The organism is Pseudomonas sp. 8AS, from assembly GCF_902506505.1.
GTDB lineage: Bacteria > Pseudomonadota > Gammaproteobacteria > Pseudomonadales > Pseudomonadaceae > Aquipseudomonas.
In genome coordinates this window covers 1,292,063-1,405,514 of record NZ_LR733406.1, presented here as the reverse complement: position 1 = coordinate 1,405,514, position 113,452 = coordinate 1,292,063, and the positions used below count along the sequence as shown (strand labels likewise).

Genomic DNA, 113,452 nt, shown 5'->3' with positions numbered 1-113,452 from the left:
GCGCAAAGAAGTGGAAGTGGCCCGCCTGCAGAACGAGCTGTCGGCCGAGGTCAATCGCCAGATCGGCGAGCGCCAGCGCGAGTTCTTCCTCAAGGAACAGCTGAAGATCATCCAGCAGGAGCTGGGCATCACCAAGGACGACAGGAGCGCCGATGTCGACGAGTTCCGCGCCCGCCTGACCGGCAAGAGCCTGCCGCCCCAGGCGCAGAAACGCATCGACGAGGAACTCAACAAGCTGGCCATCCTCGAGACCGGCTCGCCGGAATACGCGGTGACGCGCAACTACCTGGACTGGGCAACCAGCGTGCCCTGGGGCGTACTCGGCGAGGACAAGCTCGACCTCAGGCGCGCACGCCGGGTGCTGGACGCCCAGCATGCCGGCCTGGATGACGTGAAGGAGCGCATCCTCGAATTCCTCGCCGTGGGCGCCTTCAAGGGCGAGATCGCCGGCAGCATCGTGCTGCTGGTGGGCCCGCCGGGGGTGGGCAAGACCAGCATCGGCAAGTCCATCGCCGAGAGCCTGGGCCGACCGTTCTACCGCTTCAGCGTGGGCGGCATGCGCGACGAGGCGGAGATCAAGGGCCACCGCCGCACCTACATCGGCGCCCTGCCCGGCAAGCTGGTGCAGGCGCTGAAGGAGGTCGAGGTGATGAACCCGGTGATCATGCTCGACGAGATCGACAAGATGGGCACCAGCTTCCAGGGCGACCCGGCCTCGGCGCTGCTGGAAACCCTCGACCCGGAACAGAACGTCGAATTCCTCGACCACTACCTGGACCTGCGCCTGGACCTGTCCAAGGTGCTGTTCGTCTGCACCGCCAACACCCTGGACTCGATTCCCGGCCCGCTGCTCGACCGCATGGAAGTGATCCGCCTGTCCGGCTATATCGCCGAGGAAAAACTGGCCATCGCCAAGCGCCACCTGTGGCCCAAGCAGCTGGAAAAGGCCGGTGTGCGCAAGACCCAGCTGAGCATCAGCGACGCGGCGCTGAAGGCGGTGATCGACGGCTACGCCCGCGAGGCCGGGGTGCGCCAGCTGGAGAAGCAGCTCGGCAAGCTGGTGCGCAAGGCGGTGGTCCAGTTGCTGGAGCAGCCGGAGCGCAAGGTCAAGATCGGCCCCAGGGACCTGGAAAACTACCTGGGCATGCCGCTGTTCCGCAGCGAGCTGCTGCTGTCCGGGGTCGGGGTGATCACCGGCCTGGCCTGGACCAGCCTGGGCGGCGCCACCCTGCCGATCGAGGCCACGCGCATCCACACCCTCAATCGCGGCTTCAAGCTCACCGGCCAGCTGGGCGAGGTGATGAAGGAGTCGGCGGAGATCGCCTACAGCTATATCAGCTCGCACCTCAAGCCATTCGGCGGCGACCCCGGCTTCTTCGACCAGGCCTTCGTCCACCTGCACGTGCCGGAAGGCGCCACGCCCAAGGACGGCCCCAGCGCCGGCATCACCATGGCCAGCGCCCTGCTCTCCCTGGCGCGCAACCAGGCGCCGAAGAAAGGCGTGGCGATGACCGGCGAGCTGACCCTCACCGGCCAGGTGCTGCCGATCGGCGGGGTACGGGAAAAGGTCATCGCCGCGCGGCGGCAGAAGATCAATGAACTGATCCTGCCGGAAGCCAACCGCGGCGACTTCGCCGAGCTGCCGGACTACCTCAAGGCAGGGCTCAACGTGCACTTCGCCAAGCGCTTCGCCGACGTGGCCAGGCTGCTCTTCGATTGACCGCCGGGCCCGGCACGGCATGCCGCCCCGCGCTGCGGGGCCATGCCAGCACCAGCCCATTACCGCTATGCTGTGCGGGTTTTCGTTGCCACCGGAGCCCCGCCATGAACCGCCCCCAGCGCCTGCTGCTGCCCGCCGCCCTCATCCTCCTGGCCGCCTGCGCCCAGCAGCAACCCAGTAGCGTCAGCCTGGAGGAAAAACAGCTGGGCAAATGCCCGATGCAGCTGCACAACGGCCAGACCCTGACCATCCGCCTGCCCAGCAACCCGACTACCGGTTTTCGCTGGGTAGTGGCCGATGCCGCGCCGGGCGTGCTGCGCAGCCTCGGCCCGGAGGTCTACACCACCCCGGAAGACGCCGGCCTGGTCGGCAGCGCCGGGCAGTCGACCTGGCGCTATCTGGCGCAGCAGAACGGCAGCGGGCGCCTGCTGATGCACTACCAGCGGCCCTGGGAAGCCGGGGTGGCGCCGGCCAAGACCCTCGACTGCCGGATCGAGGTGCGCTGAGCCGGCTGGCAGCGCGCTGACGCCATTGGCCGCTCGCCCTGGCGTGCAGGGCCCGCCCCGCGCGGCGCCCGGCGGCAATAATGGGCAAAAACGAGAGCCCACCCCATGCGCCTGTTTGCCTGCCTGCTCGCCCTCGGCGGCGTTGCCCTGTTCCTGCTCGGCCTGCAACTCGAACTCAAGAGCCTGTGCCTGCTGAGCAAACCCCTGCCGCTAATCGCCCTGCTGCTGTGGCTGCGCACGGCACCGCCGAGTGCCTACCGGCGCTGGATCGGCAGCGGCCTGTTGCTGTCCCTGGTCGGCGACCTGCTGCTGGAGTGGCCGGCCGACCTGTTCGTCTTCGGCCTCGGCGCGTTCCTGCTCGCCCACCTGGCCTACCTGGTTGCCTACCTCGGCGCCTGCCGGCGCCCGGCCCCAGTCGCCCTGCTGCTGGCCGGCCTGGTCGCCGGCGGCATGTTCGCCCTGCTGGCCAGCGCCGATCTGGGCGAACTGCTGCTGCCGGTCGCCGTCTACAGCCTGGCCATCGGCTGCATGCTCTGGCGCGCCCTGGCCCGCCTAGGCACGGCCGGCAGCGCCCGCTCGAACTGGCAGGCCGCCGGTGGCGCATTGCTGTTCGTGCTGTCGGACAGCCTGATCGGCCTCAACCGTTTCGTCGCCCCCTTCGAAGGCGCCCGCTACGCCATCATCCTCAGCTACTGGCTGGGCCAGTGGGGCATCGCCGCCTCGGTGCTGGCCCTGCCACCGAGCCGGCCTCGCCCCTAGCGGGACGGACGACCCGCCGGGGCAGCTGGTTGCTCGCAAGCCCTTGGGCAAGGGTGGCCCGTGTCTCCGTTCGTCGGGAAAGACACCCCAACAAGGGCGTTGGGCAAGCCCGCGGCGGCACCCCTGAGCAAGCCGCGCCAGCCACGTGCCAAGGCTCTGGGACGAGCATCCATTGGCCGGCCGACCGCCTTCAAGCGATCCCCTGACATCCCCATCGCCAGCCCCCTCGGCCCGCGCCATCCGGAGCCTGGTACGGGTGTAACAAACCTTTACCCTGTGTCCAATTTTTGAGACGGCAGGCCTTCGCCAAATCGTCTATAGAGAGAAGGTAAGGCTAATCAGGAGAGGATGATGCGCGGCCACACATGGGTCATCATGCTGTTCCCATTGCTGGGCCTGACAGGTTGCAGCAGCCTGCTGCCCAGCGAACGCGCCGAGGCGATTTCGCCGTTCAGCGACTATCTCGATGCGGAAGTCCGCTACTCCCAGGCCGTGCCCGGCAAGACCACGCGCACGGAGCTGTTCTCCCTGGGCTTCGATCCCCTGGCTCAGGGCAACGGCAAGATGCTCTCGTTCATCGACCTGCGCCTGATGTTCGTGCAGCCCAACGTGCCCATCGATTACCTGCCGTCCAGCCTGATCCAGTGCCTGGAGGCCAAGGACCGCTGCATCGGCTACGCCTTCGAATTCAACAAAACCGACACCCAGCGGGTCGGCAGCTTCTGGGCCGACGTGCTGAACTTCCGCAAGCAGCGCGAGCTGCAGGGCTGGACCTTCCGCGCGGTGTTCGTGCTGGTCGACGACGTGCTGGTGCACAAGGTCAGCAACGGCGAGCCGAACATCCGCCGCTACGAGGTCAAGCGCAACCCGCTGGGCCCGCTGCAGGGCGCCGGTGAGTTCTTTTCCGACCAGTTGAAGTGATGGTGGTTGGGCCCGGGCCGGCTCTTGGCTAAAATGCCGGCCTTTTCGCCAGAACGCCCGGAATTGCCGTGACCACCCAGCCCGATCGCCTCTTCGCCCAGCCCCATGCCGAGTTGCAGGACTTCACCTTCAACGAGGACGTGGTACGGGTGTTCCCGGACATGATCAAGCGCTCGGTGCCCGGTTACCCGACCATAGTCGAGAACATCGGCGTGCTGGCCGCGCAGTTCGCCCAGCCCAACTCGGCGCTGTACGACCTGGGCAGCTCGCTCGGCGCGGTGACCCAGGCCCTGCGCCGGCATGTGCGCACGGAAGGCTGCCGGGTGATCGCGGTGGACAACTCGCACGCCATGGTCGAGCGCTGCCGCGAGTACCTGCATGCCCAGGACTCGATGTTCCAGGAACTGCTGCCGGTGGAGGTGCGCGAAGGCGACATCCTCGCCCTGGAGTTCGCCCCGACTTCCCTGGTGGCGCTCAACTTCACCCTGCAATTCATCGAGCCCGAGCAACGCCTGCCTCTGCTCACGCGCATCCGCCAGGCCCTGCTGCCGGGCGGCGCGCTGATCCTCTCGGAGAAGCTGCGTTTCGAGGACGAGCAGCAGAACGCCCTGCTCACCGAGCTGCACATCGCCTTCAAGCGCGCCAACGGCTACAGCGAGCTGGAAATCGCCCAGAAGCGCAGCGCCCTGGAAAACGTGATGAAGCCGGACAGCCTGGAGCAGCACCGCGAGCGTCTGCTCGCCGCCGGCTTCAGCCAGGTGGTGCCCTGGTTCCAGTGCCTCAACTTCGCCTCGCTGGTGGCCCTGCCGTGATCGCCGCCCTCGACCTCGACGCCCTGCAACAGACCCTGGCCGGCAGCCCGCTGCAGGACTGGGCGGCCGACCTGCCGGCACAGATCGACGCCAAGCTGGCCATCGGCCACGGCGACCTGCAGCGCTGGTACGCCGCCGTGCAGAGCCTGCCGGCACTGCAGGCCGAACGCCAGGAACTGCGCGAGCAGCTGCTGCTCGACGGCCCCTGCGATGAAGCCACTCGCGCCCAGCTGCTCGGCGCCCTGCAGGGCCTGATCCCCTGGCGCAAGGGCCCGTTCGACCTGTTCGGCGTGCATATCGACACCGAATGGCGCTCGGACTGGAAATGGTCGCGGGTCGCCCCGCACCTGGACCTGAAGAACAAGCGCATCCTCGATGTAGGCTGCGGTAACGGTTACTACCTGTGGCGCATGCTCGGCGCCGGCGCTGGCAGCGTGGTCGGCGTCGACCCCAACTGGCTGTTTCTCAACCAGTTCCTCGCGGTGAAACACTACCTGCCGGACCTGCCGGCCTGGCACCTGCCGCTGGCCCTGGAAGAACTACCGGCCAAACTCGAAGGTTTCGACACGGTGTTCTCCATGGGCGTGCTGTACCACCGCCGCTCGCCCATCGACCACCTGCTGGAATTGAAGGACTGCCTGCGCAAGGACGGCGAACTGGTGCTGGAAACCCTGGTGGTGGAAGGCGATGCCCAGCAGGTGCTGGTGCCGGAAGATCGCTACGCGATGATGCGCAACGTCTGGTTCCTGCCCTCGGTGCCGGCCCTGGAACTGTGGCTACGCCGCGCCGGTTTCGTCGATGTGCAGTGCGTGGACGTGTCGGTGACCAGCGTCGAGGAACAGCGCGCCACCGACTGGATGCGCTTCCAGTCGCTGCCGGACTTCCTCGACCCGGCCGACCACGGCCGCACCGTCGAAGGCCTGCCGGCGCCGACCCGCGCCGTGCTGGTGGCGCGCAAACCCTGATTCAGGCGGCGCACCCGATAAGCCCGAGCGCGGCTCAGACCAGCTCGATGCGGTCGTCGTGAATGACGATCAGCCCCTGCTTGAACAGGCCGCCGATGGCCTTCTTGAAGTTGCCCTTGCTCACCCCGAACGCCTGGGTGATGGCTGCCGGCTCGCTCTTGTCGCTCAGCGCCAGGCTGCCACCCTGCTCGCGCAGGCGGGCCAGGATCTGCTCGCTGAGGCTGCTGGCGGCGGCCTGGCCGACCGGCTGCAGGCTCAGGCTGATCTTGCCGTCGGCGCGCAGTTCCTTGATGAAGCCCTTCTCCTGCATGCCGCTGCGCAGGAACTTGAACGCCTCGTTCTTGTGGATCAGGCCCCAGTGCTGGTTGTTGATGATGGCCTTGAAGCCCATGTCGGTCTGCTCCACCACCAGCAGATCCACGGCCTCGCCGACCTTGTAGCGCGGCGACGTGTTGTCCAGGTAGCGGTCCAGGCGCGCGGTGGCGGTGATGCGCTTGGTGCGTTTATCCAGGTAGACATGCACCACGCAGTAGTCGCCGACCTGCAGCGGGCGCTTCTCTTCCGAATGCGGCAGGAGCAGGTCCTTGGGCAGGCCCCAGTCGAGGAACAGGCCGACCCGGTTGATCTCGACCACCTTGAGGCTGGCGAAGCCGCCCACCTGGACCTTGGGCCGTTCGGTGGTGGCAATGATGCGGTCTTCGCTGTCCAGGTAGACGAACACGTTGAGCCAGTCGCCGACTTCGCTCGGTTCGCCCTTGGGCACGTAGCGGTTGGGCAGGAGGATCTCGCCGTCGGCGCCGCCGTCCAGATAGAGGCCGAAATCGGCCTGCTTGACCACCTGCAATGAGTTGTAGCGCCCGATCAGAGCCATGTTCACCACCTTGTCTGCAAGGCCGGCATTCTACCCGTTGCCACTGCCGCGCGCTGCCCCGACAGGCGAATGGCCGGCGCCCGCTCACCGCCTGCGGCCGGTTAGCCGCACATTCGCCACTGGCGCGTAACACGGTCATGTTTCAGAATCATGGCAGGCAGCAACTTCGGCTCGCCGAACTGGTCATAGCTACACGGATTCTCGCTGTCCGATCTCAGGAGCTCCTGTGCGTCCCTTCAGCCGCTGGCTGCCATACCCTGCCGTGTCGCTCTGCGCCCTCGGCTTGCTGTTCATTATCCTGCCGATTGCCAGTCGCTATTGGCTGGGCTGGTCGAGCCTGGCCGGCTACCTGTCCGACCTCGGCATCGGCAGCCTGTTGCTGCTGCTCAGCTACCGCCGGCCGCTGCTGGCGGTGCCGCTGATACTGGCCTGGGGCCTGATGCTGCTGGGCAACGCCGAGCTGGTCGCGGCCGTGGGCCGCATGCCCGAGCCGGGCGACCTGAAATACCTGAGTGACCCGCAGTTCGTCGGCCGCTCCACCCAGGGCGCCGGAATCACCTATCCCGCGCTGGCCATCGCCCTGATCGGCGCCGCCCTGGCCTGCCTGCTCAGCGGGCGCAAGCGCTGGCCGGCACTGCCGCGCTACAGCCTGGCCGTGCCGCTGGCCCTGCTGCTGGGCCACGCCGCCGACCAGCGTTTCAACCCCAGCGAAGCCGACCAGTGGCAGCAGTTCAACCTGCCGCACAAGCTCCTGGCGGAAAGCCTCAACCGCGCCCAGCTCGGCGTCGAGGACTGGCTCGACGGCGACGACGCCAGCAGCCCGCCGGATATCGCCGACCTGAGCAAACTGGACCTCTCCGGTACGCCGCTGCTGGCCGGCGCCGGCAAGGCGCGCAACGTGCTGATCGTCACCCTGGAAGGCATTCCCGGGGCCTATATCGCCGCCAACCGCGCGGCGCTCGGCAGCAGCTACAGCGAAGAGCTGATGCCGCGCCTGAGCCAGTGGGCCGAGCGCAGCATGACCACCCCCGACTACGTGCTGCACAGCCACCAGACCATCCGTGGCCTGTATGCCATGCTCTGCGGCGACTACAGCAAGCTCGACTCGGGCACGCCCAAGGGCGTCGAACTGCTCAACAACCAGGCGCGCAGCGAGCAGTGCCTGCCGGCGCAGATGCGCTCCCAGGGCTTCAGCACCCACTTCCTGCAGGGCGCTGGACTGCGCTTCATGGCCAAGGACCAGATCATGCCGCAGATGGGTTTCCAGCAGACCCACGGCCGCGAGTGGTTCCGCAACAAGCCCTACCTGGAATTCCCCTGGGGCATGGACGACAAGGCCTACTTCGAGGGCGCGCTGAAGTACGTGACCCAGCTGCGCAAGCACAAGCAGCCGTGGATGCTCACCCTGCTCACCGTCGGTACCCACCAGCCCTACTCCGCGCCCAAGCAATACCTGGAGCGCTACCCCACCGCCAAGCAGGCCGCCATCGGCTACCTGGACGACGCCGTGGCCGACTTCCTCGAGGGTCTGGAAAAACAGGGCGTGCTCAAGGACACCCTGGTGATCGTCACCTCCGACGAGTCCCACGGCCTGGAAAACGTGCGCCTGGCTTCGGCCTGGGGCTTCAACCTGGTGCTGGCGCCCGACCAGGCCGCCCTGCCCAGGGTCAAGCCCGGCGTCTATGGCCATGTCGACCTGACCGCCTCGGTGCTCGACTACTTCGCCCTGCCGGTGCCGGACAACATCGCCGGACGCTCGCTGTTTCGCGACTACAGCAGCAGCCGCGAGATCATGTCCTACACCAACGGCATGCTGCGCCAGCACGACGGCGCCGTGTTCACCGAATGCAACTTCCAGCAGGTCTGCCGGCGCTATACCAGCAAGGGCTTCATTGCCGACCAGGCCGAGTACCTCGGGCGTATCAGCGGCAAGCAGGCGCGCCTGGTCAGCCAGCGCGCCGCCCTGCTCGACCAGTCGATCAGCGGCGGCCAGGTCGGCCAGCGCTACCAGTTTGCCAACCGCGAGCGCATCGACCTGAAAACCGAGGCACGTGATGACTGGGCGGACAACCTGATCGGCGCGCAATACCTGGAAATGCCCGAAGGCACGCGCACCCGCGTGACCCTGAAGATCGAGGCCGTGCGCCTCGACCGCCATGGCGCCAGCCTGCGCCTGAAGACCAAGGAATTCGACCGCGACGTGCAACTGAGCATCCCCGAGCTGCCGGCCCTGCAGCGCGGCAAGACGGTGACGCTGAGCTTCGACTTCGACAACCCCAAGACGCGCAAGGCGTTCTCCTTCCACCTGCTCGGCGAAGGCCGCGGCGCCATCCGCATCAGCGACTTCAGCGTGGTCACCGAGCCGCTGCCGCCGGAACTGATCGCCGCGCAGGCCGCGGAAGAAACCCTGGAAACCCTGGCGCACTAATCCCGTAGGGTGCGCTGCGCGCACCGCAACCCACGCACAGGCCGCCGGTGTGCACGGCGCACCCTACGGCTGTCGCAGCCCCAGGCGCAGCAGCTGGCCGTCGGCCTCGTCGGTCAGCAGGTAGAGGTAGCCATCGGGCCCCTGGCGCACGTCTCGGATGCGCCAGCCGCGCCCAGCCAGCAGGCGTTCCTCGTGCACCACCCTGTCGCCGTCCAGTTGCAGGCGGATCAGCGCCTGCCCGGCCAGGGCGCCGATGAACAGGCTGTGCCGCCAGGCCGGGAAACGTTCGGCCGAGTAGAACGCCATGCCGCTGAGCGCCGGCGACTTTTCCCACACATGATGGGGTGGCTCGGTGCCGGCCACCCGCTCGCCTTTGGCCTCGGGAATCGGCAGGAAGCTGTAATTGACGCCGTGGGTCGCCAGCGGCCAGCCGTAGTTCCTGCCGGCCTGGGGAATGTTGATTTCGTCGCCACCGCGCGGGCCGTGCTCGTGCAGCCACAGCTGGCCAGTCCAGGGATTGAGCGCCGCGCCCTGGGCATTGCGATGGCCGTAGGACCAGATTTCGCCGCGCGCCCCGGCCCGAGCGACGAAGGGGTTGTCCGCCGGAATGCGGCCATCGGCATGCAGGCGCACCAGCTTGCCCTGCAGCTTGTCCAGCTGTTGGGCGGTGGCGCGCTGGCCGTTCTCGCCCAGGGTGATGAACAGTTCGCCGCGGCGATCGAACACCAGGCGCGAACCGAAGTGGATGCCGGTGGACAGCTTGGGCTGCTGGCGGAAGATCACCGCAAAGCCCTCCAGGGCTAGCTGGTCGTCGCTCAACCGGCCGCGGCCGACCGCCGTGCCGGCCCGTTCGCCGCCGGCATCCGCCTCGGCGTAGCTGAGGTAGACCAGGCGATCGCGGGTGAAATCCGGCGACAGCGCCACATCCAGCAGCCCGCCCTGGCCCTGGGCAAACACCGCCGGCACGCCACGCAGCGGCGCCGACAGGCGGCCCTGGCCGTCCAGCCAGCGCAGGCGCCCGGGCCGCTCGCTGATCAGGCTGCCCTGCCCGTCCGGCAGGAACGCCAGGCCCCAGGGGTGCTCCAGGCCGCCCACCAGCACCTCCAGCGTCAGCTCGCCCAGTTCGCTGTTCTCCACCTGCGCCGGCGCCGGCAGCGACCAGCCCAGCAGCAGGCAGCACAGGCCCGCGGGTAACAGGTGCTTGAGCATGGGTTTTCCTCCTCAATGGCAGCATTCTTGTCGCACAGTCCCGGCGGCGGGCCCAGGCCGGTTACAATCAGCCTTCATTTCCTTTTGTGACTGTAGCCACCATGAGCGAACCCGAGCGTCTGTCCAAGCGCCTGACCCAACAGCTGCCCTGCTCGCGCCGCGAGGCGGAGCTGTATATCGAGAACGGCTGGGTCACCGTCGACGGCCGCGTGGTGGAAGAGCCGCAGTTCAAGGTGCGCGACGAGCAGATCGCCCTGCTGCCGGGCGCCGTGGCACAAACCCTGCCGCCGGTGACCATCCTCCTGCACAAGCCGGCCGGCATGGGTTGCGGCCTGGGCGCCAACTCGGTGCAGCAGTTGCTGACCCGGGCCAACCAGATGGCAAGCGATGCCAGCGGCATCCGCCCGCTGCAGCGCCACTTCACCCGCCTGGACATGCTTACTCCGCTGGAAACCGATGCCAGCGGCCTGCTGGTGTTCAGCCAGAACCGCTCGGTGATCCGTCTGCTCAAGGACGACGGCGACCAGCTGGAGCACGAATACGTGGTCGAGGTCAGCGGCGAGATCGCCAGCAACGGCCTCAAGCGCCTGGCCTTCGGCCTCAGTTACAAGGGCGTGACGCTGGCGCCGTGCAAGGTCAGCTGGCAGAGCGAAAACCGCCTGCGCTTCGCCATCAAGGCGGTGCAGCCGGGCCAGCTGCGCTTCATGTGCGAAAGCGTCGGCCTGCAGGTCGACGGCATCCGCCGCCTGCGCATCGGCCGCACCGGCATGGCCAAGCTGCCGGTCGGGCAGTGGCGCTACCTGGGGCCGAACGAGAAGTTCTGAGGCCTCGTCGTCAGTAATCGGCGTAGCGCTGCTCGATCCGCAGGTACTCGCCACTGGCGCGGATCGCCGCAAGGCCGCGGTCGAAGCGGGCGCGCTGCTTATCCAGGCGAAAGCCGACGCTGTAGGGCGTGGCCGGCAGCACCTGGTACCAGGTCAGCGCCTGGCGGGTGTCCACCTGCCCCGCCACCTCGCGATTGAAGTAACCCAGGATGCGCGGATCGCCCACCACCACCTCGACCCGGCCGCTGTACAGCAGGCGGTTGCGGTTGATCTGCTGCGCTTCCTCGCGGTAACGCGGATTGGCGGCGGCCATGGCCTGGAACTGCGGGCCGAGCAGGTAACGCGCACGCTGGAAGGTGCTCACCGAGTAGCCGGCCAGATCGTCGATGCTGTTGATCCGGTAGCCGCGCGAACTCAGGGCCACGGCCGCGTTGTGGTAATGGATATAGGTCGCCGAGTAGTGCGCCGGTATGCCGCTGTGCGGATTTGTGGTGGCGATGCCGTCCAGGTCGCCGCGGCGCAGCGCCAGGTGCAGGCGCTCCATCGGCGCATAATGCGCGTGCAGGGTGAAACCGGCCTCCCGCGCCGCGGCCGCCACCAGGTCGTACTCCAGGCCCCGCGCCTCGCCCTCGAACACGTAGGGCGGCTTGTGCGTACCGAAACCGATATGCAGGGGCTCGGCCGCCAGCGCAGACGTCAGCACCATCAACCCCGCCAGCCAACCATAACGACCCATGCCCACCCCCGATCAACGGCCAAGAATAGGCTGCCTGGGCAGCAACATGCCATCAGCCATACGTATGGCAGGCGATTCATCCGCAGCCGGTCACCAGGGGCTAGACTCAGGACCTTCACTGCCTTGTGCCCCCCCCTTGGAGAACTCCCATGCTCAAAGCCCAATACCAGCACCGCGGCAAGGTGCCCCAGGACGTCATCGAAGCGGTCGAACTGACCCTGCCAGCCCTGCCGGCCGGGCAGGCACTGGTCAAGGTCCTGGCGGCGCCGATCAACCCGTCCGACGTGCTCACCCTCACCGGCGAATACGGCATCCTGCCGCCGCTGCCGGCGATCGGCGGCAACGAGGGCGTCGGCCGGGTCGAACAGCTGGGTGACGGGGTGACGCACCTCAAGGTCGGCCAGACCGTGCTGCTGCCGGTGGGCTGCGGTACCTGGGTGACCCACCTGCACGCCCCGGCCGACAAGCTGATCCCGCTGCCGGATGCCGACCCGCAGCAACTGGCGATGATGACCATCAACCCGCCGACCGCTTCCCTGCTGCTCAGCCAGTTCGTCGACCTCAAGCCGGGCGACTGGGTGATCCAGAACGCCGCCAACTCGGGCGTCGGCGGCTACCTGATCCAGCTGGCCAAGCTGCGCGGCTTCAAGACCATCAACGTGGTGCGCCGCGAGTCGGCGATTGCCGGGGTGCAGGCCGAAGGCGGCGACGTGGTGCTGGTCGACGGCCCCGACCTGTTCAAGCGCGTACGCGAAGCCACCGGCGGCGCACCGGTGCGCCTGGGCATCGATGCCATCGGCGGAGAAGCCACCGACCACCTGGCCGCGTCCCTCTGCGAGGGCGGCGTGCTGGTCAACTACGGCCTGATGAGCGGCCAGCCGTGCCAGGTCTCGGCCGCCTCGTTCGTGTTCCGCGACGTGACCCTGCGCGGCTTCTGGCTGGCCAAGTGGTTCCAGAAAGCGACCCCGGCCGAGCAGTTCAAGGTATTCGGCGAGCTGACCCAGCTGATCGCCGCCGGCAAGCTGAAGGCGCGGGTGGCCGCGACCTACAATATCAGCCAGATCAAGCAGGCCATCGCCGCAGCCGCCAGTGGCGAACGGGACGGCAAGATCCTGATCGTGCCCTGATCGCCCAGCGCAGCAATGAAAAAGGGGGCCTTCAGGCCCCCTCTTCGTTTCACTCCGCCGCCGGCTTCTTGCGCTTGAGCGGTGCCAGGCCGTCCTGGCTGACCACCGCAGACGGTGCATTGTTCGGCCGCGCGCTCGGTTTGCGCTTGGGTGCGGCGGCCTTGGCGCCCGGCTTTTTGGTGTCCTTCTTGTCGACCTTTTTCTTCTTCGGTCCGACCGGCTTGCCGGAAGCCTTGAGGTTCTTCGGCCCCTGATAGATGCCCTTCAGCTCCTTGATGTTGCGCCGCTCGAAACGCTGCTTGAGGTAGCGCTCGATGCTCGACATCAGGCTCCAGTCGCTGTGGGTGATCAGCGAAATGGCCAGGCCATCGCTGCCGGCACGCCCGGTGCGGCCGATGCGGTGTACGTAGTCGTCGCCGGAGCGCGGCATGTCGAAGTTGATCACCAGGTCCATGCCGTCGACATCCAGGCCGCGTGCCGCCACGTCGGTGGCGACCAGCACCTTGGCCCCGCCCTGCTTGATGCGGTCGATGGCCAGCTTGCGGTCCTTCTGGTCCTTCTCGCCGTGCAGCACGTAGACCTTGTGTTCGGCCGCCACCAGCTTGCCCCACAGGCGATCGGCCTGGACCCGGGTGTTGGTGAAGATGATCGCCTTCTGGTAGGTCTCGTTGGCCAGCAGCCACTCGACCAGCTGTTCCTTGTGGTAGTTGTGGTCGGCCGTGATGATCTGCTGGCGGGTGCCCTCGTTCAGCTCGCTGACGCTGTTGAGCTTGAGGTGCACCGGCTCGCGCAGCACGCTGGCGACCATCTCGCGCAGGCCGTTGCCGCCGCTGGTGGCGGAGAACAGCATGGTCTGCTGGCGGTTGCTGCATTCCTTGGCCAGGCGCTGCACGTCTTCGGCAAAGCCCATGTCGAGCATGCGGTCGGCTTCGTCGAGAATCAGCACTTCTACGTCATTGAGCTTGAGGGTGCCGGCATTCAGGTGTTCGAGCAGGCGCCCCGGGGTGCCGATGAGGATGTCCGGCACCTTGCGCAGCATGGCGGCCTGCACCTTGAAGTCCTCGCCACCGGTGATCATCCCCGACTTGATGAAGGTGAACTGGGAGAAGCGCTCGACTTCCTTGAGCGTCTGCTGGGCCAGCTCACGGGTCGGCAGCAGGATCAGTGCACGGATGGTCACCCGTGGCGTGGCATCGCCGATCAGGCGGTTAAGCAGCGGCAGGACGAAGGCCGCGGTCTTGCCACTGCCGGTCTGCGCCGTCACCCGCAGGTCACGCCCTTCCAGTGCCGGCGGAATCGCCGCTTGCTGCACCGGCGTCGGCTCGGTGAAGTTGAGCTCGGCGACGGCCTTGAGCAGGCGTTCATGCAGGGCAAATTGGGCGAACACGGGGCATACCTCGACAGAGAATCAGCAAAACAGCCGCATAGATTACCGGTTGTCAGGCTAAATGACCGCCTCTGTCGTGCAAAAAGCCGCCCGCCACCGGCCGAACGGCAGTTTTCCGCTCGGCCAGGCCAGGCCAGGCCGGAGACTGTCTGTTTTTTGTACAAAGCTGAACAAGCGGATAGAATGCGCGCCGCCTGCCAATCCCGGCGGGCATGGGTTCCCTAACCCCATTCATTAAAAAGGTCCGACCATGTCCCTGCTTCCCGAGCAGCGTCGGCGCTCCGCGCTGGCCGTGCTGATTGCTTTCCACATTCTCATCATCATCGCCAGCAACTACCTGGTGCAGCTGCCGATCACCCTGTTCGGCTGGCACACCACCTGGGGCGCGTTCAGCTTCCCGTTCATCTTCCTGGCCACCGACCTGACCGTACGCCTGCTCGGCAAGGGCCCGGCGCGCCAGGTGATCGCCCGGGTCATGCTGCCGGCGCTGCTCGCCTCCTACGTGGTCTCGGTGCTGTTCCAGGAAGGCGCCTTCCATGGCTTGGCGGCGCTGGGTGAGTTCAACGAATTCGTCCTGCGCATTTCCGTGGCCAGCTTCCTCGCCTATGTGCTCGGCCAGGTCCTCGATATCCAGGTGTTCGACCGCCTGCGCCGCCTGCCGCAGTGGTGGATCGCCCCTACCCTGTCGACCATCGTCGGCAACCTGCTGGATACCTTCGCCTTCTTCTCGGTGGCGTTCTGGCGCAGCAGCAATGCCTTCATGGCCGAGCACTGGGTGGAAATCGCCACGGTGGACTACGGCGTCAAGCTGGCCGTCAGCCTGGTGCTGTTCGTGCCGCTCTACGGCCTGCTGCTCAACGCCATCCTGCGCCTGCTGGCCGGGCGGGTTCGCCTGGCCGCCTGAGGCGCCAGCGCCGAACAGGCCGGCAGCCGATTCGTGAGCCGCTGCCAAAAGCCGGCAGCGCCGGCTTCGCAGCGCAGCGGGTTTGCGCCACACTGCAGGGCGCGCAGCGTCTGCGCACCATCACTGGCCCCTCTTCGCGGAGTAACTCCATGTCCCGATCCTTGCTTTTCGCAGTCACCGGCCTGGCCCTGGCCATCGGCCTGAACAGCGCGCAGGCCGCCCCCAAACACGACAAGCAGGACCGGCACGGCGGCGGCAGTGACGAGGTGCAGGTCGACCTGCATGGGCCGAGCATCGATATCGGCCAGGTGCGCATCACCCTCGGCAACAACCGCGAACTGATCGGCCCGACCCAGTCCCTGCCGCCGGGCATCCGCAAGAACCTGGCGCGCGGCAAGCCGTTGCCACCGGGGATCGCCAAGCGCTTCGACAGCCGCCTGCAGAGCCAGCTGCCGCACTACGACGGCTACGAATGGCAGCAGGTCGGCACCGATGTGGTGCTGGTCGCCATCGCCACCGGGATCATCTACGAAGTGCTGCAGAACGTACTGGACTGAAGTCGCGGAAAGCGCGCCGCTTATGCAGCGGCGCACGCCAGCTCGCGCAATAGCCGGGTTCAGAAACCCTGGCGCGCCTGCCGGCGCAGCAGGCGCGCACTGTCCCAGCCGGTCAGCAGCACCGCCAGCCAGATCGGCGCGTAGGTCCACAGCTGCCGGGGGTCGAAGGTCTCGCCGAGAAACAGCACCGCCAGGGCGAACAGCAGCACCGGCTCGACATAGCTGAGGATGCCGAACAACCCCAGCGGCAGCAGGCGGCTGGCCGCCATCATCGCGCCGAAGGCCAGGGCACTGAGCAGGCCCAGGCCCGGCAGCAGCCACCACAGCTGCGGCGCCTGGGCGAACACGCCGAGCGGGCCATGGCTGTGGATCAGCCAGATCGCCAACGGCGCCAGCACCAGCATCTCCAGGACAAAACCGGACAGCGCATCCAGACGCATCCAGCGGCGCAGCATGAAGTACGGCGGATAGCCCAGGGCGGCGACCAGGGTCACCCAGGAGAACGCCTGGGTCAGCCACAGCTCATGGACCACGCCGAGCAGCGCACAGGCCACAGCCAGGCGTTGCAGCGGGCGCAGGCGCTCACCATAGAACAGCCGGCCGACCAGGACCATGGCCAGCGGCAGCAGGAAGTAGCCGAGCGACACTTCGAGCATGCGCCCGGCCAGCGGCGCCCAGACGAACAGCAGCCACTGCACGCCCATCAGCGCCGCCGCCAGCAGCAGGGCCGGCAACAGCAGCGGCTCGCGCCGCAGGCGATTGAACGCGGCACCCAGCACCGCCCACTGGCGCGCCAGGGCGACCAGCAGCAGAACCGCGGGAATCGACCAGATAATGCGCTGGGCGAACACCTGCAGCCCATCCAGCGGTGCCAGCTCGCGCACGTAGCCCGGAATCAGCACGAACAGCACCGACGCCGCCACCGACAGCGCCACACCACGACCAGACAAGTGCACGGGAGCCTCCGCCCCTGAATAAGTGGCGCCCATCCCAACACAGGGCGTGCACTATTTCAAACACAGTTGCACAAGAAGGCAGGCATACAGCCGGATAAAAAACGACCCGCCAGGCGCAGGGCTTGGCGGGTCAAACGTCGGGCCGAGGAGCACGGCCCGGAGGAAAGATCGGTGACTCAGGAGTAGATCAGGCGACCTTGGCCAGCTGCTCGCGGGCCTGGGCCAGGCCCTTGTCGTGGAACTCGGCGCCCAGGTTGAGGCCTTCGGCGTGGATGAAGGTCACGTCGTGGATGCCGACGAAGCCCAGCGCCTGGCGCAGGTAGGGCTCTTGGTGATCCAGGCTGCTACCGCTGTAGACGCCGCCGCGGGCGGTCAGCACATAGGCGCGCTTGCCGCTCAGCAGGCCTTGCGGGCCGGTCTCGGTGTACTTGAAGGTGACGCCGGCACGCAGCACGTGGTCCAGCCAGGACTTCAGGGTGCTGGGGATGGCGAAGTTGTACATCGGCGCCGCCAGGACCAGCACATCGGCGGCCAGCAGCTCGTCGGTGAGCAGGTTGGAGCGGGCCGCGGCGGCCTTTTCCACCTCGTTCTGCTGCTCGGCGGGCTTCATCCAGCCACTGAGCAGGTCGATATCCAGGTGCGGCACCTGCTCCACGGCCAGGTCACGAACCTGGATCTGGTCCTGCGGGTTGGCGGCCTGCCACTGGGCAATGAAGTCGGCGGTCAGTTGACGGGATACGGAACCTTCTTTGCGGGCGCTGCTTTCGATAACCAGGACACGGGACATGGGGCTTACCTCCATCGGGGTTGTTGTGCGTCGATGGGGGCAGATTAGGGAGATATTGTTCGATAAAAAAGCGCAAAAAACCGCTTCAAATTATCGACTAAGTTGATTTGTTGGCAGCCACGCACTAGGCTGCCAACAGCTCGATTCAGCTGGCCTGGCTCAGATGGGCTTGCAGACCAGGTCGATGCGCAGCTTGATCACGTTGCGGTTGAACTTCACCGTCAGGTTGCTGTTCTGCCCCGGTGCCAGATCGATCTTGCGCGTGCGCGGCGCATCCGGGCCATTGCGGAACGTCGCCTTGCACTGGGCCGCGCGCTGGCCGTAGTTGTAGAGCATTACCGAGCCGATATCGCTGTCGATGTCCTCGGCGGTCGCCGACACTTCGGCACCATTCATCTGCTTGTTCATCTCCACCGGATAGGCGGCGGCGGTGAGCGGCAACAGAGCGACCAGTGCCAGGCAAAGCTTTTTCATGCGGCAGTCTCCTTCAGGGGACGCCAAGAGTAGAGAAGAGGAAGCAACGATGAAAGCGCCCCGTGTCACCCTCGATCAATGGCGCACGCTGCAGGCGGTGGTCGACCACGGCGGCTTCGCCCAGGCCGCCGAGGGGCTGCACCGTTCGCAATCCTCGGTGAGCTACACCGTGGCGCGCATGCAGGAGCAGCTCGGCGTGCCCCTGCTGCGCATCGACGGGCGCAAGGCGGTGCTCACCGAAGCCGGGGAAGTGCTGCTGCGCCGCTCGCGACAACTGGTCAAGCAGGCCAGCCAGCTGGAAGACCTGGCCCATTCCATGGAGCAGGGCTGGGAAGCCGAGGTGCGCCTGGTGGTCGATGCCGCCTACCCCAACGTGCGCCTGGTGCGCGCGCTGTCGGCCTTCATTCCGCAGAGCCGCGGCTGCCGCGTGCGCCTGCGCGAGGAGGTGCTGTCGGGGGTCGAGGAAGTGCTGCTGGAAGGCACCGCCGACCTGGCCATCACCGGCCTGAGCATTCCCGGCTACCTGGGCACCGAGCTGTGCAGCATCGAATTCGTCGCCGTCGCCCATCCCGATCACGCCCTGCACCGGCTGCAGCGCGAGCTGACCTTCCAGGACCTGGAAAGCCAGATGCAGGTGGTGATCCGCGACTCCGGGCGCACCCAGCCACGCGATGTCGGCTGGCTCGGCGCCGAACAGCGCTGGACGGTGAGCAGCCTGCCCACCGCCGCCTCCTTCGTCAGCAGCGGCCTGGGCTTCGCCTGGCTGCCACGCCACGCGATCGAGCGCGAACTGCGCGAAGGTCTGCTCAAGCCGCTGCCGCTGGCCCAGGGCGGCACGCGCAACCCGTCCTTCTCGCTGTATGCCAACAAGGACAAGCCCCTGGGCCCGGCCACGCAGATCCTCGTCGAGCTGATCAAGACCTTCGATGCCGCCCCGCTGGACGCGCCGTTCGCCGCGCCGCTGCCGGGCAACTGAGAGCACAGCCATGTCCTATTTCGAACACGCCGGCTGCCAGCTGCACTTCGAGGATTATGGCCAGGGCACGCCGCTGCTGCTGGTGCATGGCCTCGGCTCGAGCATCCGCGACTGGGAGTACCAGCTGCCGGCGCTGAGCGCCAGGCATCGGCTGATCGCCCTCGACGTGCGCGGCCACGGCCGCTCCGGAAAACCGCGCGAGGCCTACAGCATCCCGGCCTTTGCCGACGACGTGGCGGCCCTGATCGAACACCTGGGCCTGGAGCGGGTGCACCTGGTCGGCATCTCCATGGGCGGCATGATCGCCTTCCAGCTGGCGGTCGACCACCCTGAGCTGCTGCTGAGCCTGACCATAGTCAACAGCACCCCGGAAGTGCGCGCCAGGAACCTGAACGAGCGCTGGCAACTGCTCAAACGCTGGAGCCTGTCGCGCCTGCTCAGCCTGGAAACCATCGGCAAGGGCCTGGGTCGCATCCTCTTCCCGCGCCCGGAACAGGCCGAGCTGCGACAGAAGATCGAACAGCGCTGGCCGCAGAACGACAAACGCGCCTACCTGGCCAGCCTGGATGCCATCATCGGCTGGAGCGTATGGGAACACCTGAGCAACATCACCTGTCCTACCCTGGTGGTCAGCGGCGACCGCGACTACACCCCGGTGGCGCACAAGCAGCGCTATGTGCAGGCCATGCGCACTGCGCGCCTGGTGGTGATCGAAGAGTCCCGCCACGCCACGCCGATGGACCAGCCCGAACGCTTCAACACCACCCTGCTCGACTTCATCGACAGCGTCGAACACCTCTGACCCACAACAAGGACCTACCCATGCTGAAGAAACTTGCCCTCGCCGCCTCCAGCCTGCTGCTCAGCCTCAACCTGCTGGCCGCTCCCGTCGCCAACCCGCACGTGCTGCTGACCACCAGCCTGGGTGAAATCGAAATCGAGCTGGCCGCCGACAAGGCGCCGATCAGTACGCAGAACTTCCTCGCCTATGTGGAATCCGGCTTCTACGACGGCACCCAGTTCCACCGGGTGATCCCCGGTTTCATGGTCCAGGGCGGCGGCTTCGATGCCGACATGAGCGAGAAGGACACCCAGGCGCCGATCAAGAACGAGGCCGACAACGGCCTGCGCAACGAGCGCGGCACCCTGGCCATGGCCCGCACCCAGGTGGTCGACTCGGCCACCAGCCAGTTCTTCATCAACCACAAGGACAACGCCTTCCTCGACCACGGCGGCCGCGATTTCGGCTACGCGGTGTTCGGCAAGGTGGTGCGCGGCATGGAGGTGGTCGACAAGATCGCCCAGGTGCCGACCGGCAACCGCGGCATGCACCAGAACGTACCGCGCCAGCCGGTACTGATCGTCTCGGCGAAGAAGCTCTAAGCTCGCCCGCAGGGTGCGCGCAGCGCGCGCCCTGCACCGCCCCGTCCCTACCGCAGGCGCGGCTTCAGCCGCGAACGCCGTTCAAGGACAATCCGCCCTCAGTGCGCCGACCACACCGCCAGCTCGTTGCCATTGGGGTCGGCAAACTGGAAACGGCGGCCACCGGGGAAGCTGAAAATATCCCGCACTATTGTCCCGCCGTGCGCTCGCACCCGCGCCAGCGCCGCCTCCAGATCGTCGGCATACAGCACCACCAACACCGAGCCATTGGCGCTCGAAGCCTGCCGGTCGGCCTGGTAGAAGCCGCCGTCCAGGCGCCCGTCATTGAAGGCGCAGTACTCCGGGCCGTAGTCGACGAACTGCCAGCCGAAAACGCTGCTGTAGAACGCCTTGGCCAGCGACAGATCCCTGGCGGGCAACTCGATGTAGTCGATCTTGCGGTCTGCGGGCATGGTCATTCTCCTCAACAGGTCCAACCGATCCGGTCGGCGAGCAGCAGCTTGGCCTCGGGGCTGCGCACGCGCCTGCAACTGCCGAGGCAACACGGCGGCCCAGTGGCGGCAGCCGACGGCATCAGCGCCAGTCGCCAGCACATACACAGGCCCAGCCTAGCAAACTCCCGCCCACAAAAAAGGGCAGCCCGAGGGCTGCCCAATCACACGGAGAAACGTGCAGGTTAGTGGGACACCGCACCGCTGGCGCCGAGGCCGGTCTGCGAGCGGACGAACTGCGAGTAGAAGCGTGCACGTTCTTCGTTGGCTGCCGCGGACTTGTCGGTGATCGAGAAGAACCAGATACCGGCAAAGGCAATCGCCATGGAGAACAGCGCCGGGTACTCGTAGGGGTAGATGGCTTCGGCATGACCGAGGATCTGCACCCACACGGTTGGGCCGAGGATCATCAGCGCCACGGCGGTGATCAGGCCCAGCCAGCCGCCGATCATGGCACCACGGGTGGTCAGCTTCTTCCAGTACATGGAGAGGATCAGTACCGGGAAGTTGCAGCTGGCCGCGATGGAGAAGGCCAGGCCGACCATGAAGGCGATGTTCTGCTTCTCGAACAGGATGCCGAGCACGATCGCCAGTACGCCGAGGCACACGGTGGTGATCTTCGATACGCGCAGCTCATCCTTCTCGTTGACGCGGCCCTTGCGGAACACACTGGCATACAGGTCGTGGGACACCGCCGAAGCGCCGGCCAGGGTCAGCCCGGAGACCACAGCGAGGATGGTGGCGAAGGCCACGGCCGAGATGAAGCCGAGGAACCAGCTGCCGCCCACGGCGTTGGCCAGGTGGATGGCCGCCATGTTGTTGCCGCCGAGCAGGGCGCCGGTGGCGTCCTTGAAGGCCGGGTTGGTGCTGACCAGGAGGATCGCGCCGAAGCCGATGATGAAGGTCAGGATGTAGAAGTAGCCGATGAAGCCGGTGGCGTAGAACACCGATTTACGGGCTTCCTTGGCATCCGACACGGTGAAGAAGCGCATCAGGATGTGCGGCAGGCCGGCGGTACCGAACATCAGGGCCAGGCCCAGGGAGATGGCCGACACCGGATCCTTCACCAGGCCGCCGGGGCTCATGATGGCCTCGCCTTTCGGGTGCACGGCAATGGCTTCGCTGAACAGGCGGGCGAAGTCGAAGTCGACGTGCTTCATCACCATCAGCGCCATGAAGGAGGCACCGGAGAGCAGCAGCACGGCCTTGATGATCTGCACCCAGGTGGTCGCCAGCATGCCGCCGAACAGCACGTAGAGCACCATCAGGATACCGACCAGGACGACCGCCACGTGGTAGTCGAGGCCGAACAGCAGCTCGATCAGCTTGCCGGCACCGACCATCTGCGCGATCAGGTAGAACGCCACCACCACCAGCGAGCCGCTGGCGGACAGGGTGCGGATCTGGGTCTGACCGAGACGGTAGGAGGCCACGTCGGCGAAGGTGTACTTGCCGAGGTTGCGTAGGCGTTCGGCGATCAGGAACAGGATTACCGGCCAGCCGACCAGGAAGCCGATCGAGTAGATCAGGCCGTCGTAGCCGGAGGTGAACACCAGCGCGGAAATACCCAGGAACGAGGCCGCCGACATGTAGTCGCCGGCGATCGCCAGGCCGTTCTGGAAGCCGGTGATGCTGCCGCCGGCGGTGTAGAAGTCGGACGTCGAGGTGTTGCGCTTGGACGCCCAGTAGGTGATGTACAGGGTGGCACCGACGAAGGCGAGGAACATGACGATGGCCGAGGTGTTGAGCGGCTGACGCTGTACGTCGCCCTCAATCGCACCGGCAGCCCAGAGGGCCGGGGTGATGGCCAGCAAGCCAATGGCAGTGAGGAGTCGCGCGATCATTTCTGCACCTCGTCGAGAATGGCCTTGTTCAGACGGTCGAATTCGCCGTTGGCGCGCTTGACGTAGATACCGGTCAGCACGAAGGCGGAAACGATCAGACCGACGCCCAGGGGAATCCCCCAGGTAACCGGCGAGTCGGCATTGATACGGGTTCCGAGCAGTTGCGGCTCGAAGGCGATCAGTAGGATGAAGGCCACGTACATGCCGAGCATGATCGCGGATAGGATCCAGGCAAAGCGTTCGCGCTTGGCGACCAGTTCCTGGAATTGCGGATTCTGTTCAATCCGCTTGTAGATGCTGTCGTTCATTGTTGTTGTCCTCCGCAGCATGGGTTGCTGGTGAGTTCACTCTAGTTGGCCGGCCAACGGCGCACAGACGACCTTAGTCGTAGCCACCGGGCTTTCGCGACCAAAGTCTTAGGCTGCGCCAGCCGTGGCATGCGGCGGGTCGCAGGCGCCGGCGCGCCTGCCGTGCCGGCGTACTCCTCTCAGGCTAACGCGGCAACGGCAAGCCCTGCAGCGGGCTGACGATCGGCCCGGTTGCGGCCGCGCCAGCCGCGCGCAGGCCGAACCGGCGGGCCGGTGCTGGACGCGCATTTCCCCTATCGAATCGATGCACAGGCCTTATTTCACGGGCAGCGCCGCGCCACCTAGGCTGCAGCACAGGAAACACCGACTGCTTCGAGGTGCGCCATGCTCAAGACCCTCACCTTCACCGCCATGCACTTCTGCATCGCCTTCGCCGTGACCTATGCACTGACCGGCAGCGTGGCGGCCAGCGGCCTGGTGGCGGCGATCGAACCGCTGTGCAACTCGGTGGGTTTCTACTGCCACGAGAAGCTCTGGCAGCGCTTCGAGAAGCGTGGCGCACGGCCGCAGGCCATTGCCCGGCATGCCTGGCTGCACCACCAGGCATGAGCGCCCGGACTGCCCGCAAGGCGCCGTGATCCGCTAAGATGCGCGGCTTTGTCGCCACGCACCCACAGCCATGAGCCAGCCCGCCCGTTTCCCCGTTCTGCCCTACCTGTTCGCCAGCCTGCTCGCCGTGCTGGCGCTCGTCGCCCTGTGGTACGGCATCGGCCGCCCTGTCGTGCTGGCCGATGCCGCCACGCCGACGCACAAGCTGCAATGCGCCTCCTACACACCGTTCGGCAAGGACCAGTCGCCCTTCCAGCAACCCTTCGTGCTGCGTCCCGAGCTGGTGGATGCCGACCTGGCCCTGCTGGCCCAGCGCTTCACCTGCATCCGCACCTACTCGCAGATCGGCCTGGAAGGCATTCCCGAGCTGGCGCGCAAGCATGGCCTGAAGCTACTCGCCGGCGCCTGGGTCAGCAGCAACGCGCAGGACACCGAGCGCGAAGTGGCGGCGCTGATCGACACCGCCAACCGCTACCCGGACGTGGTCGACGGGGTGATAGTCGGCAACGAGGTGCTGCTGCGCAAGGACGCCACCGCCGAGCGCCTGATCCAGCTGATCGGCCAGGTCAAGGCGGCGGTCAAGCAGCCGGTCACCTATGCCGATGTCTGGGAGTTCTGGCTGCAGCACCCCGAGGTGGCGCCGGCGGTGGACTTCATCACCATCCACCTGCTGCCCTACTGGGAAGACGAACCCAGCGGCATCGAGGACGCCCTGCACAAGGTCGCCGAGGTGCGCCAGATCTTCGGCAACAGCTACGCGCCCAAGGACATCCTGATCGGCGAAACCGGCTGGCCGAGCGAGGGCCGCCAGCGCGAAACCGCCCTGCCCAGCCGGGTCAACGAGGCGCTGTTCATCCGCGGCTTCGTCAAGCTGGCCGAGGACAATGGCTGGCACTACAACCTGATCGAAGCCTTCGACCAGCCGTGGAAGCGCGACAGCGAAGGCGCCGTCGGCGGCTACTGGGGCCTGTTCGATGCCGACCGTGGCGACAAGGGCATCCTCGCCGGGCCGGTGTCCAACCTGCCGCACTGGCCGCTGTGGCTGAGCCTGAGCGGCGCCCTGCTGGGCCTGAGCCTGCTGCTGGCCGGCGCCCCGGCGTCGCGCCGCGCCGCCCTGCTGCTGCCGCTGAGTGCCGCCCTCGGCGCGGCCTGCATCGCCGGCTGGGGCGAGCTGGCCAGCATCACCAGCCGCAGCAGCGCCGAGTGGCTGTGGGCCGGCGCGCTGCTGCTGCTCAACCTGATCGTGCTGGCGCATGTCAGCCTGGCCCTGTCCGCCCGCAACGGCTGGCGCGCGGGACTGTTCGCCTGGCTGGAACGCCGCGGCGGCTGGTGGCTGGCCGCCAGCGGCTTCGCCGGCGCGATCCTGATGCTGGGGCTAGTGTTCGACGCGCGCTACCGCAGCTTCCCGAGCATGGCCCTGCTGCTGCCGGCCCTGGTCTACCTGTGCCGCCCGGTCGGCGGCCCGCGCCGGGAAATCACCCTGCTGGCGCTGCTGATCGCCGCCGGCATCGCCCCGCAGCTGTACCAGGAAGGCCCGCACAACCTGCAGGCCATCGGCTGGGCGATCACCTCGGCGCTGCTGGTGGCGGCACTGTGGCGCAGCCTGCGGCTCACCCGCGGCTGAGCAACGGTCGCACCCTAGGCAACCGGCCTGGGCGCATGGTTCTCGCCGCCGCAAAGCAAAAAGGGACGCCCAGGCGTCCCTTTTTTCATGCTCGGGCCAGGCTTCAGGCGCTGACCGGCGCCCGGCGCACCAGGCGCAACCCCGCCAGCACCACGGCGAACACCGCCAGGCTGACGCTGTACAGCACCAGCGCCGGCAGGCCGACCAGCAGCGCCAGCACGGCCAGCCCCCAGCCCAGGCGCCCCGGCAGGCAGAAGGCCAGCAGCGCCAGACCCAGGGCCGTGCTGGCGATCACCCGAAAATGGATCAGCCAGCCCAGCCCGGCGCGTGCCTGGCACTCCCAACGCGCCGCCTCGTCGACGCACAGGCCCACCCACTGACTGTCTTCCATCAGGGCGAAACGCACGCCGTAGCTGGCCGCCAGCCACAGTGGCAGAAGCAGCAACAACACGAGCAGGGGCAGATGACGGGACATGGACGAACTCCGGTGGTCGAAAAAGCGGCGCCCAGCTTAATCGGCCTGCTCATTTGTGCAACAAGGACGTTCTAGAATGCACGCCATGAATGCCCGCCGCCTGCTCTATGCCCTCGCCGCCCTGTCCGTGCTCTGGCTCGGCTGGGCCATGCTGCAACCGCCGCCGCCCCTGCCGGATCATGGCCAGCCGGGGGCGGCCGGCTACCGCCTGGCCGGGCACACCATCACCCCGCTCGAACCGTTCCAGCTCGAGGCCCGCGTGCTCGGCCGTGAAGACTATCGCTTCGACCGCGGCGCCCAGGTCTCGCCCACCGACCTGGCCCTGGGCTGGGGGCCGATGGCCGACCCGCAGGTACTGGCGCGAATCGCCATCAGCCAGGGCAACCGCTGGTATCGCTGGCGGGTCGAGGAGTTCCCCATCCCGCGCCGCGAGATCGAGACCCACAGCGCCAACATGCACCTGATCCCGGCCAACGCCGCGGTGGCCGACGCCCTGGCCGCGGTGCGCCCGGGCCAGCGCATCGCCCTGCGCGGGCAGCTGGTCGAGGTCAAGGGCGATGACGGCTTCCGCTGGCTCAGCTCGCGGACCCGCGAGGACACCGGCGACGGCGCCTGCGAGCTGATCTGGGTCGAGCAGCTCAGCCGCCTCGACTGAGCGCCACGGCACTCTTCGCCCTTGCGCTTGTCCTACCCCTGCTATTCACTGCCCCCATACCTTTCACACAGGGATTCGGCCATGTTCCGCCTGCCCGCCCTTGCCGCCCTGCTCGGCAGCCTGCTGGCCAGCCTGCCCGTGCAGGCCGCCGACATCGACGCCGCCAGCTACGGCTACCCGTTAAGCAACCCGTTCGAGGCGACCATCGCCAGCACGCCGCCGGCCCTGCGCCCGCAGCTGCCGGCCGACGACGACATCGACCAGGCCGACTACGCCCTCAAGCTGCGCCCGGAGCGCGAGTTCCAGCTGCCGGAGAACTTCTGGCCGGTGACCAAGCTGCGTTACCGCCTGGCCCGGCAGGACGGCCGCGCGCCGCTGATCTTCATCATTTCCGGCACCGGCGCGCACTACGCCAGCAGCAAGACCGAGGATCTCAAGCGCCTGTTCTACGGTGCCGGCTACCACGTGGTGCAGCTGTCCTCGCCGACCAGCTACGACTTCATGAGCGCCGCCTCGCGCAGCGCCACCCCCGGCATCTCCAGCGCCGACGCCGAAGACCTGTACCGGGTGATGATGGCCGTGCGCGCCCAGCACCCCGGGCTGGACGTCAGCGAATTCCACCTGATCGGCTACAGCCTCGGCGGGCTGCACGCAGCCTTCGTCAGCGAACTGGACGAGCGCATGCGCAGCTTCAACTTCAAGCGCGTGCTGCTGGTCAACCCGCCGGTCAACCTGTACACCTCGGTGAGCAACCTCGACCGCCTGGTGCAGACCCGGGTCGCGGGCATCGACAGCGGCACCACCTACTTCGAACAGATGCTGGAGAAACTGGCGCACTACTTCGAGGAAAAGGGCCGCATCGACCTCAACGACGCCATGCTGCAGGACTTCCTGCAGTCGGACGAGCAGCTCAGCAACGAACAGCTGGCCATGCTGATCGGCAGCGTCTTCCGCTTTTCCTCGGCGGATATCGCCTTCACCTCGGACCTGATCAACCACCGCGGCCTGATCACCCCGGCGCAGTACCCGATCCGCCAGGGCACCAGCCTGACCCCCTTCTTCAAGCGCGCCCTGCAGTGCGACTTCGACTGCTACCTGAGCGAACAGCTGCTGCCCTACTGGCGCGCCAAGTACGACGGCGGCAGCCTGCTGCAAATGGTCGACCAGGCCAGCCTGTACGCCCTGGCGGGCTATCTGCAAGGCAGCAGCAAGGTGGCCGTGATGCATAACGCCGACGACCTGATCCTCGGCCCCGGCGACCTCGGTTTCCTGCGCCGTACCTTCGGCGAGCGTCTGACCCTGTACCCGCTCGGCGGGCACTGCGGCAACCTCAACTACCGCGTCAACAGCGACGCCATGCTGGAGTTCTTCCGTGGCTAAGCAAGGGATTTCGCAAGCGGGGCTGCTGGGCCTGGCGCTGCTGGCCGGCGCCGCCCAGGCCGACACGGATGCCGACGGCTTCACCAATCCGCTGGACCAGTTGCAGTTCAACCCCAGCCTCGACCAGCGCGAGTTCGAGCGCTCGACCCTCAGCGCGCTGAACGTCTACGACCCCTGGGAGTCGTGGAACCGGCGGGTCTACCACTTCAACTACCGCTTCGACGAATGGGTGTTCCTGCCGCTGGTCAACGGCTACCGCTACGTCACCCCGCGCCTGGTGCGCAGCGGCGTGAGCAACTTCTTCGGCAACCTGGGCGATGTACCCAACCTGCTCAACAGCCTGCTGCAGCTCAAGGGCAAACGCTCGCTGCAGACCACCGGGCGCCTGCTGCTCAACACCACGGTCGGCGTGGCCGGACTGTGGGACCCGGCCAGCCGGCTCGGCCTGCCCAGGCAGAGCGAGGACTTCGGCCAGACCCTGGGCTTCTACGGTGTGCCCGACGGCCCCTACGTCATGCTGCCGCTGCTCGGCCCGTCCAACCTGCGCGACACCGGCGGCAAGGTCTTCGACTTCGCCGCGGAGAGCCAGATCAACTACCTGAACATGAGCGAAACCAGCAGCGAACACCCGGAAATCACCGGCCTGCGCGTGGTCGACCTGCGCCACAGCACCAACCTGCGCTATGGCCAGCTCAATAGCCCGTTCGAGTACGAGAAGATCCGCTACGTCTACCGCGAGGCGCGCAAGCTGCAGATCGCCGAGTAGCGATAAGCATCGATGGATTCGATTGAATCGACGCGCATTTCGCAACCATCCATTCAATCGATAGGCATAGCATGGACACATTCCCACTTCGGAGGTGCCCCATGACCCAGTTCCGCCAAGTCGTCTCCCAGCATATCGGCCAAGCCGCCTCGGACGGTGCAGGCGTGCGCCTGACCCGCGTGTTCGGCGGCGCCGGCATCGAGCGTTTCGACCCCTTCCTGATGCTCGACGAGTTCGGCTCGGACAACCCCGACGACTACATCGCCGGCTTCCCGCCGCACCCGCACCGCGGCTTCGAGACCATCACCTACATGCTCGAAGGACGCATGCGCCACGAAGACCACCTGGGCAACGTCGGCCTGCTGCAGAGCGGTGGCGTGCAGTGGATGACCGCCGCCCGCGGCATCATCCACAGCGAAATGCCGGAGCAGCAGGAGGGCGTGATGCGCGGCTTCCAGCTGTGGCTCAACCTGCCGGCCAGGGACAAGCTGGGCGCCGCCGGCTACCGCGACTATGCGCCGGAGGAAATCCCGCGTCTGGTCAGCGCCGGCGGCGTGGCCGTCACGGTGATCGCCGGGCAGTTCGACGACGGCCAAGTGCAGCAGGCCGGCGCCGTGCAGCGCCCGCACACCCTGCCGCAACTGTTCGACCTGCACCTGCCGGCCGGCAGCCGCATCGCCCCGCGCCTGGCCGATGGCCAGCGGGTACTGCTGTATGTCTATGAGGGCGAGCTGGGAGTGAACGGCCATGCCGTCGGCAAGAGCCGCCTGGTGCGCCTGTCCGAGCAGGGCGCGATCGAGCTGGCCAGCGAGGCCGGCGCCCGGGTGCTGCTGATCGCCGGCACGCCGCTGGGCGAACCTATCGTGCAGTACGGCCCCTTCGTGATGAACAGCCGCGAGGAGATCGAGCAGGCCCTGCGTGACTTTCGCGACGACAAGCTGACCGAGGCCTGAGGGCTGGGCGGATTGGGGGCGTAGCGCCGGAGCCGGGCTTGCTGCGCTCAACCCAGGCTCAGCGCGTCGAGGTCACGCCCATCACCTCGCTGGCCGAGGGCACGGGCACGGCCAGGCCGAGGAAACGGCTCAACTCCTGTTTCTGCGCCATGGCGTCCTGATAACCCAGCTCGATCAGCTCGTTGCAGTAGCCGGGCTCGAACAGCAGGTAGCTGAGCACCCCGGCTCCACTGGCACGGGTCGCCCCCGGGCCGCGCAGGAAGAAACGCATGGAGCGGGCCAGCTCGTGGCGGTGGCGGGCGGCGATCTGGTCCAGCGGCTGGCTGGGGGCGATCACCAGCACCTCCACCGGTTTCAGGCCCAGCCCGCGCGGATGCAGGCCGGACGGCACCAGGCGGCCCATGTGGTTGAGCCGTTCGAGCAGCTCGATATCGCCTTCCAGGCTGTCGATGAAGGTGCTGTTGAGCATGTGCCCGCTGATCTGCGCCAGGCTTGGCGGCCTGCCGCTCTGCGGGCGCGGCACCATCTGGTTGGCCTCGCGCCCGAGCGGGTTGCCGCTGACCCCGACCACCAGCACGCGATTGGCGCCCAGGTGCAGGGCCGGGCTGATCGGCGCCGACTGGCGCACCGCGCCGTCGCCGAAGTACTCGCGATTGACCTTGACCGGCGGAAAGATCAGCGGAATCGAGGCGCTGGCCAGCAGGTGCTCCAGGCTCAGGCGGGTCGGCACGCCGACCCGGCGGTGACGGAACCAGGGGTCGATGGTCGCGCGGCCCTGGTAGAAGGTCACCGCCTGGCCACTCTCGTAGCCGAAGGCGGTCACCGCCACCGCGCGCAGCTGGCGCATGCGCACCGCCGCGGCGATCCCGGAGAAATCCAGTTCGCGCTCGAGCATGGCGCGCAGCGGCGAGCTGTCGAGCAGCGCCACCGGAATATCCCCGCCCATGCCCAGCAGGCTGTGGCCGATGAAGCGCCCGGCCTGGCGCAGCACACCGGGCCAGTCGGTGCGATAGACCTGGTCGCAATGGAAGTTCTGCCAGACCTGGGTCAGGCGGCGGATCGCCTCGCTGAAATGCAGGGCGCCACAGGCCAGGCCTACGGCATTGATGGCTCCGGCCGAGGTGCCGACTATCACCGGGAACGGGTTGTGCGCGGCATCCGGCAACAGGTCGGCGATCGCCCCGAGCACGCCGACCTGGTAAGCCGCCCGGGCCCCGCCGCCGGAGAGAATCAGCCCGGTCAGCGGGGTGTCGGTGTGCACGGCTTGATTCATGAACGATTCCCGCGGGTCTTTTTGCCAGTATAGGGGCTATCGGCGGCGCTTCTTGTACAGCTTCGGCTCGCCCGGCGGGCGGGTCTTGAAGCGCCGATGGGCCCACAGGTACTGCTCCGGGTGCTGGCGCACGACCTGTTCGATCCATTGATTGATACGCAGGCAGTCGGCTTCCTCGCTCTCGCCGGGGAAATCGGCCAGCGGCGGATGGAGGGTCAGCCGATAACCCCGACCATCGGCCAGGCGGCTCTGGGTAAAGGGCACGACGATGGCCTTGCCCAGACGGGCAAACTTGCTGGTAGCCGTGACGGTAGCCGCCGGCACGCCGAACAGCGGCACGAACACGCTGTGCTGCGCGCCGTAGTCCTGATCCGGCGCGTACCAGATTGCCCGACCGTTGCGCAGCACCTTGAGCATCGCCCGCACGTCATCGCGCTCGATGGCGGTGGCGTCGCGATTGTGCCGTTCGCGACCGCGGCGCTGGATATAGTCGAAGGCCGGATTCTTGTGCTCACGGTACATGCCGTCGATGGTGTGAACCTGCCCCAGCAGCGCGGCACCGATTTCCAGGGTGGTGAAGTGCACCGCCATCAGAATCACCCCCTGGCCCTCCGCCTGGGCCTGCTTGAGCAACTCCAGCCCCTCGATGTGGGCCAGGCCGGCCAGACGCCGTCGCGACCAGAACCAGCCCATGGCGGTCTCGAAGAAGGCCATGCCGATGGAGGCAAAGTTCTCGCGCAGCAGCGACTCGCGCGCGGCGGCCGACAGCTCGGGAAAACACAGTTCGAGGTTGCGCCCGATGATGTACCGGCGCGCCCCGGCCAGGTGATACATCAGCCAGCCGAGCCCACGCCCCAGCACCAGCAGCCAGCGATACGGCAACTGCACCAGCAGCCAGAGCAGCCCCATCCCCAGCCACAACAGCCAGAAACGCGGATGCAGGAAATAGGCACTAAATTGCGGGCGATCCATGAAACATTCCGGACAGACGACAAGGCCGGGCATTCTACAGGACTCGCGCGGCTTGCGGCCTCACGGTCTTATCGCTATAAGTCGTCGCCATCACAAGGCACGACAAGACCATGAGCCAAGCCGATCTCCTCGACCAAGACCCCGTGTTCCAGCTCAAGGGCAGCATGCTCGCCATCACCATCCTGGAGCTGGCGCACAACGACCTGGAGCGCCTGGACCGCCAGCTGGCCGACAAGGTCGCCCAGGCCCCCAACTTCTTCCAGAACATTCCCCTGGTGCTGGCTCTGGACAAGCTGCCGGACGGCGAAGGCAACCTCGACCTGGCCAAGCTGATGGAGCTGTGCCGCAACCGCGGCCTGCGCACCCTGGCCATTCGCGCCAGCCGCGAGGAAGACATCGCCGCCGCCAATGCCCTCGATCTGCCGGTGCTGCCGCCATCCGGCGCGCGCGAGAAGCTGGTCGAACCGGTGGAAAGCCGCAAGAAGGTGGAAAAACCCGCCGAGCCGGTGTTCAAGCCCAGCCGTGTGGTCACCACCCCGGTGCGCGGCGGCCAGCAGATCTACGCCCAGGGCGGCGACCTGGTGGTGCTGTCGCCGGTCAGCGCCGGCGCGGAACTTCTCGCCGACGGCAATATCCATGTGTACGGCCCGATGCGCGGACGCGCCCTGGCCGGCGTCAAGGGCAATACCCAGGCACGGATTTTCTGCCAGCAGATGGGCGCGGAAATGCTCTCCATCGCCGGCCAGTACAAGACCGCCGAAGACCTGCGCCGCGATCCGCTGTGGGGGCAATCGGTACAGGTCAGCCTGTCGGGTGACGTGTTGAACATCACCCGCCTTTAACGGATACTGCGGCCCAATTTCAGGGAGCAAAAGGGCATTCGGAAGCCAGTTTACCGGCGCCGGATTTCCCGCTTTTTCATATATTTGGGGTGAATCACCTTGGCCAAGATCCTCGTAGTCACTTCCGGCAAGGGTGGCGTGGGTAAAACCACCACCAGCGCCGCCATCGGCACCGGTCTCGCTCTGCGCGGGCACAAAACCGTCATCGTCGACTTCGACGTCGGCCTGCGCAACCTGGACCTGATCATGGGTTGCGAGCGCCGCGTGGTGTACGACTTCGTCAACGTGATCAACGGCGAAGCGACCCTGACCCAGGCCCTGATCAAGGACAAACGCCTGGAGAACCTGTACGTGCTGGCCGCCAGCCAGACCCGTGACAAGGACGCGCTGACCAAGGAAGGCGTGGGCAAGGTCATCGACGAGCTGTCGCAGAACTTCGAATACGTGATCTGCGACTCGCCGGCCGGCATCGAGACCGGTGCGCACCTGGCCATGTACTTCGCCGACGAAGCGATCGTCGTGACCAACCCGGAAGTCTCCTCGGTACGCGACTCCGACCGCATGCTCGGCCTGCTGGCGAGCAAGTCGCGCCGCGCCGAACAGGGCCTGGAGCCGATCAAGGAGCGTCTGCTGCTGACCCGCTACAACCCGGAGCGCGTGACCAAGGGCGAAATGCTCGGCGTGGAAGACGTCGAGGAAATCCTCGCCATCAACCTGCTCGGCGTGATCCCGGAATCCCAGGCGGTACTGAAGGCCTCCAACCAGGGCGTACCGGTGATCCTCGACGAGCAGAGCGATGCCGGCCAGGCCTACGGCGATGCCGTCGACCGCCTGCTGGGCAAGGAAGTGCCCCATCGCTTCCTCGATGTGCAGAAGAAAGGACTCATGCAACGCCTGTTTGGAGCGCGCTAATGAACATTTTCGACTTCTTTCGTGAACGCAAGAAGGAAACCCCTGCGTCGATTGCGAAAGAGCGTCTGTCGATCATCGTCGCCCACGAGCGCGGCCAGCGCAGCCAGCCGGACTACCTGCCGGCCCTGCAGAAGGAACTGGTCGAGGTGATCCGCAAGTACGTCAACATCGAGCAGGATCAGGTGCAGGTCGCGCTGGAAAACCAGGGCAGCTGCTCCATTCTGGAACTCAATATCACCCTGCCCGATCGGTGAAAACTACTGCGCTCGGTGATGCTGCGTTGAAATCAGGCTCAGAATGCTCATTTACGGTATGTAAACTCCGCTTCTTCGCCTGATTTCGCCTTGCCTGACCTTCGCTCGCTACGTTTTCACTGCACTGATGTTGAACAATGGCGGCCTTAATGGCCGCCATTTCATTTTGGGTCTACCCATGCCGCTGTCGAATGTCGAAATCCTCCACCAGGACGCCGCCCTGCTGGTGATCAACAAGCCCACCCTGCTGCTCTCGGTGCCCGGCCGTGCCGAGGACAACCGCGACTGCCTGGTGACCCGCCTGCAGGAGAACGGCTACCCGGAAGCGCGCATCGTCCACCGCCTGGACTGGGAGACCAGCGGCATCATCGTGCTGGCCCGCGACGCCGACAGCCACCGCGAGCTGTCCCGCCAGTTCCACGACCGCGAGACCGAGAAGGCCTACACCGCCCTGTGCTGGGGCCAGCCCGAACTGGACAGCGGCAGCATCGACCTGCCGCTGCGCTACGACCCGCCGACCAAGCCGCGGCATGTGGTCGACCATGAGCACGGCAAGCATGCCCTGACCTACTGGCGCATTCTCGAGCGCTGCGGCGACTACTGCCGGGTCGAGCTGACGCCGATCACCGGTCGCTCACACCAGTTGCGCGTGCATATGCTGTCGATCGGCCACCCGCTGCTCGGCGACGGCCTGTACGCCCACAAACAGGCCCTGGCCGCCTGGCCGCGCCTGTGCCTGCACGCCAGCATGCTCAGCCTGACCCACCCGCAGACCGGCGAGCGCCTGCGCTTCGAGTGCCCGGCACCGTTCTGAGCCCGCCCTGAGCAGCGCCGAGGGCCCGTATGGCCCGAGTTAAAGCGGGCCGGCCCCGGACAAATCCGATAAACTCGGGGCATCGCCGTCTGGAGTCCGTTATGCGTGCAGAGCTGAATCAGGGCCTGATCGAATTTCTCAAGGCCTCGCCCACCCCCTTCCACGCCACCCGCAGCCTGGCCCAGCGCCTGCAGGCCGCCGGTTACCGGGCCCTGGACGAGCGCGAGCCCTGGCATACCGAAGCCGGCGGACGCTACTACGTGACCCGCAACGACTCCTCGCTGATCGCCTTCAGGCTGGGCAAGCGCAGTACCCTGGAAGGCGGCCTGCGCCTGGTCGGCGCGCACACCGACAGCCCCTGCCTGCGCGTCAAGCCGCAGCCGGAGCTGCAGCGCCAGGGCTTCTTCCAGCTCGGCGTGGAAGTCTACGGCGGCGCCCTGCTCGCCCCCTGGTTCGACCGCGACCTGTCGCTGGCCGGGCGGGTGACCTTCCGCGAAGGCGGCAAGGTGCAGAGCCAGCTGATCGACTTCGAGCTGCCGATCGCCACCATTCCCAACCTGGCCATCCACCTCAACCGCGAGGCCAACCAGGGCTGGGCGATCAACCAGCAGAACGAGCTGCCGCCGATCCTGGCGCAGATCGCCGGCGAAGAACCGGCCGACTTCCGCGCCCTGCTCACCGACCGCCTGGCCGAAGAGCACGGCATCAGCGCCGACGCGGTGCTGGACTACGAACTGAGCTTCTACGATACCCAGCCGGCGGCAGTGATCGGCCTCAACCAGGACTTCATCGCCGGCGCGCGCCTGGACAACCTGCTGTCCTGCTACGCCGGCCTGCAGGCCCTGCTGGCAGCCGAAGGCGACGAAACCTGCGTGCTGGTGTGCACCGACCACGAGGAAATCGGCTCCTGCTCGGCCTGCGGCGCCGACGGCCCGTTCCTCGAGCAGGTGCTGCGCCGCGTGCTGCCGGAGGGCGACGGATTCGTGCGCAGCATCCAGAAATCCCTGCTGGTGTCGGCCGACAACGCCCACGGCGTGCACCCCAACTACGCCGACAAACACGATGCCAACCACGGCCCCAAGCTCAACGCCGGCCCGGTGATCAAGGTCAACAGCAACCAGCGCTACGCCACCAACAGCGAGACCGCCGGTTTCTTCCGCCACCTGTGCCTGGCCGAGGAAGTGCCGGTGCAGAGCTTCGTGGTGCGCAGCGACATGGGCTGCGGCTCGACCATCGGCCCGATCACCGCCAGCCAGCTGGGCGTGCGCACCGTGGACATCGGCCTGCCGACCTTCGCCATGCACTCGATCCGCGAGCTGGCCGGCAGCCATGACCTGGCCCACCTGGTGAAAGTGCTGACGGCCTTCTACGCCAGCGCCGAACTGGCGTAACGCTATCGCGTAGGTTGGGTTGAGCGCAGCGAAGCCCAACGAGCGCAGCCCAGCCCGACCTCTTGCTGACCAGCCGCCCTGGCGCTGGGCTCAACCACAACCCACCCAGCGCAAACCTGGCACCGCATCGCTCACTCCGGCACTTCGACGCTGACGTGAATGGCGTCGTGGCGCCAGAACTCCAGGTCGCAATCGATCAGCCGCCCGTGCTGGTCGCGGTTGACCCGGGTGATGCGCAGCGCCGGGCTGCCCAGGGTGGCCTTCAGGCTGTTCGCCGCCTCGGCCGGCAAGGCGGTGGGCAGGATGTCGAAACGCACCCGCCCGTAATGAATCCCGTACTCGCTGGCGTACAGCTCAGTCAGCGAGCAGGTCAGGTCGAACTGCAGGATGCCGGGGAAGTAGGCCGGATTCAGGTAGTGCTCGACATACAGCACCAGGCGCCCGTCGATGCGCCGCGCACGGCGGATCTGCAGCACCGCCGACAGCGCCGGCAACTCCAGCAGCGCGCAGATATCCACCGGCGCCGGCATCAGTCGGGCGCTGAGCAGCTCGGTGGAGGACTGCCGGCCCTGCTCGCGCACCATCGCATGGAAGTGGCTGCGCACCAGCGGGTTGTAGGCCAGCCGCGGCGGCGAGACGAACCAGCCGCGGCGCTCCTCGCGATAGATCAGGCCTTCGGCTTCCAGCTGCCCCAGCGCCTCGCGCAGGGTGATGCGGGTGGTCTCGAACAGCTCGCTGAGCTTGCGCTCGGCCGGCAGCTGGCTGCCCTGCGCCAGCAGGCCATGCTCGATCTGTTCCTGCAGGGCCCGGCAGATGGCGGTAACGGTACGGGGCGCTTCGTCGCGCATGCAAAAACTCCACTCTGGAATAGACCAGCACCAGCAAGGGGCACGACCGGCCGAAAGTGCGGCCATGCTAGGCAGCCTAGATGACCGTGGCGTGACAGTCCGGGGCGCCACCCGATCGCCTGCACGCCGCATGCCACAAGGCCCGGCAGTCTTTCGGCAAATCAGCCACTTAGCCATGGTCTACGCTTGCAGACGCGGGCCGGCCCAGGGAAACCGGGGCCAGGTCGCCATAAAAACGTCATAGAAAGCTTCTAGATTGGCCTGGGTCTTGCTGATCTAGACCAATCTTTCACCCTGCTAAGGAGCTTCACCATGAAACGCCTGCTGCTGGCTTCACTGATGGGATCGGCCATTATTCTGGGTAACCAGGCCATGGCCAACGAGGATGTAAAGAGCCTGGAACAAGCCGCCCGCGCAGAGGGCGAGGTCAACAGCGTCGGCATGCCGGACAGCTGGGCCAACTGGAAGGACACCTGGGCCGACCTGAACAAAGTCTACGGCCTCAAGCACATGGACACCGACATGAGCTCGGCCCAGGAAATCGCCAAGTTCGCCGCCGAGAAGGACAACGCCACCGCCGATATCGGCGACGTTGGCGCCGCCTTCGGCCCCATCGCCGTGCAGCAGGGCGTGACCCAAGCCTACAAACCCACCACCTGGGAACAGATTCCGACCTGGGCCAAGGATGCGGACGGCCACTGGATGCTGGCCTACACCGGCTCCATCGCCTTCATCGTCAACAAGCAGCTGGTCAAGGACGTGCCGCAGTCCTGGGCCGACCTCAAGCAGGGCAAGTACAAGGTCGCCATCGGTGACGTCAGCGCCGCCGCCCAGGCGGTCAACGGCGTACTGGCCGCCGCCATCGCCAACGGCGGCGACGAGAAGAACATCCAGCCGGGGCTGGACTTCTTCGCCGAGATCGCCAAGCAGGGCCGCCTGGGCCTGTCCAACCCGACCATCCAGACCCTGGAAAAAGGCGAAGTGGAAGTCGGCATCGTCTGGGACTTCAACGGCCTGTCCTACCGCGACCAGATCGACCCGAGCCGCTTCGAAGTGCTGATCCCGTCCGATGGTTCGGTGATCTCCGGCTACACCACCATCATCAACAAGTACGCCAAGCACCCCAACGCGGCCAAGCTGGCGCGTGAGTACATCCTCTCCGACGCCGGGCAGATCAACCTGGCCAAGGGCAACGCGCGGCCGATCCGCGCCGAGCACCTGAGCCTGCCGGCCGAGGTGCAGGCCAAGCTGCTGCCCAACGCGCAGTACGCCAAGGTCCAGCCGATCAAGGACCCGGCAGCCTGGGAAGCCACCTCGAAAGCGCTGCCGCAGCTGTGGCAGGAAAACGTGATCATCGAAATGCAGTAAGCGTTCGCCCACGGCCCGGCACTCGCCGGGCCGTGTTTTTGCTCAAGGAAATCGCTCGATGAAACACAACGTCATCCTGGTGCTACTGGATGGCCTGAACTACGAGGTGGCACGGCATGCGCTGGGCCATCTGCAGGCCTACTGCGGCGCTGGCCGCGCCGCGCTGTACAAGCTCGAATGCGAGCTGCCCGCGCTGTCGCGCCCGCTCTACGAATGCCTGATGACCGGCGTGCCGCCCATCCTCAGCGGCATCGTGCACAACGAAGTGGTGCGCCTGTCCAACCAGCGCAGCATCTTCCACTACGCCCGCGAAGCTGGCCTGACCACCGCCGCCGCGGCCTATCACTGGATCAGCGAGCTGTATAACCGCGCGCCCTTCGATGCGGCCCGCGACCGCCACACCAGCGACAGCACCCTGCCGATCCAGCATGGCCACTTCTATTACGCCGACCACTACCCGGACTCGCACCTGTTCGCCGATGCCGAGCACCTGCGCGTACAGCACCAGCCGAACTTCCTCCTGGTGCATCCGATGAATATCGACGACGCCGGCCACAAGCATGGCCTGGACTCGGCGCAATACCGCAACAGCGCGCGCCGCGCCGACATCCTCCTGGCCGAATACCTGCAGCGCTGGCTGGATGCCGGCTACCAGGTGCTGGTCACCGCCGACCACGGCATGAACAACGACCACTCGCACAACGGTCTGCTGGCGGAAGAACGCGAAGTACCGCTGTTCGTCGCCGGCAGCGCCTTCAGCCTGGATGCCAGCGCGCTGCCGCAGCAGACCGAGCTGTGCGGCACCATCTGCGCCCTGCTCGGCGCCAGCCACGACAAACCGCTGTGCAAGGAACTGCTCAAGTGACGGCAAGCAAACCCCGCGGCAAATGGCTGGCGCTGCTATGCCTGCTGCCCTTTGCGATCTTCTTCATCGCCTTCCAGATTGCCCCGCTGCTGTGGGTCGCGGTGCACAGCCTGAACGTCGGCGACGCCTGGGGCCTGGGCAACTACGAGAAGATCTTCGGCTCCAAGTTCTACCTGCAGGCGATCAAGCACAGCCTGCAGATCGCCTTCTGGTCCAGCCTGTTCGGCATCGTCATCGCCGTGCTCGGCAGCTACTCGCTGCGCCAGGTCGACTCCAAACTGCGCGACTTCGTCATGGCCTTCTCCAACATGACCAGCAACTTCGCCGGGGTACCGCTGGCCTTCGCCTTCATCATCATCCTCGGCTTCAACGGCGCACTGACCCTGCTGCTCAAGCAGGCCGGGATCATCGAAGACTTCAACCTGTACTCCAAGACCGGGCTGATCGTGCTCTACACCTACTTCCAGATTCCCCTCGGCGTGCTGCTGCTCTACCCCGCCTTCGACGCCCTGCGCGAGGACTGGCGCGAGTCCGCCGCCCTGCTCGGCGCCGGCACCTGGGACTTCTGGCGGCATATCGGCCTGCCGGTGCTGACCCCGGCGCTGCTCGGCACCTTCGTCATCCTGCTGGCCAATGCGTTGGGCGCCTACGCCACGGTGTATGCGCTGACCACCGGCAACTTCAACGTGCTGCCGATCCGCATCGCCGCCATGGTCGCCGGCGATATCAGCCTCAACCCGGACATGGCCAGCGCCCTGGCGATGGTGCTGGTGGGCCTGATGGTGGTGATCACCGCCGTGCACCAGTGGCTGCTGAAGAGGAGCTACCATGTCGCGCGCTGATGCAAAGCCGGCCGCCCTCTACCACCGCACGGTGGTCTGGCTGCTGTTCCTGATCCTGCTGCTGCCGCTGGCCGGCACCCTGCTCTACTCGCTGTCCACCAGCTGGTCGGCGACCATCCTGCCGTCCGGCCTGACCTTCAAGTGGTACCTGGCGCTGTGGAGCGACCCGCGTTTCCTCGCCGCCTTCGGCCAGTCGCTGCTGGTGTGCTTCGGTTCCCTGTTGCTGGCCACGGTGCTGATCCTGCCGCTGCTGTTCGTGGTGCATTATCACTTCCCCAAGCTCGACGGGCTGATGAACATCCTCATCCTGCTGCCGTTCGCCGTGCCGCCGGTGGTGTCCTCGGTCGGCCTGCTGCAGGTCTACGGCTCCGGGCCGCTGGCGATGGTCGGCACGCCGTGGATCCTGATCGGCTGCTACTTCACCGTGGCCCTGCCGTTCATGTACCGGGCGATCACCAACAACCTGCAGGCGATCAACCTGCGCGACCTGATGGACGCCGCCCAGCTGCTCGGCGCCAACACCTGGCAGGCCGCCTTCCTGGTGGTGCTGCCGAACCTGCGCAAGGGCCTGATGGTGTCGCTGTTCCTCTCCTTCAGCTTCCTGTTCGGCGAGTTCGTGTTCGCCAACCTGCTGGTCGGCACCCGCTACGAGACCCTGCAGGTTTACCTGAACAACATGAGAAACAGCAGCGGCCACTTCAACAGCGCGTTGGTGATTTCCTACTTCTTCTTCGTGCTGATCTTCACCTGGGCGGCCAATCGCCTGAATAAGGACAGACCATGAGTTACCTGAGCATCCGCGGCCTGCACAAAAGCTACGGCGCCACCTCGATCTTCAGCGACATCAACTGCGAAATCGCCCAGGGCGAGTTCGTCACCCTGCTCGGCCCGTCCGGCTGCGGCAAATCCACCCTGCTGCGCTGCATCGCCGGCCTCACCGAGGTGGACGGCGGGCAGATCCTCCTCGATGGCCAGGACCTGGTGCCGCTGTCGCCGCAGAAGCGCGACATCGGCATGGTGTTCCAGAGCTACGCGCTGTTCCCCAACATGAGCGTGGCGCAGAACGTCGCCTTCGGCCTGCGCATGCACAAGGTCGGCAAGGAAGAGAGCGCCCAGCGCGTGCAGGAAGCCCTGGCCATGGTCGAGCTGGGCGACTTCGCCAGCCGCTACCCGCACCAGCTGTCCGGCGGCCAGTGCCAGCGCGTGGCCCTGGCCCGTTCGCTGGTCACCCGCCCACGCCTGCTGCTGCTCGACGAGCCGCTGTCGGCACTGGATGCACGCATCCGCAAGCACCTGCGCGAGCAGATCCGCGGCATCCAGCAGGAGCTCGGGCTGACCACCATCTTCGTCACCCACGACCAGGAAGAGGCGCTGACCCTGAGCGACCGCATCTTCCTGATGAACGCCGGCAAGATAGTCCAGAGCGGCTCCGCCGAAACCCTCTACACCGCCCCTGTGGATGCCTTCGCCGCCGGTTTCATCGGCAACTACAACCTGCTCGATGCGCCAACCGCCAGCCGCCTACTGCTGCGCCCGGTCAGCAGCCGCATCGCCATCCGCCCGGAAGCCATCAAGCTGCACCACAGCGGCGCCATCGCCGCGGAAATCCTCGGCCATAGCCTGCTCGGCAACGTCATCCGCTACCGCGTACAAGCCAACGGCGTGCAGCTGGTGGTCGACGTACTCAACCGCCGCGAAGGCGACCTGATCGGCAAGGGCCAGTGCATCGGCCTGACCATCGACGAACAGGCAATCCGGGAGGTGGCCTGATGGCCCTGGCAATCTTCGATCTCGACGAAACCCTGATCGACGGCGACTGCGCCTCGCTGTGGGCCGGCCACATGGCTGCCATCCAGTGGGTCGATGCAGACAGCTTCCTGCCCCGCGAGCAGGAGCTGATGGCCCTCTATTCCCGGGGCGAGCTGGCCATGGAGGACTACATGGCCTACACCCTGTCGCCGCTGGTGGGGCGCACCCAGGAGGAAGTCGAGTTCGTCGTCGGCCCCTTCGTCGAGGACGTCATCGAGCCGATCATCTACAGCGACGCCATGCGCTGCCTGGCCCGCCACCGCGCCGCCGGCGACCGCCTGCTGGTGATCTCCGCTTCGGCACATTTCCTGGTCAGCGCCATCGCCGAGCGCCTGGGCATCGCGGAAGTGCTGGCCATCGACCTGGAGCAGCAGCACGGCCATTACAGCGGCAAGACCCGCGGCGTGCTGACCTACCGCGAAGGCAAGGTGCTGCGCCTGCAAGCCTGGCTGGCAGAACAAGGGGAAAGCCTGGCCGGCGCCTACTTCTATTCCGACTCGCGCAACGACCTGCCGCTGCTGCAGCAGGTCGACAAGCCCCATGTGGTCAACCCCGACCCCACCCTGCTGCAGCACGCCGAGCAGGCTGGCTGGCCGGTTCTTAGCTGGCGCTGAAAGCCCTCACGCCTGCATGGTCCGGCCATGCACACTCATCGCCGCCTGGCGCAGGGCCTCGGAGCGGGTCGGGTGCGGGTGGCAGATCAGCGCGATGTCTTCGGCCGAGGCGCTGAACTCCAGGGCCACGCAGTACTCGCCGATCAGCTCTCCGGCACTGGGGCCGATGATGTGCACGCCGAGAATCTGGTCGGTGCGCTCATCGGCCAGCACTTTGACGAAACCTTCGGCCTCGTGGTTGATCTTCGCCCGGCTGTTGGCGGTGAAGGGGAACTTGCCGACCTTGTAGGTACGCCCTGCGGCCTTCAGCTGCTCCTCGGTCTTGCCCACGCTGGCGACTTCCGGCTTGGTGTAGATGACCCCGGGAATCGCCTCGTAATTGACCTCGGCGGCATGCCCGGCAATCCGTTCGATACAGGCGATGGCTTCATCTTCGGCCTTGTGCGCGAGCATCGGCCCGGAGGTGACGTCGCCGATAATCCAGATCCCCGGCACGCTGCTGCGGTGCTGCTGGTTTTCCAGCATGCCGCGCTTGTCGGTGGCCAGGCCGACGGTTTCCAGGCCGAGGCCGGCGGTATAAGGCCTGCGGCCAATGGCCACCAGCACATAGTCGGCCTGTAGTTGCTCACTCTCGCCACCTGCAGCCGGCTGCAGGTCAAGGGTCACGTCTTTGGCCGTGGCCTTGGCGGCGCTGACCTTGGTTGCCAGCTTGAAGCGCATGCCCTGCTTGCTCAGGGTGCGTTGCAGGGTCTTGGCGGTTTCGTCATCCAGGCCCGGACAAATGCGCTCGAGGTACTCCACCACCGTCACTTCGCTGCCCAAGCGCCGCCACACCGAGCCCAGTTCCAGGCCGATCACCCCGGCACCGATCACCACCAGGTGCTTGGGCACCTTGGCCAGGGCCAGCGCGCCGGTGGAGTCGAGAATGCGCTGGTTATCGATCGTCACCCCAGGCAGTGGCGTCGGCTCCGAGCCGGTGGCGATCACGATGTCCTTGGCCGTAAGCTCGCGCACGCCGCCATCGGCGAGGGTTACCGTGACCTTGCCCGGCCCGTTCAGGCGGCCCCAGCCCTTGATCCACTCGACCTTGTTCTTGCGAAACAGAAACTCGATGCCCTTGGTCAGGGCGGTCACGCTTTCATCCTTCTGCTTCATCATCTGCGCCAGATTGAGCGTCGGCTTGACCTCGATACCGAGGTTGTTCAGCTCGCCGCTGGTCGCCGCTTCATACAGTTCCGAGGCATGCAGCAAGGCCTTCGACGGCATGCAGCCGACATTCAGGCAGGTGCCGCCAAGGGTCTCGCGGCCCTCGATGCAGGCGACCTTGAGACCCAGCTGCCCGGCACGAATCGCCGCGTTGTAGCCACCGGGCCCGCCGCCAATGATCAGCACGTCATAGTTGCTCATGCAGTCGCTCCTCTGGATGACACAGACTGTCAGGGTTAGCGGGCCAGCGCGGTGCTCGCCAGCGGCCGCGGGCGCAGCAGGTGGAAGGCAGCGAACGCCGCCACGGCGAAAAGAGTATTCAGCAACACCATAGGCCAAGCGCTGCCATCCGCCAGCAGGCTGAGCAGCAGGCCGCTGCAGGTGGCCCCGGCCATCTGCGCAAAGCCCATGAAGCCGGCGGCCAAACCGGCGCGATGGGCATTGGGAATCACCGCGCCGGCCACCGCAGCCGGCAGCAGCATGCCGCCGCCCAAAGTCACCAGCACTTGCGGCAACGACAGGCCGAGTACGGACAAACCGGCCAGGCGGTACACCAGCAGCGTGGCGATGGCCCCCGCCAGAACCAGCGCCACACCGATGCCGACGATTTTCTGCGGGCCCAGGCGCAGGATCATGCGCTGGGTGAACAAGGCACCGGCGATCAGCGCCGGAACGATCGCGGCAAAGGTCACCCCGTACTGCGCCGGGCTTAGCTGCAACAGGCCGATATACACCGCCGAAGAACCGGCGATCACCGCGAACATCGCGCCGTAGGTGCCAGCCAGGGTCAGGGCAAAGGCGCGAAACGAGGCGGCGCGCAGCAAATCTCGGTAGTTGCCGAGCAGCCCGCGCAACTGTCCGGCCTGCGGGTCGAGGTTCGGGTTGCTTTCGCGGTAGCCGCGCAACACCGCCAGCAGCACGCCCGAGCCGATCAGCAGGGCCAGCAGAATCGGCGCGTGCCAGCCGCCATACAGCGTCAGCACCCCGCCAATCATCGGCGACAGGACAATGGCGCAGAGCATGCCGATCACCGTCAGCGCCAAAGCCGGACCGGCTTGCTCCTGCCACACATCGCGCACGATGGCGCGCGCCAGCACCAGAGCCGCACAGGCCCCCACGCCCTGCAGGACGCGGGCGGCGACAAACTCGCCCATGCTGCTGGCCAGCAGCATCCACAGGGTGGCCAGCAGGTACACCAGCAGCCCGGCAAGCAGCACCGGCCGCCGGCCAAGGCGGTCAGACAACGGGCCAAGCAGCAGTTGCCCCAGGCCAAACGCCGCGACAAAGGCCGACAGCGCCAACAGGCTGCTGCCCGGCTGCGCCGCCATGACCAGCTCGATGGCCCCCAGGCTGGGAATGATCAGCTGGGTGGAGATCTCCCCCAGGGCGGTCAAGGCAATCAGGATCAACAGCAGCCTGCGCGAGGGAGATGGGTAGCTGTGCATGGTTTGCGCCCTGTGTGCGGTAGCCGGCGCGGGTCGCCAGGCATTTATATTTCAGCCATAATATGATCTATTAAATTATGCACATAATTTAAATCACCACGCCCCACCATCGATCCACCCCGCCCGGAGGTCACAACCATGAGCAGCCCATCCCGCGACGACAAACTGGCCGCCTGGCGCGCCGCCGAACAGGCCATGCGCGCCAGCCTCGGCGCCCCAGGCAGCATGAGCCTGGCGCAGGTCAGCACGCTGCTGCCGCAGGAGTTCTTTGACCGCATCGGCAGCGGCGAACTGCCCTCCCCGCCCTTTGGCCACCTGCTCGACTTCATCCCGCTGGAATGGTCATCCGGACGCTTCGTCTTCCAGGGCACGCCCGATGCACGCCACTACAACCCGCTGGGCAGCGTGCATGGTGGCTACGCCGCGACCCTGCTCGACTCCTGCATGGGCTGCGCCATTCACACCCAGTTGCAGCGCGGCCAGGGCTACACCACCACCGACTTGCGGGTCAGCTACATCCGCCCGCTCAGCAGCACGGTCGGGCCGATCCGCGCGGAAGGTCGCATCGTGCATGTCGGTCGCAGCACTGCGCTGGCCGAAGGGCGCATCTACGATGTCGACGACCGCCTGTACGCCGTCGGTTCGACCACCTGCCTGATTCTCAACATGCCCGGCTGAAACCGGTTTCGTCTTTCCCGCCAATTGCCATGAGGAACAACACCATGTCATCCATCGTCATCGCTGGTTTTGCGCGCTCGCCATTTCACTTCGCCAAGAAAGGCTCTCTGATCAACCTCCGCCCGGACGATCTCGCGGCTCAGACCCTGCGCGGTCTGGTGGACAAACTCGACCTCGATCCAGCGGAGATTGAAGACGTGATCATGGGCTGTGCCTACCCGGAAGCCGAACAGGGCATGAATATCGCCCGCATTGCCAGCTTCCGCGCCGGTTTCCCGGATACCCTCGGTGGGGCAACGGTCAACCGCTTCTGCGGCTCGTCGATGACTGCCGTGCATTTCGCAGCCGGACAAATCATGCTCGGCGCCGGCGAGGCCTTTCTCTGCGCGGGGGTCGAGTCGATGACGCGCGTGCCCATGGGCGGCTTCAACATCTCCCCCAACCCCACACTGTTCAAGGACTTTGCACAGGTCTACATGAGCATGGGGCACACGGCAGAGGAAGTAGCCAAGCGCTTCAACATCAGCCGCAACGACCAGGACGCCATGGCCGTCGAGTCACACGCCAAAGCCACTGCGGCTCGTGAATGCGGTCTGTTTCGCGATGAACTGGTCGCCATCAGCACGCCCGAAGGAATAGTCGAGGCCGATGGCTGCATCCGCCCCGGCACTCACCTTGAGGCCCTGGCTCAGCTCAAACCAGCATTTGGCGGCAGCGTGACCGCGGGCACGGCGTCACCGCTCACCGACGGTAGTGCCGCCGTGCTGGTGTGCAGTGAACACTTTGCCCGTCGCCATCACCTGAATATCTTGGCGCGCATCAAGGCAGTGGCCGTGGGTGGTTGCGCACCGGAAATCATGGGCATGGGCCCGGTGGTGGCGACACGCAAGGTGCTGCAGCGCGCCGGCTTGCGCATCGAGGACATTGACCTGGTGGAAATCAACGAAGCCTTCGCCAGCCAGTCGCTGGCCTGCGTGCGCGAACTGGGGCTGGACATGGCCAAGGTCAACCTCGACGGCGGCGCCCTGGCCCTCGGTCACCCACTCGGGGCAACCGGTGCACGGATTACCGGCAAGGCCGCCAGCCTGCTGCAACGCACGGGCGGCCGCTATGCCATTGCCACCCAATGCATTGCCGGCGGCCAGGGCGTTGCCACCCTGCTGGAAGCAGTCTGACCCGGTAATGGAACACCACCACAGCCGCCCGGCGCGTCAGTGCGCCGGGCGCTGAAGCAGCCAGACGAAGCAGGTAAGATGGCAAGCAACATCTAAAAACCAGCGGCCAGGTACTCCATGCGTTATTCAGAAGACCATAAAGCCCAGACCCACCAGCGCATCATCGCTGAGGCGGCGCGCCTGTTCCGCCGCGACGGAGTGGGGGCCACCGGCCTGCAGCCCTTGATGAAAACCCTGGGGCTAACCCACGGTGGCTTCTATGCGCACTTCAAGTCCAAGGATGAGCTGGTGGCTACCGCCCTGCGCCAAGCCGCGCAGGACCTGGATTACGTCACGGCCGAGATCCAGAACCAGCCAGCCCCCTTGCCGGCGTTTATCGCCAGCTATCTGTCTGACGCCCACCGCGACAACCCAGGAGCCGGCTGCCCGCTACCGACCATGTCGGCCGAGCTGGGCCAGCGCGGACAAGCCAGCCCGATTACCGATGAAGTGGTGAACAATCGCCTGGCCATGATCGAATCCTGCCTGCACGGCGAGGACGCGGCACGGGAGAGCGTGCTGATCCTCTCGGCATTGGTCGGCGCGCTGCTGCTGTCACGCAGCGTCAGCGACGCCGCATTGTCCGAGCGTGTGCTCAGCAGCGTCCGCGAACTGCTGATCGCACACAGCAGCGCCACGCTCAAGGCCTCGGACTGAGCACATAAAAAACCCCTGACGCAGTGCTGCACCAGGGGCTTTTCGACGATCGCCGGGCGGCTTACTTGTAACGCGCCGCCGCGCTGCTGTGCGACAGGTTCGGCCCGAGCTTGGCCCGGGCGCTGAGCATGTCGGCCCAGTCGGCGGCATCCGGCAGCGATGGAATGGTCACCAGCTCGCCCTGATCGAAGCCGGCCAGGGCGGCATCGACCATCTCGCCGACCTCCATGATCATGCTTGGTGGCAACGCCGCTTCATCCATGCCGCTGCGCTCCCAGATCTCGGTACGGGTGATGCCCGGCAGCACGGCTTGCACCTGCACGCCCAGCTTGCCGATTTCTCCCTGCAGGGTCTGGCTCAGGCTCAGCACATAGGCCTTGCTGGCGCTGTAGACGGCGTTGAACATTTCCGGGGCCAGGGCCACCACCGAGGCGATATTGATGATCGCGCCCCGTCCGGCGGCGCCGAAGCTCGCAGAAGCGGCGGCAGACAAGCGCGTCAACGAGACGATATTGAGCAGAATCATGCGCTCTACCGTGTCCAGGTCAGCCTCGGCCAGGCTGCCATTCATCGCCATCCCGGCATTGTTGACCAGCAGGCTGATCGCCGAATCGTTGCGCAGACGCTGTTCCACCTTGAGCAGGTCAGCCTTGTCGGTCAGGTCGGCCTTCAGCGTTTCGACCTGGACCCCGTATTGCTCACCCAAGCGCCCGGCCAACGCCTCCAGGCGCGGCAGATCACGCGCCACCAGCAGCAGGTCATAACCGCGGCGGGCCAGCCGCTCGGCGTAGGTGGCACCAATGCCAGAAGAAGCGCCGGTGATCAGCGCGGTACCTTGTGCGTTTTGCTTGCTCATCGTCTGTTTCCTCGATTCTGCGGTGGGTTGAGCGTGTCTGTGGGTATAGTGCGCCTATTTATATTACACACGTAATATAAATATTGTATGTCGGTCGTAATAAAATCTATCGACACACCACCCGAGAAACGCCCAGGCTCACTCACGCAAACGCCAGGCATAAAAAACGGACAACCCTTGCAGGTTGTCCGTGGTGTACAGCGCGAGCGCTCAGTGCATCAACTGGATGCCGATCAGGTGGTCGAAAGCCTTGGCGAGACTGTTCTCAGTGCAGCAGGCCAACGCACAGCAGATCGCAAACAGGCGCTCAGAGCAATGCCGGGTCTATTGCCAGCACCAGCTTGCCGCTGACCTCATTGCTCGCCAGCGCAGCAAAGGCGGCCTCGGCATCTTTACGAGCATAGGCCTGTTGAAGTTGCGGCTTGAGTCGCCCCTCGGCAAACAATGGCCAGACATGCTGGCCCAGATCGCTGAGCAGCGCCGCCTTGAACTCGTCATCGCGGTTGCGCAGGGTCGAGCCGGTCAGCTGGATGCGCTTGCCCAGCAGCAGGGCCATGTCCAGCTGCGCCTTGCTGCCGCCCATCAGGCCGATATTCACCCAGCGCCCGTCGCGCGCCAGCAGGGCCAGGTTCAGCTCGGCATAGGCGGCGCCGACCGGATCGAGGATCACGTCGAACGGGGCGAAATCGCGCAGGCTCTCCAGGTTCTCGCCACGCAGGGCGCCACCCTGGGCGCCGAGGCTCTCGCAATAGGCCAGCCGTTCGGCGGAGCCGACGCTGACCCAGCACGGGTTGCCGAAGGCCTTGCACAGCTGGATCGCCGCCGAGCCGACGCCACTGGCACCGGCGTGCAGCAGCACCTTCTCGCCCGGTTTCAGGGCCGCCAGCTGGTACAGATTGAGCCAGGCGGTGGCATACACTTCCGGCAGCGCCGCCGCTTCGGCCAGCGACAGGCCCTGCGGCACCGGCAGGGCATGGCGGGCATCGACCACCACCTCCTCGGCCATGCCACCCCCGCTCAGCAGGCAGCAGACCCGGTCGCCGACCTGCCAGGCGCTGCCGGCACCGACTTCGCTGACCACCCCGGCACACTCCAGGCCGAGGATGTCGCTGCTACCGGGCGGCGGCGGGTACATTCCGGCGCGCTGCAGCAGGTCGGCACGATTGAGCCCGGCCGCCGCCACCCGCACGCGAATCTGCCCTACATCGCAGGCCGGGCTGGGCCGTTCGCACCATTCAACCTGCCCCTCGACGCCTTGCAATGCCTTCATGCTGCCTCCATAGTGAATGTGCCTTCCGGCGCAGTGTGCCGGGATTTCTGCATTATGCTGCCGGGTTCGGATGGAACCGGGCGCTCAAAAGACGGCCTAATATGCGTTATCACCTGCCATCGCGTCGAATCACTATGCTGCGTTCCTTCTCCATCACCGCCCTCGCCCTCGTCCTGGGCCTGCACGCCCTGCCGGCAGCCGCCAAGACCGGCCCGGAGAACTGGGACTACCTGCAGCCCGACCGCGAGCAGATCATCGCCAGCCTGAACGTGGTGGAGCTGCTCAAGCGCCACCACTACAACAAGCCGCCGCTCGACGACACGCGCTCGCAGAAGGTCTACGAGAGCTACCTGAAGATGCTCGACCCGGCGCGCAGCTACTTCACCGCCGCCGACATCGCCGAATTCGACCAGTGGCGCAACAAATTCGACGACCTGCTCAAAGGCGGCGACCTGGAACCCGGTTTCCTCATGTACAAGCGCCAGCTGGTGCGCGTCCAGGAACGCCTGGACTACGCCCTCAAGCTGCTGCAGAACACCGGCGCGCTGGACTTCAGCGTCGAGGAAAGCCTGCTGGTCGACCGCGAGAACGCGCCCTGGGCGAAGAACCGTGGCGAACTCGACGACCTCTGGCGCAAGCGCGTCAAGGATGAGGTGTTGCGCCTCAAGCTGGCCGGCAAGGAACCCAAGGCCATCGAGGAGCTGCTGACCAAGCGCTACCAGAATCAGCGCAAGCGCCTCGACCAGACCAGCGGCGAAGATGTGTTCCAGGCCTATATCAACGCCTTCGCCCAGACCTACGACCCGCACACCAACTACCTCTCCCCGGACAACGCGGAGAACTTCGACATCAACATGAGCCTGTCGCTGGAAGGCATCGGCGCCGTGCTGCAGTCGGACAACGAATACGTCAAGGTGGTGCGCCTGGTGCCCGCAGGCCCGGCGGAGAAGAGCAAGCAGATCGTTCCGGCGGACAAGATCATCGGCGTGGCCCAGGGCGACAAGGAGATGGTCGACGTGATCGGCTGGCGCCTGGATGAAGTGGTCAAGCTGATCCGCGGGCCGAAAGGCTCCACCGTGCGCCTGGAAGTGATCCCGGCCAGCAACGCCGCCAGCGACCAGACCAGCAAGGTGGTCAGCATCACCCGCGAGGCGGTCAAGTTGGAGGAACAGGCGGCGCAGAAGTCGATCCTCAAGCTCAAGCATGACGGCCGCGACTACAAGCTTGGGGTGATCAAGGTTCCGGCCTTCTACCTCGACTTCAAGGCCTTCCGCGCCGGCGACCCGAACTACAAGAGCACCACCCGCGACGTCAAACGCCTGCTCACCGAACTGAAACAGGAAAAGGTCGACGGCGTGGTTCTCGACCTGCGCGACAACGGCGGCGGCTCCCTGCAGGAAGCCACCGAACTGACTGGCCTGTTCATCGACCAGGGCCCGACCGTGCTGGTGCGCAACAGCGACGGCCGCGTCGACGTGCTGGCCGACGAGGAGCCCGGGGTGTTCTACACCGGCCCGCTGGCCGTGCTGGTCGACCGCCTGTCGGCCTCCGCCTCGGAAATCTTCGCCGGTGCCATGCAGGACTACCACCGCGGCCTGATCCTCGGCGGCCAGACCTTCGGCAAGGGCACGGTGCAGACCATCCAGGAACTCAACCACGGCGAGCTTAAGCTGACCCTGGCCAAGTTCTACCGGGTTTCCGGGCAGAGCACCCAGCACCAGGGCGTGCTGCCGGACATCGCCTACCCGGACGTGGTCGACACCCAGGAAATCGGCGAGAGCGCCCTGCCCGAAGCCATGCCGTGGGACAGCATCCGCGCCGCGGTCAAGCCGGAGGTCGACCCGTTCAAGCCGTTCCTCGCCGAGCTCAAGGCCCGACACGACGCGCGTACCGCCAGCAACCCGGACTTCGTCTTCACCCGCGAGCGCCTGGCCCTGGCCCAGGAACTGATGCAGCAGACCAGCATCAGCCTCAACGAGCAGACCCGCCGCAGCCAGCGCGCCAGCATCGAGGCCCGCCAGCTGGCCCTGGAAAACGCCAAGCGCACGGCCAAGGGCGAAGAGCTGCTCAAGGAGATCAAGGAAGAGGACGAAGACAGCCTCCCCGTCGAGCCGGAAAAGGCCAAGCCGGAAGACGACGCCTACCTGACCGAGAGCGGGCGCATCCTGCTCGACTACCTGGGCATGGACACCCAGGTGGCCAAGCACTGAGGCGCGCCGCAGACGTCATCAAAGCGTCATCGTTCTGTCGTGAAATAAAGGGGCCGGTAGCACTACCGGCCCTTTTCTTTTTCCGGCCAGTCGAGAGCCACCATGACCGTCACCGAGCAGTTGAGCGCGCTGGATCAGATCCTCGCTCACGGCGACTTGCACAGCCTGTTCCAACCCATCATTGCCCTGGCCGACCGGCGCATCCTCGGTTACGAGGCTCTCACCCGCGGGCCGTCCAACAGCCCCCTGCACTCGCCCATCGCCCTTTTCAGCGTGGCACGCAACTGCGGCCGCCTGAGCGAGCTGGAACTGGCCAGCCGGCGCAGCGCCTGCCGCCGCTTCCGTGACCTGCAGCTGGACGGCAAGCTGTTCCTCAACGTCTCCCCCGAATCCCTGCTGGAACCCACCCACCAGCCCGGACGCACCCTCAAGCTGCTGCAGGAATTCGGCATCACCCCGGACCGGGTGGTGATCGAGCTGACCGAACAGGCGCCGATCGACGACTTCGCCCTGCTCGACACCGCCCTGCACCACTACCGCGCCATGGGCTTCTCCATCGCCCTCGACGACCTCGGCGCCGGCTACTCCAGCCTGCGCCTGTGGTCCGAGCTGCGCCCGGACTACGTGAAGATCGACCGCCACTTCATCGACGGCATCCACCAGGACGCGGTGAAGCGCGAATTCGTCGGCTCCATCCTGAAGATGGCCAAGGCCTCGCGCGCCCAGGTGATCGCCGAGGGCATCGAGCTGGCGGAAGAACTGGCCGTGCTCAGCGAGATGGGCGTGGACCTGCTGCAGGGCTACCTGCTCGGCCGGCCGCAGGAGCAGCCGCCACGCGACGCGCGCAAGCTGCTGCCACAACTGGACAGCCTGATCGGCAGCCTCGGCGAGGACAGCGCCGACCTCACCGCCCTGCTCAACGAGCAGCCCGCAGTGAGCCACGACACGGCCACCGCCGAGGTGCTGGAGGCCTTTCGCGCCCAGGCCAACCTCAACTCACTGGCCGTGCTCGACGACCAGCAGCAACCGCTCGGCATCATCCACCGCAATTCGCTGTCGGAGGCCCTGCTCAAGCCGTTCGCCACCGAGCTGTTCGCGCGCAAGCCGATCAGCCGGCTGATGAGCACCGACGTTCTCGCCGTGGACCTCGGCCAGTCGCTGCAGCAGGTCAGCCGCCTGCTCACCAGCCGCGCGCGCCAGCGCATCGAGGAAGACTTCATCATCACCCAGCACGGCCGTTATCGCGGCCTGGGCCGGGTGATCGACGTGCTCAAGCTGATCACCGAGCTGAAGATCCAGCAGGCCCGCCATGCCAACCCGCTGACCCTGCTGCCGGGCAACGTGCCGATCCAGCAGTGCCTGAGCCGCCTGCTGCAGCAGGGCCGCGCTGCGGCGGTGTGCTATGTGGATATCGACAGTTTCAAGCCATTCAACGACCTCTACGGCTATGCCAAGGGCGATGAGGTACTGCTGTGCCTGGCGCAGTGCCTGAACGAGCGGGTCGACCCCAGCCGCGACTTCGTCGGCCATATCGGCGGCGACGACTTCATGCTGGTGCTCGGCTCGGCCGACTGGCGCAAGCGCATCCAGCTGCTGCTGGAGGACTTCCAGGGCCAGTGCCGGCGCTTCTACCGCGACGAACACCTGCAGGCCGGCTGTTTCGTCGCCCACAACCGCCAGGGCCGGCGCGAGGAATTTCCCCTGCTGTCGCTGTCGGTCGGCGTGGTGCAGCTGCGCGAATCGGCCTGTGCCGATCTGGATGCCAGCCAACTGGCCGGCCTGGCCTCGGAGGCCAAGCGTCATGCCAAGGCCGTGCCGGGCTACAGCCTGCATGTGCTGGACAGCCTGTCAGCCTAACCCCAGCTCAGTCGCGCGCTGCTCGAACCGCTGCGCCAGCACGGCATCGGCCACCAGCCCCGGCGCACCCTCGCGATACAGCCTGGCCAGGCGCTGGGCGGCCAGGGGATGACCGGCCGCCGCGGCCAGGGTCCACCAGCGCGCCGCCTCGACGCCATCCGGCGCCTGCCGACTGTCGCCGGCGAGGCTCAGCAGGCCGAGCTGGTAGGCGGCCTTGCCGTCGCCTCCGCTCGCGGCCAGGCGCAGCAGGCGCACACCCTCTTCGCGCGCACCCAGGCCCTGGCCACGGAACAGCAGCAGGTGGCCGTAGAAACTCTGCGCCGGCACATGGCCTTGCGCCGCCATGCGCGCGAACTGGCCCTGCATCCAGGCCCAGGCGCGCGGCTGCTGCATCATCCAGCGCCAATGGAACAACCGGCGTGCCAGCCAATAGCCCAGTCGGGCACGCAGCCGCCAGAGCACTCAGGCGTCCTCGGCCGGATAGCTGAACTCGAAGACCCGCGCCACTTCGGCGGCATGCCAGGACGCCGCGGCAATGCCATCGGAAGGCCCGCTGAAGCGCCCGAGGCGGGTGACGCATTCGAAGAAGCCGGTACGCGGCAGGCGGCTGGCGCCCTGGCTGATGACCAGCGCACTGCGCAGCGGCCGCTCGGCCCGCGCATCCAGCGCCGCCAGGTGTTCCAGCGCGGCGGTCAGGGTCTGCATGGCCGGGGTCGGCAGTTGCAGACGCTCGACCAGGGCCCGATAGGTCAGCAGATGACGTTGGCGCCGCGCATCCTCCAGCTCGACCAGCAGCGCCTGCCAGTGCTGACGGTGGATGCGCACGCTCAAGAGCCCTGCTCCCAGGCACTCACCCCGAGTACCCGGCCCAGGGCGCGCAGAATGGCTCCATCCGGCTGGCGCTCGCCGCTCTCGAACAGATTCAGGTAGTGCGGGCTGATGCCCACGGCCCGCGCCAGGTCGGCCTGGGACAGGCCCTGCGCCTCGCGCAGCGCGGCCAGCTGGCTCAACGACGCCGCGGCGGCGGCCGGTTCTTGCGGCGCGGCGGGTACGGCACGCCCGGCGGCCTGCAGCAGCGCCTGGTATTCGGCCCAGGGCAGCACGGCATATTCGGCCTCACCGTCCCGCGTGATCACTTGCACACTCATTAACGCTCTCCGTGGACTGCAGCGCCGACTGACTCGACGCCCTCCTGCAAGCCGCCATCTTAACAACTGGCCCCGACACAGAGGGTGACCCATCGCGCCCTACCGTTACAAGAGTGACGAAGCAGCGCCCCATAACCTGAACAGTAGCTCAGGATTGCCCCGCATCCTCTGCCGCCGGCAGCGCCTCGATGCGCTCCAGCTGCGCCGGCGCCTGCGCCTCGCGCCAGGCACGGTAGGCATCCAGCTCGCCCTGCCAGGTGCGCAGGAGCCAGGCCAGCACCGCCAGATCATCCAGCAGGCCGATGCCCAGCAGCCAATCCGGCAGCGCATCCAGGGGCGTCAGGAAATACAGCAGGCCGGCGACTACGCTCAGCAGGCCCGGGGGCTGATGGCCCGGTATTCGCCCCGCCACCAGGCCGTGCACAGGCCCAGCAGCAACTGCAGATCCTCGCGCACCCGCCCCAGGTGCGCAGCATTGCCGGCGCCCTTTTTCGCCACGGCCGCCAGCAGCTGCGGCAACTTGCCGCGCTCGAGCACAGCCTGCGCGGCCTGCAGGTAACGCTGCAGATGCTTCGCCATATTCATGGTTTTCCTCCACAACCCGCGCACTTGCTGGGCCGATTGGGGTTATCCACCAAAGCTGTGGATAACCTTGTGCACAGATTCTTGATGAGTCATTCAAACGCCCGTCTCATGCGGCCTCGGCACAGATCGGGCATTTTTTGCTCAAGCTTTAAAGTCTTTAAAAATCATAGAGTTAGTAACCGAGCATAGCTCGCGAACAACGTAACAGTCGGCGCACCGCGAGCGCCGGGGCGAATGTGCATAACCGTAACACCGACTCGCCGATCACCTCCTTTTCAGACCGCCGGGTCAGCCCGACGTTCTGCACCGGACGCAGAAACGACAACGCCCCGACCAGGCGGGGCGTTGCGTACAAGCATCAGGCTTACTGCTGGGCGGTAGGATCCTTGATCGCCAGCAGTTCCAGCTCGAATACCAGCACCGAGTTGGCCGGAATAGTCGGGCTCGGGCTCTGCTCGCCGTAAGCCAGCTCGCTCGGGATGTACAGCTTGTACTTCTCGCCGACATGCATCAGCTGCAGGCCTTCGACCCAACCCGGGATCACGCCGCTGACCGGCAGATCGATCGGGCTGCCGCGCTCGACGGAGCTATCGAAGACGGTGCCGTCGGTCAGCTTGCCTTCGTAGTGAACGGTGACCACGTCGGTGGCCTTGGGCTGGGCACCGTCGGCTTTCTTCAACACTTCGTACTGCAGGCCGGAAGCGGTGGTGGTCACGCCGTCTTTCTTGGCGTTTTCCTCGAGGAACTTCTTGCCGGCCTTGGCCGCTTCCTCGTTCAGCGCCAGCATGCGCTGCTCGGCACGCTTCTGCAGGAAAGTGAAGGCCTCGACCAGCTCTTCATCCTTTAGCTGCTGCTCTTTCTTGCCAAGGGCGTCGGCGATGCCTGCGGAAATAGCCTTCTGGTCCAGGTCGTCGATGCCTTGCTGGGCCAGGCTCTTGCCCATGTTCAGGCCGATGCCGTAGGAGGCTTTCTGCGCCGGGGTTTTCAGTTCGACTTCGCTGGTCTGCGAATCGCAACCGGCCAGTACCAGGCCTACCAGGGCAACCGCCGCGGCTAAACGATGTTGTTTCATGCTTGATCCTTGTTGGAGCGCCCTGAAGCAGGCTATCGGTGAGTAGGCGAGCTTAGCAGCCTGCGCCAATTACTGGCTACGCCAGTAGGAACCATGAACCGCGGATTAGTTCAGCTTGTGCGCCGGCTCCGCAAATGGTCGCCGCCAGGCAGGTCACTGGCAGCAAATCGCGGGCAAAAAAAAACGACCTTTCGGTCGTTTCTTCCAGTCTTGGTCTTCAGTCTAACCAAGGCTTATGTATGGCGCAGCGGACGGGACTCGAACCCGCGACCCCCGGCGTGACAGGCCGGTATTCTAACCGACTGAACTACCGCTGCGCGTAACCTCGTGAGCGAGATGGTGGGTGATGACGGGATCGAACCGCCGACCCTCTGCTTGTAAGGCAGATGCTCTCCCGGCTGAGCTAATCACCCTTCACTCTCGAAGTGGGGCGCATTCTAGACAGCGACCCGAACCTTGGCAAGCTCTTTTTCAAAAAAAATTTTCAGCAGTTCCAAAGGCTTAGGAGAACGGGGGCTGTTCGTCATTTCCCGCAGAGGAAGACTCGACTGCAGCTTGGACAATCCGCCCCGGCAGAGAATAATGCGCGCTTTGCGCAATTGGAGTGTCCCCCCATGTGGTTCCGCAACCTGCTTGTCTATCGCCTGACCCAGGATCTGCCTTTCGATGCCGAAGCGCTGGAGGCTGCCCTGGCCACCAAGCTGGCTCGTTCCTGCGCCAGCCAGGAGCTGACCACCTACGGTTTCATCGCTCCCTTCGGCAAAGGCGAAGAGGCGCCGCTGGTGCATGTCAGTGGAGACTTCCTGCTGGTTGCCGCGCGCAAGGAAGAACGCATCCTGCCGGGCAGCGTAGTGCGCGATGCGCTGAAGGAGAAGGTCGAGCAGATCGAAGCCGAACAGATGCGCAAGGTCTACAAGAAGGAGCGCGACCAGCTCAAGGACGAGATCGTCATGTCCTTCCTGCCGCGCGCCTTCGTCCGTCGCTCGGCCACCTTCGCCGCCATCGCGCCCAAGCTCGGCCTGATCCTGGTCGACTCGGCCAGCGCCAAGCGCGCCGAAGACCTGCTGTCGACCCTGCGTGAAGTCATGGGCTCGCTGCCGGTGCGCCCGCTGTCGGTGAAGATGGCGCCGACCGCGACCATGACCGACTGGGTCAAGTCGCAACAGGCCGCGCCGGACTTCTTCGTCCTCGACGAATGCGAGCTGCGTGACACCGCCGAAGATGGCGGCGTGGTGCGCTGCAAGCGCCAGGACCTGACCAGCGAGGAAATCCAGCTGCACCTGTCCACCGGCAAGCTGGTTACCCAGCTGTCCCTGGCCTGGCAGGACAAGCTGTCCTTCATCCTCGACGACAAGCTGGTGGTCAAGCGTCTGCGCTTCGAGGACCTGCTGCAGGACCAGGCCGCCCAGGATGGCGGCGACGACAACCTCGGCCAGCTGGACGCCAGCTTCACCCTGATGATGCTGACCTTCTGCGACTTCCTGCCGGCACTGTTCGAAGCCCTCGGTGGCGAAGAGATTCCGGAAGGCATCTGACAACTTTGGCAACACCTGCCGGGGCCGGCTCGCCCCTTCGAGCTTGCCCCGCGCAGGGCGATGTGCAGAATAACGCACAGCGCAAGGACGACCTTGCCACTCCGTGCGAGTGATCACCTGGGACGGCCCGCACTTATAGCCTTACTGCGGAGCCACCCATGTCCTGGATCATCCTGTTTCTCGCCGGCCTGTTCGAAGTCGGCTGGGCCGTCGGCCTGAAATACACCGACGGCTTCACCCGCCCCCTCCCCACCCTGCTCACTGTCGGCGCCATGCTCGTCAGCCTGACCCTGCTCGGCCTGGCGATGAAGGAGTTGCCGCTGGGCACCGCCTACGCCATCTGGACCGGAGTCGGCGCGGTGGGCACGGTGATCGCCGGGATCATCCTTTTCGGCGAATCGATGGCGCTGCTGCGCCTGCTCAGCGTCGGCCTGATCGTGGCCGGCCTGCTCGGGCTGAAGCTCAGCCACTGAGGACGGCTGTTCTCCATTCGCAGCTGAAGCCGCTCCCACGACCAGCCTTGAACCCGTGAGAATCTCTGGTCCCGCCGCAACGGGGCTTCTGATTCCGGGCGCGCCTCAGGGCGCGTCCAGGAAGCGCTCCACATCCAGCGCCGCCATGCAGCCGGCGCCGGCCGAGGTGATCGCCTGGCGGTAGACCGAGTCGGCCACATCGCCGGCGGCAAACACGCCGGGCAGGCTGGTCGCGGTGGCGTTGCCGTCGCGCCCGCCGTTGACCACCAGGTAGCCGTCCTTCAGCGCCAACTGGCCCTCGAACAGCGCGGTGTTCGGGGTATGGCCGATGGCGACGAACAGCCCGTCCACCGCCAGATCCTCGCGCTGGCCGTCCTGGCGCTTGATGCGCACCGCGTTCACCCCCAGCGGGGTGCCCAGCACGTCCTCCACTTCGGCATTCAGCCTGAGCACGATCTTGCCCTCGGCCACCCGCGCCTGCAGCTTGTCCTGCAGGATCTTCTCGGCGCGGAAGGTCTCGCGCCGGTGCACCAGGGTCACCTTGCTGGCGATATTGGCCAGGTACAGGGCCTCCTCCACCGCCGTGTTGCCGCCGCCGACCACCGCCACCTCGCGGCCCCGATAGAAGAAGCCGTCGCAGGTGGCGCAGGCGGACACGCCCTTGCCCATGAACGCTGCCTCGGACGGCAGGCCGAGATAGCGCGCGCTGGCACCGGTGGCGATGATCAGCGCATCGCAGCTGTAGGTGGCGCCGTCGCCGATCAGGGTGAAGGGCTTAGCGGCCAGGTCCACGGCTTGGATATGGTCGAAGACGATCTCGGTCTCGAAGCGCTCGGCATGCGCCTGCATGCGCTGCATCAGCGCCGGGCCGGTGAGGTCGTGGGGGTCGCCCGGCCAGTTGTCGACTTCGCTGGTGGTGGTCAACTGACCGCCGGCCTGCATGCCGGTGATCAGCAGCGGCTTGAGGTTGGCACGCGCGGCGTACACGGCGGCGCTGTAACCGGCGGGGCCGGAACCCAGGATGATCACGCGGGAATGGCGAATGGCGGACATGAGCGACTCCAGAAGGAAAAAGGCAAGCCCGGCGCCCCGGGGAAGGCCTGGCAGGCACGGACGCCCGAGCGAAGGGAACTGCCGGCAAGGCTATCCAGCGCTACGGGGAGAAGACAGTGCCGTTTTTCAATCCCGCCGATAGCCAGCCGCTATGTGACGCCGGACACATTGTCCGGGTTGCTATACTGGGCCCATTCCAGGCCCCTGCAGTAACTTCGCATGACCTTGCGCAAACGTCTGTTCTGGCTGTTCGTCCCCCTCCTTGCGCTGGCCCTGGGCATCGCCTTCGTCCTCTCGCAGCAGCTCATCCTCAGTCGCTTCGATCGCCAGGACCATGCCCTGCTCAGCGCCGAAGCCGAACGCCTGCGCATCCAGCTCGACCACAGCCTCAAGCGCAACCTCGACCTGCTGCTGAGCTTCGCCCAATGGGACGACAGCTACGATTTCATGCAAGGCCTGCACCCCGAATTCATGCGGCGCAACATGGACCCCGAAGCCCTACGCCAGGTGAATTTCGACTTCGTGATCTACCTCGACCTGCAAGGCCGGGTCTACGCCGAGCAATGGCTGCCGCCCGACCTGCCCGACCTGCTGGTGCTCGGCCAGCAGCGGCCGGGCAGCTACCAGGCGCTGCGCGACGGGATCATCCAGCTGGGCCTGCGCCTGCGCCAAAACAGCGGGATCGACGCCATCAAGGGCCAGGTCGTCGTCGTGCAGGGCGTACCGGTGATGCTGGCGATGGGGCCGATCAGCAACAGCCAGGGCAGCATGCCGCCGCTGGGCAACCTGATCGCCGGGCACTTCATCGACGGTGAACGCGCCGAACAGATCCAGTCCGAGGTCAACGCCACCCTGCGCCTGCTCCCGCCCGACGGCGCCCAGACCGACTGGGTGCAGCTGGCGCCGGGCAACGGCAGCAGCCTCACCGAGATCCAGATCAGCCCGCGCCAGGTGCTCGACGGGCAGCGCCAGCAGATGTTCCTGCTGCTCGGCAACAGCCTCGGCGAGCCCGAGCTGCTGCTGGAACTGACCAAGGAGCGCCGCCTGTACCACCAAGGGCGCAAGGCCATCGGCATTTTCCTGGCCCTGAGCAGCACGGCCGGGTTGCTCGTCCTGCTGCTGATCTACCTGGGGCTGGACCACTGGATCCTGCGCCGGGTCTCGCGGATGAACCAGGAATTCGCCGCCATCGCCCCCAACTCCAGCACCCAGCGCCTGAGCGACAGCAACCATGACGAGATCGGCCAACTGGCCCGCGAGGCCAATCGCATGCTCGAGCGCCTGGAGCAGAGCGAGACCCGTGACCGGCAGATCCTCGACACCATCCAGGACGGCTACTACGAACTCGACCCGCAGGGCATCATCCTCGCCACCAACCGCGCCCTGTGCCAGATGCTCGGCTACCCGAGCCAGGAACTGCTGCAGCACTCCTTCGCCCAGCTGCTCACCCTCGAAGACAGCCAGCGCGCCCGGCAACTGTTCATCCAGGCCCGGGAAAGCGGCAAGAGCACCAGCTTCGCCGCGCCCTTCCGGCGCGGCAACGGCAGCCTGGGCTACTACGAGACGCGTTTCTCGCTGATGCATGACAGCCAGGGCCAACTGACCGGTTACCGCGGCATCCTGATCGACATCAGCGACCAGGTGGCCTACCAGAACCAGCTGCTCGACATGGCCTACCGCGACCCGCTGACCGGCCTGGGCAACCGCAAGGCCTTCGCCGAACAGCTGAAGAGCGCCCTCGAACAGACGCAACAGCAGCGCGGCCGACTGGCCCTGCTGTACCTCGATCTCGATCGGTTCAAGGAGGTCAACGACCGCTTCGGCCACGACGTCGGCGACGCCCTGCTGCAGAACATCGCCGAGCGCCTGCGCGGCGCCATGCGCCAGCCGGACCGGGTCTACCGCCTGGGCGGCGACGAGTTCACCCTGCTGCTGCAGGACGCCGGCGCCGAGGTCGCGCAAAAGCTCGCCGAACGCCTGCTCGCCGCCCTCGCCACGCCGGCCGAGCTGAACGGCCTGCGCATCGACTTTGTTACGCCGAGTATCGGCATCGCCCTGTTCCCCGAACACGCCCAGGACGCGGAAAGCCTGATCAAGGCGGCCGACAGCGCCATGTACGAGGCCAAGCGCACGCGCAACTGCGCCCACCTGCACCGCCCCCAGACGCTTTCTTCACCTTCGTAAAGCCGGTAAGGTCGGCGCGTTTGCCACCGACCGGAGCCCCCGATGCCCACTCCCGCCCTCTCTGGCCCGCACTACCTGGGCGAAGGCCTGAAACTGATCCTGAGCCCCGGCCTGCGCCTGTTCGTGCTGCTGCCGCTGGCAGTCAACCTGCTGCTGTTCGTCGGCCTGATCGTGCTGGCGGTGCAGCAGTTCGGCGGCTGGGTCGATGCCTTCATGCCCAGCCTGCCGAGCTGGCTGAGCTTCCTCGAGTACCTGATCTGGCCGCTGTTCGTGCTGCTGGTGCTGCTGATCATGTTCTTCAGCTTCACCATGCTGGCCAACATCATCGCCGCACCCTTCAACGGTTTCCTCGCGGAGAAGGTCGAGGTGGTGCTGCGCGGGCGCGACGACTTCCCGCCCTTCAGCTGGGCCGAGCTGAGCGCCATGGTGCCGCGCACCATCGGCCGCGAACTGCGCAAGCTGGCCTACTTCCTGCCCCGCGCCATCCCGCTGCTGATCCTCAGCTTCGTGCCGGTGCTCAACCTGATCGCCGCGCCGCTGTGGCTGCTGTTCGGCGTGTGGATGATGGCGGTGCAGTACATCGACTACCCGGCCGACAACAACAAGCTGGGCTGGAACGAGATGCTCGCCTGGCTGCGCGAGAAGCGCTGGCAATCGCTCGGCTTCGGCGGCGCGGTGTACCTGGCGCTGCTGATCCCCTTCGTCAACATCCTGGTGATGCCGGCCGCCGTGGCCGGGGCCACCCTGTTCTGGGTGCGTGAGCGCCAGCCGGGTGCTGTCACCAGCCGGTAACCGCGGCGTCATCTGGCCTACATGGCAGCGGTCGAGACTGCTGCCATGACTGTTACCGCCCTGCATATCGCCCTGATCAGCGAAACCTTCCCGCCGGAAATCAACGGCGTGGCCAATACCCTCGGCCGCCTGTGCCAGGGCCTGCAACAGCGCGGCCACCGCCTGCAGCTGATCCGCCCGCGCCAGGCCGGGGACCTGCAACAGCAGAGCGACGACAGCCTGCTGCTGACCCGCGGCTGGCCCCTGCCCGGCTATGCCGGCCTGCAGTGGGGCCAGTCGTCGCTGCACAAGCTGCTGCGGCGCTGGCGGCGCAATCGCCCGGACGTGCTCTACGTCGCCACCGAAGGCCCACTGGGCCTGTCCGCCATTCGCGCCGCCCGGCGCCTGGGGATTCCGGTGGTCAGCGGCTTCCATACCAACTTCCAGCAGTACAGCGGCCATTACGGCCTGGGCCTGCTGACGCGCCTGCTCACCCACTACCTGCGCTGGTTCCACAACCGCACCCGCACCACCCTGGTGCCCAGCGCCAGCCAGCGGGTGGAGCTGCAGCGCCGCGGCTTCCAGCGCCTGGAGCTGCTCGCCCGCGGGGTCGACAGCCAGCTGTTCCACCCGGCGCGGCGTTCGGCCGAACTGCGCAGCAGCTGGGGCCTGGGCGAGCAGGATCTCGCCGTGCTGCATGTCGGCCGCCTGGCCCCGGAGAAGAACCTGGCGCTGCTGCAACGCAGCTTCCGCGCCCTGCAGGCGAGCTACCCGCAGCAACGCCTGCGCCTGGTGCTGGTCGGCGACGGCCCGCAGCGCGCGCAGCTGCAGGCGGCCCTGCCGGAGGCCATCTTCTGCGGCCTGCAACGCGGCGAGGAACTGGCCGCGCACTATGCCAGCGGTGACCTGTTCCTCTTTCCCAGCCTCTCGGAAACCTTCGGCAACGTTGTGCTGGAAGCCCTCGCCTCCGGCCTCGCCGTGGTCGCCTTCGACCAGGCCGCTGCCGCCCAGCACATCCGCCACGGACACAACGGCGCGCTGGCCATGCCCGGCGACGAGCTGGCCTTTATCGAGGCGGCGCAGTGGCTGCTGGAAGACCGCGAAAGCCTGCGCCGGGTACGCCTCAACGCCCGTCAGCATGCCGGCAAGCAGGGCTGGGCGGCGATAGTCGAGCAGTTCGAGGCGCATCTGCTGCAGGCGCGGCTTTCGTAGGAGCGGCTTCTGCCGCGATCTGGGCCAGCTCCGACCTGGCCTGTTTATCGCGGATAAATCCGCTCCCACAAAGCCCCATGCCGCCAACCGACAGACATAAAAAAGCCCCGGTGTGCCGGGGCTCGAAGGGTGCGCCAGCAAGCCGGCGCACAGGGGTAACACGCGGGGTCAGACCAGTTGCTTGAGGGCTTCGCGGCTGAACGGCAGGATGTCCTGCTCGCGGTTGTCGCGCACCTTGACCGCCCAATCCGGGTCGACCAGCAGGGCGCGGCCGACGGCCACCAGGTCGAACTCCTGCTTGTTCAGGCGCTCCAGCAGGTTTTCCAGGCTGGCCGGTTCGGCGACCTTGTCGGTGTTGACCATGAACTGCAGGAACTCGCCGTCCAGGCCGACGCTGCCCACGGTGATGGTCGGTTTGCCGGTCAGCTGGCGGGTCCAGCCGGCCAGGTTGAGGTCGGAACCTTCGAACTCCGGCTCCCAGAAGCGACGGGTCGAACAGTGAAAGATGTCCACGCCAGCCTCGGACAGCAGCTTAAGGAAGGCACCCAGCTCTTCCGGGGTCTGCACCAGGCGCGCGGTGTAGTCCTGCTGCTTCCACTGGGAGAAGCGGAAGATGATCGGGAAGTCCGGGCCGACGGCGGCGCGCACGGCCTGGATCAGCTCGATGGCAAAGCGCGAACGCTGGGCCAGGTCACCACCGTATTCGTCGCTGCGCTGGTTGCTGCCAGCCCAGAAGAACTGGTCGATCAGGTAGCCGTGGGCACCGTGGATTTCCACGCCGTCCATGCCGATGGCCTTGGCGTCGCGGGCAGCCTGGGCGAAGGCGGCAATGACTTCGTCGATGTCGGCCTTGGTCATGCCATGCACCACCACGTTGCCGTCCTTCACCTTCTCGCTCGGGCCGTAGCCCGGCACGCTGGCATCCGGCTCGGTGCCCAGCTTGCGCACGTTGCCCACGTGCCACAGTTGCGGGACGATCTTGCCGCCTTCGGCATGCACCGCGTCGACCACCTGCTGCCAGCCGGCCAGGGCATCGGCACCGTGGAAGCGCGGCACGTGCGGGTAACCGTTCGAGGCCTTGTGGCCGACGGTGGTTCCTTCGGTGACGATCAGGCCGACGCCGGCGGCAGCGCGGCGACGGTAGTACTCGACCACCTGGGCATTGGGCACGCCGCCCGGGGAGAAGGAACGGGTCATCGGCGCCATCACCACGCGGGTCGGCAACTCCAGGTTGCCCAAGCGGAAGGGCTGGAACAGGGCTTGTACGGGGGCGGTCATGGGGGCTCCTCAAGCCGGTCGGTCGACCGGTCGTCTCGTTAATCGGGTTTTAAAAAATCAGGGCTGCAGCAGCAGCTCCAGGCGAACGATGAAGGCATCCAGGGCCTGGGTGCTGCGGCCGACCTTGAGTCGCGCCAGCACGCCCTGCCAGGCGTTGGCGATAAAGCTGGCGAGGTTGGCGCAGTCTTCCCCGGCATTCAGCTCGCCGGCCTGACGGGCCTGTTCCAGGCAGCGCTGGAGGATGTCCACCGAGGCCTGCTGAATCGCCTCGACCTGGGCACCGATGGCCGGCAGCAGCTCGCTCATCTCGAAACTCAGGCTGCCGATGAAGCAGTGGTATTCGGCTTTTTCCTGGCGCAGGAAATGCGCCTGCAGCTCGCGGTAGTAAGCCAGGATGCGCGCCCGCGGGCTCAGCGCCGGATTGGCCAGGGCCTCGGCATAGCGCTGCAGGCGCGGCTGGTAGACGAACTCCAGGGCCTGCAGGGCGAAGTCTTCCTTGCTGGCGAAGTAGTGGTAAAAGGAGCCCTTGGGAATGCCGGCGGCCTGGACGATTTCCTGCACCCCGGTGCCGTGGTAGCCGCGGCGGGTCATCACCGCCGAGCCCTTGGCCAGGATCAGGTCACGCTTGTCGAATCGAATGCTGGTGTTCATGGCGGCGAGCATATGACCGGTCGTCTCGCCCGCCCAGCACTATTGATTTTGGTGATTAAGCCTTAAAAGCTGGGGGCGGATGACGAGCCATTCAGCCGCCCCGTGCGCACCACCGGCACCGTACGGGCATCGGTGCGCACAGCGCACCCTACGGGAATTACAGCCAGGTGACCTGCTGCTCCAGCGGAAAACGCAGGCGCGGGTTGTACACGCCCTTCTCGCCCTGCCGGCCCACGGCCAGCAGCATGATCGGCAGGGCCTGGCGCGGGATGTCCAGCACCTTGCGCAAGCGCACCTCGTCGAAGCCCTCCATTGGGCAGGTCGCAAAGCCGTGACTCTGGAAGGCCAGCATCAGGTTATCGGCCGCCAGCGCGGTGGATTTCACCGCCCAGATGCGCATGTCGGCCTTGCTGTTGGGCTTGCGCATCAGCGGTTTGCGCAGTGCGGCCAGGCGCACCAGCTGGCGCTTGAACAGGCCGAGCAGGCCCAGTGGGCCCTGGTTGTACTGGAACGGCGCGGTCTTGGCGTAGAAGCGGCGGATGCGCGCCGGCACCTCGGGTTCGGGCCAGTAGTCGACGATGTTCCGGCAGGCCTGGCGCCAGGTATCCGGACGGGCCAGCACGGCGATGATCAGCGGCGCCCTGGCCGCGTTCTGGCTCATGCACACCGGGTGCAGGCGCGCCAGCAACGCCGGATCGCGGATCACCTGGAAGCTCCAGGGCTGCAGGTTGCAGGAGTTGGGCGCGAGCACGGCCAGCTCCAGGCAGTCGCGGATCACCGCCTCCGGCACCGCCTCGTCGGTGAAGCGGCGCACCGCACGGCGGCTCTCGATCAGCGCGCGCAAGGCCGCCGGCGAGGCATGGGCCACGGCATCATCCTGGGGAAAACTGGTCATCGCGGGGCTCCTCGGCAAGTCGGCCGATTAAGCAGCGCGCGAAACCACTCGACAAGCCGTACGGGTGAAACAGCCGGAGCATTGGCGCATTTGCCCGCTATCGGGCAAATGCGCCCGGGCCATCAGCCGAGGGCCTTGTCGATGGCCTGAATCAGCGCCGGATCGTCCGGCGTGGTACGCGGGGAGAAACGCGCCAGCACGCGACCATCGCGGCCGACCAGGAACTTCTCGAAGTTCCAGGTGATGTCGCCGGGGAACTCGGCGCCCTCGCCCGCCAGCAGGCGGTACAGCGGGTGACGGCCGGGGCCGTTGACCTCCAGCTTGCTGCCCAGGGGAAAAGTCACCCCGTAGTTGAGGCTGCAGAACTCGCGGATTTCCTCTTCCGTGCCCGGCTCCTGGCCGGCGAACTGGTTGCACGGCAGGCCCAGCACGGTGAAGCCGCGCGCGTGGTAGTCCTGGTGCAGTTTTTCCAGGGCGGCGTACTGCGGGGTCAGACCGCACTTGGAGGCCACGTTGACCACCAGCACCAGTTGACCCTTGTAGGGCGCCAATGGCAGATCCTGGCCATCCAGCGCACGCAGATTCAGGTCGTGAAATGCACTCATGACTAACTCCTTGAGCATGCAAACAATTCTGCGCAGGGGACAAAAAAGGCGCCCGTAGGCGCCTTTTCGGTTCACTCAGCTTAGCAGCCGGGATCGCCCGTGGAACGACCATAAGTCGTTTTGCCCGGCGCCCCCATCGGGCTGCTTATTAGTGGTGATGACCACCTTCGCCGTGGATATGACCATGGGCCAGTTCCTCGGCCAGGGCCTCACGCACGCTGACCACCTTGACCTGGAAGTGCAGGCGCTGGCCGGCCAGCGGGTGGTTGCCGTCGACGATCACGTCGTCGCCGTCGAGGTCACGGATGGTGACGATCTGCATGCCGCCGTCCGGGCCGGAAGCGTGGAACTGCATGCCCACTTCCAGCTCGTCGACGCCTTCGAACATGCTGCGGTTGAGGGTGGCAACCAGCTCGGCGCTGTATTCGCCGTAGGCATCCACCGGCTCGATGGCCACGGTCAGCTCGTCGCCGGCCTGCTTGCCTTCGAGGGCCTTTTCCAGGCCGATGATGATGTTGCCGGCACCGTGCAGGTACGCCAGCGGCGCGCCACCGGCGGAGCTGTCGATCACCTCACCGGCATCGTTGGTCAGGGTATAGTCGATGGAGACTGCCTTGTTAGCGGCGATCAGCATGAGGTGGGACCTTTTGCAAAAGATTGAAGAACGCGCGAGTTTACCTGCGGCCTTGCCCGAAAGCGACCGGCAGCCGGACAAACGGGGCGCCCCGCTCAGCCGGCTGGTGGATTTTCGCCAAGACGAAGAAGGCCACTGGGTGGCCGTGCTGTCCTGCGGGCATACTCAGCACCTGCGCCACCTGCCGCCCTGGCAGAGTCGCCCCTGGGTCATCGATGCCGAGCAGCGCCAGCTCGGCCAACCCTTCGCCTGCGGCTGGTGCGCCGCGGCACAGACGGACAGTACAGCCCCGGTGCAGGCACCGGATAAGGAATAGACATGCCGGCACGCAATATCCTGGTGATCAACTGCGGCAGCTCATCGCTCAAGTTTGCCCTGGTCAACGAGGCCCGCGAGGCCTTTATCCTCAGCGGCCTGGCCGAACGCCTCGGCACTGCCGAGGCGGTGCTGCACTGGCAAGGCGACGCCGGCCAGGACAGCCGGCAACTGCCCGGCGGCGACCACCGCGCCGCCCTCGCCCTGCTGCTGCCGCTGGTGCAGGAGGCCGCCGGCGGTACCTTGCACGGCATCGGCCACCGCGTGGTCCACGGTGGCGAGCACTTCACCGCCGCGCGCCGGCTGGAGCCCGAGGTAATCGCCGCGATCCGCGCCATCGCGCCCCTGGCGCCACTACACAATCCGGCCAGCCTGCACGGCATCGAGGCGGCGCTGAGCCTGCACCCGCAGCTGCCGCAGGTCGCGGTATTCGACACCGCCTTCCACCAGAGCCTGCCGGAACACGCCTACCGCTACGCCGTACCGGACAGCCTCTACCGCCAGCACGGCGTACGCCGCTACGGCTTCCACGGCACCAGCCACCGCTATGTCAGCCAGCGCGCGGCGCAGCTCAGCGGCCTGGCCTTTGCCGACAGCAACTGGCTGTCGGCGCACCTGGGCAACGGCTGCTCGACCTGCGCCATAGTCGCTGGCCAGAGCCGCGACACCAGCATGGGCCTGACCCCGCTGGAAGGCCTGGTGATGGGTACCCGCAGCGGCGACGTCGACCCCAACCTGCACGGCCACCTGGCACGCACCCTGGGCTGGAGCCTGGAGCGCATCGACCAGTTGCTGAATAAGGAAAGCGGCCTGCTCGGCCTGTCCGGCCTGTCCAACGACATGCGTAGCCTGGAGCAGGCACGCGCCCAGGGCCATGCCGGCGCGACCCTGGCCATCGAGGTGTTCTGCTACCGCCTGGCCAAGTCCCTGGCCGCCATGAGCTGCGCCCTGCCGCGCCTGGACGGACTGATCTTCACCGGCGGCATCGGCGAGAACTCGCCATTGATCCGCAGCAAGACGGTGGCGCACCTGAAACTGTTCAATCTCGTCCTCGACGAAGTGGCCAACGCCGCCTGCATCCGTGGCGCCGCCGGGGCGATCCACAGCCCGGGCAGCCCGCGGGTGCTGGTGGTGCCGACCAACGAGGAGCGGCAGATCGCCCTCGACACCCTGGCCCTGCTCAATCCCTGATCCCTGCCGCGCCACAGTTCGCCGCACCTGGAGAGAACATGCATACCTTCTTCATCGCCCCCACCGGCTTCGGTGTCGGCCTCACCTCCATCAGCCTCGGCCTGGTCCGCGCCCTGGAGCGCGCCGGGCTGAAGGTCGGCTTCTGCAAGCCGATCGCCCAGCCGCATCCGGGCGACGACGGCCCGGAGCGCTCCACCGAGCTGATCGCCCGCACCCTCGGCCTGACGCCGCCCAAGCCGCTGGAGCTGGCGCGGGTCGAGCACATGCTCGGCGACGGCCAGCTGGACGAGCTGCTGGAGGAAATCGTCAGCCTCCACCAGCAGGCGGCCGCCGGCATGGACGTGCTGATCGTCGAGGGCATGGTGCCGACCCGCCATGCCAGCTACGCGGCGCGGATCAACGTGCACCTGGCCAAGAGCCTGGACGCCGAGATCATCCTGGTCTCGGCGCCGGAAGGCGACTCGGTGCAGGAAATGATCGAGCTGTCCGATCGCATCGAGATCCAGGCCCAGCTGTTTGGCGGGCCGCAGGAGCCGAAAGTGCTCGGCACCATCCTCAACAAGGTACGCAGCGATGATTTCGCCGCGCGCCTGGCCGAGCACTCGACGCTGCTGAAGAGCGAGAACTTTCGCCTGCTCGGCTGCATTCCCTGGCAGGAGGAACTGAACGCCGCACGTACCCGCGACATCGCCGAACTGCTCGGCGCGCGGGTGATCAACGCCGGCGACTACGAGCAGCGTCGCGTGGCCAAGATCGTGCTGTGCGCGCGCGCCGTGCCCAACACCGTGCAGCTGCTCAAGCCGGGCGTGCTGGTGGTGACCCCGGGCGACCGCGACGACATCATCCTCGCCGCCAGCCTGGCCGCAATGAACGGCGTGCCGCTGGCCGGCCTGCTGCTGTGCAGCGACTTCGCCCCGGACCCGCGGATCATGGAGCTGTGCCGCGGTGCCCTGGACAGCGGCCTGCCGGTACTCAGCGTGAGCACCGGCTCCTACGACACGGCGACCAACCTCAACCGGCTGAACAAGGAAATCCCCATCGACGACCGCGAGCGCGCGGAGATGGTCACCGAGTTCGTCGCCAGCCATATCGACCACGAGTGGCTCAAGCAGCGCTGCGGCAACCCGCGCGAGCCGCGCCTGTCGCCGCCGGCGTTCCGCTACCAGCTGATGCGCCGCGCCCAGGCGGCGAACAAGCGCATCGTTCTGCCCGAGGGCAGCGAGCCGCGCACCGTGCAGGCCGCGGCCATCTGCCAGGCGCGCGGCATCGCCCGCTGCGTGCTGCTGGCCAAGCCGGAAGCGGTGCGTGCGGTGGCCAAGGCCCAGGGCATCGAGCTGCCGCCGGGCCTGGAGATCCTCGATCCGGACCTGATCCGCGAACGCTATGTCGCACCGATGGTCGAGCTGCGCAAGGGCAAGGGCCTAAACGCGCCGATGGCCAGCGCGCAGCTGGAAGACACGGTGGTCATGGGCACCATGATGCTGGCCCTGGACGAGGTCGACGGCCTGGTCTCGGGGGCCGTCCACACCACCGCCAACACAATTCGCCCGGCCCTGCAGCTGATCAAGACCGCGCCCGGCTACAACCTGGTGTCCTCGGTGTTCTTCATGCTCCTGCCGGACCAGGTACTGGTCTATGGCGACTGCGCGGTGAACCCCGACCCGTCGGCCGCCGAGCTGGCCGAGATCGCCCTGCAGAGTGCCGCCTCGGCCGAGGCCTTCGGCGTGCCGGCGCGGGTGGCGATGATCAGCTATTCCACCGGCGATTCCGGCAGCGGCGCCGAGGTGGAGAAGGTGCGCGAGGCCACCCGCCTGGCCCACGCGCAGAACCCGCAACTGCTGATCGACGGCCCGCTGCAGTACGACGCCGCCGCCATCGCCAGCGTAGGCCGGCAGAAGGCGCCGGACAGCCCGGTGGCCGGGCGCGCCACGGTGTTCATCTTCCCCGACCTGAACACCGGCAACACCACCTACAAGGCGGTGCAGCGCAGCGCCGACTGCGTCAGCGTGGGGCCGATGCTGCAGGGCCTGCGCAAGCCGGTGAACGACCTGTCGCGCGGCGCCCTGGTCGACGACATCGTCTACACCATCGCCCTCACCGCGATCCAGGCCGCGGCCAGGAACTGACGCCGCCACCCGCACCCCGGCGACACGCCGCGGTGCGGGCCTGGGCGGGCGCGCTTGCGCTAGAATTCGCCACGCCTGAAAGCGGCGAAATGCGCCAGGCTGACTGACCAACAAGTCAGCCGCAGCGCTTGCCGGTCAGTGTACAAGCGTTAACCTTGGCAGCCGACCGCCTCGTGCAAGGGAACTGCCACAGGTACCTCGACCGATCCGGGACCCCAGAATGTCCCCCTGCCAGGAGGCTTTTGCCCCCATGCTGCATTTCCTGCCGGCGCCCTTGCGTGGCGTCATTGCCGGCCTGCTACTGGCCCTCAATACCCTGATCTGCTGCTGGCCGCTGTTCGCCGTGGCCCTGCTCAAGCTGCTCGTGCCGGTGCCGGCGATCCAGCGCGGCCTGCGCTTCGTCATGCATGGCATCGCCGAGTTCTGGATCGGGGTGAACAAGTTCTGGATGAACCTGGTGTGCCGCACCCGCTGGGATGTCGCCGGCGAGCAGGGTTTCGACACCCGCCACTCCTATCTGGTAACCAGCAACCACCAGAGCTGGGTCGACATCCTGGTGCTGCAGTACCAGCTCAACCGGCGCATGCCGCTGCTGAAGTTCTTCCTCAAGCAGGAGCTGATCTGGGTGCCGGTGATCGGCCTGTGCTGGTGGGCGCTGGAGTTCCCCTTCATGAAGCGTTACTCCAAGGCCTACCTGGCCAAGCACCCGGAAAAGCTCGGCCAGGACCTGGCCACCACGCGCAAGGCCTGCGAACGCTACAAGACCAACCCGGTGTCGGTATTCAACTTCCTCGAAGGCACCCGCTTCACCCAGGCCAAGCACGACCAGCAAGACTCGCCGTTCCAGCACCTGCTCAAGCCCAAGGCCGGCGGCATCGCCTTCGTCCTGGATGCCATGGGCGAGCAGCTGCACTCGATCATCAACGTGACCATCCACTACCCCGCCGGCAGCCCCGGCTTCTGGGACCTGCTCTGCGGGCGCCTCGACGAGGTGGTGGTGCGCTTCGCGGAGCTGGAGATTCCGCAGGAGTTCATCGGCCAGAACTACGACCAGGACGAAGGCTACCGCCTGGCCTTCCAGCAGTGGGTCAACCAGCTGTGGCAGGCCAAGGATGCCGAACTGCAGCGCCTGCACCAGGAGTTTCTCGGCCGCCGCCGCTAGCCGGGACGGGTCTAGCCCGGGCGCGGCAACGCCGCGGGCTGTTCAGCCAGCGGCCGCTCAGGCCTCGGGCGCCCAGGTATCCCAGTCGAGCCGGGGCGGGAAGGCCCCGGCCTTGTCCACCGCCAGCCCCGGCGCCACCAGGAAGCCCTGCATGGTGGTGCAGCGATGGGCGATCAGCCAGTCGCGCTGGGCGATGGTTTCCACCCCCTCGGCGATCACCTCCAGGCCCAGGTGATGGCCCAGGTCGATGATGGTGCTGACGATCGCCGCATCCTTGGGTGAATCCAGCATGTTGGCGATGAACAGGCGGTCGATCTTCAGCGTATCCAGCTCGAAATGACGCAGGTAGGCCAGCGACGAATAGCCGGTACCGAAGTCGTCGATGGCGATGCGCACCCCCAGTTCGCGCAGTTGCCGCAGCTGCTCGCGGGTGGTGTCGAGGTCCTGCATCAGCGCGCTCTCGGTGACTTCCACCTCCAGCTGCGACGCTTTGAGCTGATGCACCTCCAGCACCCGGCGCAGCTCGCCGACCAGCTGCGGCATACTGAACTGCACCGGGCTGACGTTGAGGCTGAGCAGCAGCTCCTCGCCGAACGCCTCGCGCCAGGCCCGGCACTGCCGGATGCCGCTCTGGAAGATCCAGTCGCCCAGGCGATTGATCAGCCGGGTTTCCTCCAGCAAGGGGATGAACACCCCGGGCGAGATGGTGCCCGCCACCCGGTGCTGCCAGCGCAGCAAGGCCTCGAAGCCGCGCAGGCGGCCGCTGGCCAGGTCGATTTGCGGCTGGTAGACCAGGACGAAATCGTCCTGCTCGATGGCCGTGCGCAGGCTTTCCTCGAGCATCAGCCGCGAACGCGCGCGGCCGTTCATTTCCGGGGAGAAGAAGCGGTACTGCTGGCGGCCGGCGCGCTTGGCCTCGTACATGGCCATGTCGGCGGCGCGCAGCAGGCCATCCACGCTCTGCCCGCATTCGGGGAAACAGGCGATGCCGATGCTGGCGCCGAGGGTGAACTCCAGGCCGTCGATGGTGTGCCGCACGGACACCAGCTCGATCAGCTTCTCCGCCACCCGCGCCGCATCCTCCGGATGATCCAGCGAGTCGAGCAGCGCGGTGAACTCGTCGCCGCCCATGCGCGCGAGGATGTCGTAGGGGCGCAGACAGGTCTTCAGCTGTTCGGCCACGCGGCGCAGGATCTGGTCGCCGGCGGCATGACCGAGGGAGTCGTTGACCCGCTTGAAGCCATCCAGGTCGAGATACAGCACGGCCATGCGCTTGCCGCTGCGATCGATGCGTGACAGCGCCGCCTCCAGCGCCTGGTTGAAGCCGCGGCGGTTGTACAAGCCGGTCAGGGCATCGGTGATCGCCTGGGATTCGAGCTGGGCGTGCAGGTCGCTGACCACCGACATGTCCAGGGCGATCAGGACCATGGCGTTCTGGTACTGCGGCAGTGGCGAGCAGGACAGCGCCACCGGCAGGAAGCCGCCGCTGAAGGTGTTGAGTACCGCATCGTGCAGGCGGTAGGTCTGCCCGGCGCGCCATTGCCGGTAGAACTCGGACGCCTGCCAGTCGTTCGGCATGCTCGGCGTCTTCAGGTAGGACAACAGCTGGGTGCCCTGCAGATCGTCCACCTCGCCGTGCAGCATGCGCGCCATGGCCGGGTTGGCGAAGCTGATCAGGCCGTCCCGATCCAGCACCAGGATGCCCTCCGAGGCGTTCTCCAGCACCGAGGCATTGAAGGCCCGTGCGCTGTCCAGCTGCTGGCTGAGCATGAGCAGCTCGTGGCGATGGCGCTCATGCTCCAGCAGCGCGCTGATCTTGTGCTTGAGCACCTTAGGGTCGAAGGGTTTGAGGATGAAGTCCACCGCGCCGATGGCGTAGCCATGCAGCACCGAGTCCTCGGTGTGGGCGATGGCCGAGAGAAAGATGATCGGCGTGTGCCGGGTGTGCGGGCTGCCGCGCATCAGGCGGGCGACCTCGAAGCCGTCCATCTTCGGCATCTGCACATCGAGCAGGACCAGGCCGACGGCCTCGCTGATCATGCACTGCAGGGCCGCCTCGCCGGAGTTGACCGTGCGCACATCCCATTCGCCGTCGCCGAGCAGGGCCTCCATCGCCACCAGGTTTTCCTCGCGATCGTCGACCACCAGCAGCACCTGCTGCTCCACCGGCGTATCAACCTGCATCTGGGCCATGCTGCCCTCCTCTGGCGTCAGCCGGCGCCACTCCGGATGATTGTCCCGCGGCCCTGGCGGCCACTGGCCTCGACGCTACCAATGGGCTCATGCGCCACCCTCAGCCCGGCGCAGGGGTTCCGCGGCGCTGTTCAGCCAGCGGTGCAGCATCTCCAGCAGGTCCTGGCGGCTGACCGGCTTGGCCAGGTAGTCGTCGGCGCCGGCGGTGATGCACTTCTCCCGGTCGCCCTTCATCGCGTGGGCGGTCAGGGCGATCACCGGGACATGGCAGGCGTGCTCCTCCTTGAGCAGGCGGGTGGCCGTGTAGCCGTCCATGCGCGGCATGGCCATGTCCATCAGCACCAGATCGAAGGGCTGGCGCGCGAAGCACTCCAGGGCCTCGACGCCATCCTTGGCCGGGGTCACGACCAGGCCCACCTCATCCAGCAGCGCGGTCATCGCATAGATATTGCGCACGTCGTCGTCCACCAGCAGCACGCGCTGGCCCGTCAGGCTCGAGCTGTCGGCCGACGGTTCGCGCACCAGGGACAGGAAGCCCTGCAGCGCGGCGCTGAGCGGGCGCAGATCGTCGCCATTCTTGCGCACCACCACCGCCGAGTAGCGGCGCAGGCGCTGCAGGTCCTGGCGGGCGACATCCAGACCGGTGTTGATCACCACCAGGGTGGAATGCAGCGGACGCTCCCGATGCAGGGTCTCGAGCAGGTCGAAGCCGTCCTGGTCCGGCAGGTCGAGGTCGATCACCAGCGCGCTGAAGCCCTGCGCCGCATAGGCCTGGCAGGCCTCCTGGGCACTGCTCACCGCGGTCACGCTGAAACCGAGCTGGCTCAGGTGCTCGCGATAGTGTTCGCGCTCCACCTCGACATCCTCCACCAGCAGCAGCGGGCGGACCGCCTGGCCCAGGCCGGCGAGATCGTGGAACACCTGCTCCAGGTCGCCGCGGCCGATCGGCTTGACCAGGTAGCGCGTGCCGCCGTCCTGCCAGTCCTGCGGCTGCGGCACGCAGGAGATGATGTGCACCGGCACATCGCGGTAGTGCACCAGGCTGCGCAGGCGCCGGTAGATCTGCCAGCCACTGACGTCCGGCAGGAGGATATCGAGGATCACCGCGACAAAGCGCTCGCGCTGCAACAGGCCGATGGCCTGCTTGCCGCTGCGGCAGAGCACGCTGGAGAAACCGTGGGCCGTGGCCTCCTCGGCGATCACCGAGGCGAAGTTGGCATCGTCCTCGACGATCAGCAGGGCCGGCCCGTGGCCGCTGCGCACCGGCGCGCTGCTCAGCGGCTCGTCGCTCTCCACTTGGGCCAGGGCCACCACCGGCAGCTGCACGATGAAGCTCGAGCCCTGCCCCTGGATGCTCTGCAGGCTGATCTGGCCACCGAGCACCTCGACCAGCTGGCGGGTGATGGCCAGGCCCAGGCCGGTGCCGCCAAAGCGCCGACTGGTCGAACCGTCGATCTGCTGGAAGGCCTGGAAGATCCGCTCGTGCTGCTCCGCCGCGATGCCGATGCCGGTATCGCGGACGACGATCTGCAGGGTCTCGCGCTCATCGTCCAGGGGCGTCGGCGAACGGCTGATGGACAGTTCCACCTCCCCCGCCTCGGTGAATTTCAGGGCATTGGACAGCAGGTTGCGCAGGATCTGGTGCAGGCGCCCGCGGTCGGTGTGGATCACCCGCGGCACCCCGGGCTCCATGCTGTTGAGCAGGCGCAGGCCCTTGAGCTCGGCCATCGGCCGCAGGCTGGCGTCCAGCTCCACCAGCATGTCGTGCACGTTCAGCGGCTCCAGCTTGAGCTGCACCCGGCCGGCCTCGATCTTGGCCAGGTCGAGCACATCGTTGATCAGCTGCAGCAGGTCGTTGCCGGCCTTGTAGACGATGTCCGCATGCTTGACCTGCTTCTCGGTGAGGTTGCCGGCCATGTTCTGCTTCAGCTGCTCGCTGAGGATCAGAATGCTGTTCAGCGGCGTGCGCAGCTCGTGGGACATGTTGGCGAGGAATTCGGACTTGTAGCGGTTGGCCAGCGCCAGCTGCTCGGCCTGTTCGCGCAGGCGCTGCTCGGCGGCCTTGCGCTCGCTGATATCGATGATCACCGCCTGCACCAGCATGTCGGAGCCACTGCGCAACGGCGACAGGCCGACCTCCAGGGGAATCAGCCGGCCATCGCGATGCTGGCCGAACAGCTCGCGGTTGCCGCCCATGCGCCGCGGCGACGGGTCATGGAGAAAACCTTCGCGCAAGTGCGGGTGCATCTTGCGCAGGGACTCCGGCAACAGCTGCTCGACCGGCTGACCGAGCAGCTCATCGCGGGCGTAGCCGAACATCAGCTCGGTCTGCCGGTTGACCATGGCCACCTGGCCCTGGCCGTCGACCAGCACGATGGCATTGGGCGAGGCCTCGACCACTAGGCGGAAGCGCTCCTCGGCGGCCCGCCGCTCGCTGATGTCGATGATCACCGCCTGCACCAGGGTTTCGCTGCCGGCGCGGATCGGCGACAGCCCCACTTCCAGCGGGATCAGCCGGCCATCGCGATGCTGGCCGAACAGCTCGCGGTTGCCGCCCATGCGCCGCGGCTCCGGTGCGGCCTGGTAGTCCTCGCGCAGGCCGACGTGGGCCATGCGCATGGCTTCGGGCAGCAGTTTCTCCACCGCCTGGCCCAGCAGCTCGGCGCGGGCATAGCCGAACATCAGCTCGGTCTGCCGGTTGACCATGGCGATATGCCCGCGACTGTCGGCCAGCACTATGGCATTGGGCGAGGCCTCGACCACCAGGCGAAACCTCTCCTCGCGCTCGCGCACCCCCAGGTTGAGGCGTTCCGCGTTGGCCAGCGCGCGCTCGCGCAGGAACAGGTAGCCGCCGACCAGCAAGGACAGCAGCAGGGCCGCCAGCAGGCCGGTGCCCAGGCCGATGCTCAGGCTGCTGTTGTGCACCGCCTGCTCGTAGCGCGGCGTGCTGCTGACCTTCAGCAGCCAGGTACGGCCATAGATGTTCAGCGTGCGCTGGGTTTCGAAACGCGCCACATGGCCCGGCGCGGTGGTCTCGCGCAGCAGCGGACTGGCAGCACTCTGGCTGTCGGTCAGCTCGATGCCGAACAGCTCGCTGCTGCTGCCGAGGATGCCGCGCATCAGGTCGGCCATGCGAAAGGTGCCGGAGACCATGCCCTGCACCGCCGCCTGCCGCTCCTCGACGCTGGCCTGTGGCGCATTCTGGCGGTACACCGGCAGATACAGCAGCAAGCCGGCCTGCACGTCCTGCTCGGTTTCCTGGCGCAGCTTGAGCGGCCCGGTCAAGACCGCCTCGCCGCTGTCACGGGCCTGCACTATGGCTTGCCGGCGAGTCGCCTCGCTGAACATGTCGAATCCCAGGGCGCGGCGGTTGCGCCAGTCCAGCGGGTTGATGAAGTCGACAATCAGGTACTCGTCGCGCGGGCCCGGCGGGTAGGCCTGAAACCCCGCACGCCCGCTGGCACGGGTCTGCTGGATGTAGGGTTCCAGCTCGGCGCCGCGCAGGTAGCGCCCCCAGCTCAGGGCCTGAATGCCCGGGTAGCGCTCCTGCAGCTGCAGCTGGTCGGTCGCCCGCTGCCACTCCTCGTGGGACACGTCGCTGCTGCCCGCCATCAGTCCGGACATGCCGCGCAGCACCAGCTCGTAGGCCAGCATGCGCTCGCGCACGCTCTGCTCGACGCCATCCACGGCCAGGGCGAAACGGCCGTCCTGCTCTTCCCGGCTGTTGGCCCCCAGCACCAGCCACTGCCAGGTCACCAGCGCGCTCAGGACGGCCAGCAGGACCAGGGTGACCAGCAGGGGAATCCAGGGTTTACGCACGGGGGTGGTAGCGGCGATGTCGTCCATGAGCGCTCCTGATCCGTTATCGGCACGGGCTCAGGAGGGCGAGCCGGGCCGCTGCAAACTGCACACGCAAGGCATATGTTGAGCAGTTTAGTCAGGATTTCAGGGCGTACGGCTCTCTCGACGGACGGCAGCCGAAATGCACAAGGCCCCTGAACGGGGCCTTGTGTCTGAACCGGGATTACTGCTGGCCGGGCAGCGGCCGCAGGTTGATTTCCACCCGGCGATTCTGCGAGCGCCCCGCCTCGCTGGCATTGCTGGCGACGGGCTGATCCGGGCCGGCACCACGGGTCGTCACCCGGGTGGCATTGACGCCCTGTGCCAGCAGGTAGTTGGCCACGCTCTGCGCGCGGCGCTGGGACAGGTTCATGTTGTAGGCATGGCTGCCGGTGCTGTCGGTGTGGCCGACGATCTCGATGCTGTTCTGCTCGTACTGGCGGAACGAAGTCGCCAGGTTGTTCAGCGGGGTATAGAAGTTGCTGGCGATATCCGCCGAATCGGTGGCAAAGGTGATGTTGCCGGGCATGATCAGCTGGATGTTGTCGCCCTGGCGCTCGACCTGTACGCCGGTGCCCTCCATGCTGCGGCGCAGCTCGGCTTCCTGCTTGTCCACGTAGTAGCCGTAGCCGGCACCGGCGGCGCCGGCTACCGCAGCACCGATCAGCGCGCCCTTGCCGCGGTCGTCATGGTTGATCGCCGCACCGGCGACCGCACCGGCCAGGGCACCGAGGCCGCCGTACTTGGCGGTCTTGCTCATGCCGTCGGAGCTGCTGCCGGAGGTCTGGCTGTCGTAGGGATTCGAGGCACAGCCGCTCACCAAGGCGACCAGGGTAGCAGTGAGGATCAGACGTGAAGGGGTGAACATGGTTACAGCTCCTGAGGCAATTTGCGTTGCCAGTCTTCTGGTTGGCGAAGTTTAGAACAGCGTACGGGGCGAAAGATTCCCGCACTCAGGCGCGGATAAAGGGATTTTCCCGCATCTCATCGCCGAGGCGCGTTTGCGGCCCGTGTCCGGTGATCACGGTGGCCTCTTCGTCCAGGCAGTACAGGCGCTGCCTGATCGAGCGCTCGATGGTGGCGTAATCGCCGCCCCACAGGTCGGTGCGGCCGATGCCGCGGCGGAACAGGGTGTCACCGGCGATCAGCAGCTTGTCCTGGGGAAACCAGAAACTCATCGAGCCCGGGGTGTGCCCTGGGGTGTGCAGGGCCACGCCACAACCGCAGGCCAGCTCTTCGTCGTCGGCCAGCCACTGATCCGGCGCCGGCACCGGCCGGTAGGGCACGCCGAACATGCGGCACTGCATCTCCAGGCTGTCCCAGAGGAACTGGTCTTCCTGGTGCAGGTGCAGGGTCGCGCCAGTCAGCTCCTTCAATTGCCCGGAAGCGAGGAAGTGATCCAGGTGGGCGTGGGTGTGAATGATGCTGACCAGTTGCAGACCGTGGGCCTGCAGCCGCGCCAGGATCAGCTCGGGCTCGCCGCCCGGGTCGACCACTATGGCCTTCTTGCTGACGGGATCGCCGATCAGGGTGCAGTTGCACTGCAAAGGCCCGACCGGGAAGGTTTCGCGGATCAGGCTGGGCGCTGGGCTGGTGGTCATCTGGCAGTCCTCATCGGTGAACGGGGCCGGCACGATAATCGCTCGGCTGCCGCCCCGTCCATTTGCGAAAGGCCCGGCGAAACTTGGCGGGGTCGCCGTAGCCGACCGAGGCGCTCTAGCGCAGCAGCCCCAGGCTTTTCGCCCGCGCCACGGCCTGGGTGCGGCGCTCCACGCCCAGCTTGCTGTTGATGTGCCTGGCGTGGGTCTTGACCGTGTGCAGGGAAATGAACAGGCGCTCGCTGATCTGCTGGTTCGAGCAGCCCAGGGCGATCAGGCGCAGCACCGCCAGCTCGCGGCTGCTCAGGGTCTCCGCCACGCCCAGGGCGGCGAAGTCCTCGGCAACCTCTGCGGCTTGCGGCAAGTGCAACTGCAGGGCCTCGGTCAAGGCGCTGGCGGGCATCGCCTGCAACTGCTCCTGCAGCCACTCCGGCTGATGCGACAACAGCTCGTGGAACGGCAGCACGCAGCCGCCGGCCGCGGCCTCCAGGCTGCCAAGCAACTGCTGCTGAGCCTCGCGCTCACGCCCGGCCGAATGCAGCAGCAGGGTCAACTGGACCTGGGCGAAACCGCCGATCAGCTGCCCACCACAGCTCTGGGCCCGCACGATCAGCGCGCGCAAGCGCCGCTCGGCGTCGTCCACCAGACCCTGACGACGTTCCAGCGAGGCCCGGTGAATCTCGATATGCAGGGGCATCTGGGGGTGGAACTCCGGCGCCGCCGCCGCATGCTCGCCACTGTAGGTGTCGGCCAGGCGCAGCAGCCAGGCGCTGGCCAGCTCGACCTGGCCCTGGGTCAGCCACAGTTCGCACTTGGCCAGGGTGATCATTGCCAGGTAATACACCGGCGGCACATCCCAGATGTGCATCAGGCGCTCGGCCTCGGCCAGCTGGGCGAAGGCCTCGGTAAAGCGGCCTGCGCGCCCTTCCTGGCTGGCCAGTACGCAATAGCCGATCAGCAGGCTGATGTCGCGACACGCACGCGCTTCGGCAATCCCGAGCTGCAGGTAGCGCCTGGCCTCCTCCGGCTGCAGCAATAAGGTCAGCAGCAGGCCTTGATACAGGGTCAGGCGGGCACGCACGGCATACAGGCGCTGTGCCGGCAATTCATGCAGGCGCTCCAGGCCATGGCGTACCTCCTCCAGGGCCCGGGTCGCTTCCCCACGCGCCAAAAGCACCCGCGCCCGCTCGTAGTGGCAGAAACCCTCGAACAATGGATTGCCCAGGCGCTGCGCCAGCTCCAGGGCCTCGCGGTTGAGCCCGCGCGCGCGCCACAGGTCGCCCTTGACCACGGCCAGGTTGGCCAGGGTCGACAGACACAACAGGCGCGGACCGAAGCGCGTGGCCGGCAAGGTCGCCAGGGCCGCCGTGCAGTACTCCTCGGCCCGCTGGCTGTCGCCGCGGCCGCGGGCGATCACCCCGCTGACGGCCAGCCACTGGGCCAGTAGCGACTGCTGCTCCTGGGCCGTCGGCGCCGGCAGGAAGCGCCCCAACTGGCTGGCCAGATCCTGCGCCGCATCCAGCTGGCAGGCCAGGGCCAGCACCCAGCTGTACAGCACGATCAGGCGCGGCGTGCTGCTCAGCAGGCTGTCGGGCAGGTCCATCTTCCAGCGCAACAGCATGGCGACATTCTGTTCGGCCAGCAGGTGTTCCTCGGACAGGTTCTGCACCAGGCTCGCCGCCACATCCGGCTGGCCGGCACGCAGGGCCTGCTCCACCGCCTCGTCGAGCAGGCCCTGGGCGCTGAACCAGCGGCAGGCCCGCAGGTGCAGGCTGGATTGCGGCATGGACATGCCCGGCGCCGGGCTGGAGCGCAGCAGATCGGAAAACAGGTGGTGATAGCGGAACCAGCGCCCCTGTTCATCCAGCGGCACCAGAAACACCTGGTTGGCCTGCAGGTGCTGCAGGATCGCGGCGCTGTCATGGCTGTCGCGCAGTGCATCGCAGAGTTCGGCGCAGAAGCGCTCCAGGCAGGCGGTGTCGTACAGGAAGCCCTGCACCTCGGCCGGCTGACGTTCGATCACCTCTTCCAGCAGGTAGTCGCGAATCAGCCCCTGGGCACCGTGCAGGTCCTGCGCGAGCTCCTCGTGTCCCCCTTCGTCGCTGGCCAGCAGCCACAGGCGCAGGCCGGCCACCCAGCCCTCGCTACGCTGCAGCAGGTTGTGCAACGCCTCGCCGGTCAGGTTGGAGCCCTGGCTACTGAGCAGCTCCTGGGTTTCCTCGGCGGTCAGGCGTAGGTCCTGCTCCTGCAGTTCGAGCAGCTGCCGTGACAGGCGCAGACGCGCCAGGTGCCAGTCCGGACGCTGGCGGCTGGTGACCAGAAGCAAGATGCCCGCCGGCAGATGATTGAGGAAGAACTGCAGGCAGCGATCCAGCACCGGCCCCTGGGCCAGGTGGTAGTCGTCCAGCACCAGCAGCAGCGGCACGGCCGGATCCAGGCGCTGGCCCAGCTCGTCGAGCAGGCTGTCGAGCAGCTCCTCGAAAGCGAATGGCTGGTGGCGCTGGCGCATCTTCAGCAGGCCGAGCGCTTCCTCGCCGAGCCCCGGGAACGACTGGCGCAAGCCATCCAGCAGGCGCTCGAGGAAACGTCCGGGGTCGCTATCGCGGCGGCTCAGGCCCAGCCACAGGCTCTGCCAGTGTGCGGGCAGGCGCTCGCAGAATTCGATGGCCAGGGAGCTCTTGCCAAACCCGGCCGGCGCGCAGACCAGCAGCAGACGCCCGTGCATGCCCTCGGCCAGCCGCTCGCACAAGCGCGGGCGCAGCACATGGCCGGCAGGCAGTGGCGGACGGAAGAAACGCCCATCCCCCGAGCTGAGGGGGAAGCTGGCGAGGCTAGGCGAACGGGACAAATCGGACACGGTGCGCAGGATGGCTCTTGGCAGACTGAGTGCCCGCAGCCTATCCCCTTGCTCCGCGCATTTGAAGCCCACCGTGTATCCAGAAAGAAAAAAGCCGGCACAAGGCCGGCTTTTTCCTGGAGCGGGTCGCGGATTAACGCACGCCAGCCTGACGCAGGGCGGCAGGGGTGTAATCGCTGGTGCCGGCCTTGTAGTTGAAGTCGTAGGATTGTTTTTCCTCGTTCTTCATGCCCAGGGCCAGGTAACGACCGGAGATGATGTCGTACAGGGTTTCCACGGTGTACCAGGGTACCTGCTTGTCGTAGTAGTACTGCGAGTGGGCTTCGGCAACACGCCACAGGGCACCACGACCGTCGTAGTGGTCGATCACCGCGGCCTGCCAGGTATCCTCGTCCATGTACACATCACGCTTGGCGTAGATGTGACGCTCGCCGGACTTCAGGGTACCGGTCACGTGCCACACGCGGTGCAGCTCGTAGCGGCTCAGGTCCTGATTGATGTGGCCGGCCTTGACGATATCGGCGTACTTCAGCTTCGGCGAATCGAGGTCATAGGTGTTGTACGGGATGTAGATTTCCTTCTTGCCGACCAGCTTCCAGTCGTAACGGTCAGGCGCACCGTTGTACATGTCGAAGTTGTCGGAAGTACGCAGGCCGTCGGCAGCGGTGCCCGGGCCGTCGTAGGAAACCTGCGGGGCGCGGCGCACGCGGCGCTGACCGGCGTTGTACAGCCAGGCCAGACGCGGTTCCTTCACCTGGTTGAGGGTTTCGTGCACCAGCAGCACGTTACCGGCCAGACGCGACGGCGCGGTTACCCGCTGCTTGAAGTAGAACAGGATGTTGCTCGGCTTGCTCGGGTCGTAGTCGGTCAGACTGGTCGGGAAGCTGAACTCGTCCTGGAAGTACACCAGGCTGTAGGAGCCGTTCGGCTGCGGAGTGGCCTGGGTGACCAGACGACGCACGCTGCCGCCGCGGTAACGGGTGATCTGGTTCCAGATCGCTTCCAGGCCGTTCTGCGGCATCGGGAAGGGGTACGCGGACTTGAAGTTCTCCAGACCGTTACCACCTTCGACCAGCTTGGTGTTGGCGGCGTTGAACTTGGCATCGTCCTGCACGTTCTGCGGCACGGAGGCGGAACGGTGGGTCGTGTACACCGGGATCTTGTAGCTGTCCGGGTAGCGCTTGAACATCGCCAGCTGGCCGGGGGTCAGCTTGTCCTTGTACTGGTCGACGTTCTGCGCGGTGATGGTGAACAGCGGCTTCTCACCGGCGAACGGGTTGGACAGGAAACCGCGGTCATCGGCAGTACCGGCGTTCTTCGGCAGGCCACCGGTCCACTCCGGAATGCTGCCATCGGCATTACCGGCTTTTTCCGCACCCAGCGGAGTCAGGCTGTTGCCCAGCTTGGCGACTTCGTCGGCCGATACGGCGGCCATCACATTGGCGGCGAGCATGGACAGAGCCAGTACGCCGGTTTGCAACAAAGCTTTTTTCGCTTTCATCTGCATATGTATCCTTAATTCTTATGTTCTGCGCTTAGAAGCTCATGCCGACGCTGAGGGCCAGGAAGTCGCGGTCAACCGATGTGTTGTACTCACCACCGAAGAAGTCGGTGTAGGACAGGCTGGCGTTGTAGGTGTTCTGGTAGTCAGCATCCAAACCCAGGCTGACGGCTTTGTTGCCTTCGCCGAACAGGCCGTTCGGACCGTAGCCATCGACATCATGGGACCAGGAAACGCTCGGTTTCAGGTTCACGCCAGCAAATACATCCGGGTAGTCCCAGATTGCACGTGCACGGTAACCCCAGGCAGTACTGGTAACAAAGCCGTCGTCTTCACAGTAATTGCTTGTAGAACCTTTAGTACCAACCGACAGCCCCTGACACGCAGCAAGCGCGCCAATTGGACCTGCACCATCCGGATCATAAGTGCCCGGCAGAGGGCCAGATCCATAGATCGGGTCACGGCCATAGCGAACTTCATTAGTGCTTTCGAGGCCGCCCACATGTACCACACCAACTTCGCCTACCAAGGTCAGACGGGATGCGCCCATGACTTGATCAAAGAAGTGGGTAAACGTGGTCTGGAACTGGGTAATTTCCTTGCGGTTATAACCGTGCAAATCCTGACCTGGGGTACCCTGCAGAATCGAGGCATTACCGAATTGAGCAAGCCCGCCACCGTTAGCAGCCAACGGCGTCAAACCGGCATAGAGCACATCAGTTGTATTGATCTGAACCGGCGCATTCGGACGATAACTTACCTCACCACTCCAGGCAGTACCTGTAGGCAGGGTCGTAGAGAAACTCAAGCCGTACAGACGGATATCCTCAGGATATTCCATGAAGTACTGACCATTGGCTGCAACGATATGTGGCAGAGTTGCACCGATAGTGCCAGCGTTCACAGGCACACCAGCACCACCCAACTGCCCGGCCCACCAAACCTGGCTATATACGTTGGCAGGAGCGCCCGTACCGCTGAAAATAGGAGTACGGCTGTGATAGTTCATGAAATAAGCGCCGAACTCTGTATCCAGCGGTTCGAAGAAATAACGGAAAGCCGTACCCCACTGACCATCATCTCGAGCATCACGATCCGCGCCACGGGGAACAATGACGCCTTCGTCAGGGTTTCCCCACGCCGCACCATTTGCGGCCATCACACCCTGTAGCAACGGAGCGTTACCAGCATTGATACCTGCAGGTGCTAGAGCACTTATGAGCGACTGATTACGGCGCAGAACTGCCAAGTTACTATCGCAACCATCAGCCACCACATCAGCCTGCGAGAAGAAAGTACCGCAGTTATCCACTACGGTCTGATCCCATTCCAACTGATAGAAGGCTTCAGCCGAGAGATTTTCGGTCAAACTCTGAGATACATAGAACATGTTGACCGGGATCAGGCCTTCCTTAACTTCTGCGCCCGGGCGACGGAAAGCAGATACATCAACCGGGTTCACCGAGTTGATTGAGTTCTGGATGAAAGTGCTTTCACCCCAGCTCACAACCTGCTTACCCAGGCGCACGGAGCCCGGCTGATCCATGACCGAATAATTGTGATACACGAAGGCATCGAGAATTTCGGCGCCTGAAGCCTGTGCGCCTTCTTTACGATTGCTGTCGCTGATGTCCTTGAACAGGCGGCTTTCGTCTTTCAGTTCGAAGTCGTACCAGTACTTGCCACGCACGAAGACGCCGGTATCACCATACTTCATTTCAAGGTCATGGATACCCTTGAAGATCTTCGAGAAGGTCTCACCCTTCTTGAAGTTCAGGCGACCATCATCCGAAGTCTGCGACAGACCTTTACCGCCGTTGTTAGCGCCAATCAAATCTGGATCGGAGCCACGCATCGACCAGCTAGCGCCCACAGACAGCGAAGAGTCCAGCTGCCCCTCGATCTCACCAATATTGAAGTTCACCGCAAACGCCGGTGCGGCGAGGGTGGATGCAAGGCTTACGGCCAGCGGCAGCTTGGCCATACGCCAGAACGGTTTGGATGTTGTCATCGACGCTACTCCATGTGTTTTTTGTTATGGATGGTGCGGACTATAGCCAGCAGGGTGTGAGGCTTGATCCCCCGAAAGTGTGATTTCAAGCCCCCAACCCCTCTAGACCGGCCGGTCACAAAATTCGTGACCAGCCAACAGCGATTCGTCACAGCAATTTACAAGCCAAGCGTTTGCTTGGTTTTGCGAAAAACGCTCGACAATACCCCCAGCGGTACTCACAGGGCGGAGAGGAATGCGCTACCCGAGGCCTGCCACTGGGCGATATCCAGGCGAATGCGTTTCTTGTCCAGCTTGCCGACGCTGGTCTTGGGAATATCGGTAACAAGTGCGATCTGACTGGGTATCGCCCACTTGTTGATATGGCCCTGCTCGACGAAGGGCTTCAGGTGTTCCTTCAGGCCGCGCGCATCCAGGCTCTGCCCCTCGCGCAGCACCAGCAGGGCGAACGGGCGCTCGCCCCACTGCGGATCGGGAATACCCACCACCGCCACCTCGCGCACCGCCGGGTGACGACTGATCAGGTCCTCCAGCTCCAATGAGGACAGCCACTCGCCACCGGTCTTGATCACATCCTTGATGCGATCACGGATATCGATGAAGCCGAAGTCATCCAGGGTGGCGACGTCACCGGTGTGCAGCCAGCCGTGTTCCCACAGCTCGGCGCCCTTCTCCGGCTCGCGGAAGTAACCCTGGGTCAGCCAGGGTGCGCGCAGCACCAGTTCGCCCTGAGTCTCGCCATCGGCGGGCAACAGGCGTCCGTCCGCGCCCATGATGGCCGCCTCGACCAGCGGCACCGGTACGCCGGCCTTGATCCGGTAGGTGGTGCGCTCATCCTCGCTGCCTGCCAGCAGCTCGTCGTTGATGTGCGCGCAGGAGATCAGCGGGCAGGTCTCGGACATGCCGTAGGCCGCCGTCAGCTGGATGCCGCGAGCCTTGGCCGCCTCGTACAGGGCGCGATTCAGCGCGCTGCCGCCGATGATGATCTTCCAGCCGGCGAAATCCAGGCCCTGGCCGGCCTTGGCGTTGAGCACCATCTGCAGGATGGTCGGCACGCAGTGGGAGAAGGTGACCTTCTCCTTCTGCCACAGCTGCACCAGCAGCTCCGGGTCGTAACGCCCCGGGTAGACCTGCTTGATGCCGAGCATGGTGGCGACGTAGGGAATCCCCCAGGCGTGCACGTGGAACATCGGGGTGATCGGCATGTACACGTCGTTGGTGCCGAGCAGGCGCACGCTGTCCAGGCTGCCCAGCACGCTGGCTTCGGCCAGGGTGTGCAGCACCAGCTGGCGATGGGTGAAGTACACGCCCTTGGGGTTACCGGTGGTACCGGTTGTATAGAAGGTGGTCGCTACCGAGTTCTCGTCGAAATCCGGGAAGTCGTACTGCGCGCTGGCGCCGGCCAGCAGGCTCTCGTATTCGCCCACCAGGTTGGGCAGCTCGGCGCTCTTCTCGGCGCCATCGGTGAGCAGCAGAGTCTTCTCCACGGTGGTCAGCTGGCTGGCGACCGACTGATACAGCGGGACGAACTCGCTGTTGACCAGCACGAGCTTATCCTCGGCATGGTTCATGGTGTAGAGGATCTGCTCGGCCGACAGGCGGATGTTGATGGTGTGTAGCACCGCGCCGATCATCGGAATGGCGAACATGCACTCCAGGTAACGGTGGCTGTCCCAGTCCATCACCGCCACGGTGTCGCCCGCCTTCACTCCGGCTGCGCTCAGCACATTGGCCAGGCGCGCCACACGCTCGTTGAAAGTGGCGTAGCTGTAGCGCATCTGGTCGCGGTAGACGATCTCGCGGGTCTTCTCGTAGCGAATGCCGGAGAGCAACAGGCGCTTGATCAGCAGCGGCGCTTCGTGCGCGTTATCAGCCGGCGGGATGACACGGGTCTGCAGCATGGCGGGGTCCTTTTCTTGGAGTTTTTCTATGGCGTCCAATCTAGAGCGGCGCGACCTGCGCATTAATCAGCCCAAAGAATGATTTTCCACGTGACTCTTTGGCCTCTTTTGGTCACGGAGTAGAATCGTCGTCACCTGGCCGTACCTGGCTTCACCAGCAAGAGGTAATACCGATGTCCGATATCGTCATCGTCAGTGGCGCCCGCACCCCGATGGGTGGTTTCCAAGGCAGCCTGTCCAGCGTTCCCGCCGTGGAACTGGGCGCCATCGCCATTCGCGAAGCCGTGGCCCGCGCCGGCATCGCGCCGGCCGACGTGCAGGAAGTGATCATGGGCTGCGTGCTGCCCGCCGGCCTCAAGCAGGGCCCGGCGCGCCAGGCATCGCTGAATGCCGGCCTGCCCGCTGCCACCGGCTGCACCACCATCAACAAGCTGTGCGGCTCCGGCATGAAGGCCGTGATGCTGGCCCATGACCTGCTCAAGGCGGGGACCAACAAGGTGATGGTCGCCGGCGGCATGGAAAGCATGTCCAACGCCCCCTACATCATCGAGAAGGCTAGAGGCGGCCTGCGCATGGGCCATGGCGAAATCAAGGACCACATGTTCCTCGACGGCCTGGAAGACGCCCGCACCGGCCGCCTGATGGGCTCCTTCGCCCAGGAAACCGCCGACCAGTACGGCATCACCCGCGAAGATATGGACGCCTACTCCATCGAGTCGCTCAAGCGCGCCCAGGCCGCCATCGCCGATGGTTCGCTGGCCAGCGAGATCGTCCCGGTCACCGTCACCAGCCGCAAGGGTGAAGTGCTGGTCAAGGACGACGAGCAGCCGCTCAACGCCAACCTGGACAAGATCCCCGGCCTCAAGCCGGCCTTCCGCAAGGACGGCAGCATCACCGCCGCCAACGCCAGCTCGATCTCCGACGGCGCCAGCGCCCTGGTCCTGATGACCGCCGAGGAGGCGGCCAAACGCGGCCTCCAGCCGCTGGCCAAAATCGTCGCCCACGCCACCCAGAGCCAGGACCCGAGCGAGTTCACCATCGCCCCGATCGGCGCCATGACCAACCTGTTCAAGAAGACCGGCTGGAGCAAGGACGACGTCGACCTGTACGAGATCAACGAAGCCTTCGCCATGGTCACCATGCTGGCCATGCGCGAGCACGGCCTGGATCACGCCAAGGTCAACGTCTACGGCGGCGCCTGCGCCCAGGGCCACCCAGTCGGTTCCACCGGCTCGCGCCTGATCGTCACCCTGATCAACGCCCTGCGCAACAAGGGCGGCAAGCGCGGCGTAGCCTCGCTGTGCATCGGCGGCGGCGAAGCCACCGCGATCGCCATCGAACTGCTGTAACACCAGCGCTAACGAAAAAAGCCCCTGGTTTGCGCCAGGGGCTTTTTTCTGGGCGCCGAATCAGCGCAGCTCGGTAAAGGCCAGCTTCACCCCCAGCCCCACCAGTACCGCGCCCATCAACCGATCGAACCAGTGGCCCAGGCGCGTGAAGCCGGCGCGCACCCGCGCCTGGCTGAACAGCAGCGCCACCAGGCAGAACCACAGCGCGGTGGCGGCCGCCAGGTAGACCCCGTAGCCGGCCTGCACCGGCAGCGGCGTGTGCGGGTCGATCACCACGGTGAACAGCGAGAGGAAGAACAGCGTGGCCTTGGGGTTCAGGCCGTTGGTGATGAAGCCGGTCATGAATGCCGAACGCGGCGAGCGCTCGGCAACCTCGCCCAGCGCCTCCAGCGCCCCAGCCACCGCCGGGCGGGCGCGCAGGGCCTTGATGCCGATATAGAACAGGTAGGCAGCGGCCAGCCACTTCAGCGCATTGAACAGCACGATCGACTGCGACACGATCAGGCCGATGCCCAGCAGCGAGTAGCCGACATGCACGAAGATCCCCGTGCCGACGCCCAGCGCCGTCCAGGTCCCGGCGCGCCGGCCATGGGCCACGCTCTCGCGCACCACGATGGCGAAATCCGGCCCCGGGCTGGCCACGGCCAGCAGGTGGATCAGCGCCACGGTGAGAAACTCCGCCCAGTACATGCAACCTCCAACGAACAGTGGGAAAGACCGACTCAGGCTGGCAACCTTACGCCAATCCCCCTTGCCGACAACAGGTACAGCTGATGCACAACAGCGCCCATGCGGTCTTCCTCGACCACCACTCGCTCGACCTCGGCGACCTCGACCTGACGCCCCTGCGCCAGGCCTTCGCCAGCCTGACCCTGCATGACGGCAGCACCCCGGACCAGGTAGTGGAACGCCTGCGGGGCGCCCAGGTAGCGATCAGCAACAAGGTCCGCCTCGACGCCCAGACCCTAGCCGCCTGCCCGCAGCTCAAGCTGATCCTGATCGCCGCCACCGGCACCAACAATGTCGACCTCGACGCGGCGCGCCAGCTGAGCATCCGCGTGTGCAACTGCCAGGGCTACGGCACGCCCTCGGTCGCCCAGCACTGCCTGATGCTGCTGCTCGCCCTGGCCACCCGCCTGCCGGACTACCAGGCCGCCGTGCGCGGCGGGGCCTGGCAACGGGCCAGCCAGTTCTGCCTGCTGGACTTCCCGATCATCGAACTGCAGGGCAAGACCCTCGGCCTGCTCGGCCATGGCGAACTGGGCGGCGCCTTCGCCCGCCTGGCCGAAGCCCTGGGCATGCGCGTGTTGCTTGGCGCCCTGCCCGGCCGCCCGGCCCGCGCCGACCGCCTGGCGCTGGCCGAACTGCTGCCCCAGGTCGATGCCCTGAGCCTGCACTGCCCGCTCACCGAGCAGACGCGCAACCTGATCGGCGCCGCCGAACTGGCCCTGATGAAACCCCAGGCGCTGCTGATCAACACCGCCCGCGGCGGCCTGATCGACGAGCAGGCGCTGGCCGACGCCCTGCGCGCCGGTCACCTGGGCGGCGCGGCCTGCGACGTGCTCAGCGAGGAACCGCCGCGCCACGGCAACCCGCTGCTGGCCGCCGACATCCCGCGCCTGATCGTCACCCCGCACAACGCCTGGGGCAGCCGCGAGGCGCGCCAGCGCATCGTCAGCCAGCTGGCGGAGAATGCCCAGGCCTTCTTCGCCGGTGCAGCGCAACGAGTGGTCGGCTAAGCTACGCGCCCTTTTTCCCGAGCGGAGTGCCGCCCATGGACCCACGAAGCGAAGTACTGCTGCGCCAGGCGGAGCTGTTCCAAGGCCCGCTGCTGCTCGCCGGGCTGCCCGCCGACGACCTGCTCGGCCGGCTGTCGGGCGCCCGCGGCTGGAGCTGGCACGCCGGCGAACAGGCCCTGCTGCAGGCCCGTTTCGCCGGGCGCTGCCAGTTCGGCACTGCTGTTCCCGAGCGCGCATTTGATAGCGCCGTGCTGTTCCTGCCGAAGTCGCGCGAGCTGACCGACTACCTGCTGCAGGCCCTGGCCGCCCGCCTGGACGGCCGCGAGCTGTTTCTGGTCGGCGAGAAACGTGGCGGTATCGAGCGCGCGGCCAAACAGCTGGCAACCTATGGCCATGCACGCAAGCTGGACAGCGCCCGCCACTGCCAGCTGTGGCAGGTCAGCGTGAGCCGGGCGCCGGCCAGCCCCGACCTGGAAGGCCTGGCCCGACACTACCAGCTGCAGCTGCACGATGGCCCGCTGCAGGTGGTCAGCCTGCCGGGCGTGTTCAGCCATGGTCGCCTGGATCGCGGCACCGCCCTGCTGCTCGAACAGCTCGACGATCTGCCGGCCGGCCATCTGCTCGACTTCGGCTGCGGCGCCGGGGTGCTCGGCGCCACGCTCAAGCGCCGCTATCCGCACAGCCAGGTCAGCCTGCTGGACGTGGACGCCTTCGCCGTCGCCAGCAGCCGCCTGACCCTGGCCGCCAACGGCCTGGAGGCCGAGGTGATCGCCGGCGACGGCATCGACGCGGCACCCAGCAGACTGGCCGCCATCCTCAGCAACCCGCCGTTCCACCAGGGCGTGCACACCAGCTACCAGGCCACCGAGCAGCTGCTGCGCCAGGCCGCCCAGCACCTGCAGCCGGGCGGCGAGTTGCGCCTGGTGGCCAACAGCTTCCTCAAATACCCGCCGCTGATCGAGCAGCACCTGGGTAGCTGCCAGACGCTCAAGGACGCCGAGGGTTTTCGCATCTACCGCGCCATTCGTCGCTAGACCGAGAGGGCGAGCGAAACCCACGCCAGCGCTACCGCGGGTTTCACTCGACCACTCGGAAGCAAACGTCCCACGTGGGTTGCCCAAGCAGAGCGAGTTGGGCACAATGCCGCCCGTCCTAGGGGAGTAGTCTCCCGTGAGCGCCCGCTCACCCGGCATGCGTCAACACACTTGCTCCACAGAGCATGGCGCATGCGACCTCCGGCCTGCAGCAGGCCTGGGTTTGACAAGACCTATGACACGCACACCTTACCCGGGGCGGGGAGGTCGTACGTGTCATAGCCAACCGTCGAACCCGCCCCTTAGGAATGCCTGATGCTGGAATCCCTGTTCGTCTCCACCGGAATCGTTGCCCTGGCCGAAATCGGCGACAAGACGCAGCTGCTCGCGCTGGTCCTGGCCGCACGTTTCCGCCGGCCCTGGCCGATCATCTGGGGCATCGTCATCGCCACCCTGGCCAACCACTTCGTCGCCGGCGCGGTGGGCCACTGGGTTGCCGGGCTGTTCTCGCCGACCACCCTGAGCTGGATCCTCGCCGCCTGCTTCGCCGCCGTGGCCGTCTGGACCCTGATCCCGGACAAGCTGGACGACGACGAAACCTCCGCCCTCAAACGCTACGGCCCGTTCCTCACCACGCTGATCGCCTTCTTCATCGCCGAGATGGGCGACAAGACCCAGATCGCCACCGTGATGCTGGCTGCCCAGTACCAGCACCTGTTCATGGTGGTCGCCGGCACCACGCTGGGCATGCTGCTGGCCAACGTGCCGGTGGTCCTGGCCGGGCATTTCGCTGCCGATCGTCTGCCGCTGACGCTCATTCATCGCCTCGCCGCCGCCTGCTTCCTGGCCCTGGCGATCTACGCAGCCTGTCAAGCACTGGGCCTGGTCGGCAGTCTCTGAGGATAAGCCGCGCCGCAGGCCGCCGGTCGGGCCAGTCACCGCCCCGGATCGGGCTGGTAAGCTGTGCAAGGAGTTGCACAGTCCCCGCCTGACTGAGGAGCAGTACATGTCACTGGAAGAGATGAAGAAGCGCGTGCGCCAGCACATCGACCTGTCATGGAACAAGGGTCGGCTGGCCCTGGCCGAGCAGTTGCACAGCCCGGACTTTCTCTACAAGAGTTCGTTCATCGGCCGGCCGCTGAACAGCGCGGCCTACGTGCAGATGGTATTGGACATCCGCAGCGCCATGCCCGACCTGGAAGTGGTGCTCGAGGAATGCATCGCCGAAGGCCACAAGGTGGTGACCTGGAGCACCCTGATCGGCACCATCCAGAAACCTGCCCTGGGCTATCCGCCGAGCGACAAGGTGATGAGCATCTCGGCCATGGCCTTCTGGAACCTGACCCCGGCCGGCGATATCCACGAGATCTGCACCATGTTCGACATGGAAAGCTTTCGCTCCCAGCTCGGCCTGCAGACCCAGCCGTTCACCGAGAAAGCCCTGCCCTGAGCCCGCGCACCAACCCCTGACGAACCGGCGCGCAACGGCGCCGGTGCGTGCCGTTACTGCCGGCCCCGGGCCTGCTGGTACAGCGGCATGACCTTGGGAATCGCCGCCTGCAAGGCCGCGATGCGGCTGCCGGAGGACGGGTGGGTGCTCATGAACTCCGGCGGCGCGCCGCCACCGGCACTGCTCATCTTCTGCCACAGGCTGATCGCCGCATTGGGGTCGAAGCCGGCGCGCGCCGCCAGTTCCAGACCGATGATATCCGCCTCGTTCTCGTTGCCGCGGCTGTTGGGCAGGGTCATGCCGTACTCCACCGCGGCATCGGCCAGGACCATGCTGTCGGACCCCAGCCCCAGCAAGGCGCCAGCACCCTGCTTGGCCAGTTCGACGCCGTAGGCCTTGGACATCGCCTCGCGGCTGTGCTCGCGCAGGGCATGGGCGATCTCGTGGCCCATCACCGCGGCGATCTCGTCATCGGACAGCCGCAGCTTCTCGATCAGGCCGCTGTAGAAGATGATCTTGCCGCCGGGGCCGCAGTTGGCGTTCAGCTCCGGGCTGTCGATCAGGTTGACCTCCCACTGCCACTGCGCCGCATCGGCGCGGAAGATCGGCGCCTGGCGGATCAGGCGGTCGGCAATCGCCTGCAGGCGCCGGGCATTCTGGCTGCTCTTGTCCAGCACACCCTTGGTCGAGGCCTCCCCCAGGGTCTGCTGGTAGGACTGCGCATACATCTGGTTGACCTGCTGGGTCGACAGCATGCTGAACATGTACTGCTTGCGTTCGACCCCAACGGCGCCGCCGCTGGTGGTGTTGACCGCCTGACAGGCTGCGAGCAATCCGCAGACAGCCACTCCAGCCAGGCGCAATGGGGTAATCATGGTGTTCCTCCGTCATCACAGGTGGCTCATGCTAGGTCGGCCTCGGCCGCGGGACAACCCGCACCGTTTGCACTATGACCCGCGGCGATCTTTGCTAGTTGCATGGCCGCGCTAATGCTTTAACCCAGCGCGGCCGATAAGCCAGGGACAGGTTACAACTCGATCGTTGTGGAGTCCCTATGCGCTTCAAGTCCATCCAGTTTTCCGTGGTCGTGCTGGCCGGCGCCAGCGTGCTCGCCGTCGTCATCGCCCTGGTGCTGTACGCCCTATTCGCCGGCTCGCGCACCCAGGAACTGGTGCATGAGCGCACCCGGGTATTGCTCGAACAGGTGATCGACCAGCGCCTGATCGCCCTGGCCCTGGCCCAAGTCGGCAGCCTGCAGCAGCAGTTCGAAGCACCGATGAACCTGTCCAAGTCCCTGGCCACCCTCAACAGCCAGATGAGCGCCAATGCCGACGGCACACCAGCCGTCAGCCTGAGCCGTGAAGAGCTGTCCACCCTGACCGGCGTCTACCTGGGCAAGCACCCCGAACTGATCGACCTGTACATCGGCTGGGAGCCCAATGCCTTCGACCAGGACGACGACCTGTACGCCGGGCAGAAGGACAGCGGCTACGACGAGAGCGGCCGCTTCATGCCCTGGTGGTACCGCGACGGCAACGCCCTGAAGCTGGAACCGCTGACGGCCGGCCTGATGGAAAGCGAGAAGATGCTGCCCACCGGCGTGCGCGAGGGCGAATTCTACCTGTGCCCGAAAGCCAGCAAGCAGCCCTGCGTGGTCGACCCGGCCGCCTACGACTTCGGCGGCAAGCAGGTGCTGGTCGCCTCCTTCAACGCGCCCATCCTGGTCGACGGCCAGTTCAAGGGCGCGGTGGGCAACGACCTGGCCCTGGACTTCATCCAGGGCCTGCTCGGCCAGGCCAAGAGCGGGCTCTACCAGGGCGCCGGGGAGCTGGCGCTGATCGCCGCCAACGGCACCCTGATCGCCGCGACCAAGGATGCCGGCCTGATCGGCCAACCCGCCAGCAAGGCCCTGCAGGGCGAGTTGCTGGACCAGCTCAAGCAGAGCAGTGACGAACAGCCCATCCTCCACCTCGACGACGACCAGCAGCAGTTCCAGCTGCTGCTGCCGTTCAAGGTGGCCGGCACCAGCACGCGCTGGACGCTGGCCATCGAGCTGCCGACCGCGGCGGTATTCGCCGACCTGCAGAAGCTGCAATCAGGCCTGGCCGAGCAGGCCCGGGAAGACACCGCCGGAATGACCCTGGTCGGCCTGCTGGTCGCCGGCCTCGGCCTGCTGGTGATCTGGTTCGTCGGCTACGGCATCGCCCACCCGCTCAGGCAGATGGTCGGCATGCTCGAGGATATCGCCAAGGGTGACGGCGACCTGACCAAGCGCCTGCAGGTGGACCGCGCCGACGAGCTGGGACAGATCGCCAAGGGCTTCAACACCTTTCTCGACAAGCTGCAGCAAATGATCCGCGACGTGGTCAGCTCGGTGCAGAAGGTCAGCGACTCGTCGGAATACACCGCCGACATCGCCATCCGCACCAACCAGGGCGTGCAGAAGCAGATGGCCGAGATCGACCAGGTCGCCACCGCCGTGCACGAGATGACCGCCACCGCCCAGGACGTGGCGCGCAATGCCACCCAGGCGGCCGAGGCCGCCAGCCATGCCGACCGCTCGGCCAACGACGGCAAGCACATCGTGCAGAAGACCTCCAGCGCGATTGCCTCGCTGGCCACCGAGATCGGCCGCGCGACCGGCGTGGTGCAGACCCTGGCCAAGGACAGCGAGAACATCAACGCGATCCTGGTGGCCATCCGCGGCATCGCCGAGCAGACCAACCTGCTCGCCCTCAACGCGGCCATCGAGGCGGCCCGCGCCGGCGAACAGGGCCGCGGGTTTGCTGTGGTCGCCGACGAGGTGCGCAACCTGGCGCAGAAGACCCAGCAGGCCACCGAGGAAATCCAGTCGATGATCCAGCAGCTGCAGCACGGCACCCGCGAAGTGGTCAGCGTCATGGAGCAGAGCCAGGCGCGCACCGACGACAGCGTGCAGCAGGCCGCCGCCGCGGCACAGGCGCTGGAATCGATCACCCAGGCGGTGTCGGTGATCAACGACATGAACACCCAGATCGCCAGCGCCGCCGAGGAGCAGAGCGCGGTGGCCGAGGACATCAACCGCAACGTCACCAACATCGGCCAGGTGGCCGGGGAAGTGGCCGGCGGCGCCGACGAGGCCAGCCAGGCCAGCGCCGAGCTGACCAAGCTGGCCGAGCAGCAGCGGCGGCTGATCAACCAGTTCCGCGTGTAAGCGAGGCGATGGGCGGGGCGCCCTGCCCCGCCTTGAGCATTTAGCTCAGGCCTTGTGCGCCCAGCGCTGACGCAGCCAGTCCAGGTCTTCCGGGCGGGTAATCTTCAGATTGTCCGCCCGCCCCTCGATCAGGCGCGGCGCCAGGCCGGCCCATTCCAGGGCCGAGGCCTCGTCGGTCACCGCCACGCCGGCGACCAAGGCATCGGCCAGGGCGCGATGCAGGGCGGCGAAGTGGAACATCTGCGGGGTGAAGGCCTGCCAGATCACGCTGCGATCCACCGTCTCCTGCACCCGGCCATCCGCCCCGGCGCGCTTGAGGGTGTCGCGCGCCGGCACCGCCAGCAGGCCGCCGACCGGGTCATCGGCCAGCTCGGCCAGCAGCAGGTCGAGGTCGGCACGCGCCAGGTTGGGCCGCGCCGCATCATGCACCAGCACCCAGTCGCCTTCCTGCGCGCCCAGTTCGAGCAGCTGCAGCAGGCCATTGAGTACCGAGTCGGCCCGTTCGGCGCCGCCCTCGACCCGCTGGATGCGCGGATCAAGGGCGCCCGGCAGTGCCGGCCAATAGGGATCGTCCGCCGCCAGGCAGAGCACCAGGCCCTTGAGCTGCGGATGATCGAGAAAACAGTCGAGGGTGTGTTCGAGAATGCTCCGCCCGGCCAGCTGCAGGTACTGCTTGGGACGGTCGGCGCGCATGCGCGAGCCGATGCCGGCGGCGGGAATCACCACCCAGAACGGCGGCAGGGTCGCACTGCTCATTCGGCCAGCTGATAGAGGGTCTCGCCCTCTTTGACCATGCCCAGCTCGTGGCGCGCCCGCTCCTCGACGGTCTCGGTGCCCTGCTTGAGCTCCATGACCTCGGCTTCGAGAATGCGATTGCGCTCCAGCAGGCGCTCGTTCTCGCCTTTCTGATCGTCGATCTGGCGCTTCAGCTCGGCCACCTGGGCCAGGCTGCCATCGCCCACCCACAGGCGATACTGCAGGCCGGAGAGCACCAGCAGCAGCGCGAGGAACAACCAGTAGGGAGCTTTAGCCATCGAACTCAGCATCCATAAGCAAAGGGCAGCTTGCGCTGCCCTTCTACCATTTCTTGTACCACTGCTGAAAACGTCGCGAGCAACGGTCAGGCAAGGCGAAATCGGGTGAGGCAGCGCAGTTTACATGCAGTAAATGAGCATGCCGAAGCCGATTTCAACACAGCCTGGCCGAGCGCAGCAGTTTTCAGCCGCGGAACTCGGCACGGCCCTTGTACGGGGCCTTGCCGCCCAACTGCTCTTCGATACGCAGCAGCTGGTTGTACTTGGACACGCGGTCCGAACGGCACAGGGAGCCGGTCTTGATCTGGCCGGCGGCAGTGCCCACGGCGAGATCCGCGATGGTGCTGTCCTCGGTTTCGCCCGAACGGTGCGAGATCACCGCGGTGAAGCCGGCGGCCTTGGCCATCTGGATGGCTTCCAGGGTTTCGGTCAGCGAGCCGATCTGGTTGAACTTGATCAGGATCGAGTTGCCGATCTTCTCGTCGATGCCGCGCTTGAGGATCTTGGTATTGGTGACGAACAAGTCGTCACCGACCAGCTGCACCTTGTCGCCGATCTTGTCGGTCAGCACTTTCCAGCCAGCCCAGTCGGACTCGTCCATGCCGTCTTCGATGGAGATGATCGGGTAGCGCTGGGTCAGGCCGGCCAGGTAGTCGGCGAAACCTTCGGCGCTGAACACTTGGCCTTCACCGGCCAGGTCGTACTTGCCGTCTTCGAAGAACTCGGAGGAAGCGCAGTCCAGGGCCAGGGTCACGTCGGTGCCCAGCTTGTAGCCGGCGTTGGCCACGGCTTCGGCGATGGCAGCCAGAGCGTCTTCGTTGGAGGCCAGGTTCGGTGCGAAGCCGCCTTCGTCACCAACGGAGGTGCTCAGGCCACGGGCCTTGAGCACGGCTTTCAGGTGATGGAAGATCTCGGTGCCCATGCGCAGGGCGTCGGAGAAGGTCTTGGCGCCAACCGGCTGAACCATGAACTCCTGGATATCGACGTTGTTGTCGGCGTGTTCGCCGCCGTTGATGATGTTCATCATCGGCACCGGCATGGAGTACTGACCAGGCGTGCCGTTGAGGTCGGCAATGTGCGCGTACAGCGGCACACCCTTGGCCTGAGCGGCGGCCTTGGCGGCGGCCAGGGACACAGCGAGGATGGCATTAGCGCCCAGCTTGCCTTTGTTCTCGGTGCCGTCCAGATCGATCATGGCCAGGTCGAGGGCTTTCTGCTCGCGGGCGTCTTTGCCCAGCAGCAGGTCACGGATCGGACCGTTGATATTGGCCACGGCCTTCAGCACGCCCTTGCCCAGGTAACGGCTCTTGTCGCCATCACGCAGTTCCAGCGCTTCGCGCGAACCGGTGGAAGCACCGGACGGCGCACAGGCGCTGCCGATGATGCCGTTTTCGAGGATTACATCGGCTTCTACGGTGGGGTTGCCACGGGAGTCGAGAACCTCACGGCCCTTGATGTCGACGATCTTTGCCATTCTTGCTAGCTCCAACAGTTGAAAGGTGCGTGAACGAGGGGCTTATGCCGTCTCGATCGGGGCAAAACTTTTGACCAGATCATCCAGCTGCTTGAGCTGGGTGAGGAAGGGTTCCAGCTTGTCCAGGCGCAGGGCGCAAGGGCCGTCGCACTTGGCGTTGTCCGGGTCCGGGTGGGCCTCGAGGAACAGCCCCGCCAGGCCCTGGCTCATGCCGGCCTTGGCCAGGTCGGTGACCTGCGCGCGGCGGCCGCCGGCGGAGTCGGCACGCCCGCCCGGCATCTGCAGGGCATGGGTGACGTCGAAGAATACCGGGTACTCGAACGACTTCATGATGCCGAAGCCGAGCATGTCCACCACCAGGTTGTTGTAGCCGAAGGAGGAGCCGCGCTCGCAGAGGATCAGCTGGTCGTTACCGGCTTCCTCGCACTTGGCCAGGATGTGCTTCATCTCCTGGGGGGCGAGGAACTGGGCTTTCTTGATGTTGATCACCGCGCCGGTCTTGGCCATGGCCACCACCAGGTCGGTCTGCCGCGAGAGGAAGGCCGGCAGCTGGATGATGTCGCACACCTCGGCCACCGGCGCGGCCTGGTAAGGCTCATGCACGTCGGTGATCACCGGCACGCCGAAGGTCTTCTTCACTTCCTCGAAGATCTTCATGCCCTCTTCCAGGCCCGGGCCGCGGAAGGAGGTGATCGAGGAGCGGTTGGCCTTGTCGAAGCTGGCCTTGAACACGTAGGGGATGCCGAGCTTCTCGGTGACCCGCACGTACTCTTCGCAAGCCTGCATCGCCAGGTCGCGCGATTCCATGACGTTGATGCCGCCGAACAGCACGAACGGCTTGTCGTTGGCGATCTCGATGCCGCCAACCTTGATGATCTTCTGTGCCATGTCCTTATGCCTTTTTCGCTTTCTGGGCCAATGCCGCATTGACGAAGCCGCTGAACAGCGGGTGCCCGTCACGCGGGGTGGAGGTGAACTCCGGGTGGAACTGGCAGGCGACGAACCACGGGTGATCCGGCGCTTCGACCACTTCGACCAGAGCACCGTCACCGGAGCGGCCGGAAACTTTCAGACCGGCGGCCTGCAGTTGCGGCAGCAGCTTGTTGTTGACCTCGTAGCGGTGACGATGGCGCTCGACGATCAGGTCCTGGCCGTAGCAGGCGCGTACCTGTGAGCCGGCTTCCAGCTGGCACTCCTGCGCGCCCAGGCGCATGGTGCCGCCGAGGTCGGAGTTTTCGCTGCGCTTTTCCACTTCGCCAGTGGCGTCTTCCCACTCGGTGATCAGGCCGACCACCGGATGCGCGCTGGCCTGATCGAATTCGGTGGAGTTGGCGTCCTTCCAGCCCAGCACATTGCGGGCGAATTCGATCACCGCCACCTGCATGCCCAGGCAGATGCCCAGGTAGGGAATCTTGTTCTCGCGGGCGTACTGCACGGTGGTGATCTTGCCTTCCACGCCGCGCAGGCCGAAACCGCCGGGCACCAGGATGGCATCGACACCTTCGAGCAGGCCGGTGCCCTTGTTCTCGATGTCTTCCGAGTCGATGTAGCGCAGGTTGACCTTGGTACGGTTCTGGATGCCGGCATGGCTCATCGCTTCGATCAGCGACTTGTAAGCATCCAGCAGCTCCATGTACTTGCCGACCATGGCGATGGTGACTTCCTTCTCCGGGTGCAGCTTGGCATCGACCACGCGCTCCCACTCGGACAGGTCGGCACCCTCGCAGTTGAGGCCGAAGCGCTCCACGACGAAATCATCCAGGCCCTGGGCATGCAGGATGCCGGGGATGCGGTAGATGGTGTCGGCGTCCGGCAGGCTGATCACCGCACGCTCTTCGACGTTGGTGAACAGGGCGATCTTGCGCCGCGAGGACAGGTCGATCTCGTGGTCGGAGCGGCAGACCAGCACATCCGGCTGCAGGCCGATGGAGCGCAGCTCCTTGACCGAATGCTGGGTCGGCTTGGTCTTGGTTTCGCCGGCAGTGGCGATGTACGGCACCAGGGTCAGGTGCATCAGCATCGCGCGCTTGGCACCGACTTCCACGCGCAGCTGGCGGATCGCCTCGAGGAAGGGTTGCGACTCGATGTCGCCCACCGTGCCGCCCACTTCCACCATCGCCACGTCGGCATCGCCGGCGCCCTTGATGATGCGCCGCTTGATCTCGTCGGTGATGTGCGGGATCACCTGGATGGTCGCGCCCAGGTAGTCGCCACGGCGCTCCTTGCGCAGCACGTCTTCGTAGACGCGGCCGGTGGTGAAGTTGTTGTTCTGGGTCATGCGAGTGCGGATGAAGCGCTCGTAGTGGCCCAGATCCAGGTCGGTCTCGGCGCCGTCGTGGGTGACGAACACTTCACCGTGCTGGAACGGGCTCATGGTGCCCGGGTCGACGTTGATGTAGGGGTCCAGCTTGAGCATCGTGACCTTCAGGCCCCGCGCCTCCAGGATGGCCGCCAGTGAAGCCGAAGCGATGCCTTTCCCCAATGAAGAAACAACACCACCCGTGACGAAGATGTAGCGCGTCATGAAAAATCCTAGAAGTCTGCGTTCAAGCGGTCAGCGCCGCCGGGGTGAAAGCGAGGTCGGCACACTCGGCCAACCTGAAATAAGCAAGCCACTGCGGGTTCCGAGGGAATCCGCAGAAAGCAGTAACAAGACGGGAGCGTAGTCTACCGGAAAGGCCCTTTCAGCTCAAACCTTGCGCGTTCGTCGGTGGCTGCCAGCACAAGCGCCAGTCGCCCAGCTGCGAACCATCGATTCCCGGCAGGTTGGCCACCGCCAGCAGCTCCTCGCCGCGATAGAGCAGCGGCAAACGGCCGCGGACAAACGCCGGCACGCCGCGCTCGTTGAGCAGCCGCTTGAGGTCGCGATGACCGCGCCCGGGGAGCGCCAACACTTCGCCGCCGACGCGGTAGCGAATCTGCAGCCCCTGCTGCGGCCCGCATCCCTGCAGGCTGGCCCAGCCATTGCCGGGCAACGCCATGGGGCGCGCCGGCACCGCCCAGGGCCCCGGCGCCAGCGGCTGGCGCAGCCAGTCGCCGGCCAGCCACCACAACCGTTCGTCGGCACGCCTGAGTTCGCCGGCGGCCAGGCGCCAGATCGGCGCGGCAGCGATCCCGGCATCGCGCAAGGCGTCCCAGCCGGCCCAGTGGTCGCTGTCCGGCAAGGCCGTCAGGGGCGCCAGCCAATGGCGCAGGGCATTGCGCTGGCGCGGCGGCGACAACTCTCGCAGCGCTGCCAGCTGCAACACGGGCAGGTTCAGCCAGGCGAACTCGCCCGCCCCCCGCGCAGGCGCCAGGTCGCCGACCGCCAGTTCATCCAGCAGACCCTGCGCCTCGCGCAGATGGGCGGCGCTGCGCGCCAGATTCTGCAGCGCCTGCGGCCAGTGCCGCGCCAGCGGCGGCAGCACCTCGTGGCGGAGGAAGTTGCGCGCCAGGCGGCTATCGGCATTGGAGGGGTCCTCCACCCAGCACAGCCCCTGCTGCTCGGCATAGGCCTGCAGTTCGGCGCGCGACACGCCCAGCAACGGTCGCAGCAACTGGCCACGGCCCAGCGCCCGCTGGGCCGGCATGCCGGCCAGGCCGCGTACGCCGGCACCGCGCAGCAGACGAAAGAGCAGGGTCTCGGCCTGATCATCGCGGTGCTGACCGGTGAGCAGCAGCTCGCCCGCGCCCAGGTTGCGCTCGAACGCGGCATAACGCGCCTCACGGGCGGCCCGCTCGAGGCTGGCCCCGGCCTCGACCCGGACGTATTCGACCTGCAGCGGCACACCCAGCGCTGCGCACAGCTGCCGGCAGTGCGCCGACCAGGCATCGGCCGCCGCCTGCAGCCCGTGGTGGACGTGGATAGCGCCAAGCGCAGGCAACGACTCGCGCTCGCGCAGACGCACCAGCAGGTGAAGCAGCACGCTGGAATCCAGACCACCGGACAGCGCTACCCGCCAGGCCGGCGCGGCCAGCCAGGGTTGCAGCGCTGCGTGCAGTCGAGCTTCGAGAGAGATCATCGGCCTAGCTTAAACAACAACGGGCCCGAAGGCCCGTTGTGCATCTATTGTCCGATGGCTCAGGCGATGCCGTAGCTCATCAGGCGCTGATAGCGACGTTCCAGCAGCTTGTCGGCATCCAGCTTCTGCAGATCCTTGAGCTGCGACAGCAGCTCCTTGCGGATGCTCGCCGCCATGGCTTGCGGGTCGCGGTGGGCGCCACCCAGCGGCTCGGCGATCACCTTGTCGACTATGCCCAGGCCCTTCAGGCGCTCGGCGGTGATGCCCATGGCTTCGGCCGCTTCCGGCGCCTTGTCGGAGGTCTTCCACAGGATCGAGGCGCAGCCTTCCGGCGAGATCACCGAATAGGTGGAGTACTGCAGCATGTTCAGCTGGTCGCAGACGCCGATGGCCAGCGCCCCGCCGGAGCCGCCCTCGCCGATCACGGTGGCGATGATCGGGGTTTTCAGGCGCGCCATCACCCGCAGGTTCCAGGCGATCGCTTCGCTCTGGTTGCGCTCCTCGGCATCGATACCCGGGTAGGCGCCCGGGGTGTCGATGAAGGTGAGGATCGGCAGCTTGAAGCGCTCGGCCATCTCCATCAGGCGGCAGGCCTTGCGGTAGCCCTCCGGGCGCGGCATGCCGAAGTTGCGGCGCACCTTCTCGCGCACTTCGCGGCCCTTCTGGTGACCGATGATCATTACCGGCTGGTCGTCCAGGCGGGCAACGCCGCCGACTATGGCGGCATCGTCGGAGAAGTGGCGGTCGCCATGCAGCTCGTCGAACTCAGTGAAGATGTGCTCGATGTAGTCGAGGGTGTAGGGCCGGCGCGGGTGGCGCGACAGCTTGGAGATCTGCCAGCTGCTGAGGTTGCCGAAAATGCTTTCGGTCAGCGTGCTGCTCTTGTCCTGCAGGCGGGAGATCTCGTCGCTGATGTTCAGCGCATTGTCGTTACCGACCAGGCGCAGCTCTTCGATCTTGGCTTGCAGGTCGGCGATCGGCTGTTCGAAATCGAGAAAGTTCGGGTTCATAGGCGTCCGTCTTGCGTCGGCGGCCGAATGGCCGGGCGGCTGGTTCCATCTGGCGCATTACCTTAAGGGATAAGGCGCCCAGGGTCGAGGCCGAGAAGGCAAGCCTGTGGCCTGCCCCTCAGCGGTATTGGAGGAAGACGTTGTCTTTGCCGAACTGGTCACGCAGGGTCTGGATCAGACCATCGGCCGGGTCGATGCGCCATTGCTCGCCGAACTGCAGCAGGGCCTTAGCCTCGCTGCCGCTGTAGTCCAGGGTCAGCGGACAGGCGCCGCGGTACTTGCCGAGCAGCTCGGCCAGCCAGCGCAGGCGATCGCCCTGCAGCGCCTCGCGACTCAGGCGCAGGCGCAGGCTCTCGGCCAGGCCGGTGCGCGCCTCCTCCAGGCTCATCACCCGCTTGGCGCGCAGGCGCAGGCCGCCGGAGAAGTCGTCGTTGCTCACCTCGCCCTCGACCACCACCAGCGCATCGCTCTGCAGCAGCGCCTGGTTGCTGGCGAAGGCGTCGGCGAACAGCGAGGCCTCGATCCGCCCGGAGCGGTCGTCGAGGGTGATGAAGCCCATCTTGTCGCCCTTCTTGTTCTTCATCACCCGCAGCGCCACGATCAGCCCGGCGATGGTCTGGGTGTCGCGGGCGGCGCGCAGCTCGACGATGCGCTGGCGGGCGAAGCGGCGCACCTCGCCCTCGTACTCGTCGATCGGGTGGCCGGTGAGGTACAGGCCGAGGGTGTCCTTCTCGCCCTTCAGGCGCTCCTTCAGCGACAGCTCGCGGACCTTACGGTGGTTGACGTAGACGTCCGCCTCCGGCTCGGCGAACAGGCCGCCGAACAGGTCCATGTGGCCGCTGTCGTGGCTGCGCGCGGTCTGCTCGGCAGCCTGCACGGCCTCTTCCATGGCCGCCAGCAGCACCGCGCGATTGAGGTCGATGCCGGCCTGGTAGGCCTTGAGCTCGTCCTGGTAGTAGGGACCGAGGCGATCCAGCGCGCCCGAGCGGATCAGCGCCTCCAGGGTGCGCTTATTGATGCGCTTGAGGTCGACCCGGTTGCAGAAGTCGAACAGGTCCTTGAACGGCCCGCCTTCAGCGCGGCACTCGACGATAGCCTCCACCGGACCCTCGCCGACCCCCTTGACCGCCCCCAGGCCGTAGACGATGCGCCCGTCGTCGTTGACGGTGAACTTGAACTCCGAGGTATTCACGTCCGGCGCATCGATGCGCAGCTTCATGTTGCGGCATTCCTCGATGAGGATTACCACCTTGTCGGTGTTATGCATATCCGCCGACAGCACCGCGGCCATGAAGGGTGCCGGGTAATGGGCTTTCAGCCAGGCAGTCTGGTAGGAAACCAGGCCGTAGGCGGCCGAGTGGGATTTGTTGAAACCGTAGCCGGCGAACTTTTCCACCAGATCGAAGATGTTGCCGGCCAGGTCCGCATCGATGTTGTTGCTGGCGCAGCCCTCGATGAAGCCACCACGCTGCTTGGCCATCTCCTCGGGCTTCTTCTTGCCCATGGCGCGGCGCAGCATGTCGGCGCCGCCGAGGGTGTAGCCGGCCATCACCTGGGCGATCTGCATCACCTGCTCCTGGTACAGGATGATGCCGTAAGTCGGTTTGAGCACCGGCTCCAGGCCGGCGTACTGGTAGTCCGGGTGCGGGTAGGAGAGCTGCTCGCGGCCGTGCTTGCGGTTGATGAAGTCGTCCACCATGCCCGACTGCAGCGGTCCCGGGCGGAACAGCGCCACCAGGGCGATCATGTCTTCCAGGCAGTCCGGCTTGAGCTTCTTGATCAGCTCCTTCATGCCGCGCGATTCGAGCTGGAACACCGCAGTGGTCTCCGCCTTCTGCAGCATGTCGTAGGTTTTCTTGTCATCCAGCGGGATGAAGTCGATGTTCACATCCGGCAGGCCCTTCTTGGCCTGCTCGCGGTTGATCGTCTCCATCGCCCACTTGATGATGGTCAGGGTGCGCAGGCCGAGGAAGTCGAACTTGACCAGGCCGGCCGCCTCCACGTCGTCCTTATCGAACTGGGTGACCAGGCCGCCGCCCTCCTCGTCGCAGGCGATGGGCGCGAAGTCGGTGAGCTTGGTCGGAGCGATCACCACGCCGCCGGCGTGCTTGCCGGTACCGCGACAGATGCCCTCGAGCTTGAGCGACATCTCCCAGATTTCCGCCGCCTCCTCGTCGACCTTGAGAAACTCGCGCAGAGGCTCCTCCATCTCGTAGGCCTTCTCCAGGGTCATGCCGACTTCGAAGGGGATCATCTTCGACAGGCGATCGGCCAGGCCGTAGGACTTGCCCTGCACCCGCGCCACGTCGCGCACCACCGCCTTGGCCGCCATGGTGCCGAAGGTGATGATCTGGCTCACCGCATTACGGCCGTATTTCTCGGCCACGTAGTCGATCACCCGGTCGCGGCCGTCCATGCAGAAGTCGACGTCGAAGTCGGGCATGGAGACGCGTTCGGGGTTGAGGAAGCGTTCGAACAGCAGGTCGTAGGCCAGCGGATCGAGGTCGGTGATCTTCTGCACATAGGCCACCAGCGAGCCGGCACCCGAACCGCGGCCCGGGCCGACCGGCACACCGTTGCTCTTGGCCCACTGGATGAAGTCCATGACGATCAGGAAGTAACCGGGGAAGCCCATCTGGATGATGATATCCAGCTCGAAATTCAGCCGGTCGATGTAGACCTGCTTCTTCGCCTCGTAGTCCGGGGTGTCCTTGGGCAGCAGGACCTGCAGACGCTCCTCCAGGCCGTCGAAGGAGACCTGGCGGAAGTACTCGTCCATGGTCATGCCGGCCGGCACCGGGAAGTCGGGGAGGAAGTACTTACCCAGCTGCACCTCGATGTTGCAGCGTTTGGCGATTTCCACGGTGTTGGCCAGCGCCTCGGGGATATCGCTGAACAGCTCGGCCATTTCCTCCGGGGTCTTCAGGTACTGCTGGTCGGAATAGGTGCGCGGCCGGCGCGGATCATCCAGGGTGCGGCTCTCGCCGATGCACACGCGGGTTTCGTGGGCCTCGAAATCACCCTGCTTGAGGAAGCGCACATCGTTGGTCGCCACCAGCGGTGCACCACAGCGCTCGGCCAGAGCCACGGCGGCGTGCACGTGCTCCTCGTCATTGATCCGGCTGCAGCGGTGCAGTTCGAGGTAGAAGCGCTCGGGGAAGACGACCTGCCACTCTGCCAGCAACGCCTCGGCACGGGCCTGTTCGCCGGCCAGCAGAGCATGACCGATCTCGCCGTCGCGCGCGCCGGACAGGGCGATGAGCCCTTCGGCGGCCTCCTTGACCCAGTCGCGCTGGATGATCACCAGGTCGTTGCTCTGGCCGTCGCTCCAGCCGCGGGAAACCAGTTCGGTGAGGTTGCGATAGCCCTTGGGGTTCATCGCCAGCAGGGTCATGCGCGTCAGCGGGCCGTCTTCCTCGGCGCTGGCCAGCCAGATGTCAGCACCGCAGATCGGCTTGATCCCGGCGCCCATGGAGGCCTTGTAGAACTTCACCAGCGAACACATGTTGCTCTGGTCGGTCACCGCCACCGCCGGCATGCCGGCAGCGGCCACCGCCTTGACCAGGGGCTTGACCCGCACCAGTCCATCGACCAGGGAAAACTCGGTATGCAGACGCAGATGGACGAAGGTGGCGGTCATGACGATCCTGTACAGAACACAAAAACAATAAGGCCCGGATTGTACCGGGCCTGCACTCAAACGACAGCTTGAGACTGTCGCTAGTCGACTCCTGCCAGCACCGCGCGCACCGGGGCGAAGGAGCGGCGATGGATCGGCGTGGCGCCCAGGCGCTTGAGCGCCTCCAGGTGCACCGGCGTGGGGTAGCCCTTGTGCCCGCCGATGCCATAACCGGGATACAGGGCTTCCAACTCCTGCATCTCGCGGTCACGGCTGACCTTGGCCAGGATCGAGGCGGCGGCGATGGCCGGCACCTGGCTGTCGCCCTTGACCACCGGCGCGCTGGGCACCGCCAGCCTGGGGCAGCGGTTGCCGTCGATCAGCGCCAGGCGCGGCGTCACCTGCAGGCCTTCGACCGCGCGCTGCATGGCCAGCATGGTGGCGTGCAGGATATTCAGGCGGTCGATCTCCTCCACCTCGGCGCGGGCAATGCACCAGGCCAGGGCTTTTTCGCGGATCTCGTCGAACAGCTTCTCGCGGCGCGCCTCGCTAAGCTTCTTCGAGTCGTTGAGACCGAGGATCGGCCGCAACGGGTCGAGAATCACCGCCGCCGTCACCACCGGACCGCACAAGGGGCCGCGACCGACCTCATCGACGCCGGCGACCAGCTCCTCGACCAGGCTGAAATCCAGACCCAGCTGCATCAGCCCTGCCCCGCCAGCTTGAGCACCGCATCGGCGGCCTGCTGCGAGGCATCCTGGCGCAGCGCGCGATGAATCACATCGAAGCCCTGGGTCTGCTCCACGCCATTGTCCAGCAGCGGCACCAGGGCCTGGGCCAGGGCATCGGGCGTAGCGGCATCCTGGATCAGCTCCGGCACCAGCATGCGCTCGGCCAGCAGATTGGGCAGGGAAATGTACGGGCTTTTCACCAGGCGTTTGAGGATCCGATAAGTCAGCGGCGCCACGCGGTAGGCCACCACCATCGGCCGCTTGTACAACAGCGCCTCCAGGGTCGCCGTACCGGAGGCGATCAACACCGCATCGCAGGCCGCCAGGGCTTCGTGGGACTGGCCATCGAGCAACAGCAACGGCAGATCGCGACTGGCCAGCAATGCCTCCAGCTGAGCCCGCCGCTCGGCACTGGCGCAGGGCAGCACGAACTGCACGCCCGAACGCAGCGCACGCAGGCGCTGCGCCGTATCGAGGAACAGCTCGCCCAGGCGCGCCACTTCCCCGCCACGACTGCCCGGCAGCAGCGCCACCAGCGGCACCTCGGCCGGCACTCCCAGGGCCGCCCGAGCCGCCTGGCGATCGGCCTGCAAGGGAATGGTATTGGCCAAGGGATGCCCGACGAAACGCACCGGCACCTGATGGTCGAGGTAGAACTTGGCCTCGAAGGGAAACAGGGTCAGCATCAGGTCGCAGGCTTGGCGGATCTTCAGCACACGCTTCTGCCGCCAGGCCCAGACCGACGGACTGACGTAGTGCACGGTCTTGATCCCGGCCTGGCGCAGCTTGAGTTCGAGGGTCAGGTTGAAGTCCGGCGCATCGATACCGATGAACACATCCGGTTTGGCGTCGATCAGCGTGCGGATCAGGCGCTTGCGCCGGGCCAGCAGCTCCGGCAAGCGGCCGAGCACCTCGACCAGTCCCATGACCGCCAGACGCTCCATGGGGAAATAGGACGCCAGGCCTTCGGCCTGCATACGCGGGCCACCGATACCGATAAATTCGGCATCTGGATGCTGGATCTTGAGCGCCTGCATCAGACCGGCGCCGAGGATGTCGCCGGAGGTCTCGCCGGCGACCAGCGCTATGCGTAGGGGACGGCTCATGACTTAGCGGGTGATGCCGCGGGTCGAGGCCTGGATGGAGTCGCGAAATACCGCCACTTCCGGAAACTGCGCCGATGCTTCGGCCAGCTCGGCCAGGGCCTGCTCGACGGTCAGCCCCTGGCGATACACCACCTTGTAGGCGCGGCGCAGGGCGGCGATGGCCTCGGTGCTGAAACCACGCCGACGCATGCCCTCGAAGTTCATGCTGCGCGCCTCGGCCGGGTTGCCGAACACGGTGACGTAGGCCGGCACATCCTTGCCGATCGCCGTGCCCATGCCGGAGAAGCTGTGCGCGCCGATGCGGCAGAACTGGTGGACCAGGGTGAAGCCGGAGAGGATCGCCCAGTCGTCCATCTGCACATGACCGGCCAGGGCGGTGTTGTTGACCAGGATGCAGTGGTTGCCCAGCACGCTGTCGTGGCCGATATGCACATAGGCCATCAGCAGGTTGTGGTCGCCGATGGTGGTTTCCGAGCGGTCCTGCACGGTGCCGCGGTGGATGGTCACGCCCTCGCGGATCACGTTATGGTCGCCGATCACCAGGCGGGTCGGCTCGCCGTTGTACTTCAGGTCCGGAGTGTCTTCACCGACCGAAGAGAACTGGTAGATCTTGTTGTGCTTGCCGATCTTGGTCGGGCCCTTGACGATCACGTGCGGGCCGACCACTGTGCCCTCGCCAATTTCCACATCGGGCCCAATGATCGACCAGGGGCCGACCTGAACGTCATCCGCCAGCCTGGCCGACGGATCGATGATGGCGCGAGGGTCAATCAAACTCATAGTTTGCGTTCCGCACAGATGATTTCCGCCGAGCAGACTTCCTTGCCATCGACAGTGGCCTGGCACTCGAACTTCCAGATGCTGCGCTTGCAGCTGAGGAAGCGCGCTTCCAGGATCAGCTGATCGCCCGGCAGCACCGGCTGGCGAAAGCGTAGCTTGTCCGAGCCGACAAAGTAGTACAGCGTGCCGTCGGCCGGCTTCACGTCGAGCATCTTGAAGCCGAGGATGCCGGCGGCCTGGGCCATGGCTTCAATGATCAGCACGCCCGGCATGATCGGGTGCTGGGGGAAGTGGCCGTTGAAGAACGGCTCGTTGATGCTGACATTCTTGTAGGCGCGAATCTTCTTGCCTTCAACATCCAAGTCCACCACCCGATCCACCAGCAGGAAAGGGTAACGGTGCGGCAAATACTCGCGAATCTCGTTGATGTCCATCATGTACGGAAAGCCTGTTCTAAAAAATGGGAGCCTGCGTCGGACGCGGATCAGGCATCTGATGAGGCATCGTCGCCCGAGGTCACGGCAGCCAGGCGCTTTTCCATATCGCGCAGGCGGCGTGCCATATCGTCCAGCTGGCGAATGCGCGCGGCACTCTTCTTCCAGTCGGCCGCAGTTTGCATCGCCGTGCCCGAGGAATAGGCCCCGGGCTCGGTAATCGAACGGGTGACCATGGTCATCCCGGTAACGAACACGTTGTCGCACACCTCGATGTGCCCGACCATGCCGACACCGCCGGCAATCATGCAGTTGCTGCCGATCTTGGTGCTGCCGGAAATACCCACGCAGCCAGCCATCGCGGTGTTGTCGCCGACCTGCACGTTGTGCGCGATCATGATCTGGTTATCCAGCTTGACGCCGTTGCCGATCAGCGTATCGGCCAAAGCGCCGCGATCGATGGTGGTGTTGGCACCGATTTCGACGTCGTCGCCCAGGGTCACGCCACCGATCTGCGCGATCTTGCGCCAGACGCCCTTCTCGTTGGCAAAGCCGAAGCCTTCACCACCGAGTACGGCACCGGACTGGATGACCACGCGCTTGCCGATATGCACGTCGTGATACAGGGTCACGCGCGGCGCCAGCCAGCCATTTTCGCCGATGGAACTGCGCGCGCCGATCACGCAATGGGCGCCGATGGTCACGCCGGCGGCGATCCGCGCAGCGCTTTCGATCACCGCATAGGCACCGATGCTGGCAGTCGCATCGACCTGCGCATCGGCCGCCACCACGGCAGTCGGGTGCACCCCGGCAGCGGCAGCGGGCTTGCGATCGAACAGATGGGAAAGCTGGGCATAGGCCAGGTAGGGATTGGCCACCAGCAGGGCATCGCCCGCGTAGCCTTCGGCATCGGCTGGCGTCAGCAATACCGCCGCGGCCTCGGTGGCAGCGAGAAACTTGCGGTACTGAGCGTTGGCCAGGAAGCTCAACTGGTCGCCGCCGGCATCCTGCAGGGAGGCCAGGCCACGCACCGGTTTGTCGGCGGCGCCACGCAGGGTGGCACCCAGACGTTCAGCCAGCTGGCCAAGGGTAAACGACACGGCGCTCATGATCAGCGCAGCTTGTTCATGCGCTCGATGACCTGGCGGGTGATGTCGAACTGCGGTTTGACATCGATCACCGCGCCGCGCTCCAGCACCAGGTCGAAGCTGCCGCCCTTGATCACTTCCTCGACCGCCTTGTCCAACTTCGGCTTGAGCTGCTTGAGCATGTCGCGATCGGAAATCGCCTTGGCTTCGTTCAGTTCCTTGGACTGGAACTGGAAGTCGCGCGCCTTCTGCTTGAATTCGAGCTCCAGGCGCTCGCGCTCGGCCTGCTGCATGCGCTCGCCTTCCTTGACCAGACGGTCCTGAATGCGCTTGGCATCGGTTTCCAGCTGCTTGAGCTTGTTCAGTTGCGGACCGAACTTCTTCTCGGCATCCACGGCGTATTTCTTCGCGGCATCAGACTCAAGCAGGGCCATTTGATAGTTCAGTACCGCCACCTTCATCTCGGCAAAAGCCGGAGTCGCCACCAAGGCCATGGTGATCAGTACCCATTGAGTCAACTTACGCACGATGCACTCCCGCAACAAAGACTGTTGTCATTTATCAAGCAATTAGAAGGTCTGGCCCAGAGAGAACTGGAAGATTTGCGTGTCCGCATCATCCGGCTTCTTGATCGGCGCCGCCAGGCTGAAGCTCAGCGGGCCCATGGCCGTGATCCAGGTCACGCCCACACCCACAGAACTGGCCAGCTCGCCGATATCCAGGTCGCAGGTGTTGCCATTGTCCTTCTGGGCGGTGGAGCAATTGGTGTCGTAGACGTTACCCACGTCCCAGAACAGCGAGGTACGCAGGGAGCGCTGGTCCTTGACGAACGGCATCGGGAACAGCATTTCCACGCCACCCTGGATCAGTACGTTACCACCGAAGGGCAACGGATCCTGGTCAGGATCGGTACACACTCCCGTTTCAGGATTACATGTATTGACGTTGGCCGGATCATTCGCAGGCAAATTCCGGTATGCACGACTCGGAGTACTACGTGGCCCCAACGAGCTGT

General features: G+C 66.1%; 104 protein-coding genes, 2 tRNA genes, 2 pseudogenes and 1 riboswitch (2 of these 109 cut by a window edge). Of the genes and pseudogenes, 52 read left to right on the top strand and 56 right to left on the bottom strand.

All coding sequences use genetic code 11. The features are described 5' to 3' along the window. The 6 genes from lon to cmoB form a co-directional block, all read left to right on the top strand. Positions 1-1,720, top strand: the 3' portion of a protein-coding gene (lon, locus tag GV001_RS06530; protein WP_160078836.1) for an endopeptidase La. It extends 668 nt beyond the left edge of the window; the window shows 1,720 of its 2,388 coding nt (coding positions 669-2,388); its start codon lies off the left edge, out of view; it ends in the stop codon at positions 1,718-1,720. 104 nt (positions 1,721-1,824) lie between these two features. Then, entirely contained in the window at positions 1,825-2,226 is a 402-nt protein-coding gene (locus GV001_RS06525) for a protease inhibitor I42 family protein (RefSeq protein WP_160078835.1), read from the top strand. Positions 2,227-2,331: 105 nt separating this feature from the next. Further along, positions 2,332-2,985 (top strand): lysoplasmalogenase, encoded by a 654-nt coding sequence (locus GV001_RS06520; protein WP_160078834.1) that lies wholly within the window; start codon positions 2,332-2,334, stop codon positions 2,983-2,985. 351 nt (positions 2,986-3,336) lie between these two features. Continuing rightward, positions 3,337-3,906, top strand: a complete 570-nt coding sequence (locus GV001_RS06515; protein ID WP_372238513.1) for a hypothetical protein — start codon at positions 3,337-3,339, stop codon at positions 3,904-3,906. A gap of 68 nt (positions 3,907-3,974) precedes the next feature. Beyond that, the gene (cmoA, locus tag GV001_RS06510; RefSeq protein ID WP_160078832.1) at positions 3,975-4,718 is read left to right on the top strand and encodes a carboxy-S-adenosyl-L-methionine synthase CmoA; all 744 of its coding nucleotides are present in this window, start codon (positions 3,975-3,977) and stop codon (positions 4,716-4,718) included. Then, positions 4,715-5,683, top strand: a complete 969-nt coding sequence (gene cmoB / locus GV001_RS06505) for a tRNA 5-methoxyuridine(34)/uridine 5-oxyacetic acid(34) synthase CmoB (RefSeq protein WP_160078831.1) — start codon at positions 4,715-4,717, stop codon at positions 5,681-5,683. Before cmoA ends, cmoB begins: the two co-directional genes overlap by 4 nt. Positions 5,684-5,717: 34 nt before the next feature. On the opposite strand, the gene GV001_RS06500 is transcribed toward cmoB, so the two are convergent. Beyond that, positions 5,718-6,554: a S1 RNA-binding domain-containing protein gene (locus tag GV001_RS06500; RefSeq protein ID WP_160078830.1), complete on the bottom strand. Its 837-nt coding sequence runs from the start codon at positions 6,552-6,554 to the stop codon at positions 5,718-5,720. A gap of 226 nt (positions 6,555-6,780) precedes the next feature. Between GV001_RS06500 and GV001_RS06495 the strand changes: the two genes are divergently transcribed. Then, on the top strand, positions 6,781-8,982 hold the full coding sequence (locus GV001_RS06495; protein WP_160078829.1) for an LTA synthase family protein: 2,202 nt from the start codon (positions 6,781-6,783) through the stop codon (positions 8,980-8,982). A 63-nt stretch (positions 8,983-9,045) separates the two neighbouring features. On the opposite strand, the gene GV001_RS06490 is transcribed toward GV001_RS06495, so the two are convergent. Continuing rightward, entirely contained in the window at positions 9,046-10,191 is a 1,146-nt protein-coding gene (locus GV001_RS06490) for a PQQ-dependent sugar dehydrogenase (protein WP_160078828.1), read from the bottom strand. Between the two features lie 101 nt (positions 10,192-10,292). Here GV001_RS06490 and GV001_RS06485 point away from each other — a divergent pair, with 101 nt between their 5' ends. Further along, positions 10,293-11,015: an rRNA pseudouridine synthase gene (locus GV001_RS06485; protein WP_160078827.1), complete on the top strand. Its 723-nt coding sequence runs from the start codon at positions 10,293-10,295 to the stop codon at positions 11,013-11,015. Between the two features lie 10 nt (positions 11,016-11,025). Here the strand turns inward: GV001_RS06485 and GV001_RS06480 are convergent, their stop codons facing one another. Further along, positions 11,026-11,751, bottom strand: a complete 726-nt coding sequence (locus tag GV001_RS06480) for an ABC transporter substrate-binding protein (RefSeq protein ID WP_160078826.1) — start codon at positions 11,749-11,751, stop codon at positions 11,026-11,028. Between the two features lie 149 nt (positions 11,752-11,900). Here GV001_RS06480 and GV001_RS06475 point away from each other — a divergent pair, with 149 nt between their 5' ends. Then, positions 11,901-12,878 (top strand): zinc-dependent alcohol dehydrogenase family protein, encoded by a 978-nt coding sequence (locus GV001_RS06475; protein ID WP_160078825.1) that lies wholly within the window; start codon positions 11,901-11,903, stop codon positions 12,876-12,878. Between the two features lie 49 nt (positions 12,879-12,927). Here GV001_RS06475 and GV001_RS06470 read toward each other — a convergent pair whose 3' ends face one another. Next, positions 12,928-14,265 (bottom strand): DEAD/DEAH box helicase, encoded by a 1,338-nt coding sequence (locus GV001_RS06470; protein WP_160078824.1) that lies wholly within the window; start codon positions 14,263-14,265, stop codon positions 12,928-12,930. A 250-nt stretch (positions 14,266-14,515) separates the two neighbouring features. Here GV001_RS06470 and GV001_RS06465 point away from each other — a divergent pair, with 250 nt between their 5' ends. After that, on the top strand, positions 14,516-15,169 hold the full coding sequence (locus tag GV001_RS06465; RefSeq protein WP_160078823.1) for a 7-cyano-7-deazaguanine/7-aminomethyl-7-deazaguanine transporter: 654 nt from the start codon (positions 14,516-14,518) through the stop codon (positions 15,167-15,169). A 149-nt stretch (positions 15,170-15,318) separates the two neighbouring features. Beyond that, entirely contained in the window at positions 15,319-15,726 is a 408-nt protein-coding gene (locus GV001_RS06460; protein ID WP_160078822.1) for an anti-virulence regulator CigR family protein, read from the top strand. A gap of 59 nt (positions 15,727-15,785) precedes the next feature. Here the strand turns inward: GV001_RS06460 and rarD are convergent, their stop codons facing one another. The 3 genes from rarD to GV001_RS06445 all read right to left on the bottom strand — a co-directional run bounded on the left by rarD (position 15,786) and on the right by GV001_RS06445 (position 17,943). Then, positions 15,786-16,682: an EamA family transporter RarD gene (gene rarD / locus GV001_RS06455; protein ID WP_160078821.1), complete on the bottom strand. Its 897-nt coding sequence runs from the start codon at positions 16,680-16,682 to the stop codon at positions 15,786-15,788. A gap of 187 nt (positions 16,683-16,869) precedes the next feature. Continuing rightward, positions 16,870-17,469: an FMN-dependent NADH-azoreductase gene (locus tag GV001_RS06450; RefSeq protein ID WP_160078820.1), complete on the bottom strand. Its 600-nt coding sequence runs from the start codon at positions 17,467-17,469 to the stop codon at positions 16,870-16,872. 159 nt (positions 17,470-17,628) lie between these two features. Then, positions 17,629-17,943 (bottom strand): 3-phosphoglycerate kinase, encoded by a 315-nt coding sequence (locus GV001_RS06445; protein ID WP_160078819.1) that lies wholly within the window; start codon positions 17,941-17,943, stop codon positions 17,629-17,631. A 49-nt stretch (positions 17,944-17,992) separates the two neighbouring features. On the opposite strand from GV001_RS06445, the gene GV001_RS06440 reads away from it, so the two are divergent. From GV001_RS06440 to GV001_RS06430, 3 genes are read left to right on the top strand one after another with little or no spacing between them, the layout of a single operon-like run. Further along, a complete protein-coding gene (locus GV001_RS06440) occupies positions 17,993-18,919 on the top strand; it encodes a LysR family transcriptional regulator (protein WP_160078818.1) in 927 nt (308 codons plus the stop codon). Positions 18,920-18,929: 10 nt separating this feature from the next. Continuing rightward, positions 18,930-19,721: an alpha/beta fold hydrolase gene (locus GV001_RS06435; protein WP_160078817.1), complete on the top strand. Its 792-nt coding sequence runs from the start codon at positions 18,930-18,932 to the stop codon at positions 19,719-19,721. Between the two features lie 20 nt (positions 19,722-19,741). Next, complete coding sequence (locus tag GV001_RS06430) at positions 19,742-20,302, top strand: peptidylprolyl isomerase (RefSeq protein WP_160078816.1); 561 nt, start codon at positions 19,742-19,744, stop codon at positions 20,300-20,302. 98 nt (positions 20,303-20,400) lie between these two features. On the opposite strand, the gene GV001_RS06425 is transcribed toward GV001_RS06430, so the two are convergent. From GV001_RS06425 to GV001_RS06415, 3 genes are all read right to left on the bottom strand, one after another. Then, positions 20,401-20,754 (bottom strand): VOC family protein, encoded by a 354-nt coding sequence (locus GV001_RS06425; RefSeq protein ID WP_160078815.1) that lies wholly within the window; start codon positions 20,752-20,754, stop codon positions 20,401-20,403. Positions 20,755-20,978: 224 nt separating this feature from the next. Continuing rightward, positions 20,979-22,637, bottom strand: a complete 1,659-nt coding sequence (locus tag GV001_RS06420) for a cation acetate symporter (protein ID WP_160078814.1) — start codon at positions 22,635-22,637, stop codon at positions 20,979-20,981. Then, on the bottom strand, positions 22,634-22,945 hold the full coding sequence (locus GV001_RS06415) for a DUF485 domain-containing protein (protein WP_160078813.1): 312 nt from the start codon (positions 22,943-22,945) through the stop codon (positions 22,634-22,636). The genes GV001_RS06420 and GV001_RS06415 overlap by 4 nt, the downstream gene beginning before the upstream one ends. A 384-nt stretch (positions 22,946-23,329) precedes the next feature. On the opposite strand from GV001_RS06415, the gene GV001_RS06410 reads away from it, so the two are divergent. Then, a complete protein-coding gene (locus GV001_RS06410) occupies positions 23,330-23,554 on the top strand; it encodes a DUF2061 domain-containing protein (protein ID WP_160078812.1) in 225 nt (74 codons plus the stop codon). 70 nt (positions 23,555-23,624) lie between these two features. Then, on the top strand, positions 23,625-25,178 hold the full coding sequence (locus GV001_RS06405; RefSeq protein WP_160078811.1) for a beta (1-6) glucans synthase: 1,554 nt from the start codon (positions 23,625-23,627) through the stop codon (positions 25,176-25,178). 103 nt (positions 25,179-25,281) lie between these two features. Here GV001_RS06405 and GV001_RS06400 read toward each other — a convergent pair whose 3' ends face one another. Continuing rightward, positions 25,282-25,653, bottom strand: coding sequence for a hypothetical protein (locus GV001_RS06400; protein ID WP_160078810.1), 372 nt, complete (start codon positions 25,651-25,653; stop codon positions 25,282-25,284). A gap of 76 nt (positions 25,654-25,729) precedes the next feature. Here GV001_RS06400 and GV001_RS06395 point away from each other — a divergent pair, with 76 nt between their 5' ends. From GV001_RS06395 to GV001_RS06380, 4 genes are all read left to right on the top strand, one after another. Next, positions 25,730-26,308, top strand: a complete 579-nt coding sequence (locus GV001_RS06395) for a hypothetical protein (protein WP_256664875.1) — start codon at positions 25,730-25,732, stop codon at positions 26,306-26,308. 81 nt (positions 26,309-26,389) lie between these two features. Further along, on the top strand, positions 26,390-27,688 hold the full coding sequence (locus tag GV001_RS06390) for a serine/threonine protein kinase (RefSeq protein ID WP_160078809.1): 1,299 nt from the start codon (positions 26,390-26,392) through the stop codon (positions 27,686-27,688). A gap of 7 nt (positions 27,689-27,695) precedes the next feature. Continuing rightward, positions 27,696-28,454, top strand: a complete 759-nt coding sequence (locus GV001_RS06385; RefSeq protein WP_372238575.1) for a VacJ family lipoprotein — start codon at positions 27,696-27,698, stop codon at positions 28,452-28,454. A gap of 101 nt (positions 28,455-28,555) precedes the next feature. After that, positions 28,556-29,407 carry a pirin family protein gene (locus tag GV001_RS06380; RefSeq protein WP_160078807.1) on the top strand — a complete coding sequence of 284 codons (852 nt, stop codon included), beginning with the start codon at positions 28,556-28,558 and terminating at the stop codon, positions 29,405-29,407. A 58-nt stretch (positions 29,408-29,465) separates the two neighbouring features. Here GV001_RS06380 and GV001_RS06375 read toward each other — a convergent pair whose 3' ends face one another. Together GV001_RS06375 and GV001_RS06370 are read right to left on the bottom strand one after the other, a co-directional pair. Continuing rightward, positions 29,466-30,680 (bottom strand): patatin-like phospholipase family protein, encoded by a 1,215-nt coding sequence (locus GV001_RS06375; RefSeq protein ID WP_160078806.1) that lies wholly within the window; start codon positions 30,678-30,680, stop codon positions 29,466-29,468. 36 nt (positions 30,681-30,716) lie between these two features. Next, a complete protein-coding gene (locus tag GV001_RS06370; protein ID WP_160078805.1) occupies positions 30,717-31,652 on the bottom strand; it encodes a lipid A biosynthesis lauroyl acyltransferase in 936 nt (311 codons plus the stop codon). A 110-nt stretch (positions 31,653-31,762) separates the two neighbouring features. Here GV001_RS06370 and minC point away from each other — a divergent pair, with 110 nt between their 5' ends. The 5 genes from minC to GV001_RS06345 all read left to right on the top strand — a co-directional run bounded on the left by minC (position 31,763) and on the right by GV001_RS06345 (position 35,865). Beyond that, a complete protein-coding gene (gene minC, locus GV001_RS06365; protein ID WP_160078804.1) occupies positions 31,763-32,494 on the top strand; it encodes a septum site-determining protein MinC in 732 nt (243 codons plus the stop codon). A gap of 99 nt (positions 32,495-32,593) precedes the next feature. After that, positions 32,594-33,406: a septum site-determining protein MinD gene (minD, locus tag GV001_RS06360; protein ID WP_160078803.1), complete on the top strand. Its 813-nt coding sequence runs from the start codon at positions 32,594-32,596 to the stop codon at positions 33,404-33,406. Continuing rightward, positions 33,406-33,660: a cell division topological specificity factor MinE gene (minE, locus tag GV001_RS06355; RefSeq protein WP_021701941.1), complete on the top strand. Its 255-nt coding sequence runs from the start codon at positions 33,406-33,408 to the stop codon at positions 33,658-33,660. The genes minD and minE overlap by 1 nt, the downstream gene beginning before the upstream one ends. A gap of 178 nt (positions 33,661-33,838) precedes the next feature. Then, positions 33,839-34,474: an RluA family pseudouridine synthase gene (locus GV001_RS06350; protein ID WP_160078802.1), complete on the top strand. Its 636-nt coding sequence runs from the start codon at positions 33,839-33,841 to the stop codon at positions 34,472-34,474. 101 nt (positions 34,475-34,575) lie between these two features. Next, positions 34,576-35,865, top strand: a complete 1,290-nt coding sequence (locus GV001_RS06345; protein ID WP_160078801.1) for a M18 family aminopeptidase — start codon at positions 34,576-34,578, stop codon at positions 35,863-35,865. A gap of 131 nt (positions 35,866-35,996) precedes the next feature. On the opposite strand, the gene GV001_RS06340 is transcribed toward GV001_RS06345, so the two are convergent. Further along, entirely contained in the window at positions 35,997-36,713 is a 717-nt protein-coding gene (locus GV001_RS06340) for a UTRA domain-containing protein (protein WP_160078800.1), read from the bottom strand. Positions 36,714-37,025: 312 nt separating this feature from the next. Here GV001_RS06340 and GV001_RS06335 point away from each other — a divergent pair, with 312 nt between their 5' ends. The 6 genes from GV001_RS06335 to GV001_RS06310 are packed head-to-tail and all read left to right on the top strand — an operon-like array spanning position 37,026 to position 42,211. Next, the gene (locus tag GV001_RS06335) at positions 37,026-38,081 is read left to right on the top strand and encodes an ABC transporter substrate-binding protein (protein ID WP_160078799.1); all 1,056 of its coding nucleotides are present in this window, start codon (positions 37,026-37,028) and stop codon (positions 38,079-38,081) included. Between the two features lie 58 nt (positions 38,082-38,139). Then, on the top strand, positions 38,140-38,946 hold the full coding sequence (locus GV001_RS06330) for an alkaline phosphatase family protein (protein WP_160078798.1): 807 nt from the start codon (positions 38,140-38,142) through the stop codon (positions 38,944-38,946). Then, on the top strand, positions 38,943-39,788 hold the full coding sequence (locus GV001_RS06325; protein ID WP_160078797.1) for an ABC transporter permease subunit: 846 nt from the start codon (positions 38,943-38,945) through the stop codon (positions 39,786-39,788). The genes GV001_RS06330 and GV001_RS06325 overlap by 4 nt, the downstream gene beginning before the upstream one ends. Further along, a complete protein-coding gene (locus GV001_RS06320; RefSeq protein ID WP_160078796.1) occupies positions 39,775-40,572 on the top strand; it encodes an ABC transporter permease in 798 nt (265 codons plus the stop codon). Before GV001_RS06325 ends, GV001_RS06320 begins: the two co-directional genes overlap by 14 nt. Continuing rightward, entirely contained in the window at positions 40,569-41,558 is a 990-nt protein-coding gene (locus GV001_RS06315; RefSeq protein ID WP_160078795.1) for an ABC transporter ATP-binding protein, read from the top strand. The genes GV001_RS06320 and GV001_RS06315 overlap by 4 nt, the downstream gene beginning before the upstream one ends. After that, positions 41,558-42,211, top strand: coding sequence for an HAD family phosphatase (locus tag GV001_RS06310; RefSeq protein ID WP_160078794.1), 654 nt, complete (start codon positions 41,558-41,560; stop codon positions 42,209-42,211). The genes GV001_RS06315 and GV001_RS06310 overlap by 1 nt, the downstream gene beginning before the upstream one ends. A 6-nt stretch (positions 42,212-42,217) precedes the next feature. On the opposite strand, the gene lpdA is transcribed toward GV001_RS06310, so the two are convergent. Beyond that, positions 42,218-43,618 carry a dihydrolipoyl dehydrogenase gene (lpdA, locus tag GV001_RS06305; protein WP_160078793.1) on the bottom strand — a complete coding sequence of 467 codons (1,401 nt, stop codon included), beginning with the start codon at positions 43,616-43,618 and terminating at the stop codon, positions 42,218-42,220. A gap of 35 nt (positions 43,619-43,653) precedes the next feature. Then, on the bottom strand, positions 43,654-44,862 hold the full coding sequence (locus tag GV001_RS06300; protein WP_160078791.1) for a Bcr/CflA family efflux MFS transporter: 1,209 nt from the start codon (positions 44,860-44,862) through the stop codon (positions 43,654-43,656). A 138-nt stretch (positions 44,863-45,000) separates the two neighbouring features. Here GV001_RS06300 and GV001_RS06295 point away from each other — a divergent pair, with 138 nt between their 5' ends. The 3 genes from GV001_RS06295 (at position 45,001) to GV001_RS06285 (ending at position 47,411) form a co-directional block, all read left to right on the top strand. Then, positions 45,001-45,540: a PaaI family thioesterase gene (locus GV001_RS06295; protein ID WP_160078789.1), complete on the top strand. Its 540-nt coding sequence runs from the start codon at positions 45,001-45,003 to the stop codon at positions 45,538-45,540. A gap of 44 nt (positions 45,541-45,584) precedes the next feature. Beyond that, positions 45,585-46,715 carry a thiolase family protein gene (locus GV001_RS06290; RefSeq protein ID WP_160078787.1) on the top strand — a complete coding sequence of 377 codons (1,131 nt, stop codon included), beginning with the start codon at positions 45,585-45,587 and terminating at the stop codon, positions 46,713-46,715. A gap of 117 nt (positions 46,716-46,832) precedes the next feature. Beyond that, positions 46,833-47,411 carry a TetR/AcrR family transcriptional regulator gene (locus GV001_RS06285; RefSeq protein WP_160078786.1) on the top strand — a complete coding sequence of 193 codons (579 nt, stop codon included), beginning with the start codon at positions 46,833-46,835 and terminating at the stop codon, positions 47,409-47,411. Positions 47,412-47,472: 61 nt separating this feature from the next. On the opposite strand, the gene GV001_RS06280 is transcribed toward GV001_RS06285, so the two are convergent. Both GV001_RS06280 and GV001_RS06275 read right to left on the bottom strand, forming a co-directional pair. After that, a complete protein-coding gene (locus GV001_RS06280; protein ID WP_160078784.1) occupies positions 47,473-48,267 on the bottom strand; it encodes an SDR family oxidoreductase in 795 nt (264 codons plus the stop codon). Between the two features lie 307 nt (positions 48,268-48,574). Further along, entirely contained in the window at positions 48,575-49,537 is a 963-nt protein-coding gene (locus tag GV001_RS06275) for an NAD(P)H-quinone oxidoreductase (RefSeq protein WP_160078783.1), read from the bottom strand. A gap of 134 nt (positions 49,538-49,671) precedes the next feature. Between GV001_RS06275 and GV001_RS06270 the strand changes: the two genes are divergently transcribed. Further along, positions 49,672-51,747: a carboxy terminal-processing peptidase gene (locus tag GV001_RS06270; protein WP_160078781.1), complete on the top strand. Its 2,076-nt coding sequence runs from the start codon at positions 49,672-49,674 to the stop codon at positions 51,745-51,747. 102 nt (positions 51,748-51,849) lie between these two features. Next, positions 51,850-53,604 carry a bifunctional diguanylate cyclase/phosphodiesterase gene (locus GV001_RS06265; protein WP_160078780.1) on the top strand — a complete coding sequence of 585 codons (1,755 nt, stop codon included), beginning with the start codon at positions 51,850-51,852 and terminating at the stop codon, positions 53,602-53,604. Here GV001_RS06265 and GV001_RS06260 read toward each other — a convergent pair. From GV001_RS06260 to GV001_RS06230, 7 genes and pseudogenes are all read right to left on the bottom strand, one after another. Beyond that, positions 53,596-54,066, bottom strand: a complete 471-nt coding sequence (locus GV001_RS06260; RefSeq protein WP_256664874.1) for a sel1 repeat family protein — start codon at positions 54,064-54,066, stop codon at positions 53,596-53,598. The genes GV001_RS06265 and GV001_RS06260 overlap by 9 nt on opposite strands. After that, positions 54,067-54,435, bottom strand: a complete 369-nt coding sequence (locus GV001_RS06255) for a hypothetical protein (protein WP_160078779.1) — start codon at positions 54,433-54,435, stop codon at positions 54,067-54,069. After that, on the bottom strand, positions 54,432-54,752 hold the full coding sequence (locus GV001_RS06250; RefSeq protein ID WP_160078778.1) for a helix-turn-helix transcriptional regulator: 321 nt from the start codon (positions 54,750-54,752) through the stop codon (positions 54,432-54,434). The genes GV001_RS06255 and GV001_RS06250 overlap by 4 nt, the downstream gene beginning before the upstream one ends. 148 nt (positions 54,753-54,900) lie before the next feature. Beyond that, a pseudogene (locus tag GV001_RS06245) lies at positions 54,901-55,337 on the bottom strand (YkvA family protein). Between the two features lie 364 nt (positions 55,338-55,701). Then, on the bottom strand, positions 55,702-56,409 hold the full coding sequence (locus tag GV001_RS06240; protein WP_160078777.1) for an FKBP-type peptidyl-prolyl cis-trans isomerase: 708 nt from the start codon (positions 56,407-56,409) through the stop codon (positions 55,702-55,704). A gap of 240 nt (positions 56,410-56,649) precedes the next feature. Next, a tRNA-Asp gene (locus tag GV001_RS06235) sits at positions 56,650-56,726 on the bottom strand. 20 nt (positions 56,727-56,746) lie between these two features. Continuing rightward, a tRNA-Val gene (locus GV001_RS06230) sits at positions 56,747-56,822 on the bottom strand. A gap of 201 nt (positions 56,823-57,023) precedes the next feature. Between GV001_RS06230 and rdgC the strand changes: the two genes are divergently transcribed. Both rdgC and sugE read left to right on the top strand, forming a co-directional pair. Beyond that, positions 57,024-57,944 carry a recombination-associated protein RdgC gene (gene rdgC, locus GV001_RS06225; RefSeq protein ID WP_160078776.1) on the top strand — a complete coding sequence of 307 codons (921 nt, stop codon included), beginning with the start codon at positions 57,024-57,026 and terminating at the stop codon, positions 57,942-57,944. Positions 57,945-58,102: 158 nt separating this feature from the next. Then, entirely contained in the window at positions 58,103-58,417 is a 315-nt protein-coding gene (gene sugE, locus GV001_RS06220) for a quaternary ammonium compound efflux SMR transporter SugE (protein WP_160078775.1), read from the top strand. A gap of 105 nt (positions 58,418-58,522) precedes the next feature. On the opposite strand, the gene trxB is transcribed toward sugE, so the two are convergent. Beyond that, positions 58,523-59,470 carry a thioredoxin-disulfide reductase gene (trxB, locus tag GV001_RS06215; protein ID WP_160078774.1) on the bottom strand — a complete coding sequence of 316 codons (948 nt, stop codon included), beginning with the start codon at positions 59,468-59,470 and terminating at the stop codon, positions 58,523-58,525. 219 nt (positions 59,471-59,689) lie between these two features. On the opposite strand from trxB, the gene GV001_RS06210 reads away from it, so the two are divergent. The 3 genes from GV001_RS06210 to GV001_RS06200 are packed head-to-tail and all read left to right on the top strand — an operon-like array spanning position 59,690 to position 63,637. Beyond that, entirely contained in the window at positions 59,690-61,654 is a 1,965-nt protein-coding gene (locus GV001_RS06210; protein ID WP_160078773.1) for a diguanylate cyclase domain-containing protein, read from the top strand. A 42-nt stretch (positions 61,655-61,696) separates the two neighbouring features. After that, entirely contained in the window at positions 61,697-62,446 is a 750-nt protein-coding gene (gene cysZ, locus GV001_RS06205) for a sulfate transporter CysZ (RefSeq protein ID WP_160078772.1), read from the top strand. Between the two features lie 21 nt (positions 62,447-62,467). After that, positions 62,468-63,637, top strand: coding sequence for a glycosyltransferase family 1 protein (locus tag GV001_RS06200; RefSeq protein WP_160078771.1), 1,170 nt, complete (start codon positions 62,468-62,470; stop codon positions 63,635-63,637). A 168-nt stretch (positions 63,638-63,805) separates the two neighbouring features. Here GV001_RS06200 and GV001_RS06195 read toward each other — a convergent pair whose 3' ends face one another. The 5 genes from GV001_RS06195 to GV001_RS06175 form a co-directional block, all read right to left on the bottom strand. Then, a complete protein-coding gene (locus tag GV001_RS06195; RefSeq protein WP_160078770.1) occupies positions 63,806-64,915 on the bottom strand; it encodes an NADH:flavin oxidoreductase in 1,110 nt (369 codons plus the stop codon). A gap of 57 nt (positions 64,916-64,972) precedes the next feature. After that, complete coding sequence (locus GV001_RS06190; RefSeq protein WP_160078769.1) at positions 64,973-65,578, bottom strand: TetR/AcrR family transcriptional regulator; 606 nt, start codon at positions 65,576-65,578, stop codon at positions 64,973-64,975. A 145-nt stretch (positions 65,579-65,723) separates the two neighbouring features. Then, the gene (locus tag GV001_RS06185) at positions 65,724-66,461 is read right to left on the bottom strand and encodes a nitroreductase family protein (protein ID WP_160078768.1); all 738 of its coding nucleotides are present in this window, start codon (positions 66,459-66,461) and stop codon (positions 65,724-65,726) included. Positions 66,462-66,583: 122 nt separating this feature from the next. Next, a complete protein-coding gene (locus tag GV001_RS06180; protein ID WP_160078767.1) occupies positions 66,584-67,066 on the bottom strand; it encodes a glutathione peroxidase in 483 nt (160 codons plus the stop codon). A gap of 148 nt (positions 67,067-67,214) precedes the next feature. Beyond that, positions 67,215-67,700: a peptidylprolyl isomerase gene (locus tag GV001_RS06175; RefSeq protein WP_160078766.1), complete on the bottom strand. Its 486-nt coding sequence runs from the start codon at positions 67,698-67,700 to the stop codon at positions 67,215-67,217. Here GV001_RS06175 and GV001_RS06170 point away from each other — a divergent pair. The 4 genes from GV001_RS06170 to GV001_RS06155 all read left to right on the top strand — a co-directional run bounded on the left by GV001_RS06170 (position 67,669) and on the right by GV001_RS06155 (position 72,494). Beyond that, entirely contained in the window at positions 67,669-68,016 is a 348-nt protein-coding gene (locus tag GV001_RS06170) for a DUF3565 domain-containing protein (RefSeq protein WP_160078765.1), read from the top strand. The two genes, GV001_RS06175 and GV001_RS06170, sit on opposite strands and share 32 nt — an antisense overlap. A gap of 2 nt (positions 68,017-68,018) precedes the next feature. Next, positions 68,019-69,206, top strand: coding sequence for an acetate kinase (locus GV001_RS06165; protein ID WP_160078764.1), 1,188 nt, complete (start codon positions 68,019-68,021; stop codon positions 69,204-69,206). 38 nt (positions 69,207-69,244) lie between these two features. Beyond that, entirely contained in the window at positions 69,245-71,332 is a 2,088-nt protein-coding gene (pta, locus tag GV001_RS06160; RefSeq protein ID WP_160078763.1) for a phosphate acetyltransferase, read from the top strand. A 250-nt stretch (positions 71,333-71,582) separates the two neighbouring features. After that, a complete protein-coding gene (locus GV001_RS06155) occupies positions 71,583-72,494 on the top strand; it encodes an acyltransferase (RefSeq protein WP_160078762.1) in 912 nt (303 codons plus the stop codon). Positions 72,495-72,551: 57 nt separating this feature from the next. Here GV001_RS06155 and GV001_RS06150 read toward each other — a convergent pair whose 3' ends face one another. The 8 genes from GV001_RS06150 to GV001_RS06115 all read right to left on the bottom strand — a co-directional run bounded on the left by GV001_RS06150 (position 72,552) and on the right by GV001_RS06115 (position 88,395). Further along, the gene (locus GV001_RS06150) at positions 72,552-74,687 is read right to left on the bottom strand and encodes a bifunctional diguanylate cyclase/phosphodiesterase (RefSeq protein ID WP_160078761.1); all 2,136 of its coding nucleotides are present in this window, start codon (positions 74,685-74,687) and stop codon (positions 72,552-72,554) included. Positions 74,688-74,774: 87 nt separating this feature from the next. After that, positions 74,775-78,533: a CHASE domain-containing protein gene (locus GV001_RS06145; protein ID WP_160078760.1), complete on the bottom strand. Its 3,759-nt coding sequence runs from the start codon at positions 78,531-78,533 to the stop codon at positions 74,775-74,777. 178 nt (positions 78,534-78,711) lie between these two features. Beyond that, a complete protein-coding gene (locus GV001_RS06140; RefSeq protein ID WP_160078759.1) occupies positions 78,712-79,395 on the bottom strand; it encodes an OmpA family protein in 684 nt (227 codons plus the stop codon). An 85-nt stretch (positions 79,396-79,480) separates the two neighbouring features. Next, positions 79,481-80,128 (bottom strand): MBL fold metallo-hydrolase, encoded by a 648-nt coding sequence (locus GV001_RS06135; protein ID WP_160078758.1) that lies wholly within the window; start codon positions 80,126-80,128, stop codon positions 79,481-79,483. A gap of 115 nt (positions 80,129-80,243) precedes the next feature. Then, entirely contained in the window at positions 80,244-82,982 is a 2,739-nt protein-coding gene (locus GV001_RS06130) for a LuxR C-terminal-related transcriptional regulator (RefSeq protein WP_160078757.1), read from the bottom strand. Positions 82,983-83,115: 133 nt separating this feature from the next. Then, positions 83,116-84,483, bottom strand: a complete 1,368-nt coding sequence (locus tag GV001_RS06125; RefSeq protein ID WP_160078756.1) for a DUF1329 domain-containing protein — start codon at positions 84,481-84,483, stop codon at positions 83,116-83,118. A 34-nt stretch (positions 84,484-84,517) separates the two neighbouring features. Continuing rightward, positions 84,518-86,494: a DUF1302 domain-containing protein gene (locus GV001_RS06120; RefSeq protein ID WP_160078755.1), complete on the bottom strand. Its 1,977-nt coding sequence runs from the start codon at positions 86,492-86,494 to the stop codon at positions 84,518-84,520. A gap of 218 nt (positions 86,495-86,712) precedes the next feature. Continuing rightward, a complete protein-coding gene (locus GV001_RS06115; RefSeq protein ID WP_160078754.1) occupies positions 86,713-88,395 on the bottom strand; it encodes a fatty acid--CoA ligase in 1,683 nt (560 codons plus the stop codon). A gap of 173 nt (positions 88,396-88,568) precedes the next feature. Here GV001_RS06115 and GV001_RS06110 point away from each other — a divergent pair, with 173 nt between their 5' ends. Next, positions 88,569-89,744 carry an acetyl-CoA C-acyltransferase gene (locus GV001_RS06110; protein ID WP_160078753.1) on the top strand — a complete coding sequence of 392 codons (1,176 nt, stop codon included), beginning with the start codon at positions 88,569-88,571 and terminating at the stop codon, positions 89,742-89,744. A gap of 60 nt (positions 89,745-89,804) precedes the next feature. Here the strand turns inward: GV001_RS06110 and GV001_RS06105 are convergent, their stop codons facing one another. Further along, positions 89,805-90,434 carry a LysE family transporter gene (locus GV001_RS06105; RefSeq protein ID WP_160078752.1) on the bottom strand — a complete coding sequence of 210 codons (630 nt, stop codon included), beginning with the start codon at positions 90,432-90,434 and terminating at the stop codon, positions 89,805-89,807. Positions 90,435-90,517: 83 nt separating this feature from the next. Between GV001_RS06105 and GV001_RS06100 the strand changes: the two genes are divergently transcribed. The 4 genes from GV001_RS06100 to GV001_RS06085 all read left to right on the top strand — a co-directional run bounded on the left by GV001_RS06100 (position 90,518) and on the right by GV001_RS06085 (position 93,967). After that, positions 90,518-91,483, top strand: coding sequence for a 2-hydroxyacid dehydrogenase (locus GV001_RS06100; RefSeq protein ID WP_160078751.1), 966 nt, complete (start codon positions 90,518-90,520; stop codon positions 91,481-91,483). Positions 91,484-91,518: 35 nt separating this feature from the next. Continuing rightward, positions 91,519-92,517 carry a class I SAM-dependent methyltransferase gene (locus GV001_RS06095; RefSeq protein ID WP_160078750.1) on the top strand — a complete coding sequence of 333 codons (999 nt, stop codon included), beginning with the start codon at positions 91,519-91,521 and terminating at the stop codon, positions 92,515-92,517. A 109-nt stretch (positions 92,518-92,626) separates the two neighbouring features. Then, positions 92,627-92,786, top strand: a riboswitch (yybP-ykoY riboswitch). A 49-nt stretch (positions 92,787-92,835) separates the two neighbouring features. Further along, positions 92,836-93,417: a TMEM165/GDT1 family protein gene (locus GV001_RS06090; protein ID WP_178091846.1), complete on the top strand. Its 582-nt coding sequence runs from the start codon at positions 92,836-92,838 to the stop codon at positions 93,415-93,417. A gap of 106 nt (positions 93,418-93,523) precedes the next feature. After that, positions 93,524-93,967, top strand: coding sequence for an ester cyclase (locus GV001_RS06085; protein WP_160078748.1), 444 nt, complete (start codon positions 93,524-93,526; stop codon positions 93,965-93,967). Between the two features lie 53 nt (positions 93,968-94,020). On the opposite strand, the gene GV001_RS06080 is transcribed toward GV001_RS06085, so the two are convergent. Further along, positions 94,021-94,842, bottom strand: coding sequence for a M48 family metallopeptidase (locus GV001_RS06080; protein ID WP_160078747.1), 822 nt, complete (start codon positions 94,840-94,842; stop codon positions 94,021-94,023). Between the two features lie 179 nt (positions 94,843-95,021). Between GV001_RS06080 and GV001_RS20305 the strand changes: the two are divergent. Both GV001_RS20305 and GV001_RS20300 read left to right on the top strand, forming a co-directional pair. Further along, positions 95,022-96,305: pseudogene (locus tag GV001_RS20305) on the top strand (HAMP domain-containing protein); the annotation flags it as partial. 12 nt (positions 96,306-96,317) lie between these two features. Then, complete coding sequence (locus GV001_RS20300; RefSeq protein ID WP_372238574.1) at positions 96,318-97,160, top strand: methyl-accepting chemotaxis protein; 843 nt, start codon at positions 96,318-96,320, stop codon at positions 97,158-97,160. A 45-nt stretch (positions 97,161-97,205) separates the two neighbouring features. Here GV001_RS20300 and ispD read toward each other — a convergent pair whose 3' ends face one another. The 15 genes from ispD to bamA all read right to left on the bottom strand — a co-directional run. Continuing rightward, positions 97,206-97,916, bottom strand: coding sequence for a 2-C-methyl-D-erythritol 4-phosphate cytidylyltransferase (gene ispD, locus GV001_RS06070; protein WP_160078745.1), 711 nt, complete (start codon positions 97,914-97,916; stop codon positions 97,206-97,208). Further along, a complete protein-coding gene (ftsB, locus tag GV001_RS06065) occupies positions 97,913-98,194 on the bottom strand; it encodes a cell division protein FtsB (RefSeq protein ID WP_160078744.1) in 282 nt (93 codons plus the stop codon). The genes ispD and ftsB overlap by 4 nt, the downstream gene beginning before the upstream one ends. A 184-nt stretch (positions 98,195-98,378) precedes the next feature. After that, positions 98,379-99,668: a phosphopyruvate hydratase gene (eno, locus tag GV001_RS06060; protein WP_160078743.1), complete on the bottom strand. Its 1,290-nt coding sequence runs from the start codon at positions 99,666-99,668 to the stop codon at positions 98,379-98,381. A gap of 42 nt (positions 99,669-99,710) precedes the next feature. Beyond that, complete coding sequence (kdsA, locus tag GV001_RS06055) at positions 99,711-100,556, bottom strand: 3-deoxy-8-phosphooctulonate synthase (protein WP_160078742.1); 846 nt, start codon at positions 100,554-100,556, stop codon at positions 99,711-99,713. A 4-nt stretch (positions 100,557-100,560) separates the two neighbouring features. Next, the gene (locus GV001_RS06050; protein ID WP_160078741.1) at positions 100,561-102,192 is read right to left on the bottom strand and encodes a CTP synthase; all 1,632 of its coding nucleotides are present in this window, start codon (positions 102,190-102,192) and stop codon (positions 100,561-100,563) included. A gap of 160 nt (positions 102,193-102,352) precedes the next feature. Next, positions 102,353-103,669 carry a tRNA lysidine(34) synthetase TilS gene (tilS, locus tag GV001_RS06045; RefSeq protein ID WP_178091805.1) on the bottom strand — a complete coding sequence of 439 codons (1,317 nt, stop codon included), beginning with the start codon at positions 103,667-103,669 and terminating at the stop codon, positions 102,353-102,355. A gap of 59 nt (positions 103,670-103,728) precedes the next feature. Beyond that, positions 103,729-104,679, bottom strand: coding sequence for an acetyl-CoA carboxylase carboxyl transferase subunit alpha (gene accA / locus GV001_RS06040; RefSeq protein ID WP_160078740.1), 951 nt, complete (start codon positions 104,677-104,679; stop codon positions 103,729-103,731). Between the two features lie 118 nt (positions 104,680-104,797). Beyond that, the gene (dnaE, locus tag GV001_RS06035; RefSeq protein ID WP_160078739.1) at positions 104,798-108,319 is read right to left on the bottom strand and encodes a DNA polymerase III subunit alpha; all 3,522 of its coding nucleotides are present in this window, start codon (positions 108,317-108,319) and stop codon (positions 104,798-104,800) included. A gap of 80 nt (positions 108,320-108,399) precedes the next feature. Further along, the gene (gene rnhB / locus GV001_RS06030) at positions 108,400-109,002 is read right to left on the bottom strand and encodes a ribonuclease HII (protein ID WP_160078738.1); all 603 of its coding nucleotides are present in this window, start codon (positions 109,000-109,002) and stop codon (positions 108,400-108,402) included. Beyond that, the gene (gene lpxB / locus GV001_RS06025; RefSeq protein ID WP_160078737.1) at positions 109,002-110,135 is read right to left on the bottom strand and encodes a lipid-A-disaccharide synthase; all 1,134 of its coding nucleotides are present in this window, start codon (positions 110,133-110,135) and stop codon (positions 109,002-109,004) included. Before lpxB ends, rnhB begins: the two co-directional genes overlap by 1 nt. Before the next feature lie 3 nt (positions 110,136-110,138). Further along, a complete protein-coding gene (gene lpxA, locus GV001_RS06020) occupies positions 110,139-110,915 on the bottom strand; it encodes an acyl-ACP--UDP-N-acetylglucosamine O-acyltransferase (RefSeq protein ID WP_160078736.1) in 777 nt (258 codons plus the stop codon). Next, positions 110,912-111,352, bottom strand: coding sequence for a 3-hydroxyacyl-ACP dehydratase FabZ (fabZ, locus tag GV001_RS06015; RefSeq protein WP_160078735.1), 441 nt, complete (start codon positions 111,350-111,352; stop codon positions 110,912-110,914). The genes lpxA and fabZ overlap by 4 nt, the downstream gene beginning before the upstream one ends. 47 nt (positions 111,353-111,399) lie before the next feature. Beyond that, a complete protein-coding gene (gene lpxD / locus GV001_RS06010) occupies positions 111,400-112,461 on the bottom strand; it encodes a UDP-3-O-(3-hydroxymyristoyl)glucosamine N-acyltransferase (protein ID WP_160083202.1) in 1,062 nt (353 codons plus the stop codon). Further along, positions 112,461-112,964, bottom strand: a complete 504-nt coding sequence (locus tag GV001_RS06005; protein WP_160078734.1) for an OmpH family outer membrane protein — start codon at positions 112,962-112,964, stop codon at positions 112,461-112,463. Before GV001_RS06005 ends, lpxD begins: the two co-directional genes overlap by 1 nt. Positions 112,965-113,006: 42 nt before the next feature. Next, a protein-coding gene (gene bamA, locus GV001_RS06000; protein ID WP_160078733.1) for an outer membrane protein assembly factor BamA crosses the window boundary here: on the bottom strand, positions 113,007-113,452 show its end. 1,963 nt of this gene lie beyond the right edge of the window; 446 of the gene's 2,409 nt are visible here — the last part of the coding sequence; the start codon falls outside the window, past its right edge — the gene reads right to left on this strand; it ends in the stop codon at positions 113,007-113,009.

Bases quoted from the DNA above. Each gene is read 5' to 3' on its own strand.
- GV001_RS06525 (WP_160078835.1), top strand. From the start codon at position 1,825: ATGAACCGCCCCCAGCGCCTGCTGCTGCCCGCCGCCCTCATCCTCCTG.
- GV001_RS06520 (WP_160078834.1), top strand. From the start codon at position 2,332: ATGCGCCTGTTTGCCTGCCTGCTCGCCCTCGGCGGCGTTGCCCTGTTC.
- GV001_RS06515 (WP_372238513.1), top strand. From the start codon at position 3,337: ATGCGCGGCCACACATGGGTCATCATGCTGTTCCCATTGCTGGGCCTG.
- GV001_RS06500 (WP_160078830.1), bottom strand. From the start codon at position 6,554: ATGGCTCTGATCGGGCGCTACAACTCATTGCAGGTGGTCAAGCAGGCC.
- GV001_RS06490 (WP_160078828.1), bottom strand. From the start codon at position 10,191: ATGCTCAAGCACCTGTTACCCGCGGGCCTGTGCTGCCTGCTGCTGGGC.
- GV001_RS06485 (WP_160078827.1), top strand. From the start codon at position 10,293: ATGAGCGAACCCGAGCGTCTGTCCAAGCGCCTGACCCAACAGCTGCCC.
- GV001_RS06480 (WP_160078826.1), bottom strand. From the start codon at position 11,751: ATGGGTCGTTATGGTTGGCTGGCGGGGTTGATGGTGCTGACGTCTGCG.
- GV001_RS06475 (WP_160078825.1), top strand. From the start codon at position 11,901: ATGCTCAAAGCCCAATACCAGCACCGCGGCAAGGTGCCCCAGGACGTC.
- GV001_RS06465 (WP_160078823.1), top strand. From the start codon at position 14,516: ATGTCCCTGCTTCCCGAGCAGCGTCGGCGCTCCGCGCTGGCCGTGCTG.
- GV001_RS06460 (WP_160078822.1), top strand. From the start codon at position 15,319: ATGTCCCGATCCTTGCTTTTCGCAGTCACCGGCCTGGCCCTGGCCATC.
- GV001_RS06450 (WP_160078820.1), bottom strand. From the start codon at position 17,469: ATGTCCCGTGTCCTGGTTATCGAAAGCAGCGCCCGCAAAGAAGGTTCC.
- GV001_RS06445 (WP_160078819.1), bottom strand. From the start codon at position 17,943: ATGAAAAAGCTTTGCCTGGCACTGGTCGCTCTGTTGCCGCTCACCGCC.
- GV001_RS06440 (WP_160078818.1), top strand. From the start codon at position 17,993: ATGAAAGCGCCCCGTGTCACCCTCGATCAATGGCGCACGCTGCAGGCG.
- GV001_RS06435 (WP_160078817.1), top strand. From the start codon at position 18,930: ATGTCCTATTTCGAACACGCCGGCTGCCAGCTGCACTTCGAGGATTAT.
- GV001_RS06430 (WP_160078816.1), top strand. From the start codon at position 19,742: ATGCTGAAGAAACTTGCCCTCGCCGCCTCCAGCCTGCTGCTCAGCCTC.
- GV001_RS06425 (WP_160078815.1), bottom strand. From the start codon at position 20,754: ATGCCCGCAGACCGCAAGATCGACTACATCGAGTTGCCCGCCAGGGAT.
- GV001_RS06420 (WP_160078814.1), bottom strand. From the start codon at position 22,637: ATGATCGCGCGACTCCTCACTGCCATTGGCTTGCTGGCCATCACCCCG.
- GV001_RS06415 (WP_160078813.1), bottom strand. From the start codon at position 22,945: ATGAACGACAGCATCTACAAGCGGATTGAACAGAATCCGCAATTCCAG.
- GV001_RS06410 (WP_160078812.1), top strand. From the start codon at position 23,330: ATGCTCAAGACCCTCACCTTCACCGCCATGCACTTCTGCATCGCCTTC.
- GV001_RS06405 (WP_160078811.1), top strand. From the start codon at position 23,625: ATGAGCCAGCCCGCCCGTTTCCCCGTTCTGCCCTACCTGTTCGCCAGC.
- GV001_RS06400 (WP_160078810.1), bottom strand. From the start codon at position 25,653: ATGTCCCGTCATCTGCCCCTGCTCGTGTTGTTGCTGCTTCTGCCACTG.
- GV001_RS06395 (WP_256664875.1), top strand. From the start codon at position 25,730: ATGCACGCCATGAATGCCCGCCGCCTGCTCTATGCCCTCGCCGCCCTG.
- GV001_RS06390 (WP_160078809.1), top strand. From the start codon at position 26,390: ATGTTCCGCCTGCCCGCCCTTGCCGCCCTGCTCGGCAGCCTGCTGGCC.
- GV001_RS06380 (WP_160078807.1), top strand. From the start codon at position 28,556: ATGACCCAGTTCCGCCAAGTCGTCTCCCAGCATATCGGCCAAGCCGCC.
- GV001_RS06375 (WP_160078806.1), bottom strand. From the start codon at position 30,680: ATGAATCAAGCCGTGCACACCGACACCCCGCTGACCGGGCTGATTCTC.
- GV001_RS06370 (WP_160078805.1), bottom strand. From the start codon at position 31,652: ATGGATCGCCCGCAATTTAGTGCCTATTTCCTGCATCCGCGTTTCTGG.
- minC (WP_160078804.1), top strand. From the start codon at position 31,763: ATGAGCCAAGCCGATCTCCTCGACCAAGACCCCGTGTTCCAGCTCAAG.
- minE (WP_021701941.1), top strand. From the start codon at position 33,406: ATGAACATTTTCGACTTCTTTCGTGAACGCAAGAAGGAAACCCCTGCG.
- GV001_RS06350 (WP_160078802.1), top strand. From the start codon at position 33,839: ATGCCGCTGTCGAATGTCGAAATCCTCCACCAGGACGCCGCCCTGCTG.
- GV001_RS06345 (WP_160078801.1), top strand. From the start codon at position 34,576: ATGCGTGCAGAGCTGAATCAGGGCCTGATCGAATTTCTCAAGGCCTCG.
- GV001_RS06340 (WP_160078800.1), bottom strand. From the start codon at position 36,713: ATGCGCGACGAAGCGCCCCGTACCGTTACCGCCATCTGCCGGGCCCTG.
- GV001_RS06335 (WP_160078799.1), top strand. From the start codon at position 37,026: ATGAAACGCCTGCTGCTGGCTTCACTGATGGGATCGGCCATTATTCTG.
- GV001_RS06330 (WP_160078798.1), top strand. From the start codon at position 38,140: ATGAAACACAACGTCATCCTGGTGCTACTGGATGGCCTGAACTACGAG.
- GV001_RS06320 (WP_160078796.1), top strand. From the start codon at position 39,775: ATGTCGCGCGCTGATGCAAAGCCGGCCGCCCTCTACCACCGCACGGTG.
- GV001_RS06315 (WP_160078795.1), top strand. From the start codon at position 40,569: ATGAGTTACCTGAGCATCCGCGGCCTGCACAAAAGCTACGGCGCCACC.
- GV001_RS06310 (WP_160078794.1), top strand. From the start codon at position 41,558: ATGGCCCTGGCAATCTTCGATCTCGACGAAACCCTGATCGACGGCGAC.
- lpdA (WP_160078793.1), bottom strand. From the start codon at position 43,618: ATGAGCAACTATGACGTGCTGATCATTGGCGGCGGGCCCGGTGGCTAC.
- GV001_RS06300 (WP_160078791.1), bottom strand. From the start codon at position 44,862: ATGCACAGCTACCCATCTCCCTCGCGCAGGCTGCTGTTGATCCTGATT.
- GV001_RS06295 (WP_160078789.1), top strand. From the start codon at position 45,001: ATGAGCAGCCCATCCCGCGACGACAAACTGGCCGCCTGGCGCGCCGCC.
- GV001_RS06290 (WP_160078787.1), top strand. From the start codon at position 45,585: ATGTCATCCATCGTCATCGCTGGTTTTGCGCGCTCGCCATTTCACTTC.
- GV001_RS06285 (WP_160078786.1), top strand. From the start codon at position 46,833: ATGCGTTATTCAGAAGACCATAAAGCCCAGACCCACCAGCGCATCATC.
- GV001_RS06280 (WP_160078784.1), bottom strand. From the start codon at position 48,267: ATGAGCAAGCAAAACGCACAAGGTACCGCGCTGATCACCGGCGCTTCT.
- GV001_RS06275 (WP_160078783.1), bottom strand. From the start codon at position 49,537: ATGAAGGCATTGCAAGGCGTCGAGGGGCAGGTTGAATGGTGCGAACGG.
- GV001_RS06270 (WP_160078781.1), top strand. From the start codon at position 49,672: ATGCTGCGTTCCTTCTCCATCACCGCCCTCGCCCTCGTCCTGGGCCTG.
- GV001_RS06265 (WP_160078780.1), top strand. From the start codon at position 51,850: ATGACCGTCACCGAGCAGTTGAGCGCGCTGGATCAGATCCTCGCTCAC.
- GV001_RS06250 (WP_160078778.1), bottom strand. From the start codon at position 54,752: ATGAGTGTGCAAGTGATCACGCGGGACGGTGAGGCCGAATATGCCGTG.
- GV001_RS06240 (WP_160078777.1), bottom strand. From the start codon at position 56,409: ATGAAACAACATCGTTTAGCCGCGGCGGTTGCCCTGGTAGGCCTGGTA.
- rdgC (WP_160078776.1), top strand. From the start codon at position 57,024: ATGTGGTTCCGCAACCTGCTTGTCTATCGCCTGACCCAGGATCTGCCT.
- sugE (WP_160078775.1), top strand. From the start codon at position 58,103: ATGTCCTGGATCATCCTGTTTCTCGCCGGCCTGTTCGAAGTCGGCTGG.
- trxB (WP_160078774.1), bottom strand. From the start codon at position 59,470: ATGTCCGCCATTCGCCATTCCCGCGTGATCATCCTGGGTTCCGGCCCC.
- GV001_RS06210 (WP_160078773.1), top strand. From the start codon at position 59,690: ATGACCTTGCGCAAACGTCTGTTCTGGCTGTTCGTCCCCCTCCTTGCG.
- cysZ (WP_160078772.1), top strand. From the start codon at position 61,697: ATGCCCACTCCCGCCCTCTCTGGCCCGCACTACCTGGGCGAAGGCCTG.
- GV001_RS06200 (WP_160078771.1), top strand. From the start codon at position 62,468: ATGGCAGCGGTCGAGACTGCTGCCATGACTGTTACCGCCCTGCATATC.
- GV001_RS06195 (WP_160078770.1), bottom strand. From the start codon at position 64,915: ATGACCGCCCCCGTACAAGCCCTGTTCCAGCCCTTCCGCTTGGGCAAC.
- GV001_RS06190 (WP_160078769.1), bottom strand. From the start codon at position 65,578: ATGCTCGCCGCCATGAACACCAGCATTCGATTCGACAAGCGTGACCTG.
- GV001_RS06185 (WP_160078768.1), bottom strand. From the start codon at position 66,461: ATGACCAGTTTTCCCCAGGATGATGCCGTGGCCCATGCCTCGCCGGCG.
- GV001_RS06180 (WP_160078767.1), bottom strand. From the start codon at position 67,066: ATGAGTGCATTTCACGACCTGAATCTGCGTGCGCTGGATGGCCAGGAT.
- GV001_RS06170 (WP_160078765.1), top strand. From the start codon at position 67,669: ATGGAGACTGCCTTGTTAGCGGCGATCAGCATGAGGTGGGACCTTTTG.
- GV001_RS06175 (WP_160078766.1), bottom strand. From the start codon at position 67,700: ATGCTGATCGCCGCTAACAAGGCAGTCTCCATCGACTATACCCTGACC.
- GV001_RS06165 (WP_160078764.1), top strand. From the start codon at position 68,019: ATGCCGGCACGCAATATCCTGGTGATCAACTGCGGCAGCTCATCGCTC.
- pta (WP_160078763.1), top strand. From the start codon at position 69,245: ATGCATACCTTCTTCATCGCCCCCACCGGCTTCGGTGTCGGCCTCACC.
- GV001_RS06155 (WP_160078762.1), top strand. From the start codon at position 71,583: ATGCTGCATTTCCTGCCGGCGCCCTTGCGTGGCGTCATTGCCGGCCTG.
- GV001_RS06150 (WP_160078761.1), bottom strand. From the start codon at position 74,687: ATGGCCCAGATGCAGGTTGATACGCCGGTGGAGCAGCAGGTGCTGCTG.
- GV001_RS06145 (WP_160078760.1), bottom strand. From the start codon at position 78,533: ATGGACGACATCGCCGCTACCACCCCCGTGCGTAAACCCTGGATTCCC.
- GV001_RS06140 (WP_160078759.1), bottom strand. From the start codon at position 79,395: ATGTTCACCCCTTCACGTCTGATCCTCACTGCTACCCTGGTCGCCTTG.
- GV001_RS06135 (WP_160078758.1), bottom strand. From the start codon at position 80,128: ATGACCACCAGCCCAGCGCCCAGCCTGATCCGCGAAACCTTCCCGGTC.
- GV001_RS06125 (WP_160078756.1), bottom strand. From the start codon at position 84,483: ATGAAAGCGAAAAAAGCTTTGTTGCAAACCGGCGTACTGGCTCTGTCC.
- GV001_RS06120 (WP_160078755.1), bottom strand. From the start codon at position 86,494: ATGACAACATCCAAACCGTTCTGGCGTATGGCCAAGCTGCCGCTGGCC.
- GV001_RS06115 (WP_160078754.1), bottom strand. From the start codon at position 88,395: ATGCTGCAGACCCGTGTCATCCCGCCGGCTGATAACGCGCACGAAGCG.
- GV001_RS06110 (WP_160078753.1), top strand. From the start codon at position 88,569: ATGTCCGATATCGTCATCGTCAGTGGCGCCCGCACCCCGATGGGTGGT.
- GV001_RS06105 (WP_160078752.1), bottom strand. From the start codon at position 90,434: ATGTACTGGGCGGAGTTTCTCACCGTGGCGCTGATCCACCTGCTGGCC.
- GV001_RS06100 (WP_160078751.1), top strand. From the start codon at position 90,518: ATGCACAACAGCGCCCATGCGGTCTTCCTCGACCACCACTCGCTCGAC.
- GV001_RS06095 (WP_160078750.1), top strand. From the start codon at position 91,519: ATGGACCCACGAAGCGAAGTACTGCTGCGCCAGGCGGAGCTGTTCCAA.
- GV001_RS06085 (WP_160078748.1), top strand. From the start codon at position 93,524: ATGTCACTGGAAGAGATGAAGAAGCGCGTGCGCCAGCACATCGACCTG.
- GV001_RS06080 (WP_160078747.1), bottom strand. From the start codon at position 94,842: ATGATTACCCCATTGCGCCTGGCTGGAGTGGCTGTCTGCGGATTGCTC.
- GV001_RS20300 (WP_372238574.1), top strand. From the start codon at position 96,318: ATGATCCGCGACGTGGTCAGCTCGGTGCAGAAGGTCAGCGACTCGTCG.
- ispD (WP_160078745.1), bottom strand. From the start codon at position 97,916: ATGAGCAGTGCGACCCTGCCGCCGTTCTGGGTGGTGATTCCCGCCGCC.
- ftsB (WP_160078744.1), bottom strand. From the start codon at position 98,194: ATGGCTAAAGCTCCCTACTGGTTGTTCCTCGCGCTGCTGCTGGTGCTC.
- eno (WP_160078743.1), bottom strand. From the start codon at position 99,668: ATGGCAAAGATCGTCGACATCAAGGGCCGTGAGGTTCTCGACTCCCGT.
- kdsA (WP_160078742.1), bottom strand. From the start codon at position 100,556: ATGGCACAGAAGATCATCAAGGTTGGCGGCATCGAGATCGCCAACGAC.
- GV001_RS06050 (WP_160078741.1), bottom strand. From the start codon at position 102,192: ATGACGCGCTACATCTTCGTCACGGGTGGTGTTGTTTCTTCATTGGGG.
- tilS (WP_178091805.1), bottom strand. From the start codon at position 103,669: ATGATCTCTCTCGAAGCTCGACTGCACGCAGCGCTGCAACCCTGGCTG.
- accA (WP_160078740.1), bottom strand. From the start codon at position 104,679: ATGAACCCGAACTTTCTCGATTTCGAACAGCCGATCGCCGACCTGCAA.
- dnaE (WP_160078739.1), bottom strand. From the start codon at position 108,319: ATGACCGCCACCTTCGTCCATCTGCGTCTGCATACCGAGTTTTCCCTG.
- rnhB (WP_160078738.1), bottom strand. From the start codon at position 109,002: ATGCAGCTGGGTCTGGATTTCAGCCTGGTCGAGGAGCTGGTCGCCGGC.
- lpxB (WP_160078737.1), bottom strand. From the start codon at position 110,135: ATGAGCCGTCCCCTACGCATAGCGCTGGTCGCCGGCGAGACCTCCGGC.
- lpxA (WP_160078736.1), bottom strand. From the start codon at position 110,915: ATGAGTTTGATTGACCCTCGCGCCATCATCGATCCGTCGGCCAGGCTG.
- fabZ (WP_160078735.1), bottom strand. From the start codon at position 111,352: ATGATGGACATCAACGAGATTCGCGAGTATTTGCCGCACCGTTACCCT.